The organism is Burkholderia sp. BCC0097 (genome assembly GCF_902832985.1).
Taxonomy (GTDB): Bacteria; Pseudomonadota; Gammaproteobacteria; order Burkholderiales; family Burkholderiaceae; genus Burkholderia; species Burkholderia orbicola.
The window spans coordinates 171,865-286,437 of the sequence record NZ_CADFDM010000006.1; the positions used below are offsets into that span (position 1 = coordinate 171,865).

General features: G+C 68.1%; 101 protein-coding genes (2 of these 101 cut by a window edge). 39 read left to right on the plus strand and 62 right to left on the minus strand.

Features of this window, described 5'->3' with window-relative positions; genetic code table 11:
- The 7 genes from HWX07_RS21250 to HWX07_RS21280 form a co-directional block, all read right to left on the minus strand.
- Window positions 1–118 carry the 5' portion of a DUF2970 domain-containing protein gene (locus HWX07_RS21250; protein ID WP_011546273.1) on the minus strand. It extends 83 nt beyond the left edge of the window, so only the first 118 of its 201 coding nucleotides appear in the window; it begins with the start codon at window positions 116–118; its stop codon lies off the left edge, out of view.
- Between the two features lie 16 nt (window positions 119–134).
- Window positions 135–743 (minus strand): cytochrome c oxidase assembly protein, encoded by a 609-nt coding sequence (locus HWX07_RS21255; RefSeq protein WP_175877563.1) that lies wholly within the window; start codon window positions 741–743, stop codon window positions 135–137.
- 35 nt (window positions 744–778) lie between these two features.
- A complete protein-coding gene (locus HWX07_RS21260) occupies window positions 779–919 on the minus strand; it encodes a cytochrome oxidase small assembly protein (protein WP_006486385.1) in 141 nt (46 codons plus the stop codon).
- Window positions 920–988: 69 nt separating this feature from the next.
- Complete coding sequence (ctaD, locus tag HWX07_RS21265) at window positions 989–2,596, minus strand: cytochrome c oxidase subunit I (RefSeq protein ID WP_006477731.1); 1,608 nt, start codon at window positions 2,594–2,596, stop codon at window positions 989–991.
- 43 nt (window positions 2,597–2,639) lie between these two features.
- On the minus strand, window positions 2,640–4,232 hold the full coding sequence (gene coxB, locus HWX07_RS21270; RefSeq protein WP_175877564.1) for a cytochrome c oxidase subunit II: 1,593 nt from the start codon (window positions 4,230–4,232) through the stop codon (window positions 2,640–2,642).
- 56 nt (window positions 4,233–4,288) lie between these two features.
- Window positions 4,289–4,813, minus strand: coding sequence for a DUF2244 domain-containing protein (locus HWX07_RS21275; protein WP_175877799.1), 525 nt, complete (start codon window positions 4,811–4,813; stop codon window positions 4,289–4,291).
- 195 nt (window positions 4,814–5,008) lie between these two features.
- Window positions 5,009–5,974 (minus strand): methyltransferase domain-containing protein, encoded by a 966-nt coding sequence (locus tag HWX07_RS21280; protein ID WP_175877565.1) that lies wholly within the window; start codon window positions 5,972–5,974, stop codon window positions 5,009–5,011.
- An 81-nt stretch (window positions 5,975–6,055) separates the two neighbouring features.
- On the opposite strand from HWX07_RS21280, the gene HWX07_RS21285 reads away from it, so the two are divergent.
- Window positions 6,056–6,853 (plus strand): phosphoribosyltransferase family protein, encoded by a 798-nt coding sequence (locus HWX07_RS21285; protein WP_175877566.1) that lies wholly within the window; start codon window positions 6,056–6,058, stop codon window positions 6,851–6,853.
- A 101-nt stretch (window positions 6,854–6,954) separates the two neighbouring features.
- Window positions 6,955–7,425 carry a tRNA (uridine(34)/cytosine(34)/5-carboxymethylaminomethyluridine(34)-2'-O)-methyltransferase TrmL gene (gene trmL, locus HWX07_RS21290; RefSeq protein ID WP_006477726.1) on the plus strand — a complete coding sequence of 157 codons (471 nt, stop codon included), beginning with the start codon at window positions 6,955–6,957 and terminating at the stop codon, window positions 7,423–7,425.
- 22 nt (window positions 7,426–7,447) lie between these two features.
- Here the strand turns inward: trmL and HWX07_RS21295 are convergent, their stop codons facing one another.
- From HWX07_RS21295 to HWX07_RS21315, 5 genes are all read right to left on the minus strand, one after another.
- Window positions 7,448–7,972: an O-acetyl-ADP-ribose deacetylase gene (locus HWX07_RS21295; protein WP_175877567.1), complete on the minus strand. Its 525-nt coding sequence runs from the start codon at window positions 7,970–7,972 to the stop codon at window positions 7,448–7,450.
- 91 nt (window positions 7,973–8,063) lie between these two features.
- Window positions 8,064–9,062, minus strand: a complete 999-nt coding sequence (locus HWX07_RS21300) for an NAD(P)H-dependent glycerol-3-phosphate dehydrogenase (RefSeq protein WP_175877568.1) — start codon at window positions 9,060–9,062, stop codon at window positions 8,064–8,066.
- A gap of 26 nt (window positions 9,063–9,088) precedes the next feature.
- Window positions 9,089–9,571: a protein-export chaperone SecB gene (gene secB / locus HWX07_RS21305; protein WP_011353285.1), complete on the minus strand. Its 483-nt coding sequence runs from the start codon at window positions 9,569–9,571 to the stop codon at window positions 9,089–9,091.
- Window positions 9,572–9,678: 107 nt separating this feature from the next.
- The gene (gene grxC, locus HWX07_RS21310; RefSeq protein ID WP_006477722.1) at window positions 9,679–9,939 is read right to left on the minus strand and encodes a glutaredoxin 3; all 261 of its coding nucleotides are present in this window, start codon (window positions 9,937–9,939) and stop codon (window positions 9,679–9,681) included.
- Complete coding sequence (locus HWX07_RS21315; RefSeq protein WP_006481558.1) at window positions 9,936–10,358, minus strand: rhodanese-like domain-containing protein; 423 nt, start codon at window positions 10,356–10,358, stop codon at window positions 9,936–9,938. Before HWX07_RS21315 ends, grxC begins: the two co-directional genes overlap by 4 nt.
- 135 nt (window positions 10,359–10,493) lie before the next feature.
- Here HWX07_RS21315 and gpmA point away from each other — a divergent pair, with 135 nt between their 5' ends.
- The 3 genes from gpmA to HWX07_RS21330 all read left to right on the plus strand — a co-directional run bounded on the left by gpmA (window position 10,494) and on the right by HWX07_RS21330 (window position 13,901).
- Window positions 10,494–11,240, plus strand: coding sequence for a 2,3-diphosphoglycerate-dependent phosphoglycerate mutase (gene gpmA / locus HWX07_RS21320; RefSeq protein ID WP_012329275.1), 747 nt, complete (start codon window positions 10,494–10,496; stop codon window positions 11,238–11,240).
- A 256-nt stretch (window positions 11,241–11,496) separates the two neighbouring features.
- The gene (locus HWX07_RS21325; RefSeq protein ID WP_175877569.1) at window positions 11,497–13,044 is read left to right on the plus strand and encodes a S41 family peptidase; all 1,548 of its coding nucleotides are present in this window, start codon (window positions 11,497–11,499) and stop codon (window positions 13,042–13,044) included.
- A gap of 104 nt (window positions 13,045–13,148) precedes the next feature.
- Window positions 13,149–13,901, plus strand: a complete 753-nt coding sequence (locus tag HWX07_RS21330; RefSeq protein ID WP_175877570.1) for a HesA/MoeB/ThiF family protein — start codon at window positions 13,149–13,151, stop codon at window positions 13,899–13,901.
- Window positions 13,902–13,968: 67 nt separating this feature from the next.
- On the opposite strand, the gene ptsP is transcribed toward HWX07_RS21330, so the two are convergent.
- From ptsP to HWX07_RS21365, 7 genes are all read right to left on the minus strand, one after another.
- On the minus strand, window positions 13,969–15,741 hold the full coding sequence (gene ptsP / locus HWX07_RS21335; protein ID WP_175877571.1) for a phosphoenolpyruvate--protein phosphotransferase: 1,773 nt from the start codon (window positions 15,739–15,741) through the stop codon (window positions 13,969–13,971).
- Between the two features lie 201 nt (window positions 15,742–15,942).
- The gene (locus HWX07_RS21340; RefSeq protein WP_006477716.1) at window positions 15,943–16,212 is read right to left on the minus strand and encodes an HPr family phosphocarrier protein; all 270 of its coding nucleotides are present in this window, start codon (window positions 16,210–16,212) and stop codon (window positions 15,943–15,945) included.
- Between the two features lie 74 nt (window positions 16,213–16,286).
- Window positions 16,287–16,757 (minus strand): PTS sugar transporter subunit IIA, encoded by a 471-nt coding sequence (locus tag HWX07_RS21345; RefSeq protein WP_006477715.1) that lies wholly within the window; start codon window positions 16,755–16,757, stop codon window positions 16,287–16,289.
- Between the two features lie 231 nt (window positions 16,758–16,988).
- A complete protein-coding gene (gene gshB / locus HWX07_RS21350; RefSeq protein WP_175877572.1) occupies window positions 16,989–17,945 on the minus strand; it encodes a glutathione synthase in 957 nt (318 codons plus the stop codon).
- A 25-nt stretch (window positions 17,946–17,970) separates the two neighbouring features.
- Complete coding sequence (gene gshA / locus HWX07_RS21355; protein ID WP_006477713.1) at window positions 17,971–19,260, minus strand: glutamate--cysteine ligase; 1,290 nt, start codon at window positions 19,258–19,260, stop codon at window positions 17,971–17,973.
- Between the two features lie 243 nt (window positions 19,261–19,503).
- On the minus strand, window positions 19,504–21,021 hold the full coding sequence (locus tag HWX07_RS21360; protein WP_175877573.1) for an ammonium transporter: 1,518 nt from the start codon (window positions 21,019–21,021) through the stop codon (window positions 19,504–19,506).
- Between the two features lie 37 nt (window positions 21,022–21,058).
- Window positions 21,059–21,397, minus strand: coding sequence for a P-II family nitrogen regulator (locus tag HWX07_RS21365; protein WP_006398175.1), 339 nt, complete (start codon window positions 21,395–21,397; stop codon window positions 21,059–21,061).
- Window positions 21,398–21,752: 355 nt separating this feature from the next.
- Here HWX07_RS21365 and HWX07_RS21370 point away from each other — a divergent pair, with 355 nt between their 5' ends.
- Entirely contained in the window at window positions 21,753–22,004 is a 252-nt protein-coding gene (locus HWX07_RS21370) for an accessory factor UbiK family protein (RefSeq protein WP_006489451.1), read from the plus strand.
- Between the two features lie 277 nt (window positions 22,005–22,281).
- Window positions 22,282–23,886, plus strand: a complete 1,605-nt coding sequence (locus HWX07_RS21375; protein ID WP_175877574.1) for a YifB family Mg chelatase-like AAA ATPase — start codon at window positions 22,282–22,284, stop codon at window positions 23,884–23,886.
- 333 nt (window positions 23,887–24,219) lie between these two features.
- Here the strand turns inward: HWX07_RS21375 and HWX07_RS21380 are convergent, their stop codons facing one another.
- On the minus strand, window positions 24,220–24,792 hold the full coding sequence (locus HWX07_RS21380) for a hypothetical protein (RefSeq protein ID WP_175877575.1): 573 nt from the start codon (window positions 24,790–24,792) through the stop codon (window positions 24,220–24,222).
- Window positions 24,793–24,949: 157 nt separating this feature from the next.
- Here HWX07_RS21380 and HWX07_RS21385 point away from each other — a divergent pair, with 157 nt between their 5' ends.
- The gene (locus tag HWX07_RS21385) at window positions 24,950–25,486 is read left to right on the plus strand and encodes a TlpA disulfide reductase family protein (RefSeq protein ID WP_006477707.1); all 537 of its coding nucleotides are present in this window, start codon (window positions 24,950–24,952) and stop codon (window positions 25,484–25,486) included.
- A gap of 99 nt (window positions 25,487–25,585) precedes the next feature.
- Here the strand turns inward: HWX07_RS21385 and HWX07_RS21390 are convergent, their stop codons facing one another.
- The 9 genes from HWX07_RS21390 to HWX07_RS21430 form a co-directional block, all read right to left on the minus strand.
- A complete protein-coding gene (locus tag HWX07_RS21390; protein ID WP_175877800.1) occupies window positions 25,586–26,938 on the minus strand; it encodes a sigma-54 dependent transcriptional regulator in 1,353 nt (450 codons plus the stop codon).
- Between the two features lie 97 nt (window positions 26,939–27,035).
- The gene (locus HWX07_RS21395; protein WP_175877576.1) at window positions 27,036–29,045 is read right to left on the minus strand and encodes an ATP-binding protein; all 2,010 of its coding nucleotides are present in this window, start codon (window positions 29,043–29,045) and stop codon (window positions 27,036–27,038) included.
- A gap of 4 nt (window positions 29,046–29,049) precedes the next feature.
- Window positions 29,050–30,342: a dicarboxylate/amino acid:cation symporter gene (locus tag HWX07_RS21400; RefSeq protein WP_175877577.1), complete on the minus strand. Its 1,293-nt coding sequence runs from the start codon at window positions 30,340–30,342 to the stop codon at window positions 29,050–29,052.
- 356 nt (window positions 30,343–30,698) lie between these two features.
- Window positions 30,699–32,384 carry a cation acetate symporter gene (locus HWX07_RS21405; protein ID WP_175877578.1) on the minus strand — a complete coding sequence of 562 codons (1,686 nt, stop codon included), beginning with the start codon at window positions 32,382–32,384 and terminating at the stop codon, window positions 30,699–30,701.
- Window positions 32,385–32,395: 11 nt separating this feature from the next.
- On the minus strand, window positions 32,396–32,701 hold the full coding sequence (locus HWX07_RS21410) for a DUF485 domain-containing protein (RefSeq protein ID WP_059576041.1): 306 nt from the start codon (window positions 32,699–32,701) through the stop codon (window positions 32,396–32,398).
- A 196-nt stretch (window positions 32,702–32,897) separates the two neighbouring features.
- Entirely contained in the window at window positions 32,898–34,103 is a 1,206-nt protein-coding gene (locus HWX07_RS21415; protein ID WP_175877579.1) for a CaiB/BaiF CoA-transferase family protein, read from the minus strand.
- 30 nt (window positions 34,104–34,133) lie between these two features.
- On the minus strand, window positions 34,134–35,279 hold the full coding sequence (locus tag HWX07_RS21420; protein WP_175877580.1) for an acyl-CoA dehydrogenase: 1,146 nt from the start codon (window positions 35,277–35,279) through the stop codon (window positions 34,134–34,136).
- 14 nt (window positions 35,280–35,293) lie between these two features.
- On the minus strand, window positions 35,294–36,502 hold the full coding sequence (locus HWX07_RS21425; RefSeq protein WP_175877581.1) for an acyl-CoA dehydrogenase family protein: 1,209 nt from the start codon (window positions 36,500–36,502) through the stop codon (window positions 35,294–35,296).
- 29 nt (window positions 36,503–36,531) lie between these two features.
- Window positions 36,532–38,667, minus strand: coding sequence for a 3-hydroxyacyl-CoA dehydrogenase NAD-binding domain-containing protein (locus HWX07_RS21430; RefSeq protein WP_175877582.1), 2,136 nt, complete (start codon window positions 38,665–38,667; stop codon window positions 36,532–36,534).
- Window positions 38,668–38,928: 261 nt separating this feature from the next.
- Here HWX07_RS21430 and HWX07_RS21435 point away from each other — a divergent pair, with 261 nt between their 5' ends.
- From HWX07_RS21435 to HWX07_RS21445, 3 genes are all read left to right on the plus strand, one after another.
- Entirely contained in the window at window positions 38,929–39,891 is a 963-nt protein-coding gene (locus tag HWX07_RS21435) for a LysR family transcriptional regulator (protein ID WP_175877583.1), read from the plus strand.
- Window positions 39,892–39,986: 95 nt separating this feature from the next.
- Window positions 39,987–41,861 (plus strand): gamma-glutamyltransferase, encoded by a 1,875-nt coding sequence (gene ggt, locus HWX07_RS21440; RefSeq protein WP_175877584.1) that lies wholly within the window; start codon window positions 39,987–39,989, stop codon window positions 41,859–41,861.
- A gap of 363 nt (window positions 41,862–42,224) precedes the next feature.
- Window positions 42,225–44,054, plus strand: coding sequence for a YadA family autotransporter adhesin (locus HWX07_RS21445; protein ID WP_175877585.1), 1,830 nt, complete (start codon window positions 42,225–42,227; stop codon window positions 44,052–44,054).
- Window positions 44,055–44,180: 126 nt separating this feature from the next.
- On the opposite strand, the gene HWX07_RS21450 is transcribed toward HWX07_RS21445, so the two are convergent.
- From HWX07_RS21450 to HWX07_RS21475, 6 genes are all read right to left on the minus strand, one after another.
- The gene (locus tag HWX07_RS21450; protein WP_175877801.1) at window positions 44,181–45,146 is read right to left on the minus strand and encodes an ABC transporter permease subunit; all 966 of its coding nucleotides are present in this window, start codon (window positions 45,144–45,146) and stop codon (window positions 44,181–44,183) included.
- Window positions 45,146–45,943, minus strand: coding sequence for an ABC transporter ATP-binding protein (locus HWX07_RS21455; RefSeq protein WP_175877586.1), 798 nt, complete (start codon window positions 45,941–45,943; stop codon window positions 45,146–45,148). Before HWX07_RS21455 ends, HWX07_RS21450 begins: the two co-directional genes overlap by 1 nt.
- Window positions 45,944–45,990: 47 nt before the next feature.
- Window positions 45,991–47,007 (minus strand): taurine ABC transporter substrate-binding protein, encoded by a 1,017-nt coding sequence (tauA, locus tag HWX07_RS21460; protein ID WP_175877587.1) that lies wholly within the window; start codon window positions 47,005–47,007, stop codon window positions 45,991–45,993.
- 257 nt (window positions 47,008–47,264) lie between these two features.
- Window positions 47,265–48,257 (minus strand): lipoyl synthase, encoded by a 993-nt coding sequence (lipA, locus tag HWX07_RS21465; protein ID WP_006477693.1) that lies wholly within the window; start codon window positions 48,255–48,257, stop codon window positions 47,265–47,267.
- Complete coding sequence (gene lipB / locus HWX07_RS21470; RefSeq protein WP_175877588.1) at window positions 48,250–48,996, minus strand: lipoyl(octanoyl) transferase LipB; 747 nt, start codon at window positions 48,994–48,996, stop codon at window positions 48,250–48,252. The genes lipA and lipB overlap by 8 nt, the downstream gene beginning before the upstream one ends.
- An 84-nt stretch (window positions 48,997–49,080) precedes the next feature.
- Entirely contained in the window at window positions 49,081–49,407 is a 327-nt protein-coding gene (locus HWX07_RS21475; RefSeq protein WP_175877589.1) for a DUF2917 domain-containing protein, read from the minus strand.
- A gap of 102 nt (window positions 49,408–49,509) precedes the next feature.
- Between HWX07_RS21475 and HWX07_RS21480 the strand changes: the two genes are divergently transcribed.
- Window positions 49,510–50,499 carry a transcriptional regulator GcvA gene (locus HWX07_RS21480; RefSeq protein WP_006485238.1) on the plus strand — a complete coding sequence of 330 codons (990 nt, stop codon included), beginning with the start codon at window positions 49,510–49,512 and terminating at the stop codon, window positions 50,497–50,499.
- Window positions 50,500–50,521: 22 nt separating this feature from the next.
- Here HWX07_RS21480 and HWX07_RS21485 read toward each other — a convergent pair whose 3' ends face one another.
- The 10 genes from HWX07_RS21485 to HWX07_RS21530 form a co-directional block, all read right to left on the minus strand.
- Complete coding sequence (locus HWX07_RS21485; RefSeq protein ID WP_011546305.1) at window positions 50,522–50,830, minus strand: YbeD family protein; 309 nt, start codon at window positions 50,828–50,830, stop codon at window positions 50,522–50,524.
- Complete coding sequence (locus HWX07_RS21490; protein ID WP_175877590.1) at window positions 50,830–51,756, minus strand: D-amino acid aminotransferase; 927 nt, start codon at window positions 51,754–51,756, stop codon at window positions 50,830–50,832. The genes HWX07_RS21485 and HWX07_RS21490 overlap by 1 nt, the downstream gene beginning before the upstream one ends.
- A gap of 48 nt (window positions 51,757–51,804) precedes the next feature.
- Window positions 51,805–53,115, minus strand: a complete 1,311-nt coding sequence (locus tag HWX07_RS21495) for a D-alanyl-D-alanine carboxypeptidase family protein (protein WP_175877591.1) — start codon at window positions 53,113–53,115, stop codon at window positions 51,805–51,807.
- A 548-nt stretch (window positions 53,116–53,663) separates the two neighbouring features.
- The gene (locus HWX07_RS21500) at window positions 53,664–54,308 is read right to left on the minus strand and encodes an alpha/beta hydrolase (protein ID WP_175877592.1); all 645 of its coding nucleotides are present in this window, start codon (window positions 54,306–54,308) and stop codon (window positions 53,664–53,666) included.
- 13 nt (window positions 54,309–54,321) lie between these two features.
- Entirely contained in the window at window positions 54,322–54,639 is a 318-nt protein-coding gene (locus HWX07_RS21505) for a (2Fe-2S) ferredoxin domain-containing protein (protein WP_175877593.1), read from the minus strand.
- Window positions 54,640–54,793: 154 nt separating this feature from the next.
- Entirely contained in the window at window positions 54,794–55,945 is a 1,152-nt protein-coding gene (locus HWX07_RS21510; protein ID WP_124623968.1) for a VanZ family protein, read from the minus strand.
- A 31-nt stretch (window positions 55,946–55,976) separates the two neighbouring features.
- Window positions 55,977–56,600 carry an ABC-type transport auxiliary lipoprotein family protein gene (locus tag HWX07_RS21515; protein ID WP_175877594.1) on the minus strand — a complete coding sequence of 208 codons (624 nt, stop codon included), beginning with the start codon at window positions 56,598–56,600 and terminating at the stop codon, window positions 55,977–55,979.
- Window positions 56,601–56,705: 105 nt separating this feature from the next.
- On the minus strand, window positions 56,706–57,635 hold the full coding sequence (locus HWX07_RS21520; protein WP_175877595.1) for an MlaD family protein: 930 nt from the start codon (window positions 57,633–57,635) through the stop codon (window positions 56,706–56,708).
- Between the two features lie 17 nt (window positions 57,636–57,652).
- Entirely contained in the window at window positions 57,653–58,567 is a 915-nt protein-coding gene (locus HWX07_RS21525; protein WP_175877596.1) for an ABC transporter ATP-binding protein, read from the minus strand.
- A complete protein-coding gene (locus HWX07_RS21530) occupies window positions 58,564–59,688 on the minus strand; it encodes an ABC transporter permease (RefSeq protein WP_124700737.1) in 1,125 nt (374 codons plus the stop codon). The genes HWX07_RS21525 and HWX07_RS21530 overlap by 4 nt, the downstream gene beginning before the upstream one ends.
- 360 nt (window positions 59,689–60,048) lie before the next feature.
- Between HWX07_RS21530 and HWX07_RS21535 the strand changes: the two genes are divergently transcribed.
- The 5 genes from HWX07_RS21535 to HWX07_RS21555 all read left to right on the plus strand — a co-directional run bounded on the left by HWX07_RS21535 (window position 60,049) and on the right by HWX07_RS21555 (window position 65,422).
- Window positions 60,049–62,118: a bifunctional 2',3'-cyclic-nucleotide 2'-phosphodiesterase/3'-nucleotidase gene (locus HWX07_RS21535; RefSeq protein ID WP_175877597.1), complete on the plus strand. Its 2,070-nt coding sequence runs from the start codon at window positions 60,049–60,051 to the stop codon at window positions 62,116–62,118.
- An 8-nt stretch (window positions 62,119–62,126) separates the two neighbouring features.
- Window positions 62,127–62,972: a tetratricopeptide repeat protein gene (locus HWX07_RS21540; RefSeq protein ID WP_175877598.1), complete on the plus strand. Its 846-nt coding sequence runs from the start codon at window positions 62,127–62,129 to the stop codon at window positions 62,970–62,972.
- Window positions 62,973–63,254: 282 nt separating this feature from the next.
- Window positions 63,255–64,175, plus strand: a complete 921-nt coding sequence (locus HWX07_RS21545) for a biotin--[acetyl-CoA-carboxylase] ligase (RefSeq protein ID WP_175877599.1) — start codon at window positions 63,255–63,257, stop codon at window positions 64,173–64,175.
- Window positions 64,172–64,972 (plus strand): type III pantothenate kinase, encoded by an 801-nt coding sequence (locus HWX07_RS21550; protein WP_175877600.1) that lies wholly within the window; start codon window positions 64,172–64,174, stop codon window positions 64,970–64,972. Before HWX07_RS21545 ends, HWX07_RS21550 begins: the two co-directional genes overlap by 4 nt.
- 207 nt (window positions 64,973–65,179) lie before the next feature.
- Complete coding sequence (locus HWX07_RS21555) at window positions 65,180–65,422, plus strand: hypothetical protein (RefSeq protein ID WP_175877601.1); 243 nt, start codon at window positions 65,180–65,182, stop codon at window positions 65,420–65,422.
- Between the two features lie 16 nt (window positions 65,423–65,438).
- Here HWX07_RS21555 and rfaE2 read toward each other — a convergent pair whose 3' ends face one another.
- The 6 genes from rfaE2 to HWX07_RS21585 form a co-directional block, all read right to left on the minus strand.
- Window positions 65,439–65,924 carry a D-glycero-beta-D-manno-heptose 1-phosphate adenylyltransferase gene (gene rfaE2, locus HWX07_RS21560; protein ID WP_175877602.1) on the minus strand — a complete coding sequence of 162 codons (486 nt, stop codon included), beginning with the start codon at window positions 65,922–65,924 and terminating at the stop codon, window positions 65,439–65,441.
- A 194-nt stretch (window positions 65,925–66,118) separates the two neighbouring features.
- A complete protein-coding gene (locus tag HWX07_RS21565) occupies window positions 66,119–66,997 on the minus strand; it encodes a diiron oxygenase (RefSeq protein ID WP_011353352.1) in 879 nt (292 codons plus the stop codon).
- 466 nt (window positions 66,998–67,463) lie between these two features.
- Window positions 67,464–68,690: a patatin-like phospholipase family protein gene (locus HWX07_RS21570; RefSeq protein WP_175877603.1), complete on the minus strand. Its 1,227-nt coding sequence runs from the start codon at window positions 68,688–68,690 to the stop codon at window positions 67,464–67,466.
- Window positions 68,691–68,714: 24 nt separating this feature from the next.
- Window positions 68,715–69,449, minus strand: coding sequence for a PhaM family polyhydroxyalkanoate granule multifunctional regulatory protein (locus tag HWX07_RS21575; protein WP_175877604.1), 735 nt, complete (start codon window positions 69,447–69,449; stop codon window positions 68,715–68,717).
- 81 nt (window positions 69,450–69,530) lie between these two features.
- The gene (locus HWX07_RS21580) at window positions 69,531–70,358 is read right to left on the minus strand and encodes an enoyl-CoA hydratase/isomerase family protein (protein ID WP_175877605.1); all 828 of its coding nucleotides are present in this window, start codon (window positions 70,356–70,358) and stop codon (window positions 69,531–69,533) included.
- A gap of 130 nt (window positions 70,359–70,488) precedes the next feature.
- The gene (locus tag HWX07_RS21585) at window positions 70,489–71,481 is read right to left on the minus strand and encodes a fumarylacetoacetate hydrolase family protein (protein ID WP_175877606.1); all 993 of its coding nucleotides are present in this window, start codon (window positions 71,479–71,481) and stop codon (window positions 70,489–70,491) included.
- Between the two features lie 129 nt (window positions 71,482–71,610).
- Between HWX07_RS21585 and HWX07_RS21590 the strand changes: the two genes are divergently transcribed.
- The 5 genes from HWX07_RS21590 to metH all read left to right on the plus strand — a co-directional run bounded on the left by HWX07_RS21590 (window position 71,611) and on the right by metH (window position 78,382).
- Window positions 71,611–72,477: an IclR family transcriptional regulator gene (locus HWX07_RS21590; RefSeq protein ID WP_011546324.1), complete on the plus strand. Its 867-nt coding sequence runs from the start codon at window positions 71,611–71,613 to the stop codon at window positions 72,475–72,477.
- Window positions 72,478–72,591: 114 nt separating this feature from the next.
- Entirely contained in the window at window positions 72,592–73,842 is a 1,251-nt protein-coding gene (locus HWX07_RS21595; RefSeq protein ID WP_175877607.1) for a DUF3108 domain-containing protein, read from the plus strand.
- A 253-nt stretch (window positions 73,843–74,095) separates the two neighbouring features.
- Window positions 74,096–74,353: a DUF3567 domain-containing protein gene (locus tag HWX07_RS21600; RefSeq protein ID WP_006477667.1), complete on the plus strand. Its 258-nt coding sequence runs from the start codon at window positions 74,096–74,098 to the stop codon at window positions 74,351–74,353.
- Between the two features lie 202 nt (window positions 74,354–74,555).
- A complete protein-coding gene (locus HWX07_RS21605; protein WP_175877608.1) occupies window positions 74,556–75,623 on the plus strand; it encodes a homocysteine S-methyltransferase family protein in 1,068 nt (355 codons plus the stop codon).
- A 20-nt stretch (window positions 75,624–75,643) separates the two neighbouring features.
- Entirely contained in the window at window positions 75,644–78,382 is a 2,739-nt protein-coding gene (gene metH, locus HWX07_RS21610) for a methionine synthase (RefSeq protein ID WP_279612778.1), read from the plus strand.
- Between the two features lie 118 nt (window positions 78,383–78,500).
- Here the strand turns inward: metH and HWX07_RS21615 are convergent, their stop codons facing one another.
- The gene (locus HWX07_RS21615) at window positions 78,501–78,824 is read right to left on the minus strand and encodes a DUF1840 domain-containing protein (RefSeq protein WP_006489103.1); all 324 of its coding nucleotides are present in this window, start codon (window positions 78,822–78,824) and stop codon (window positions 78,501–78,503) included.
- Between the two features lie 200 nt (window positions 78,825–79,024).
- On the opposite strand from HWX07_RS21615, the gene argS reads away from it, so the two are divergent.
- From argS to HWX07_RS21640, 5 genes are all read left to right on the plus strand, one after another.
- Window positions 79,025–80,806 carry an arginine--tRNA ligase gene (argS, locus tag HWX07_RS21620; RefSeq protein ID WP_175877610.1) on the plus strand — a complete coding sequence of 594 codons (1,782 nt, stop codon included), beginning with the start codon at window positions 79,025–79,027 and terminating at the stop codon, window positions 80,804–80,806.
- Between the two features lie 118 nt (window positions 80,807–80,924).
- Window positions 80,925–81,821 carry an SPOR domain-containing protein gene (locus HWX07_RS21625; RefSeq protein WP_175877611.1) on the plus strand — a complete coding sequence of 299 codons (897 nt, stop codon included), beginning with the start codon at window positions 80,925–80,927 and terminating at the stop codon, window positions 81,819–81,821.
- A 70-nt stretch (window positions 81,822–81,891) separates the two neighbouring features.
- Window positions 81,892–82,530 (plus strand): thiol:disulfide interchange protein DsbA/DsbL, encoded by a 639-nt coding sequence (locus HWX07_RS21630; RefSeq protein WP_027785573.1) that lies wholly within the window; start codon window positions 81,892–81,894, stop codon window positions 82,528–82,530.
- 19 nt (window positions 82,531–82,549) lie between these two features.
- A complete protein-coding gene (locus HWX07_RS21635; RefSeq protein ID WP_175877612.1) occupies window positions 82,550–83,323 on the plus strand; it encodes an SDR family oxidoreductase in 774 nt (257 codons plus the stop codon).
- Between the two features lie 470 nt (window positions 83,324–83,793).
- Window positions 83,794–85,398, plus strand: a complete 1,605-nt coding sequence (locus HWX07_RS21640) for an ABC transporter substrate-binding protein (RefSeq protein WP_175877613.1) — start codon at window positions 83,794–83,796, stop codon at window positions 85,396–85,398.
- Window positions 85,399–85,449: 51 nt separating this feature from the next.
- Here the strand turns inward: HWX07_RS21640 and HWX07_RS21645 are convergent, their stop codons facing one another.
- A complete protein-coding gene (locus HWX07_RS21645; protein ID WP_175877614.1) occupies window positions 85,450–86,373 on the minus strand; it encodes a fimbrial protein in 924 nt (307 codons plus the stop codon).
- 696 nt (window positions 86,374–87,069) lie between these two features.
- Here HWX07_RS21645 and HWX07_RS21650 point away from each other — a divergent pair.
- Window positions 87,070–88,728, plus strand: a complete 1,659-nt coding sequence (locus HWX07_RS21650) for an ABC-F family ATP-binding cassette domain-containing protein (protein ID WP_175877615.1) — start codon at window positions 87,070–87,072, stop codon at window positions 88,726–88,728.
- A gap of 16 nt (window positions 88,729–88,744) precedes the next feature.
- Here the strand turns inward: HWX07_RS21650 and HWX07_RS21655 are convergent, their stop codons facing one another.
- Window positions 88,745–89,824, minus strand: coding sequence for an MBL fold metallo-hydrolase (locus HWX07_RS21655; protein ID WP_175877616.1), 1,080 nt, complete (start codon window positions 89,822–89,824; stop codon window positions 88,745–88,747).
- Window positions 89,825–90,125: 301 nt separating this feature from the next.
- Between HWX07_RS21655 and aceK the strand changes: the two genes are divergently transcribed.
- From aceK to bioB, 9 genes are all read left to right on the plus strand, one after another.
- Entirely contained in the window at window positions 90,126–91,943 is a 1,818-nt protein-coding gene (aceK, locus tag HWX07_RS21660) for a bifunctional isocitrate dehydrogenase kinase/phosphatase (protein WP_175877617.1), read from the plus strand.
- A 56-nt stretch (window positions 91,944–91,999) separates the two neighbouring features.
- On the plus strand, window positions 92,000–92,767 hold the full coding sequence (gene can, locus HWX07_RS21665) for a carbonate dehydratase (protein ID WP_050017787.1): 768 nt from the start codon (window positions 92,000–92,002) through the stop codon (window positions 92,765–92,767).
- Window positions 92,768–92,878: 111 nt separating this feature from the next.
- A complete protein-coding gene (locus HWX07_RS21670; protein ID WP_175877618.1) occupies window positions 92,879–93,556 on the plus strand; it encodes an SDR family oxidoreductase in 678 nt (225 codons plus the stop codon).
- 39 nt (window positions 93,557–93,595) lie between these two features.
- A complete protein-coding gene (locus HWX07_RS21675; RefSeq protein ID WP_175877619.1) occupies window positions 93,596–94,033 on the plus strand; it encodes a YchJ family protein in 438 nt (145 codons plus the stop codon).
- A gap of 106 nt (window positions 94,034–94,139) precedes the next feature.
- Entirely contained in the window at window positions 94,140–95,411 is a 1,272-nt protein-coding gene (locus HWX07_RS21680; RefSeq protein ID WP_175877620.1) for a CocE/NonD family hydrolase, read from the plus strand.
- Between the two features lie 513 nt (window positions 95,412–95,924).
- Complete coding sequence (gene bioA / locus HWX07_RS21685) at window positions 95,925–97,271, plus strand: adenosylmethionine--8-amino-7-oxononanoate transaminase (RefSeq protein WP_175877621.1); 1,347 nt, start codon at window positions 95,925–95,927, stop codon at window positions 97,269–97,271.
- On the plus strand, window positions 97,268–98,488 hold the full coding sequence (bioF, locus tag HWX07_RS21690; protein WP_175877622.1) for an 8-amino-7-oxononanoate synthase: 1,221 nt from the start codon (window positions 97,268–97,270) through the stop codon (window positions 98,486–98,488). Before bioA ends, bioF begins: the two co-directional genes overlap by 4 nt.
- The gene (gene bioD / locus HWX07_RS21695; protein ID WP_175877623.1) at window positions 98,485–99,204 is read left to right on the plus strand and encodes a dethiobiotin synthase; all 720 of its coding nucleotides are present in this window, start codon (window positions 98,485–98,487) and stop codon (window positions 99,202–99,204) included. The genes bioF and bioD overlap by 4 nt, the downstream gene beginning before the upstream one ends.
- Before the next feature lie 41 nt (window positions 99,205–99,245).
- Complete coding sequence (bioB, locus tag HWX07_RS21700) at window positions 99,246–100,265, plus strand: biotin synthase BioB (protein ID WP_069233221.1); 1,020 nt, start codon at window positions 99,246–99,248, stop codon at window positions 100,263–100,265.
- A 147-nt stretch (window positions 100,266–100,412) separates the two neighbouring features.
- Here bioB and HWX07_RS21705 read toward each other — a convergent pair whose 3' ends face one another.
- From HWX07_RS21705 to HWX07_RS21720, 4 genes are all read right to left on the minus strand, one after another.
- Window positions 100,413–101,138: a copper homeostasis protein CutC gene (locus HWX07_RS21705; protein ID WP_175877624.1), complete on the minus strand. Its 726-nt coding sequence runs from the start codon at window positions 101,136–101,138 to the stop codon at window positions 100,413–100,415.
- Between the two features lie 96 nt (window positions 101,139–101,234).
- A complete protein-coding gene (locus HWX07_RS21710) occupies window positions 101,235–101,639 on the minus strand; it encodes a hypothetical protein (protein ID WP_175877625.1) in 405 nt (134 codons plus the stop codon).
- Window positions 101,636–102,022 carry a hypothetical protein gene (locus HWX07_RS21715; RefSeq protein ID WP_012329334.1) on the minus strand — a complete coding sequence of 129 codons (387 nt, stop codon included), beginning with the start codon at window positions 102,020–102,022 and terminating at the stop codon, window positions 101,636–101,638. Before HWX07_RS21715 ends, HWX07_RS21710 begins: the two co-directional genes overlap by 4 nt.
- A gap of 157 nt (window positions 102,023–102,179) precedes the next feature.
- Window positions 102,180–103,466 (minus strand): EAL domain-containing protein, encoded by a 1,287-nt coding sequence (locus HWX07_RS21720; RefSeq protein ID WP_175877626.1) that lies wholly within the window; start codon window positions 103,464–103,466, stop codon window positions 102,180–102,182.
- 306 nt (window positions 103,467–103,772) lie between these two features.
- On the opposite strand from HWX07_RS21720, the gene HWX07_RS21725 reads away from it, so the two are divergent.
- The gene (locus HWX07_RS21725) at window positions 103,773–105,440 is read left to right on the plus strand and encodes a Na+/H+ antiporter (protein ID WP_175877627.1); all 1,668 of its coding nucleotides are present in this window, start codon (window positions 103,773–103,775) and stop codon (window positions 105,438–105,440) included.
- Between the two features lie 94 nt (window positions 105,441–105,534).
- On the opposite strand, the gene HWX07_RS21730 is transcribed toward HWX07_RS21725, so the two are convergent.
- Both HWX07_RS21730 and HWX07_RS21735 read right to left on the minus strand, forming a co-directional pair.
- Complete coding sequence (locus tag HWX07_RS21730; RefSeq protein WP_175877628.1) at window positions 105,535–109,107, minus strand: indolepyruvate ferredoxin oxidoreductase family protein; 3,573 nt, start codon at window positions 109,105–109,107, stop codon at window positions 105,535–105,537.
- Window positions 109,108–111,328: 2,221 nt separating this feature from the next.
- Complete coding sequence (locus HWX07_RS21735; RefSeq protein WP_175877629.1) at window positions 111,329–111,886, minus strand: DapH/DapD/GlmU-related protein; 558 nt, start codon at window positions 111,884–111,886, stop codon at window positions 111,329–111,331.
- Window positions 111,887–112,250: 364 nt separating this feature from the next.
- On the opposite strand from HWX07_RS21735, the gene HWX07_RS21740 reads away from it, so the two are divergent.
- On the plus strand, window positions 112,251–112,865 hold the full coding sequence (locus HWX07_RS21740; RefSeq protein WP_006477638.1) for a glutathione S-transferase: 615 nt from the start codon (window positions 112,251–112,253) through the stop codon (window positions 112,863–112,865).
- Between the two features lie 32 nt (window positions 112,866–112,897).
- Here HWX07_RS21740 and HWX07_RS21745 read toward each other — a convergent pair whose 3' ends face one another.
- Window positions 112,898–113,866, minus strand: coding sequence for an ion channel (locus HWX07_RS21745; protein WP_175877630.1), 969 nt, complete (start codon window positions 113,864–113,866; stop codon window positions 112,898–112,900).
- A 165-nt stretch (window positions 113,867–114,031) separates the two neighbouring features.
- On the minus strand, window positions 114,032–114,573 hold the 3' portion of the coding sequence (locus HWX07_RS21750) for a sulfate ABC transporter substrate-binding protein (protein WP_175877631.1). It continues 478 nt past the right edge of the window; the window shows 542 of its 1,020 coding nt (coding positions 479–1,020); its start codon lies off the right edge, out of view — the gene reads right to left on this strand; its stop codon occupies window positions 114,032–114,034.

Genomic DNA, 114,573 nt, shown 5'->3' on the forward strand with positions numbered 1-114,573 from the left:
GCGGATTGAGCTGCGTCGCGTCGGCCTCCAGGTCGCGCCGCTTGCGCACCCCGAAGAACGACCACAGCACCGCTTTCAGCGCCTGACCGAACGTTCCGCTCCGCTTGACCTCCGTCATCGCCCCGTCTCCTTCGTCATGCGTCCGGCTTCGCCGCACCCTGCGCCGCCGTGCTGCGCTGCGCCGGGGCCGGCGTGGCCGAGGTATTCAGCTCGAAGAACGTGTACGACAGCGTGATCGTCTTCACGTCCTTCGGCAATTTCGGGTCGATCACGAACACCACCGGCATCTTGCGCGACTCGTTCGCGGTCAGCGTCTGCTGCGTGAAGCAAAAGCACTCGATCTTCTTGAAGAACTCCGTCGCCTGCTTCGGCGCGTAGCTCGGAATCGCCTGCGCGACGACCGGCCGGCCCTGCCCGTTCGTCACGTCGTACACGATCGTCGTCAGTTCGCCCGGATGCACGTCGAGGCTGTTGTGCTCCGGCTTGAACCCGAGCGGCCCGCGCGCGTTCGCATCGAACTCGACCGACACCGTGCGGCTATAGTCGACCTGCGAGTTCTTCACCTCGCGCTCGCTGACATCGCGCTGCACCAGGTTGTTGATGCCGGTGATCTGACAGATCGCCCGATACATCGGGATCAGCGCGAAGCCGAAACCGAACATCAGCCCGGCCACGACGAAGAGCTTCACCAGCATCGAACGATTGAACGCACGATCCACGGCGCCCTCTTCCGGCTTCGACATACGACGACTTCCTCGCTACTGCGTCAGTTACTGCATCAGTGGGTGGACAGCCACCACTGCTTGATCACGACACCCACGAAAAAAACGGCGGCGATGACGAGCAGGGTGAGGCCGAGCCGCTTGTTGCCCGCGCGGATCTGCTCGGGCGTTCGTCTTTCTTGTGGATTCCGGGTCATCTGAAACTTCCGTTCCGCGCCCGCCGCGCCTGCCTGCGCGGCAGGCAGCGGCGGAACGCTCGGTGAAACTTATTCGACGTGCGGCGGTTGCTCGAACGTGTGGAACGGAGCCGGGCTCGGCACCGTCCACTCGAGGCCCGTCGCGCCGTCCCACGGCTTGTCCGACGCCTTTTCCAGCTCGCCGCCGCCACGGTAGGCCGGCAGCGCGACCGCAAACAGGAAGTACACCTGCGCGAGGCCGAAGCCGAATGCGCCGATCGTCGCCACCTGGTTGAAGTCCGTGAACTGCGCCGGGTAGTCCGCATAGCGGCGCGGCATGCCCGCGAGACCGACGAAGTGCATCGGGAAGAACGTCAGGTTGAAGAAGATCATCGACGCCCAGAAGTGGATCTTGCCGCGCGTCTCGTTGTACATCCAGCCCGTCCACTTCGGCGCCCAGTAGTACCAGCCCGAGAACAGCGCGAACAGCGAGCCGGCCACCAGCACGTAGTGGAAGTGCGCGACCACGAAGTAGGTACCGTGATACTGGATGTCGAGCGGCGCCATCGCGAGCATCAGGCCCGTCAGGCCGCCGAACGTGAACACGAACAGGAAGCCGATCGCGAACAGCATCGGGGTTTCGAACGTCATCGAGCCGCGCCACATCGTCGCGAGCCAGTTGAACACCTTCACGCCCGTCGGCACCGCGATCAGCATCGTCGCGTACATGAAGAACAGCTGGCCGGTGACCGGCATGCCCGTGGCGAACATGTGGTGCGCCCAGACCATGAACGACAGGATCGCGATCGATGCCGTCGCGTACACCATCGAGCTGTAGCCGAACAGCGTCTTGCGTGCGAACGCCGGGATCACCTGCGACACGATCCCGAACGCCGGCAGAATCATGATGTACACCTCGGGGTGGCCGAAGAACCAGAAGATGTGCTGGTACATCACCGGGTCGCCGCCGCCTGCCGCGTTGAAGAACGACGTGCCGAAGTGGCGGTCGAACAGCACCATCGTGATCGCGCCCGCCAGAACCGGCATCACGGCGATCAGCAGGTACGCGGTGATCAGCCACGTCCACGCGAACATCGGCATCTTCATCAGCGTCATGCCCGGTGCGCGCATGTTCAGGATCGTCACGACGATGTTGATCCCGCCCATGATCGACGATGCGCCCATGATATGGACCGCGAAGATCGCGAAGTCCATACCCGGGCCCATCTGCGTCGACAGCGGTGCGTACAGCGTCCAGCCGGCAGCCGTCGCGCCGCCCGGCGCGAAGAACGAGCCGACCAGCAGCACGGCCGCGACCGGCAGCAGCCAGAAGCTGAAGTTGTTCATCCGCGCGAACGCCATGTCGGATGCGCCGATCTGCAGCGGAATCATCCAGTTCGCGAAGCCGACGAACGCCGGCATGATCGCGCCGAACACCATGATCAGGCCGTGCATCGTCGTGAGTTCGTTGAAGAACTCCGGACGCATGATCTGCAGGCCCGGCTCGAACAGCTCGGCACGGATGCCGAGCGCCATCACGCCGCCCGACAGGAACATGATGAACGAGAACAGCAGGTACAGCGTACCGATGTCCTTGTGGTTGGTGGCGAACAGCCAGCGACGCCAGCCGTGCGGGGCTTCGTGCGCGTGGTCGTCGTGCGCGTGGTCCGCGGCTACGTCGTGCCCGATGCTAGACATGAGAATCTCCTAATGCGAATACGTCGACTAACTCAGCGACACGTCAAGCCGCCGGGCCGATCTCGACACGCCGGGCTTCCTTCGCGTCAGCCCCGCCCGTGATCGTTTCCGGCTTTTTGAGAATAATGTGGTCTTCCGCCACGCCTGCTGCCTTCAGCGCATCGCGCACGGCCTGCGCGCGATGCTTCGCCAGTTCGGCGTTCGCGTCGGCCGAGCCCGTCTTGTCGGTGAAGCCCGACAGCGCGAGCTTCGCGTCCGGATGTGCCTTCGCATAGTCGGCCGCGGCGGCGATCGCCGCCTTCGCGTCGGCCGGCAGCACGCTCTTGCCCGTCTCGAAGTAGATCGTCGACAGCGCGGCCGATGCCGCGGCCGCCGGCTGCTCGGCGCCCGACGCGGCTTGCGCCGGCGCCGAAGCCGCTTCCGCGGGGGCCGCTGCCGCGCCCGCCGCGTCTTCCGGCAGCTTGCCGTTGCGTGCGTCGGCCACTTGCTTCGGCTGCAGCAGGTCGTTCTTGTGGTTGCCCCACGAGTTGCGTTCGTACGTGACGACCGAAGCGATGTCGAGGTCCGACAGCGACGCCCACGACGGCATCGCGCCCTTGCCGTGCAGCACGCGCTCGACGTGCGCGGCGATCGGGCCGTTCACGATCGGGCTGCCGTCCATCGCCGGGAATGCGCCGAGGCCCTTGCCGCTCACCTGGTGGCAGGCCGCGCAGTTCGCCTTGTAGACTTCCTCGCCGTGCGCGACGAGTTCGGCCATCGTGTAGACCTTGTTCGGATCCACCGCCGCGCTGGCCAGCTTGGCCTTCTGCGCGGTGACCCACTTCGCGTAGTCGTCGTCCGACAGCACTTCGACGACGACCGGCATGTACGCATGCTCCTTGCCGCACAGCTCGGTACAGAAACCGCGGAACGTGCCGACCTTGTCGGCCTTGAACCACGTGTCGCGCACGAAGCCGGGGATCGCATCCTGCTTCACGCCGAACGCGGGCACGTACCACGAGTGGACGACGTCGTTCGCGGTCGTGATGATGCGGATCTTCTTGTTGACCGGCACGACGAGCGGGTTGTCGACTTCCTGCAGATAGGTGTCGGTGATCGGCTTCTTGCCCATCACTTCGTCGCGCGGGGTGGTCAGCGTCGACAGAAAGCCGATGCCCTCGCCCGGGCCCTTCACGTAGTCGTAGCCCCACTTCCACTGGTAGCCGGTGACCTTGATCGTGAGATCGGCGTTCGTCGTGTCCTTCATCGCGACGACGGCCTTCGTCGCCGGCAGCGCCATCAGCACGACGATGACGAACGGCACGATCGTCCAGATGATCTCGACGGTCGTGCTTTCATGGAAATTGGCGGCCTTGTGGCCCTTGGATTTGCGGTGCGCGAAGATCGAATAGAACATCACGCCGAACACGCCGACGAAGATCACCGTACACAGGATGAGCATCATCGTGTGGAGATCGTAGAGCTCCTCGGCGATCTTCGTGACAGGCGGCTGAAAGTTGATCTCGTTGACACGGGGGCCGCCCGGGCTATCACCGACCGCCAGGGCCGCACCGGCAAAGAGCAATCCGCTGCATGCCAGCACGCCCGTGAGGGCTCGCTTGATTGTTTTCATAGCATCCTTACCCAAAATTTCCATTCAAACCCTCCCCCGTCGCAAGCCACCAGCCTCGTCCGGCCGATGACCGCGCCTCGTCAGCCGCAGCGCCTGAGCGACACGCGCAGTTCGTCGGCGAACTGCGCACGCTTGTACTGCGCGAGATGCTGCCCGATTACGACGGTCTGCCCGCGCGATACCAGCCGAATCGGATCGCGTGGCGTCGCACCCGGCTCGACCCGCACCCAGCGCGGGTTGAATTCGATCTGCGTGAGCCGCTCCGCATCCATCCGCTCGATCACGAGCCGGTGCGGAAACAGCCTGATGCGCTCGTAATCGACCGCGTGGCGAGCATAGATCGCAAATGCGACACCCACCGCCAGCAACTCGATTCCGGTAAAGGGCATGACGAGCCAGACCCCTCTCCACAACAGCAACGCCGCGATCGCCAGCGAGAAGCCCGCCAGCGACGCGTAAAACAGCACGAACTGGCGTGGCGACACCGAACAGTTGCGTTTCATGAGCCAGTCTTCGAGGACCGGTTCGCTGTCCGACGTCTCCGCCAAAACCCTCGCTGCTTCCATCGCCGCCTCACGCGAATGGCATGCGATGCATGCCTGCATCGGACTCGTCGCCCCGTATTGCGGGGACCCCGGGACGACAAGCTGACGCATTATAGGCGGGTTCAATGGCATCCACAAGCAAGCGCCTATCGCCCGCCAAGCCAAGCGCGACAAGCTTTCCGGGCGTTTTGGCCGCCAATTCGACCCCGCTTTGCGCCGCTAATTTCAGACATAACAAAACCCCTCTTTACCGCTTTACCGATTCTTCGGACGCCCCTTGCCGATGTCCTCGATGCGCACGATGCCGTGCCCTTCGGCGGTCGTGCGCGGCACGGCCTTCCACGCGTGGCCGTAGATCACCTCGAAGGTGAGCGGAATCGTGCCGTCCTCGCGCCGGCGCGCGTCCAGCGCGTCGCGGAGCGCCGCGCGAAAGCGCCGCGTCGCGTGCTGCGGCGTCGTGCGCTCGAACGGATAGGCGCCCCAGCGGCGCACGTCGGCCAGCAGGGAATCGGGGGATTTGTAGGTGACGGTCAGCACTTCCTGGTCCATCACGGGGATCTCGAAGCCGCTCTCGACGAGCATGTCGCCGAGGTCGTGCATGTCGACGAAATCGATCACGCGCGCGGCGGGCGGCGCGATGCCGACCGCCGCTTCGGCGTCCGCGCAGGCCGCGCGCAGCTCGCGCAGCGTGTCGGGGCCGAGCGTGCTGAACATCAGCAGCCCGTTCACGCGCAGCACGCGCTGCCATTCCGGGAAGACGGTATCGGGACGCGAATGCCAGTGGAGCGCGAGATTCGACCAGATCAGGTCGAACGCGCCGCCCGGGAACGGCAGCGCGGCGAAGTCGGCCTGCGCGACGCGCGGGCCGCGCTGGCCCAGCGCCCGGCCGAGCGACGCCGGCAGCCACCGGCGCCAGGTGGTCTGCTCGACCTCGCGCTGACCGGCCCGCGCGAGCATCGCGCCGGACAGGTCCACGCCGAACACCGGCGCTTCCGGAAAGCGCGCGCGCAGCGCCGGCAGGTCGTCGCCCGGGCCGCAGCCCGCATCGAGCACGGCCGCGGGGCTCACCTTGATGTATTCGAGGCGCTCGTTCATCCGCTGCGCGATCTCGCGCGGCAGGAACGCAACCGCATCGAACGTGGCGGCACGGCGATCGAAGATCCGCCGCAGGCGCCTGGTGTCATTGGCCGGACGGCCGGTTGAAGTCGAAGCTGGGGACATGTCGGGCACACTGGCGAAGAGCCCGAAGTATACTCGCTCGCCTCGCAAGCTTCATTGAGGCGGCATGCCAGGAGTGTTGCGATGGTCCGCGGTTCCGCCGAGCGCACGTTGCGCGTCGTTTTGTCGCAGGTTCGAACGCTGGTCGTGCGCGTTGCCGCGGTCATGTTGCCGAATCGCTGTGCGTTGTGCGGCAATTTGTCACACGCCGTGATTTGTGGCGCCTGCGATGCCGCGTACTGGAATGAAGCGCGGCTGCGCTGCGAGGTCTGCGCGCTGCCGCTCGGTGTCGGGCACGCGCGGTCACACGGCGGCAGTCGCAGCGGCACCGCCCGCGCGGCCGCGTACCGGTGCGAAACGTGCCGCACCGCGCCGCCGCCGTTCGACGCGACGCTCGCGCTTGCCGATTACCGTGCGCCGCTCGACGGGCTCGCACGCGGCCTGAAGTTTCACGCGCGGCTCGCGCTCGGCGGTGAATTCGCAGCCCGGCTCGCACGGCTGGTCGACGATACGCGCGGCGCGAACGGCTTCGACCTCGTCGCGCCGGTGCCGCTGTCGCACCGGCGGCTCGTCGCGCGCGGCTACAACCAGGCGTGGGCGATCGCGCGTCCGCTCGCGCGCCGGCTCGGCGTGCCGGCGGAGGCAGCCTTGCTCACGCGCGTCGCCGACACCGCGCCGCAGTCGCGGCTCGACCGGCACGCACGACGCGACAACGTGATGGCGGCTTTCGCGGTGGCAGGCGGCGTCGCCGGTCGCCACATCGCGCTCGTCGACGACGTGATGACGTCCGGCGCGACGCTCGCGGCGGCCGCGCAGGCGCTGAAGGCGGCGGGCGCCGCGCGCGTGACGAATCTGGTTGCGCTGCGCACCGCCAGGGATTAATTAGATAGAGAGGCCGCCCGCCCGCGTGCGGCCGTCACGAACCGGCCGGCCGGATGCACGCGCGCGTTGTGCCGCTCCGGCCGCCCCAGCCAAACCGAAACATGTTCAACGTCGTCCTCGTCGCCCCCGAAATTCCGCCGAACACCGGCAACGTGATCCGCCTGTGCGCGAACACCGGCGCGCATCTGCACCTGATCGAGCCGCTCGGCTTTCCGCTCGACGACGCGCGGATGCGCCGCGCCGGCCTCGACTATCACGAGTATGCGCAGATGCGCGTGCACCGCGACTGGGATGCGTTCGTCGCCGCCGAAACGCCCGATCCCGCGCGGATGTTCGCGTTCACGACGCGCGGCTCGGGCCGCTTCCACGATCATGCGTTCCTGCCCGGCGACTGGTTCGTGTTCGGCTCGGAAACGCGCGGCCTGCCGGCCGAACTGCTCGAACGCTTCCCGAACGAGCAGCGCGTGCGCCTGCCGATGCGGCCGGACAACCGCAGCCTGAACCTGTCGAACACGGTCGCGGTGGTCGTGTTCGAGGCGTGGCGCCAGGCCGGCTTCGAAGGCGGCGCCTGACGCGCCCCGGGCGCCGAACGCGTCAGGTGCGCGCGAGCCGCGCGCGGTAAAGGTCGTAGATGTCGGAAGAAAAGCACGCGAACACCACGCGTGCGAGGTTCGGCGCCTGCGCGAGCATCTCGGCGACGGTGCCGACCGCGATGTCGACGGCGGCTTCGGTCGGATAGCGGTAGACGCCGCAGCTGATCGCCGGAAACGCGATCGACGTCGCGGCAACTTCTTCGGCCAGTTCGATCGCGCGCCGGTAGCACGACGCGAGCAGATCGGGCTCGCCGCGCGCGCCGCCGTACCAGACCGGCCCGACCGCATGGATCACGTAGCGCGCCGGCAGCCCGTGGCCGCGCGTGAGCTTCGCGTCGCCGGTGTCGCAGCCGCCGAGCATGCGGCACTCGGCGAGCAAGCCGGGGCCGGCCGCACGGTGGATCGCGCCGTCGACGCCGCCCCCGCCGAGCAGCGAGCCGTTCGCTGCGTTGACGATCGCGTCGACGTCGAGCGTCGTGATGTCGACGAGTTGTGCATCGAGCGTGGTGGAATGGATCTGCAGCATGACACCCTCGCGGAACGCCGGAGACGATTCAAGCGTAGTCCGCTTTGGCGCCGCGCGCCCGGCGCAACCGTGCCGGGCGGCGCGTGCCGCGCTACTCGGCGCGCGCGTCCCGCCGCAGCAGTCCGCTGACGGCGTCGCGCGGCGCGATCCCGTCGAACAGTACGCCACACACGGCTTCGGTGATCGGCATTTCGATCGACTCCGCACGAGCGAGCGCCAGCACGGCCTGCGCGCAGCGCACGCCTTCGGCCACGTGGCCGAGCGCGCCGAGGATGTCGTTCAGCGTGCGGCCGGCCGCCAGTTGCAGCCCGACCGTGCGGTTGCGCGACAGGTCGCCCGTCGCGGTGAGGATCAGGTCGCCGAGGCCCGTGAGGCCCGTGAAGGTTTCCGCGCGACCGCCGAGCGCCACGCCGAGCCGCGACATTTCGGCGAGGCCGCGCGTGATCAGCGCGGCACGCGCGTTCAGCCCGAGGCCGAGGCCGTCGGAAATGCCGGTCGCGATCGCCAGCACGTTCTTCACCGCGCCGCCGACCTCGACGCCGACCACGTCGTCGCCCGTATAGATCCGCATCGCGCCGTGATGGAACGCGGCGAGCGTGCGTTCGCGGCATTCGGCCGACGCGCTGGCCACCGTCAACGCGACGGGCAGCGACTGTCCGACCTCGCGCGCGAAGCTCGGGCCCGACAGCACGCCATTGCTCTGCTGTTCGGGCAGCTCGGCCGCGATCACCTGATGCGGCAGCAGATGCGTGTCGGCCTCGAAGCCCTTGCAGACCCAGACGACGTGCGCAGGCACGCAGCCGGCGTCACGCATCGCGTGACACAGCGTGCGCAGCCCGGCCACCGGCGCGGCGATCACGCACAGCGCATCGTCGGCGGCACCATGCGCGAGCGCGGCGCCGAGATCGACGTCGTAGCGCAGCGCGTCAGGCAGCGCGATGCCGTCCAGATAGCGGGAATTTTCGTGCCGGGCCTGCAGCCCGGCGATGAGCGCGGCGTCGCGCGCCCACAGAAGCGTATCGTGCCGCGCGGCCAGGTGGCCCGCGAGCGCGGTGCCCCAGGCACCGGCGCCGAGAACGGCTACTTTCATACCCAGCACCGGTCCGGAGTGAAACGTCAGTTCAGCGTCGTGCCATTCGGCGCGCCTGCTGCGGCGCCGGCTTGCTGCTGAAGCTGCGCGAGACGCTGCTCGTACAGCGCCTGGAAGTTGATTTCCGCGAGGTGGATCGGCGGGAAGCCGGCGCGCGTGATCGCGTCGGCGATGTTCGAGCGCAGGTACGGGAACAGGATCGTCGGGCACGCGATGCCGACGAGCGGGTCGAGTTGTTCGTCCGGAATGTTGCGGATGTCGAAAATGCCGGCCTGCTTCGCTTCGATCAGGAATGCGACCTTGTCCTTCACCTTCGCGGTGACGGTACCCGACACGACGACTTCGAACACGCTTTCCGCGAGGCGGTCGGCCTTGACGTCGACTTCGACTTCAACCGACGGCATGTCCTGCTCGAGGAAGATCGCCGGCGAATTCGGCTGCTCGAGCGACATATCCTTCAGGTAGACGCGCTGGATGTTGAAGAACGGTTGGTTTTCGACGTCGGACATGGTGTTTCCCTAAAAGTGGTGACGGGGCGGCCCGGCTGTTCGCCGGCCGCCACGGATGAATCCTGCGCGCCCGACCCGCGGCGCGGCCGGCGGCCATTCTGCCCTAATCAGGCCGCTTGCAGAAGCGGCACGAGGCCACCTTCGCGGTCGAGCTTCGACAGATCGTCGTAGCCGCCGACGTGCGTGTCGCCGATATAGATCTGCGGCACCGTGCGGCGCCCCGTGCGCGTCATCATTTCCTCGCGGCGGGCCGGATCGCGATCGATCAGCACCTTTTCGATCTGCTCGACGCCGCGCAGCTTCAGCAGGCGCTCGGCCTGCATGCAATACGGACACACCTGCGTGCTGTACATCAAAACCTTGTTCACTTCGCCACTCCTTGTTTGACGACCGGCATCCCGGCCTGCTGCCAGGCGGCCACGCCGCCTTCGAGCACGTGCACCTCGGCGTAGCCCGCCGCCTCGACCTCGCGCGCCGCCTTCTGCGACTGCTGGCCATTCTGGCAGACGAGCAGCACCGGGGTGCTCTTGTTCTTCGCGACCTGCGCAATTTTCGCGCCGATCTCGCCCGCCGCGACCTGGCGCGCCGACGGCAGGTGGCCGGCGGCGAAATCGGAGGCGGCACGCAGGTCGATCACGACCGCGTTGCGGCGATTGATGAGCTGCGTCGCTTCCGCAGCCGACAGGCCGCCACGGCCGCGGCGCAGGGCCGGCCATGCCAGCAGGCCGCCGGAAACCAGCAGGATCGCGATAAGGGCCAGGTTCGTGTAATTGGTAAAGAACGTCACGGAATGCCGCCGGAAAAAGAGAAATCGGATGAGGACAATCCCGCCATTATAAAATAACCGTCTTGCGCGATGTCGGGCCCCGGTTCGGTCCCGTGCGGCGCGCCCCGCTTCCCATCACTACCGACCGCAAGATCCATGTACAAACTCGTTCTCATCCGCCACGGCGAATCGACGTGGAACAAGGAAAACCGCTTCACCGGCTGGGTCGACGTCGACCTGACCGAACAGGGTCGCAACGAGGCCTACCAGGCCGGCGAACTGCTCAAGGAGGCCGGCTACACGTTCGACATCGCGTACACGTCCGTGCTCAAGCGCGCGATCCGCACGCTGTGGCACGTGCAGGACAAGATGGACCTGATGTACCTGCCGGTCGTCCACTCGTGGCGCCTGAACGAGCGCCACTACGGCGCGCTGTCGGGCCTGAACAAGGCGGAAACGGCCGCGAAGTTCGGCGACGAGCAGGTGCTCGTGTGGCGCCGCAGCTACGACACGCCGCCGCCCGCGCTCGAGCCGACCGACGAACGCGCGCCGTTCAACGACCCGCGCTACGCGAAGGTGCCGCGCGAGCAACTGCCGCTCACCGAGTGCCTGAAGGACACGGTCGCGCGCGTGCTGCCGCTGTGGAACGAGTCGATCGCGCCGGCGGTGCGCGCCGGCAAGCAGGTGCTGATCGCCGCGCACGGCAACTCGCTGCGCGCACTGATCAAGTACCTCGACGGCATCTCGGACAGCGACATCGTCGGCCTGAACATCCCGAACGGCGTGCCGCTCGTGTATGAACTCGACGAGAACCTGAAGCCGATCAAGCACTATTACCTCGGCGACCAGGACGCGATCGCGCAGGCGCAGGCCGCCGTCGCGAAGCAGGGCAAGGCGGGCTGACGCCCGGCGCGGCGAGCAGGCCGCGTTCCGGCGCGGCGTGCCGGGCCCCGGCCCGCACGCCGCGCGAACCTTCCCGGCCCCGCTGCGGTCGAACCCGCTTTCGAACCCCGCAGCGCGCCTGGCGGTGCCCCGCCGGGGCCTCTGCGGCCTTTTCGACGCTTTTCGCGCCGTTCCACTGAGTTATCGGACGAACAGTTATACTTGTCCGCTACATCCCCGCTACCGCCACGCGCTTCCCGACCGCACCAGACTCTCTATGCGAATGAATTTGAAGAACATCGGCCTGATTGCCGCGGGCCTCGCCACGGGCGTGTTCGCCACGCTGCAGGTTTCCGCATCGGCCGAGCAGACCGCCACGGCGCCGCTTCCCCTCGACCAGCTCCGCCTGTTCGCGGAAGTATTCGGGCAGATCAAGCGCGAGTACGTCGAACCGGTCGACGACAAGAAGCTGCTGACGGCGGCGATCAAGGGCATGGTGTCGAGCCTCGATCCGCACTCGTCGTTCCTCGACAAGACCGACTATGACGAGCTGCAGGAGCAGACGAAGGGCCGCTTCGCGGGCCTCGGCATCGAGATCTCGCAGGAAGACGGGCTCGTCAAGGTGATCTCGCCGATCGAGGATACCCCCGCGTTCCGCGCCGGCATCCGTCCGGGCGACCTGATCACGCGCATCAACGACAAGCCGGTGCGCGGCATGACGCTCGACAAGGCCGTCAAGCAGATGCGCGGCGAGCCGGGCACCAAGGTCACGCTGACGATCTTCCGCAAGAGCGACGACCGCACGTTCCCGGTCACGGTCACGCGCGCGATCATCAAGGTCCAGAGCGTGAAGATGAAGATGCTCGATCCGGGCTACGCGTACATCCGCATCACGAGCTTCCAGGAGCGCACGACGCCCGACCTCGCGCAGAAGCTGCAGGACATCGCGCGCCAGCAGCCGAACCTGAAGGGCCTCATCCTCGACCTGCGCAACAACGGCGGCGGCCTGCTGCAGAGCGCGGTCGGCGTGGCCGGCGCGTTCCTGCCGCCCGACTCGGTCGTCGTGTCGACCAACGGCCAGATCCCCGATTCGAAGCAGGTCTACCGCGATACGTACGACAACTATCGCCTGCCGTCCTTCGACGGCGATCCGCTGAAGAACCTGCCGCCCATCTTCAAGACCGTGCCGATGATCGTGCTGACGAACGCGTATTCGGCGTCCGCGTCGGAAATCGTCGCCGGTGCGCTGCAGGATTCAAAGCGCGCGCAGATCATGGGCAAGACGACGTTCGGCAAGGGTTCGGTGCAGACGGTCCGCCCGATGACGGCCGACACCGCGCTGCGCCTGACCACCGCGTATTACTACACGCCGAGCGGCCGTTCGATCCAGAACAAGGGCATCACGCCGGACGTGCCGGTCGATCAGTACGCGGACGGCGATCCGGACGACGTGCTCGTGACGCGCGAGGTCGACTACACGAACCACCTCGCGAACACGCAGGATCCGAACGAGAAGAAGGAACAGGAAGAGCGCGAGCAGCGCCGGATGGATCAGTTGCGCGTGCTCGAAGAGCAGAACGACAAGAAGACGCCGGAGCAGCGCCAGAAGGATCGCGATCGCAAGCCGATCGAGTTCGGCAGCGCCGACGACTTCATGATGCAGCAGGCGCTCAACAAGCTCGAAGGCAAGCCGGTCCAGGAATCGAAGTCGCTGCTCGCCGAGAGCACGACGAAGAGCCCGGCCGCCAAGGCGGCCGCGAAGGCATCGGGCGCAAACGCCGCGAAGCCGGCTTCCGCACCGAAGCCGGCATCCGCGCCGAAGTAAGCGCAAGCCGGCATCCGACGGGCCATCGCGGGAAGACCGCGATGGCCCGTTTTTCATGCGCGCCTAAAATAACGAACGTCCGCCCGCCTCGCTCACGACGCCCCATGAACGACGATCAACTCCTTCGCTACTCCCGCCACATCCTCGTCGACGAGATCGGCATCGAGGCGCAGCAGCGCTTTCTCGACGCGCATGCGATCGTCGTCGGCGCGGGCGGCCTCGGCTCGCCGGCCGCGATGTATCTCGCGGCGTCGGGGGTCGGCACGCTCACGCTCGTCGACGCCGATACGGTCGACCTCACGAACCTGCAGCGGCAGATTCTGCACGTGACGGCATCGGTCGGCCGCAGCAAGGTCGAATCGGGGCGCGACGCGCTCGCGCAACTGAATCCCGAGGTGACGGTGAACGCGGTCGCGGAACGCGTCGACGGCGCGTGGCTCGACGCGCACGTGCCGCACGCGAGCGTCGTGCTCGACTGCACCGACAACTTCGCGACGCGGCATGCGATCAACCGCGCGTGCGTCGCGCACGGCGTGCCGCTCGTGTCGGGCGCCGCGCTGCGCTTCGACGGCCAGATCAGCACGTTCGACTTCCGCGACGCGGCCGCGCCCTGCTATGCGTGCGTGTTCCCGGAAGACCAGCCGTTCGAGGAAGTCGCGTGCTCGACGATGGGCGTGTTCGCACCGACCGTCGGGATCATCGGCGCGATGCAGGCGGCCGAGGCGCTGCGCGTGATCGGCGGCATCGGCAAGACGCTCAACGGGCGGCTGATGATGCTCGATTCACTGCGGATGGAATGGACGACGATGAAAATCGCGCGCCAGGCCGACTGCCCCGTATGCGGGGGCCGGCACTGACGCGCGACGGGCATGCGCAGAACGCGCATGCGTGACGCTTCGCTACAGTGAGCGGCGGCGAAAACGCCTACGCGGCCGCGTCCGCCCGCGGCTCGGCGACTGCCAGCCGCTGCAGCGCCGCCTGCACTTCCTCCGGCTCGAACGCGGCCAGCACGTCGGCCGTCGGCTTCTCGAGCGCCTTCAGGTGCGCGCGCAGGATCTCCTGCTTCACGACGAGCAACTGGCTCGGGTGCATCGAGAACTCGGTGAGCCCCATCCCGAGCAACAGGCGCGTGAGCGCCGGGTCGCCCGCCATCTCCCCGCACACCGACACCGACACGCCCGCGCGCTTCGCTTCGCGCAAGGTGTACGCGATCAGATGCAGCACGGCCGGATGCAGCGGGTCGTACAGGTGCGCGACCGCGTTGTCCGCGCGATCGATCGCGAGCGTGTACTGGATCAGGTCGTTCGTGCCGATCGACAGGAAATCGAAGCGCTTCAGGAACAACGGCAGCGCGATCGCCGCGGCCGGGATCTCGATCATCGCGCCGAGGCGCACGTTCGGATCGTAAGCGAGCCCCGCGTCGTCGAGCTGGCGCTTCGCCTCGCGGATCAGGTCGAGCGTCTGGTCGATCTCCTGCGCGTGCGCGAGCATCGGGATCAGGATCTTCACCTGGCCGAACGCGGACGCGCGCAGGATCGCGCGCAACTGCGTGAGGAACATCTGCGGCTCGGACAGGCTCCAGCGGATCGCGCGCAGCCCGAGCGCCGGGTTCGGCGCCGTTTCGTAGCCTTCGTCGAGCGCCTCGAGCGGTTTGTCGGCGCCAACGTCGATCGTGCGGATCGTCACCGGCATGCCCTTCATCCACTCGACGGCGCGCTTGTACGCGGCGAACTGCTCCTCCTCTTCCGGCATCTGTTTCTGATGCATGAACAGGAACTCGGAGCGGAACAGGCCGACGCCGACCGCGCCGGCCTCGACGGCCGCCTTCGCGTCGTCGGGCAGCTCGATGTTCGCGTACAGGTCGATCTTCGTGCCGCACAGCGTTTGTGTCGGCGAGAACTTCAGGCGCTGCAGCTTGCGTTGCTCCAGCAGCTTCTCGGACTGGCGGTACGAATATTCCTCGAGGACGATCGGCGCGGGATCGACGATCACGATGCCCTGGTCGCCGTCGACGATGATCAGGTCGTCCTGGCGGATCAGCGAACTCGCATGCTGCACGCCGACCGCGGCCGGAATGCCGAGGCTGCGCGCGACGATCGCCGTGTGCGACGTGCGCCCGCCGAGATCGGTGACGAACGCCTGGAACGACTGCGTCTTGAACTGCATCATGTCGGCCGGCGCGATGTCGTGCGCGACGACGATCATGTCGTTCGTGCCGTTCCTGGCCGCGCCGTCGAGCGCCTGCGACGCGGACGGCGCACCGGCGAGCGCCTTCAGCACACGCTCGACCACCTGCTCGATGTCGGCCTTGCGCTCGCGCAGATATTCGTCCTCGATGTCGTCGAAATGGCGCGTCAGCAGTTCGAGCTGCTCGGTCAGCGCCCATTCGACGTTGTAGCGGCGCGTGCGGATCAGGTCGATGGTTTCCTGCACGAGCATCTCGTCGCTCAGGATCATCGTGTGGACATCGATGAATGCACCGACTTCGCTCGGGGTATCGTCGGCCAGGTCGGCGCGCAGCGCTTCGAGCTCGCGACGCACGACGTCGAGCGCCGTGCGGAATCGCTCCACTTCGGCGTCGGTCTGGTTGGCCTCGATCAGGTAATGGGCGACGTCGAGCGCCGCCGGCGCGATCAGATACGCTCGCCCGATCGCGATACCTCGTGAGACGGGAATGCCATGCAGCGTGAAGGACACGCGCACCTCCTCTGTACAAGTAAAGCCGCGGCACACTGCTGCGATGCGCTTATGACCCCGGTTAGCGATTATAAATTCCGCGACTCCCTGCTGACTGCATGCAGCGCAGCATTGCGCATTCCGCATCAATGCTTCCGACGAAAAAAATGCCGCGACATCCGCGGCATTCTGACTGGAAACGGCAATGATTCCGCGTGGCGATCACTGGCCTTCGCCGAACTTGTCGGCGATCAGCTTCAGCAGCGCATCCATCGCTTCCCGCTCGTCGGGCCCTTCCGTCTCGATCGTCACGGTGCTGCCGATACCGGCCGCCAGCATCATCACGCCCATGATGCTCTTCGCATTGATCTTGCGCCCGTTGCGTGTCATCCAGACTTCCGACTGGAAGTTGCCGGCCAGTTGCGTAAGCTTGGCCGATGCGCGTGCATGGAGCCCCAATTTATTGACGATGGTGGTTTCTTGTTGAAGCATGATTCTCGGTCGGGTCGGTCGAGGCCGCCGGCGACGGGCGTCGGCGGGTCAGTCTAAAACGGAAAACGGGGCGGTCAGTGCGATTCGGTGCGCGGCTGCGGTTCGGGCGGAATCGGCGCGCACTGGCCGCAGCCGGTCTCCGACGGCGGCGGCGGCGTGCCGGCCGACACCTCGTGGACACCCTTCGCGCCGCCGGACAGCGCCTTGTCGACCAGCTTGTCGAGCGGCACGGTGCGGTAGCAGACGGCCCGCACGAGCATCGGCAGATTCACGCCGGCCAGCACGCGCACGTTGTCGAGCTTCGCGAGCTGGCCCGCGATGTTCGCGGGCGTCGCGCCGTACATGTCGGTCAGCACGACCACGCCGTTCTCTTCCTTGAGCCGCGCGAGTTCAGCGTGCGCAAAGGCCATCACCTGGGCCGGATCGCTGTCCGCCGTCACGTCGATGCAGCCGATGCGGGCGGGCACGCCGCCGTAGATGTGCGCGATGCAGTCCCGCAGCGCGGTGGCGAGCGGAGCGTGCGCGATGATCAGGATTCCGGCCATGTCAGATCGCTCCCGGCCGCCCCTGGCGGGCCGATACCCCGCGGTGGGGCAATGAGCGTAGCGAGTGTGGGGAACGTTTCATGTTCAGCCTTGCAACAGTGTCGGCCCGACCGCCGGGCCTTCGGTGCGCCGATCACGGCACCGGGCAAGCGGGCATTGTAGCAGGCCGGTCAAGCTGCTCCGGCGACGGGGGACCTGCGCGGCCGCCGCCGGGCTTGCGCGGACGGCGGCCTACGCGGCCGCGCGCTCCAGCGCGTCGATGAACATCGCGGCGACGTCGAAACCCGTCTGCTCCATGATCTCGCGGAAGCACGTCGGGCTCGTGACGTTCACCTCGGTCAGCCAGTCGCCGATCGCGTCGAGCCCGACCAGCAGCAGCCCGCGCGACGCCAGCACGGGCCCGAGCGTGTCGGCGATCTCGCGGTCGCGAGCCGTCAGCGGCTGCGCGACGCCGAGCCCGCCCGCGGCGAGATTGCCGCGCACCTCGTTGCCTTGCGGAATCCGCGCGAGCGAATACGGCACCGGCTCGCCGCCGATCAGCAGGATGCGCTTGTCGCCGGCCTTGATCTCGGGAATGAACTTCTGCGCCATCACCGAGCGCGTGCCGTCGTGGCTCAGCATCTCGACGATCGAGCCGAGGTTCATCCCGTCCGGCTTCACGCGGAACACGCCCATCCCGCCCATCCCGTCGAGCGGCTTCAGGATCACGTCGCCATGCTCGGCGTGGAACGCGCGCAGCCGTTTCGCGTCGCGCGTGACGAGCGTCGGTGCGACGAACTGCGGAAACTCGCCGATCGCGAGCTTCTCCGAATGGTCGCGGATCGACTGCGCCTTGTTGAACACGCGCGCACCCGCACGCTCGGCCAGCTCGAGCAGCCACGTCGACGTCACGTACTCCATGTCGAACGGCGGGTCCTTGCGCATCAGCACCGCGCCGAACGACTCGAGACGGCGCGCGTCGACCGGGCCCGCTTCGAACCAGGTGTCGCGATGCAGGTCGTCCAGCTCGCCGACGAACGTGATGCGCCGCACGTCGGCCTCGACGGCCGAGCCCGTCCACGCGAGGTGGCGCGGCTCGCACGCGTACACCGCATGCCCGCGCCGGGCGGCCTCCGCCATCATCGCGTAGGTCGAATCCTTGTAGATCTTGAAATGCTCGAGCGGGTCGGCGATAAAAAGAATGTCCATGCGGGTCCTGTACGTAGCGAAGCCGTTACACCTGGATGGCTTCGGGATCGGTCTTTTCCAGTTCGATCGACGACGCGATCAGCGACAGCCGCGCGACGACGCCGTACATGTAGAAACGGTTCGGCGGCGCGGCGCCCGGCTTGGCGCCCGCATCCGGCAGCGCGGTGTGCTCGAAGCCGAGCGGCACGTAGTGCATGCCGGGCGCGTTCAGGTTCTGGTCGCGCTCGCGGCCGCCGTGCGTGCGGTAGAAGCCGCCGACCACGTAGCGGTCGATCATGTACACGACGGGCTCGGCCACTTCGTCGCCGACGCGCTCGAACGTGTAGACGCCTTCCTGCACGATCACGTCGCGCACCGCGAGGCCGGCCTTCGATTCGGCCATCTGCGCGCGTTCGGCCTTCGTCATGCGGCCGATCTCGGCCGCGTCGTGCACGGTCATCACGCCACGGCCCGCGGTGCCCGCGTCGGCCTTCACGACGACGTACGGCTTCTCGCTGATCCCGTATTCGCGATACTTGCGCGCGATCTTCTTCAGCACGCCGTCGATCGCGTCGGCGAGCGCCTGCTCGCCTTCATGCGCCTGCCAGTCGACGCCTTCCACGTGCGCGAAATACGGATTCACCATCCACGGATCGACGCCGACCATCTTCGCGAACTTCTTCGCGACGTCGTCGTAGCACGAGAAATGCGTCGACTTGCGGCGCACGGCCCAGCCCGCGTGCAGCGGCGGCAGCAGGTACTGCTCGTGCAGGTTTTCCAGCACGGCCGGGATGCCGGCCGACAGGTCGTTGTTCAGCAGGATCGAGCACGGATCGAAATTCTTCAGGCCGAGGCGGCGCTGCGAACGCTCGAGCGGCTCGAGCACGATCTTCTGGCCGTCGGCCAGCGTGATCGGCGTCATGTCGGTGATGCTCGGGTCGAGCGAGCCAAAGCGCACGTTCAGGCCGGCCTGGCGCATGATCGTCGCGAGGCGCGCGACGTTTTCCAGGTAGAACGCGTTGCGGGTCGGCAGCTCGGGAATCACGAGCAGATTCTTCGCGTCCGGGCAGATCTTCTCGATCGCGGCCATCGCGGCCTGCACGGCGAGCGGCAGCACTTCGGACGGCAGATTGTTGAACGCGCCGGGAAACAGGTTCGCGTCGACGGGCGCCAGCTTGAAGCCGGCATTGCGCAGGTCCACCGAACAATAGAACGGCGGGGTGTGTTCCTGCCATTCGAGCCTGAACCAGCGTTCGATCGCAGGCGTCGCGTCGAGGATCTTCTGCTCGAGTTCGAGCAGCGGACCGTTCAACGCGGTAACGAGGTGGGGAACCATGAATCACTCGCGAGCGGGAGAATGAAGATTGTAGAGCAATTGCCTTGCCCATTTGGGGATTGTTCCCGGCTTCGCAAGGATATCGAGGAACTTTTCGGCTATTGACCCGATAGAGTGAAGGGTTATCCGCTACGGCAGCGGGTGACAGGAGAAAAAAAGCCCGCCGGGTAGGCGGGCCGAAGTCGCTGCGCTCATTCGGGGCGGGCGCCGTCGTCGCGGCGGCCCGCCGTTGATTCGTGTGACTTATTCCACGTGCTCGCCGTGCAGGATCACGTCGAGACCTTCGCGCTCTTCCTCTTCGGTCACGCGCAGGCCGATCGTCAGGTCGATCAGCTTCAGCAGCACGAAGCTCAGCACGCCGCTGTAGACCAGCGTGATCAGCACGCCCTTGGCCTGCAGCAGCAGGCTGCCGTCGAAGCCGCCGATGTCCTTGACCGCGAATACGCCCGTCAGCAGCGCGCCGAGAATCCCGCCGATGCCGTGCACGCCGAACGCGTCGAGCGAATCGTCGTAGCCGAGCTTGGACTTGAGCCAGGTTGCCGACCAGAAGCAGACGACGCCCGCCGCGATGCCGATCACCAGTGCGCCCGCCACGCCGACGAAGCCGGCGGCCGGCGTGATCGCCACGAGACCCGCGACGGCGCCCGACACGATGCCGAGCACCGACGGCTTGCCCTTCGCGATCCACTCGGCAAACATCCAGCCGAGCGCCGCGCAGGCGGTCGCCACTTGCGTGGTCAGCATCGCGAAGCCGGCACGGCCGTCGGCCGCGACCGCGGAGCCCGCGTTGAAGCCGAACCAGCCGACCCACAGCATCGAGCCGCCGATCATCGTCAGCACCAAGTTGTGCGGCGCCATCGATTCACGGCCGTAGCCGACGCGCTTGCCGAGCACGAGGCACGACACGAGGCCCGCGATACCGGCGTTGATGTGCACCACCGTGCCGCCCGCGAAGTCGAGCACGCCGTCGGCCGACAGCCAGCCGGTCGGCTCCCACACCATGTGCGCGATCGGCACATAGACGATCAGCGACCAGAGCGTCATGAACACGAGCATCGCCGAGAACTTCATCCGGTCGGCGAACGCGCCGCAGATCAGCGCCGGCGTGATGATCGCGAACGTCATCTGGTAGACGAAGTAGACCGATTCCGGAATCGTCGACGCCAGGTGACTGACGGTCAGCGTCGTCGCCTTGTCGCCCTTGATGTAGTTCATGCCGTGCAGGAACACGCGCGACAGGCCGCCGATGAAGCCGTTGCCCGGCGTGAACGCGAGGCTGTAGCCGACCACCGTCCACAGCACCGTGATCACCGCGGTGATCGCGAAGCTCTGCATCACGGTTGCCAGCACGTTCTTCTTGCGGACCATGCCCGCGTAGAACAGCGCGAGGCCGGGGATCGTCATGAACAGCACGAGCGCGGTGGAGGTCAGCATCCACGCGGTGTCGCCCGCGCTGATCTTCGACGAATCGACCGAGAACGGGGCCGTCGGCGCAGCCGGGGCGGCCGGCGCGGACGCGGCGGCGGCAGCCGATGCGTCGGGCGCGCCCGATGCCGGTGCGGCAGCGGCGGTGGCGGATGCGTCGGCGGCCGGCGCCGAAGCGGCCGGGGCAGCCGGAGCTGCGGCAGCCGATGCGTCGGAAGCCGTAGCGGCGGGCGCGGAACCAGCCGCGGCGGACGCCGCGTCGTCCGCGAGCGCGGAACCGACGCCGGCCGCGATCAGCGAGCCGGCCATCAGCAGGGACATCAGAAGTTTTCGCATCTTGGGTTTCCTCTTGTCGCTTGTCTTGTCTGTTCTGTTACAGCGCGTCCGCGCCTGTCTCCCCGGTGCGAATCCGGATCACCTGTTCGATCGGCGTGACGAAGATCTTGCCGTCGCCGATCTTGCCGGTGCGCGCGGCCCGCTCGATCGCTTCCACCGCCTGGTCGACGAGATCGTCGGACACGGCCGCCTCGATCTTCATCTTCGGCAGGAAATCGACCACGTATTCGGCGCCGCGGTACAGCTCGGTGTGCCCCTTCTGGCGCCCGAACCCTTTCACCTCCGTCACCGTGATGCCGGAGACGCCAAGCGCCGACAGCGCCTCGCGCGTCTCATCGAGCTTGAACGGCTTGATGATTGCGGTAATGAGTTTCATGAAGTCCTCTCGCTGGGTTGTCCCGTCGAATGAGTTGGAATGTTGTAACGGACTCTTCTCAGCAACTCGCATGCCATGTTGGCCCGAACACCGTCTCGAATGGCTCCGGAACGGGGTCACATCCCGCGGTGTAAGGCGCAAAAGCCCGGCCGAATGGCCAACATGGCCCGGTTTGCTGGCGCGGCGAAAGGATCGTTGCTAGAGTGCACGCACGTCCCGGATCGCCGGGCCATTCACCCATGCGGGCGCCATGCCCGGAATTCGCGCCCCGCGCGCACCATTTCCGGTCATGCGTGCATCATGGGCACGTACGCAACTGAAGATGCACATTTTTTGTGCAAGGAAGGGGAATCACATGAAGCAACCCAGCGACGTTTTCAACGATCTGCAGTCGCGCGTCAGCGATTTGCTGAAAAACTCGCCGGCCAAGGACGTCGAGCGCAACGTGAAGGCCATGCTGTCGCAAGGCTTCTCGAAGCTCGATCTCGTCACGCGCGAGGAATTCGACACCCAGGCGCAGGTGCTCGCCCGCACCCGCGTGCGCCTCGAGGAACTCGAAAAGCGCGTCGCCGAACTCGAGCAGAAGCTCGCGGCCCCGCAGGCCTGACGCTCCACCCGGGTGCGGGCCGCGTCGTGCGGCCCGCACCCGCCACCTTTCGCCACGCTTCGTCGTCCGTCGTTCTTCGCTGCACCCCGCTCTTCGCAGTCCATCGCTCTTCGCAGTCCATCGCTCTTCGCTGTTCCTCGCTCTTCGCAGTTCGTCGTTCCGCAACACCTCGTTCTTCCCCAGCGCCACGCCGGCAAGCGCGCACCCGATTCCTCCGATTCCCGCGGCAAGCGGCCCCGAACGGCCGTCGTCCGCCTGCTTTTACAGGAGCCTCGCCATGTCGCTCGCCGTGGTGCGCAGTCGCGCGCCCGCCTCCGGCCGCGCGCCGGACGTCACCGTCGAAGTCCATCTCGCCAACGGGTTGCCGTCGTTCTCGATCGTCGGCCTGCCCGATCTCGAAGTCCGCGAAAGCCGCGAGCGCGTGCGCGCCGCGCTGCAGAACTGCGGGTTCGAATTCCCGGTGCGCCGCATCACCGTCAATCTCGCACCGGCCGATCTGCCAAAGGAATCGGGCCGTTTCGATTTGCCGATCGCGCTCGGCATCCTCGCCGCGAACGGCCAGATCCCGGCCGACGCGCTGGCCGGCCGCGAATTCGCCGGTGAGCTGTCGCTGACGGGCGCACTGAGGCCGATGCGCGGCGCGTTCGCGATGGCATGCGGCGCCGCGCGGGATCGGCGTGCGGAGGAGTCCGGCGCGGGCCTCGCCGGCGGCCCGGGCCTGGATGCCGGCGAGACGCGCGCTTGCACCGCGACATCGCGTCCGCCCGAGTTGTACCTGCCGCTCGACAGCGCCGCCGAGGCCGCGCTCGTGCCGGGCGTGACCGTATTCGGTGCACGCGACCTGCCCGCGCTGTGCGCGCACCTCGCCGATGCGCCGGACGGGCGGCTCGCGCCGGTCGCGGCGCCCTGCCTCGACGGCCTGCCGGCACCCGCCGCGCCCGACCTCGCGGACGTCGTCGGTCAGCGCGGCGCCCGGCGCGCGCTGGAAGTCGCGGCCGCAGGCGGCCATCACATGCTGATGGTCGGCCCGCCCGGCGCCGGCAAGTCCATGCTGGCCGCGCGCCTCGCCGGGCTGCTGCCGCCGCTGACCGACGACGAGGCGCTGACCTCGGCCGCGCTGCTGTCCGCAAGCCGGCTCGGCTTCTCGCCCGCGCAGTGGCGCCGCCGGCCGTTCCGCGCGCCGCACCATTCGTCGAGCGCCGCCGCGCTGGTCGGCGGCCGCAATCCGCCGCAGCCGGGCGAAATCACGCTCGCGCACCTCGGCGTGCTGTTTCTCGACGAACTGCCGGAATTCGACCGGCACGTGCTGGAAATGCTGCGCGAGCCGCTGGAAGCCGGCCGCATCACGATCTCGCGCGCCGCCCAGCAGGCCGACTTCCCCGCCGCGTGCCAGCTGATCGCCGCGATGAATCCGTGCCCGTGCGGCTGGCATGGCGATCCGTCCGGGCGCTGCCGCTGCTCGCCGGACGTGGCCGCCCGCTATCTGCGCAAGCTGTCGGGGCCGCTGCTCGATCGCATCGACATCCAGATCGACCTGCCCGCGCTGTCGCCGGCGGAACTCGCGACGCGCGCGACGGCGCCCGGCGAGCCCAGCGCGGCGGTGGCTGCCCGGGTCGCGCAAGCGCGTGCGCTGCAGCTCGCTCGGCAGGGCAAGACGAATCACATGCTGAGCGGCCGTGAAACCGACGACCTGTGCCGGCCCACCGACGAAGGCGAGCGATTGCTGCGCGAGGCCGGCGAGCGCTTCGGGTGGTCGGCGCGCGCGTATTTCCGCGTGCTGAAAGTCGCGCGGACGATCGCCGATCTGGCCGGCGACCCGTTGCCGACGGCCGCGCAGATCGCCGAGGCGATCCGATACCGGCGTGCGCTGACGGCGCTGTGAGCGCTCTGGGAGGACAAAATCAGGCTGTCAAGACTTGACTTATGCACAATTCCCCTAATCCGGCCCCGGATCGCGGCTCGCCGCGGCCTTCGCCGGACGGAATGCGTATCCCATTGTTTTGATTGATTTTTCTCAAAGGGCGAATGGGCGACCAAACGAGCCGGAGGGCCGTCCGGCGCGGCTTTGCGGGAAATACGTGCGACTTTTCAACAAAGTTATCCACATGCGCTGTGGATAGCCGAAAAACCCTCGCAAAATCCGGCGATTAGCGTCGAAAGCTGCGAATGAACTTTCAGTTGCCGTTGCCTGTCAGAGCGCCCTCGCCGGCCGTCGTCAATCGAGTTTGAACGATCCGAAAAACTGGTCCAGCTGCTCCTGCGCGAGCGGCCCGTCGGCGATCACGACGGCCTGGTATGCGTGCCAGCCGCGCGCGGCAAGCCGCGCGACGATCGTCTTGCGCGCGCGATCGCCGCCGGCGGCGGCCCCCGCGATACGCAGTTCGAGCCCGTTCACCGCGCCGCCGGCGGCGAGCGGCACGGGCACCGCGGCCGTCTGCGGCGCGCCTTCGAGGTTGCGCGACAGCCCCGCGCGCAGGAAGTCGAGTGCCGTGCGGCGCGTGTCGTCGCGGTCGTCCGGCAGCGTCAGCGTGCCGACCGCGAACACCGCGCCGTCGACGTGCGCGGCCTGCATCCGCATCGGCATCGACGTGCCGCCGAGCGCCACCGGCTGCTCCTCGACGGTCGGCTTCGCCGGCAGGTCGATCGTGTAGCCGGCATCGTTGTGCAGCGTGCGCCAGTCGTACGACGGCGAGCACGCGGCCAGCGCGGCGCTCATGCAGGCCAGCGCGGCGAAGTGTCGCAGCGGACGAAAAAGGGGGCGCAACGAATCGGGGACTTCCTTCGGCATGGCGTGGATCGCGGCAGGTAAAACGGGCATTATCCGCCGAACCTGAAAACCGGGATGTGCGGCCGCCGCCGGTGCGCGCGCCGCATTCGCGCTAAAATGAGCGCCGAATTTCGACGTCCTTTGCATCGATCCGCGTCATCGACTCCGAGAGCACCAGATGAACACCACGCCTCCCGCCCGCCGCAGTACCGGCCCCGTCCGCTATATCGTCGCGGCCGCCGTCGTCGCGGCGATCGCCGTCGCCGGCTTCTTCGCGTTCAACGGCAAGTCCAGCGTGCCGGACGCGACCTTCACACTGCTGTCGGGCCAGAAGGTCTCGACCGGCGGCGACCTGAAGGGCAAGGTCTATCTGGTGAATTTCTGGGCGACCAGTTGCGCGACCTGCATGCAGGAAATGCCGCAAATGGTCGATACCTACAATCGCTTCAAGGGTCAGGGGCTGGAATTCGTCGCGGTCGCGATGAACTACGATCCGCCGATGTACGTCGCGAACTACGCGCAGACACGCCAGTTGCCGTTCAAGGTCGCGCTCGACGACGGCAGCGTCGCGAAGCAGTTCGGCAACGTGCAGCTCACGCCGACGACCTTCGTCGTCGACAAGGACGGGAAGATCCTGAAGCGCTACGTCGGCGCGCCGCAGTTCGCGGAGCTCGACGCGCTGCTCAAGAAGGCGCTCGACGGCAACGCGGCCTGAGCGCCGCCGAATCGGATTCGAACGGGCGCGCACGGCGCCCTTTCGGCAAACAGACGGACCGCATGACCGGGCACCCCGGTTCCGCGGTCCGTTTGCTTTTCAGCGCTCGGTTTCGCCTTTCGCCGAAAGCCCGTAGCGCTTCATCTTCTCGTACAGCGTCGCCTTGCCGACATGCAGCCGGTCGGCCGTCGCGGCGACCGCGCCGCCCGTCTGGTTCAGCGCCTCGGCGATCACCGCGCGCTCGAACTGCTCGATGCGCTCCTTCAGCGTCTGGTCGTTGTCGGCGTCGCCGCCCGCGCCCGTTTCCGGCGGCATGTCGGCCACGCCGAGCACGAAGCGGTCGGCCGCATTGCGCAGCTCGCGCACGTTGCCCGGCCAGTCGCGCTGCATCAGGCTCGCGCGCTGCCGGTCGGTCAGCACCGGCGCCGGCCGCCCGTAGCGCACGGCCGCATCGAGCATGAAGTGCTCGAACAGCGGCACGATGTCCTCGCGGCGCTCGGCGAGCGGCGGCAGCGCGATCGTCACGACGTTGAGCCGGTACAGCAGGTCGCGCCGGAACGTGCCGGCCGCGACGAGCTCGCTCATGTCGCCCTTCGCGGCCGCGACCACGCGACAGTTCACGCGGATCGGCTGGTTCGAGCCGAGCCGCTCGAGCACACCGTCCTGCAGCACCCGCAGCAGCTTCACCTGCAGCGCGAGCGGCATGCTTTCGATTTCGTCGAGGAAGAGCGTGCCGCCGGACGCGTATTCGAGCTTGCCGACGCGCCGCTTCGCCGCGCCGGTGAACGCCCCCGGCTCGTAGCCGAACATCTCCGACTCGAACATCGGCTCGGGCAGCGCGCCGCAATTGACCGCGATGAACGGCTTGTCGCGGCGCGGCGACAACTCGTGCAGGCTGCGCGCGATCAGCTCCTTGCCAGCGCCCGTGTCGCCGTTGATCAGCACCGACGCGTCGGTCGGCGCGACGTTCGCGATCAGCTTGCGCACCTGCTCGATCGCGGGGCTGCGGCCGATGATGCGCGGCGCGACCACGTTCTGCCCGGCCAGCTCGCGCCGCAGCGCATGGTTCTCGAGCACGAGCTCGCGGCGCTCGAGCGCGCGGCGCACCGTCTCGATCAGGCGCTCGGCCGCGAACGGTTTTTCGATGAAGTCGTACGCGCCGTCGCGCATCGCCTGCACGGCCATCGAGATGTCGCCGTGCCCGGTGACGAGGATCACCGGCACGTCGGGCACGCGCTCGCGGCACTGCGCGAGCACGTCGAGCCCGCTCGCGCCGGGCAGCCGGATGTCGCTGACGATCGCGCCGGCGGTATCCGCGACGATCGCCTTCTCGGCCGCCTCGGCCGACTCGAAGCCGGCGACGTCGAAGCCCGCCAGTTGAAGGCTCTGCACGCTCGCCCGGCGCACGAGCGCATCGTCTTCGATATAGATCACTTGCAGCCGGTTGGCCATCTTGGTCACTTGCTCCTGACGAGCCGCGCGGCGAGCGCGCCCCTCTCGTTGATGCCGGTCGTTCGCCGACCGGGCCTGCGCCTACGGCCTGCGCTCGCTAATGCGAGCCCGCCGGCTCGGACACGGAGTCCGGATGATGCGTGCGGGCGCGCCGCAGCGTCAAGACGAACAGCGCGCCGCCCGCCGGGGCGTTGCGTGCGGTCAGCGCACCGCCCGCGTCGCTCGCGATCGACGACGAGATCGCGAGGCCGAGCCCGAGCCCGCGCCCCATTTCCTTGGTCGTGAAGAACGGCTCGAACAGGCGCGGCAGCAGATCGGGCGCAATGCCGGAGCCGTTGTCGCGCACCTCGAGCGCGAGCGTCGCGGCCGATACCGCGATCGTCACCTCGATGGCCGGCGCCGCGACACCGGCCACCGCGTCGAGCGCGTTGCCGAGCAGGTTGATCAGCACCTGTTCGAGGCGCAGATCCTCGCAGCGCGCGACGAGTTCGGGATAGTCGCGCGCCAGGTCGAGCGGCGCGCCGTGCGCGGGCGACACGGTCGCGTCCTGCAGCGTCAGCGTGAGCGCGACGCCGCGCAGGCGCTCGCCGAGCAGCGACAGCACGCTGCGCAGCGCGCGCACGACGAGGGCCCGCTCGTTGCGCGGCTTCGCGCGGCCGACGAACAGCTTCAGCTGGTTGGTGATCTTGCCCATCCGCTCGGTGAGCGCGGCGATCGCCTCGAGATTCTCGCGCGCGGCGGCCTGCTCGCCGCGATCGAGCAGCACGCGCGTGTTGTCCGAGAAGCTGCGCAGCGCCGCGAGCGGCTGGTTCAGTTCATGTGTGATGCCTGCCGCCATCTGGCCGAGCGCGGCGAGCTTGCTCGCCTGGATCAGTTCGTCGTGCGCGGCGCGCAGCTCCTGCTCCGCGCGGATCCGGTCGCCGACTTCCTTCTGCAATTGCTCGTTCGCCTCGGACAAATCGGCCGTACGCTCCTCGACGCGCCGGTTCAGCTCCGCGTACGCCTGCTGCAGCAGCGCGCGGCCGCGGATCATCTCGCGGACGCGGGCGCGGCGCATCCGCCAGTAGAACGCCAGGAGCGCGACCGACACGAAGCCGAAACCGGTGACGATCGTCGCATTGCGCGCATCGGCATCGATCGGCGCGATCGGCGCGAGCGTGACGAGCAGCCAGTCCGGCTCGCCGATCCGGCGCTTGCTGGCGAGGAAGCGCGGCGCGCGCCGGCCGGCGCCAAGGCGCACGATTTCCGCGTCGGCGCCGAGCGTCTGCTCGACGCGCAGCGGCAGCGGCGTGACCGGTTGCTGCGCGTACTGGCGCGTTTCGTAGATCGACGCGGCGACCGGCCCCGTGAGCGGGCGCAGCGTGTGGTACTTCCACGCGGGCACCGACGACAGGAACACGACGCCGTGATCGTCCACGACGACGAGCGGCTCGGACGCGTCGGCGCCCTGGAACCATTCGAGATTGAGCTTCACGACGACGACGCCGGCGATCTTGCCGTCGCGCCACACGGGCTGCGAGATGTAGTAGCCGGGATCGCGCGAGATCGTGCCGATCCCGAAGAAGCGGCCGACCTGGCCGTTCATCGCATCAAGGAAATACGGGCGGAAACGGTATTCGATCCCGACGAAGCTGTCGGGCGCGCGCCAGTTGCTGGCGGCGACGCACAGGCCGTCCGCGCCGATCACGTAGGTGACGGTCGCGTGCGCGTGTTCGTTGAGATCTTCGAGATAGCGGTTGACGCGGGCGGTGTAGTCGCCGCGCTTCGGGTCGGCGAGCAGATCCTGCACGTACGGATGGCTGCCGAGCAGATAAGGCAGCGATTCGTAGCGGTCGAGCGTGCTCTTGAGCGCGCTGGTGGTGCGGTCGACCCGCACCGCGGCATTGCGCTGCAGCTCGGCGACGCCGCGCTGCCAGGTGATCGTCCACGTCAGCGCGCACGCCGCGACGAGCGCGGCGGCAAGCACGACGAGGATGAGCAGGCGGCGCGTCACGGTCGAGGCTTCCTGGCGATGCGGATCGCCTATTGTGTCATAGGCCTGCGCATCGATACCCCGGCCGCCGCGGGCCGCACGGCCGGCGGGCGGTGCCGCCGCCTGCTCCTTCATGACGTCAGACGCCGGCCGTCGTCTCGGTCGGCGCGACTTCGCCGCCGCCCTTCAGCGCCTGGCGCAGCTTGTTGCGGTCGAGCTCCTTCTCCCACGCCGACACGACGACGGTGGCCACGCCGTTGCCGACGATGTTGGTCAGCGCACGGCATTCGCTCATGAAGCGGTCGATGCCGAGAATCAGCACCATGCCCGACAGCGGGATCGTCGGCACGACGGCCAGCGTGGCGGCCAGCGTGATGAAGCCCGCACCGGTCACGCCGCTCGCGCCCTTCGACGTCAGCATCGCGACGGCCAGCAGCGTGAGCTGCTGCATCCACGTCAGCTCGATGTTGGTCGCCTGCGCGATGAACAGCACGGCCATCGTCATGTAGATGTTGGTGCCGTCGAGGTTGAACGAATAGCCGGTCGGCACGACGAGGCCGACGACCGAACGCGAGCAGCCGGCCTTCTCGAGCTTTTCCATCAGCTGCGGCAGCGCGGCTTCCGACGAGCTCGTGCCGAGCACGATCAGCAGCTCTTCCTTGATGTACGACACGAAGCGGATGATCGAGAAGCCGGTGAAGCGCGCGATCGCGCCGAGCACGACGAGCACGAACACGACCGACGTCAGGTAGAACGTGCCGATCAGCTTGAGCAGCGGCACCAGCGAGCCGACGCCGTACTTGCCGATCGTGAACGCCATCGCGCCGAACGCGCCGATCGGGGCCAGCTTCGTGACGATGTGCACGATGCCGAACAGCACGCGCGTGAGGCCGTCGATGAAGTCGGTCACGACCTTGCCGCGCTCGCCGAGGTGCGCGAGCACGCTGCCGAACAGCAGCGCGATCAGCAGGATCTGCAGGATTTCACCCTGCGCGAACGCGTCGACCATCGTGTTCGGGATGATGTGCATCAGGAAGTCGACCGTCGACTGCCCGTGCGCCTTCGCCGCGTACGACGCGACGGCCTTGCCGTCGAGCGTCGCCGGATCGATGTTGAAGCCGACGCCCGGACGCAGCAGGTGCGTGGCCGCGAGGCCGAGCAGCAGCGCGAAGGTCGACACGATCTCGAAGTACAGCAGCGCCTTGCCGCCGACGCGGCCGACCTTCTTCATGTCCTCCATGCCGGCGATGCCGGTGACGACCGTACAGAAGATGATCGGGCCGATCACCATCTTGATCAGCTTGATGAAGCCGTCACCGAGCGGCTTCATGTCGGTGGCGATCGAGGGGTAGTAGTGGCCGAGGATCACGCCGACGATGATGGCGAAAATCACCTGCACATAGAGCACTTTGTAGAAGGGTTTCTTCTTCACGATGGTTCCTGCTGAAGTAGATGAGCCGTGGAAACGGCGTCACGCGCGCAGGCGAATGTCTCAGGGGAAAGTCACTCGCCCGCGCGGCTGCCGTGCCGCAACAAGCGATGCCTCAGGACATCCGGAGGGGGAGGAAGGCATTGGTCATCGGTTGTCTCCTTGCTTGCTGTAGTAGTTCGGCCGGGGGATGGCCGTGCGCTTTATATCGCAAGGTCGATGCCAGGTCTCCGGAACCCCTCAAGCCGTTGTTTTCATTGTATTTCCCATAATGCGGCAGGCAAGGGAATCCGGGATTCCGGATTTCCGGAAAATATCCGTCCGGCGATCCGGACGGTTGGGCGATTTTGTCAGATGAATCAGTGCTGCACGGCCTCGCCGGCCAGCAGGCCCGTCTGCGCATAGAACTCCTGCTGCGCGAACGCGTCGCGCTCGCGGCGTGCGCGCTCGCCGCGATCCGCGAGCGAGCCGACCACGATCCCGACGAACGCGAGCGGCACCGAGACGAGCGCCGGGTTGTCGAGGAACACCGCCGCGTGCGCGTGGTGCAGCACGTCGACCCACACCGACTTCGACAACACCGTGAGCGCGACCGCCGACACGAGGCCGAGACCGCCGCCGAGTACCGCGCCGCGCGTCGTCATCCCGCGCCAGAAGATCGACATCGCGAGCACCGGGAAATTGGCGCTCGCGGCCACCGCCGCGACGAGCCCGACCATGAACGCGACGTTCACGTGCTCGAACAGGATCGACAGCGCGATCGCGACGGCCGACAGCCCGATCGTCGCCGCGCGCGAGATGCGCATCTCCAGCCGTTCGTCGGGCTTGCCGCGCGCCCACATCTGCGCATACAGGTCGTGCGAGATCGTCGTCGCGCCGGCGAGCGTCAGGCCCGCGACCACCGCGAGGATCGTCGCGAACGTGACGGCCGCGATGAACCCGTAGAACCAGTTGCCGCCCACTGCCTGCGCGAGCTTCACCGCGACCATGTTGGAGCCGCCGAGCAGGTCGTGCGTCAGGTTGAACGTGCCGTTCGCGCCGAGCCGGAAGAATTCCGGATGCTGCGCGAGCAGCACGATCGCCGAGAAGCCGATCACGAAGGTCAGCAGGTAGAAGTAGCCGATGAAGCCGGTCGCGTAGAGCACCGACTTGCGCGCCTCCTTCGCGTTCGGCACCGTGAAGAAGCGCATCAGGATGTGCGGGAAGCCGGCCGTGCCGAACATCAGCGCGATACCGAGCGACAGCGCATTGGCCGGGTCGCGGATCAGCTTGCCGGGCCCCATGATCGACAGCGCGCCCGGATGCACGGCCACCGCGCGGCGGAACATCGCGTCGATGCTGAAGCCGAATTCGCCGAGCGCGAGCCACGCGAGCAGCGTCGCGCCGCACAGCAGCAGCACGGCCTTGATCACCTGCACCCAGGTGGTCGCGGTCATCCCGCCGAAGAACACGTAGACGACCATCAGCACGCCGACGATCAGCTCGGCCGTGCCGTACGACAGCCCGAACAGCAACTGGATCAGCTTGCCGGCGCCGACCATCTGCACGACGAGGTACAGCACGACGATCGTCAGCGCGTTCGCCGAGGTCAGCAGCCGGATCGGCCGCTGCGCGAAGCGGTACGCGACGACGTCGACGAACGTGAACTTGCCGAGGTTGCGCAGCGGCTCGGCGATCAGGAACATCACGAACGGCCAGCCGACCAGGAAGCCGATCGAGTAGATCAGCCCGTCGAAGCCGAACATGAACACCATCCCGGACAGCCCGAGGAACGATGCGGCCGACATGTAGTCGCCCGCGATCGCGAGCCCGTTCTGCAGCCCGGTGATGCCGCCGCCGGCCGTGTAGAAGTCGCGCGTCGAGCGCGTGCGGCGAGCGGCCCAGCGGGTGAGCGCGAGCGTCGCGAACACGAACGCGAAGAACATTCCGATCGCGACCGGATTCAGCTCGACCCTGCCGGGCATCGGGCCGGCGACGCCGGTCGCATCGGCGGTGGCGGAAACGAGAATGGCCAGCGCGCCGAGCGCGCGAGAAATGAGTCGCATGTCGGCCTCCGTCACGGACGCTGCAGGATCGCGTCGACGCGGCGGTCGAACGCACGGTTCGCGCGCAGCACGTAGCACGCGGTCAGGCCGATCGCGATCAGGATGATCGCGACGCCCGCGGCGATCCCGACCGTCGTCGTCGCGCCGCGGTACAGCGGCGCGGCGAGCACGTGCGGCGCGAGCGCGACGAGCAGGATGAAGCCGTAGTAGGTGGCGATCATCAGCGCGGTGAGCGTGAAGCTGAAGCGGCGCCGCGCCCGCACGAGTTGCTGGTAGTCGCGGCGCGCCGTGACCGATTCGATGACGGAAAGCTCCATGGTGTCTCCTGGATGAACCGAAGTCGGCGCTTCAGCACTGACTCTGGTCCCATGCTTCGCGGTCGACCGGCGTTGGCGCTTTGGCGCTTGCTCCAGTCCCCGCAGGGCGAGCGTCTCGTCGTCGCGAGCGCTGTCGTTGGATGGCCGGCGCGTGATCCGAAACCGCCCGCGCCGCGGCGGCAACCCCTGAAACGCGTTACACGACGCGATCCGCCCGCAGCCGCGCGACGTCCTCCGCCGACATCCCGAGCCAGCCGCCGAGCACCGCCTCGGTATCCGCGCCGAGCACCGGCGGCGCGCCGCGCACCGGCAGCCGCGCGCCGTCGAAGCGGTACGGCGGCGCGAGCACGTCGACATCGCCCGCGACCGGATGCGGCTGCCGCGTAACGAGTCCGGCGCACGTTGCACGTTCGGACGTCAGCGCTTCGTGCAGCCCGAGCACTTCGCCGCACGGGATGCCCGCATCGGCGAGCGCGGTGAGCAGCGTCGCGCGCGACCGGCGTGCGAGTTCGCTACGAAGCTCGGGCAGCAGGTCCGCGCGGTTTTCCGAGCGGCCGAGATTGGTCTTGTAGCGTTCGTCGGCGGCGAGATCGGGCCGCTCGATCGCGTCGCAGAAGCGCGCGAACTGCGTGTTGTTGCCGACCGTGATCACGAGCGGGCCGTCGGCCGCGTCGAACACGCCGTACGGCACGATCGACGGATGCGCATTGCCGTAGCGCGGCGGATCCTCGCCCATCAGCAGCGCATCGAGCCCGTAGTACGCGGTGATCATCAGCCCGCAGTCGAACAGCGCCATCTCGATGCGGCGCCCGCGCCCGGTCGCATGGCGTTCGTACAGCGCGGCGAGGATCGCCTGCGCCGAGTACATGCCGGTGAACAGGTCGACCGCCGCGACGCCGAATTTCAGCGGCGGCTGGCCGGCCTCGCCGTTCAGCGCCATCAGCCCGGCCTCGCCCTGCACGACGAGGTCGTAGCCGGGCCGCGCGGCCTCGGCGCCCGACCGGTCGTAGCCCGAGATCGCGCAGTGCACGAGCCGCGGATTCAGTTCGGCCAGCGCGTCGTAGCCGAGCCCGAGTTTCTCCGCGCCGCCGAACTTGAAATTGTGGATCAGCACGTCGGCCTGCGCGGCCAGCTCGCGCGCGATGCGCTGGCCGGCTTCCGTCTGCAGGTCGACGCAGATCGACCGCTTGCTGCGGTTTACGCTGTTGAAATAGGTGGTTTCGGTGTCGCCGATCCGCAGCCCCCAGTCGCGCGTATCGTCGCCGCGCGCCGGATGCTCGACCTTGATCACTTCCGCACCGAAATCGGCGAGCACCATCGCGCACCACGGGCCCGCGAGCACGCGCGAGAAATCGAGCACCTTCACGCCGGCCAGCGGCAGCGCGCACCGTTCGTTCGTCATCCTTGTCTCCTCCATTCGCGCCGTGCGCCCTTACTGCTTCGACAGCGCGATGTAGCGCGCGAGATGGTGATCCTCGTCGCCGAGCTGGTGATCGATCATCACGAGCCGCTTCGCGTAGTGCGACAGCGGCAGCTCCCACGTCATCCCGATCCCGCCGTGCAGCTGGATGCTTTCCTCGGCGACGAGCGTGCCGATCCGGCCGATGCTGTATTTCGCCGCGGCGAGCGCGCGCTCGCGCACCGCGCGCGGCGCATCGAGCTGCGCGGCCGCGTTGATCACGGCCGAGCGCGCCTGCTCGACCTCGAGCAGCAGGTCGGCCATCCGGTGCTGCAGCGCCTGGAAGCTGCCGATCGGCAAACCGAACTGCTTGCGCGTGCGCAGGTAGTCGAGCGTGTGCTCCTTCGCGACGTCCATCGCGCCGAGCGCTTCCGCCGACAGCGCGAGCAGCCCGTAGCCGAGCACGCGTTCGAGCAGTTCGGCGCCCGCTTCGCCGTCGAGCGCATCCGGTGCGCCGAGCGCGGCATCGGGCGGCAGCGCGACCCGCTCGAAGCGCACTTCGGCCGCGCGGCCGCCGTCGATCTTCCGGTAGTCGCGCAGCGACACGCCCGGCGCATCGGCCGGCACGACGAACAGGCCAATGCCGGCCGCGTCGTCGTCGCTGCCGGACACGCGCGCGCTGACGACGAAGAACGCCGCCTGCGCGGCCTGGTCGACGACGCCCTTCGCGCCCGTCAGCACCCAGCCTTCAGCCGTGCGCTCGGCGCGCGTGCGCACCGTCGTCAGTTCGTAGTGCGAGCCCGGTTCGTCGTGCGCGAACGCGGCGCTCGCGCTGCCGTCGATCAGCGCGGCGAGCCGCTCGCGATGCGCATCGCCGCCGGCGAGCGCGAGCGCACGGCCCGCGAGCAGCGCGCCGAGGAACGGCTCGACCACGAGCCCGCGCCCGAGGCATTCGAACACCACGGCGATGTCGAAACCCGCGCCGCCGAAGCCGCCGTCGGCTTCGGAAAACAGCGCGCCGACCGTGCCGAGCTCGGCGAAGCGCCGCCACATCGCGCGGTCGCACCCTTCGGCCGATTGCGCGATGCGCTCGCGCACCGGGAACGCGTACTGTTCGGCGATGAAGCGGTTCAACGTATCCGCCAGCATCCGGCGGTCTTCTGTGTGCTGGAAATCCATCGTCGCGTCCCTCGTTACAGCCCGAGCATCATCTTCGCGATGATGTTCTTCTGGATCTCGTTCGAGCCGCCGAAGATCGACAGCTTGCGGTTGTTGAAGTACTGCTGCGCGGCGCTCGCGGCTTCCTCCGGGCCGACCGGTTCGCCGTCGTAGCTCGCGTCGAGCGCGTCTTCAATGAACGGCTGCGCGTACGGCCCCATCGCGCGCCGCATCAGCGCGGTGATCTCCTGACGGATCTGCGTGCCGCGGATCTTCAGCATCGAGCTTTCCGCGCCCGGCACGCCGCCGCCCGCGACCGCGGCCAGCACGCGCAGGTTGGTCGTGCGCATGTTTTCCAGTTCGATCTCGACGCGGGCGAGCCGCGCCGCGAAGAACGGATCGTCGGCCAGCGGCCGGCCGTTTTTCGTGACCTTCGCGGCCACCGCGCGCAGCCGGTCGAGGGCGGCGGTCGAGAAGCCGATCCCCGCGATGTTGGTGCGCTCGTACGTGAGCAGGTATTTCGCGTAGGTCCAGCCGCGGTTCTCTTCGCCGACCAGGTTCTCGACCGGCACGCGCACGTCGGTGAAGAACACCTCGTTCACCTCATGCTCGCCGTCGAGCGTGATGATCGGGCGCACTTCGACGCCCGGCGTGTTCATGTCGATCAGCAGGAAGCTGATGCCCTCCTGCTTGCGCACGTCGGTCGCGGTGCGCACGAGGCAGAAGATCATGTTCGCGTAGTGGCCGAGCGTGGTCCACGTCTTCTGGCCGTTCACGACATAGTGAGCGCCCTGCGCATCCACACGCCGCACCGCGCTCGTCTTCACCGCCGCGAGATCGGAGCCGGCGCCCGGCTCCGAATAGCCCTGGCACCACCAGTCGGTGCCGTCGAGAATGCGCGGCAGCCAATGGCGCTTCTGCGCTTCGTTGCCGTACTTGATCAGCACGGGGCCGAGCATGTTCACGCCGAACGGCACGATGCGCGGGGCGCCGGCGAGCGCGCATTCGTTGTCGAACAGGAACTTCTGCGTGACGCTCCAGCCGGGGCCGCCGTATTCGCGCGGCCAGTGGCTCGCGAGCCAGCCGCGCGCATTCAGGATCGCGTGCCATTCGCGCATGTCGTCGCGCGTCAGGTGCAGGCCGCCCTTCACCTTGCGCGCGATGCGCTCGGGCAGTTCGGCTTGCAGGAAGCGCTGCACTTCGGTGCGAAACGCTTCCTCTTCGGGAGTGAAATCGAGGTCCATCGTGGGTCCGTTGCGAATGCGGTGGGTGTTCAGTCGATGCGGTTCAGGCTCGCGAAATCCGCGCCGCGCGCGACGAGATCGACGAGCAGCGGCGACGGCTTCCAGAACAGCGGATCTTCGTTCGCGAACGCGCGGATATCGGCGAGCACGTTCGCGAGGCCGACCGTGTCCGCGTAGTGCATCGGGCCGCCGCGATAGCGCGGGAAGCCGTAGCCGTACAGGAACACCGCGTCGACGTCGAGCGGGCGCAGCGCGATCTTCTCGTGCACGACGTTCGCGCCTTCGTTGATCATCGCGGCGAGGTAGCGGCGCAGGATTTCTTCGTCGGTGAACGTGCGCGGCGTGATGCCCTTCTTCGCGCGTTCTTCGGCGACGATCGCTTCGACTTCCGGGTCGGGCGTGCCGACGCGCGCGCCGTCCGGGTACAGGTAGTAGCCGCGGCCGGTCTTCTGCCCGAACCAGCCGCGCTCGCACAGCCGGTCCGAAATCTCCACGTAGCGTGCGTTCGGATCGCGCGTCGCCGCGCGGCGCTTGCGGGTCGCCCAGCCGATGTCGCCGCCCGCGAGGTCGACCACCTGGAACGGGCCCATCGGGAAGCCGAACCCGCGCACCGCGCGATCGATCTGGTACGGCGACGCGCCGTCTTCCATCAGGTAGTCGGCCGCCGTCCGGTAGACGGCGAGGATCCGGTTGCCGATGAAGCCGTCGCACACGCCCGCGCGCACCGGCGTCTTCTTCAGTTGCTTGGCCAGCGCGAACGCGGTCGCGACGACGTCCGGGCTCACGCGCGCCGGCACGACGATCTCCAGCAGCTTCATCACGTTGGCCGGCGAGAAGAAATGCAGGCCGATCACGTCGCCCGGCCGGTCGATGCTCGCGGCGAGTGCGTCGATGTCGAGATACGACGTGTTGGTCGCGAGCACCGCGCCCGGCTTGCACACGCGGGCGAGTTCGGCGAACACGGCCTGCTTCACGGCCATGTCCTCGAACACGGCTTCGATCACGACGTCGGCCTGCGCGAGCGCGTCGTACGACGTGCTGCCCTTGAAGCGCGCGAGCCGCGCCGCGTGCGCGGCCGGCGTCATCCGCCCTTTCGCGACGAGGCCGTCGTACACCTTCTCGACGTGCGCCCGGCCGCGCGCGAGCGATGCTTCGTCGCGCTCGATCATCGTCACCGGCAGCCCGGCGTCGAGCGCCGCGACCGCGATGCCCGCGCCCATCGTGCCGCCGCCGACCACGCCGATCCGCTCGACCGGCCGCGGGCTCGCGCGCCGCGCCTCGGGCGCCTTCGCCGCTTCGCGTTCCGCGAAGAACGCATGCACGAGGCCCGCGCGCTGCGGGCTGTCGAGGCATTGCAGGAACAGGCTGCGTTCAACCTTCATCCCCGCATCGAACGACTGCGTGAGCGCGGCCTCGACCGCGTCGACGATCTTCGCCGGCGAGAACAGGCCGCGCGATTTCTTCGGCAATTCCGCTCGCGCCGCGTCGATCGCGGCCTGCGCGGCCGCGCGGTCGGCCAGCCCCTGCGCGTCGCGCGTGCGGCGCACCGGCGCGCCGAGCGACACGAGTTCCTGCGCATAGGCGAGCCCTTCGGCGAGCGTGTCGTCGCTGTGCGCGATGCGATCGACGAGGCCGAGCGCGAGCGCTTCCTCCGCGCTCGCATGGCGACCCGTCAGCATCAGGTCGAGCGCGGCCTTCGCGCCGATCAGGCGCGGCGCACGCTGCGTGCCGCCCGCGCCGGGCAGCAGGCCGAGCGTCACTTCAGGCAGCCCGAGCTTCGCGCCGGGCACCGCGAGCCGGTAATGCGCGGCCAGCGCGACTTCGAGGCCACCGCCGAGCGTCGCGCCGTGCAGCGCGACCACGATCGGCTTGGTACCCGATTCGATCCGCTCGCACACGTCGGGCAGCGACGGCGGTACAGGCGGCTTGCCGAATTCGCGGATGTCGGCACCCGCGATGAAGTTGCGGCCGGCGCCGACGATCAGCACCGCGCGGATCGCGTCGTCGGCCTGCGCGGCGTCGATCGCATCGGCAAGGCCGCGCCGCACGTCGGCGGACAGTGCGTTGACGGGCGGATGGTCGATCGTGACGACGAGCACCTTGTCGCGTCGTTCGCGCGTGACCGTGTCGGCCGTCGGGCTGGCGGGGGAAGCGGTGGAATTCATCGTGTCTCCAGTGGTGCGGTGCGCCGGGCGGCACGAACCGGTCGGGGCCGGCAGCAGCGCCGGTGCGCGAGCCGGTTCGGGCGGCGCGGGAAACGGTCCGGCGTGGTCGCCGGGCATGACTCGATTCTCGATTGATCGAGATTCATTGACAATTCCCGCACGCCTTTACAAGCTGTCAAGTCTGACTTGACACTGAATGCTTTCGGACCGTTTCGGATCCGCTTCGGATCGTTAAACGGGACGGATCAGGAGATACCCCGCATGGACCTGAACGCGCTGACGCTGCTCGTCGAGATCCTCGACGCCGGCAATCTCAGCAAGGCCGCGCAGCGGCTCAAGATGAGCCGGGCGAACGTCAGCTACCGGCTGAACCAGCTCGAGCGCTCGATCGGCCAGCAGCTCGTGCGGCGCACGACGCGGCGCATGGAGCCGACCGAGATCGGGCTGAAGCTGTACGAGCACGGCCGGCGCATCCGCAACGAGCTGCTCGCCGCGCAGGAATCGGTGACGACGCTCGGCCAGGACCTGCAGGGTCGCGTGCGGCTGTCGGTGCCGAGCGGCTACGGGCAGATCGTGATGTCCGACTGGCTGCTCGCGTTCAAGCGACGGCATCCGGGCATCGTGCTCGACGTGGTGTTCGAGAATCGCGTGGAAGACCTGATGCGCGACGAAGTCGACATCGCGATCCGCGTGATGTCCGAGCCGCCGCAGAACCTGGTCGCGCGCGACATGGGCGCGGTGCGCTACGTCGCATGCGCGTCGCCCGCGTTCGCGGCCGCGCACGGGATGCCCGCGAGCCTCGGCGCGCTGGCCGCGGCGCCGGTCGTCACCGCGACGGTGCTGGGCCGGCAGTTGCGGATCGCCGCGTATCTCGGCGACGAACGCCACGAGGTGCTGCTCGAACCGACGCTGATTTCGGAGAACTTCCTGTTCCTGCGCCAGGCGATTCTCGCGGGGATCGGCGTCGGCATCGTGCCCGACTACGTGATGCAGGACGACCTGCGGCACGGCACCGTCGTCACGTCGCTCGATGCGTACCGGCTCAGCATCTTCGGTACCCACATGTACATGCTGTACATGCCGAACCGCCACCACACGCGCGCGACTTCCACGTTCATAGAGTTCATCCTCGAACAGGCCGGAAAGACCGGCCGGGGCGGGCCCGGCGGGATGCGTCAGGGTTTCCTGTCGGATGACAAGCCGCCGGGCACGCGGCGACAATAGCGCGCCGGGGCGGGCCGCACCGTTGCGCCCGCACCGACGCCAACGTCAACATCAACGCCGCCGCCTCCTTCGAATTCACTGCTGCCGAGGGTTCAATGTTCGACCGGATTCGTCCGCATTCGCGTCCCTGGACACTGCTCGCCGCCGTCGCGTTCGTCGCGTTGAACGCCAGCTGCACGTCCCCGTCCGCGCCGTCGGGCGCCGTCGTCCCGGTCGCCGCCGCGTCGGGCGCGGCCGTTCCGCTGCCCGGCGTTCACGCGCCCGAACTGTCGTCCGGCTGGACCGACAAGCCGGGCTGGACCTCGCAGCACTTCATGATCGCGGCCGCGAACCCGCTCGCGACGCAAGCCGGCTACGACATGCTGAAGGCCGGCGGCACCGCGATCGACGCGGCCATCGCGACGCAAATGGTGCTCGCGCTCGTCGAGCCGCAATCGTCGGGCATCGGCGGCGGCGCGTTCATGCTGTACTTCGACGGCAAGACGACGCAGGCGTACGACGGCCGCGAAACCGCGCCGGCCGCCGCGACCGAGCGCCTCTTCTACGGGCCGACCGGCCAGCCGATGAGCTTCTACGAAGGTGTCGTCGGCGGGCGCTCGGTCGGCACGCCGGGCGTGCTGCGCATGCTCGACGCCGCGCACCGCGCGCACGGCAAGCTGCCGTGGCGCCGGCTGTTCCAGCCGGCCATCCGGCTCGCCGAGCGCGGCTTCACGATCAGCCCGCGGCTCGCGATGCTGATCGCGAACGACAAGTACCTGAAGAACGACCCGGCCGCCCGCGCCTACTTCTACAACGCGGACGGCACGCCGAAGGCCGCCGGCACGGTGCTGAAGAACCCGGCGCTCGCGACCGTGCTGCGCCAGGTCGCCGACCGCGGCGCGAACGCGTTCTATGGCGGCGCGATCGCGCGCGACATCGTGACGAAGGTGCGCAAGCACCCGACCAATCCGGGGCTGCTGTCGCTGCAGGATCTCGCGCGCTACAAGGCCAAGGTGCGCGCGCCGCTGTGCGCCGACTACCGGCGCTCGGTCGTGTGCGGGATGCCGCCGCCGTCGTCGGGCGGCCTCGCGATCGCGCAGATGCTCGGCATCCTCGAAGCGATGCCCGACTGGCAGCAGATCGGCGCGCAGAAGCCGGTGCGCAACGAGCTCGGCTATGAGCCGACGCCTTTCGCCGCGCACCTGTTCAGCGAAGCCGGCCGCCTCGCGTATGCGGACCGTGCGCGCTACGTGGCCGATCCCGATTTCGTGCCGCTGCCGGGCGGCAACTGGGCGAGCCTCACCGACAAGACCTATCTCGCGCAGCGCGCGCGGCTGATCGGCGACACCAGCATGGGCGTCGCGCAGGCCGGCACGCCGCAGGGCGCGACGCTCGCGCTGGCCGACGATCGCAGCCCCGAATTGCCGTCGACCTCCGACATCGCGATCGTCGACCGCTACGGCCAGGCGCTGTCGATGACGACCAGCATCGAGGATGCGTTCGGCTCGCGGCTGATGGTGCGCGGCTTCATGCTGAACAACCAGCTCACCGATTTCTCGTTCGCGTCGAACGACAACGGCCGGCCGGTCGCGAACCGCGTGCAGCCGGGCAAGCGACCGCGCTCGGCGATGTCGCCGGAACTCGTGTTCGACAAGAAGACGAAGCAGGTGACGATGATCGTCGGTTCGGCCGGCGGCCCCGCGATCATCAATCACGTGACGAAGACGCTGGTCGGCGTGCTCGACTGGGGGATGACGATGCAGCAGGCGATCGCGCTGCCGAACTTCGGGTCGATGAACGGGCCGACGCAGCTCGAGCGCGGCCGCGTATCGGACGCGCTCGCGGACGGGCTGAAGGGCCGCGGGCACGACGTGCGGATCGTCGAGATGAACTCGGGGCTGCAGGGGATCCAGCGGCTGAACGTGCAGGGGCAGACGGTGTGGTTCGGCGGGGCCGATCCGCGGCGGGAAGGAGTGGCGATGGGGGAATGAGGGCGGACGACGGCCGTCCGTGGTGGTGTGCGCGAATCGGCGCGCACCGCCTCCCTGTCGTCTCTCCGTTCGCGCGCCGTCCGTGGCCGCGCGCTGCGTGAGCGCTCCGATCCCCCATCCCGGCATTCACGCCGCCCCCGCCATCGCGCAACCGTAGCGTGTCCCATCCGCGCCAAATCAATTTCGTACCAGTCTGATCGACGGCGCCTGCGTCCATCCGTATAGTCGCTCGCTCATGTCGGGGCTACGTGATCGGTGGTTTGCCGCTCACGAGCAACAACACCTCGCCCCGCGCCTTTCGACCAAGCCACGTATGCGTCACCCGGCTGCGTCATACATCGTATTGATCAGGACTGCGATTAAATGTCACGTACCTCCGTCCCACCTTCCCGAACCGCGCGCGTCCGCTCGCATACTTCATCCAGACTGCAACCCACGCCGTCCATCCGCCTGTCGGCGCTCGCGTTCGCCATCGTCGCGCTCGCGCCGTGCTACGGCCATGCCGCCGACCTGATTTTGAACAATCTGGTGGTCAACGAAGGCACGGGTGGCACGACCACCGCGTCCGGTGCCGGCTCGATCGCAATCGGAACGGGCGCAAAGGCGAATGGCGAGACCGGCGGGGATTACTCGGCGATCGCGATCGGCGCGAAAGCCGAGGCGAACGGGCGCTCCACCATTGCCATCGGCGAAGGGGCGAATGTCCGGGGCGACCGCTCGAGCGCATTCGGCGTGTCGTCGTCCGTCGTGGGCGACCGCTCAAGCGCATTCGGCTCCTCATCGAGCGTCCAGGCGGTCCGCGGCATCGCGCTCGGCGCGGATTCGAAGGTCACCGCCAACGGCGCGGTTGCGCTCGGCCAGGGTAGCGTCGCCGACCGCGCGAACACCGTATCGATCGGCGATACGGGCAGCGAACGCCAGCTCGTGAATCTTCGCGCCGGCACGCGCGACACCGACGCCACCAACCTGTCGCAGCTGAAGCCCGTCGTCGCCGCGCTCGGCGGCGATGCGGCCGTCAACGCCGACGGAACCGTGCGCGGCCCGACCTACACGGTCGACGGACAATCGTTCAACAACGTCGGCGGTGCGCTGACCCAACTCGACGGACGCGTCACGACAATCGACGGCCGTGTCAGCACCGTCGAAAACAACGTGACGTCGATCCGCAACGACGTCACCGATCTCGGCACGCGGCTCGACAACGGCACGACCGGCCTCGTCCGGCAGGATCCGGCGAATCTCGCGATCTCGATCGGCGCAGACAAGGGCGGCACGTCGGTCAGCGTCGCCGGCGCGAGCGGCACACGCACGCTGACCGGCCTGTCGAACGGCGTGGGCGATACCGACGCCGTGACGATCGCGCAGTTGAAGGCTACCGGGCTCGTCGACCCGGAAGGCAAGCCGCTCAGCGCGCTCGTGTACGACGATCTGTCGCTCGGTCGCGCAACGCTTGGCGGCGTGGGCGGCACGCTGCTGGACAACGTGCGGGCCGGTGCGATCGTCGCGGGTGGCATGCAGGCCGTGAACGGCGGGCAGCTCTTCACGATGCAGCAGCAGTTCGACAATCGTTTCGATTCGCTGGACACGCGTCTGTCGAACATCGAGAAGAACGGCCCGAGCATCAATCCGCCGACGGGCGACCATGGCAATCAGCTCGCGCAACTCGGCGACGGCTCCGGTGCGACCGGCTCGAACTCGATGGCGCTCGGCCAGAACTCGACCGCATCCGGTAACGGCAGTCTCGCGATCGGCAACAACGCGACCGCCTCGGGCCAGAATTCGGTTGCACTCGGCAACGACTCCGTTGCCGATCGCGACAACACGGTGTCCGTCGGCGCGCCGGGACACGAGCGGCAGATCACCAACGTGGCGGCCGGCACCGCGCCGACCGATGCCGTGAACGTGCAGCAACTGAACGACCACATCGGCAGTGTTCGATCCGACATGGATCATTACCGGCGCGACGCGAGCGGCGGCATTGCGTCGGCGGTGGCGATCGCGAACTTGCCGCAGGCGTCGCTGGCGGGCGAAAGCATGGTCGCGATCGCCGGCGGCACCTACAGCGGACAATCGGCCGTCGCGTTCGGCGTGTCGACCGCCACGCGCAACGGGCGCTGGGTGATCAAGGCGTCCGGGTCGACCAATACTCGCGGCACGGTCGCGGTGGGCGCCGGCGCAGGCTATCGCTTTTAACTCGCCACGGCGACACCCTCCGCGTTAGACCGTTAAACGACAGGGGCCGAGGTTCGATCGATACGAACCCGGCCCCTTTGCTTTCTCGATACGGGCACCAGCCCGCGTCCATGCAGCCCGTACGGCCTACCCCCGCCCCTTCCACGGCACCACCCGCCGCTCGACCCACCGCATCGCCAGATCGAACAGCCACGCGATCGCGCCGATGATCAGGATGCCCATCACGACGATATCGGTGCGCAGGAAGCTCGACGCGTTGAGCACCATCTGCCCGAGCCCGGCCGTCGCGGCGACCATCTCGGCCGCGACGAGCGTCGTCCAGCCGAACCCGATCGCGATCCGCAGCCCCGTGAGGATCTCCGGCAGCGCGGCCGGCAGCACCACGTGGCGCACGATCTGCGCGAAACTCCCGCCGAGCGAATACGCGGCGTTGATCTGCTCGACGGTTGCCGCACGCACGCCGGCGCGCGCCGCCATCGCGATCGGCGCGAAGCACGCGAGAAAGATCACGACGAGCTTCGCCGTCTCGTCGATGCCGAACCAGATCACGACGAGCGGCAGGTACGCGAGCGGCGGCAGCGGCCGGTAGAACTCCAGCAGCGGATCGAGCACGCCGCGGGCGATGCGGCTCACGCCCATCAGGATGCCGGCCGGCACGCCGATCGCGGTGGCGAGCGCGAACGCGCCGAACACGCGCGCGGCGCTCCACAACAGATGTTCGGACAACGGCAAGCCGCCCTGGATGCGGCCGTGCCATGCGTCGACGAACGCGGTCCACACTGCTTCCGGTGCGGGCAGGAACAGCGGCGGCAGCCACTGGAAATGCGTCGCGACCCACCAGAGCACCGCCAGCACCGCGACCGTCGCGGCGCTCAGCGCGGCCGTCTTTCCTTGCCCCGGCAAACGGTAACGATGTGATGTCCGGGCGGGACGCACCGCATGGCGCTGTTGCGCCGCGCGCGCATCCCGTTCGGAGTCGGCGGCCGTTCGATCGGCCGCCCAGGAATCCTGCGTGCTCATGTCGTCCTGCCTGTGCAATGTACTGATCCGGCCGCGCCCCACGGACGCACCCTGCCGCGCGAACTCGTGCATCACGCGGGCTCCGCGACCGCCTCGTCGCGATGCAGGTACGCGATCAGCCGCTCGCGCCACCCGATGAAATCCGGCGACGACTTCACCGCACGCGCATCGCGCGATTCGACGTAGCGGCGCGCGAACGGCAGCTCGAAGGTTTCGGCAATGCGGCCGGGGCCCGGCGTCATCACGACGAGACGCGTGGCGAGGAACAGCGCTTCCTCGACGTCGTGCGTGATGAAGAACACCGTCTTGCCGGTGCGCGCCCACACGTCGAGCACGAGTGCTTGCATCGTGCCGCGCGTCATCGCGTCGAGCGCGCCCATCGGCTCGTCCATCAGCAGCACGCGCGGGTCGCTCGCGAGCGCACGCGCGATGCCGACGCGCTGCTGCATCCCGCCGGAGAGTTCATACACGCGCGCATGCGCATGGCGCTCGAGACCGACGAGTGCGAGCATTTCTCGCGCGCGTGCTTCGCGTTCGGCCTTCGACACGCGCGCGAAGCGCAGCCCGAGCGCGACGTTGTCGAGCACGTCGAGCCACGGCAGCAACGCGTATTTCTGGAACACGACGCCGCGATCCGCGCCGGGGCCCGCGACCGGCACGCCGTCGACACACACGTCGCCGGTCGTCGGCGCGACGAAGCCGGCCATGCAGTTCAGCAGCGTGGTCTTGCCGCATCCGGACGCACCGAGCGCGACGACGAATTCACCGGCATCGATGCGCAGGTCGACCTGCGCGAGCGCCTGCGTCGTCGGCCTGCCGCGCTCGCCCGGGTAGGCAACCGATACCTGGCGAACTTCCAGCGTGCTCATGATCGAAGGGCTCCGCGATGAGTGGTGAGTCGGCTGAATCGCCGCGCTCAGCGCGCGGCCTTCTGCACGAACTGCGGATCGACGCCGGCCGAATAGTCGGACAGCACCGTCTGGATCGTGCCTTGCGATTTGAGGAACGTGGCCGTGGCCGCGAGCGACTTCGCGGCGCCCGACTGCGCGCCGCCGCCGAGCCACGTCGGCGACGCCTGCTCGGCCGCCGTCGGGAATGCGTAGAGCGCGAGGCTGGCCGGCACGTCCTGCGCGTTCGCGCCGGACACCTTCGCGACCGCCGCGACCTGCGGCGAGCCGACCTTCCACGCCGCCGCATGCGCGCGGTAGTCCGCGTCTGCCGATGCGAGCACCTTCACGAAGCGCGTGACGAACTCGGGGTTCTCGCGCGCGAACTTGCGGCTCACGACGAAGCCGTCGAAGGTCGCCTTGCCACTTTCTTTCGCAACCTGGCCGGACGTCGTCAGCACGGTGCCCGACTGCTTGACCTTCGCGAGCACCGGATCCCAGATATAGGTTGCGTCGATGTCGCCGCGCGTCCATGCGGCGGCGACTTCGGGCGGGCGCAGGTTGACGATTTTCACGTCGTTCGGATTGACGCCCGCGGCCTGCAGCGCGACGAGCGTATGGAAGTGCGACGTCGACACGAACGGCACGCCGATCTTCTTGCCCTTGAGCGCGGCGATGCTGGTCACGCCCGAGCCGTTGCGCGCGACGAGCGCCTCGGCGTGGTTGATGTTGTCGAGCACCCAGAACAGCGAGATGTCGAGCCCTTGCGACAGGCCGGCCGCGATCGGGCTCGAGCCCGCTTCGCCAAGCTGCACGGAACCCGACGCGAGCGCGCGGATTACGTCGGCGCCGCTGTCGAGCTTGCGGAACGTGACCTTGTAGCCGGTCGCCTTTTCGACTTCACCGCTCGCCTGCGCGTAGCGCCACGGCACGACCATGTCCTGATACGCGATCACGACTTCGCGCGATTCGGCGTGCGCCGCGCCGAGCGCGGCAAAGGCGGTCAGCGCGACGACGGCGCGGCGGATGAAGCTGAAACGGGACATGCGGCTCTCCTTCGGAATGCGGGCATTGCTGCGGGAGAGCCGACTTTACGGGCTTTGCGCGCGGCGGGAGCGAACTTATCCTGCGAAGCTATCGACGCCGTTTCAGCTTTGCTTTCCATGCTGAAATGGATCACCCGTCCGGTCCGGCGACGATTGCCGTGCGCATGCGCGGATAACCGCCGCGCCAACGAAAAAGCCCGCATCGCTGCGGGCTTTCGGGACTGCGGGACTTCAGCAGACGGAGACGAACGCGGTGCTCAGACCACCCCAGCCCCATGCGCCTGCAGATCGGCGTGATAGCTGGAGCGCACCATCGCGCCGACGGCCGCGTGCGTGAAGCCCATCTTGTACGCCTCTTCCTCGTACATCTTGAACGTATCCGGATGCACGTACGCACGCACCGGCAGGTGGTGCTCGGACGGCTGCAGGTACTGGCCGATCGTCAGCATGTCGACGTCGTGCGCGCGCAGGTCGCGCATCACCTGCAGGATTTCCTCTTCCGTCTCGCCGAGGCCGACCATCAGGCCCGACTTCGTCGCGACGTCCGGATGCAGCGCCTTGAAGTCCTTCAGGAGCTTCAGCGAGTGCGCATAGTCCGAACCCGGGCGCGCTTCCTTGTACAGGCGCGGCACCGTTTCGAGGTTGTGGTTCATCACGTCGGGCGGCGCGGCGTTCAGGATCGAGATCGCGCGGTCGAGACGGCCGCGGAAGTCCGGCGTCAGGATTTCGATGCGCGTGTCCGGCGACTGCGCACGCGTTTCGCGGATGCACTCGACGAAGTGGGCGGCGCCGCCGTCGCGCAGGTCGTCGCGGTCGACGCTCGTGATCACCACGTACTTGAGCTTGAGCGCCGCGATCGTGCGCGCGAGGTTCTTCGGTTCATCCGCGTCGAGCGGATCGGGCCGGCCGTGACCGACGTCGCAGAACGGGCAGCGGCGCGTGCACTTGTCGCCCATGATCATGAACGTCGCGGTGCCCTTGCCGAAGCATTCGCCGATGTTCGGGCAGCTCGCTTCCTCGCACACGGTGTGCAGGTTGTGCTCGCGCAGGATCGTCTTGATCTCGTTGAAGCGCGAGCTGCCGGTGGCCGCCTTCACGCGGATCCACTCGGGCTTCTTCAGCTTTTCGATCGGAATGACCTTGATCGGGATGCGCGCCGTCTTCGCCTGCGCCTTCTGCTTGGCGGTCGGATCGTAGGCAGGGGTCGCGGCCGTATCGGCCGGTGCGGGAGAAGCGGTAACGTCAGTCATTCGATTGTTCCAGTGCGTGCGGCTTGTCGGCGGCCGCGGATGCGCCGTCGAGGTTGGCGATCAGACGGCCCACCAGCGTGTGGGCGACGTCGTTCCAGTCGGCGGCAACCTCGAGGCTCGCCATGTCGACGGTTTCCAGTCCGGCATAGCCGCACGGGTTGATCGCAAGAAACGGGCGCAGATCCATCTTCACGTTCAGGCTCAGCCCGTGATAGCTGCAGCCGTTGCGGATCTTCAGGCCGAGGGCCGCGATCTTCGCGCCCTCGTGCACGCCGGACGCCACGTAGATCCCGGGCGCGCCCGCCTTGCGGACCGAAGCGAGATTATACGCCGCGAGGGTTTCGATCACGGCCTCCTCGATCTTCGTCACGAGCGTGCGCACCATCAGCTTGCGCCGGCGCAAGTCCAGCAGCAGGTAGACGACGATCTGGCCGGGGCCGTGGTAAGTGATTTGTCCGCCGCGGTCGACCTTCACGAGCGGCACGCCGCTGTCGGCCACCAGCAGGTGCGCCGGGTCGCCGGCCTGGCCGAGCGTGTAGACGGGCGGATGCTCGACCACCCAGATTTCGTCGCCGGTGTCGGCCGTGCGCGTGTCGGTGAACGCGCGCATCGCGTCGAAGCTCGCCTCGTACGCCTCGCGGCCCCGCCACCGCACGGTGACCGGCTGATCCGGGGCTCCGGCGGGCGATGCGGAAACGGCGACAGGCGTGGACACGATGGAAACCGGCGAAACGGACATGGGCGGTAGTTTACCGAAAACCCGTGGGTCTCGCCGGCCTGGGAAGGGGGACGGATCGCCGGTATCCGTCGGATGAAATGATGGTCAGACCGTGCGCCAGCCGTCGTGGAACAGCGCGCTCACGCGTTCGCGCAGCCGGGTCAGGCCGCCCAGCGCGACTTCCCGCGGCGGCCGCGACACCGAGAACGCGACGCACGCGCCCTCGCGGCCTTCCGCGCTGAGCCACAGCCGCTCGCCGCGGCGCAGCTTCAGCGTCTCGCCGTCGACCAGGAAGTAGTCGTCCACGTCGTTGCTGCGCGTCGCCCAGATCGGCCCGCACTGGACGACCAGCCGCGTGCTGCGCTGCACCTTCATCGGCACGGTCTCGCCCGGGGGAATTTCAAAGGTGATGCTTGAAGAGATTTCTTGCATGATCGACTCCGCCAAAAAGTGCTTCGATGGCTACAATCGTAGTCACTCAAAGGTGTCCGACCAAACGACCAATTTTCACGTCGATGTGAGGAAAATTAGCAAATGGACCTCCGCCAGCTCCCGGCGCTGAACGCGATTCGCGCGTTCGAAGCCGCCGCCCGCCACGAGAACTTCTCGCGCGCCGCCGACGAGCTGTTCGTCACGCACGGCGCCGTCAGCCATCAGGTGCGCGCGCTCGAGGAAGAGCTCGGCGTGCAGCTGTTCACGCGCAACGGCAAGCGGCTGTGCCTGACCGACGCCGGCATGCGCTACGCGCAGCAGATCCGCACCGCGCTGATGGTGATCGCCGACGCGACGCGCGACGTGCGCGCGAGCGACCGCGACCGGCGGCTGGTGGTGTCGATGCTGTCGTCGTTCGCCGCGCGCTTCATCACGCCGCGCATCGGCACGTTCATCGAGCGGCACCCGGAAATCGACGTCGAGCTGCAGTCGACCAACTCGCTGACCGATTTCGCGCGCGACGACGTCGATCTCGCGATCCGCTTCGGCTTCGGCAGCTATCCGGGGCTGCACGTGGAGCCGCTGTTCGAGGAGGTGTTCTTTCCGGCATGCGCGCCGACGCTGAACGGCGGCAAGCTGCCGCAGACGCCCGCCGATCTCGTGCACTACCCGCTGCTGCGCTCGGACGACGAGCTGTGGCGGCCGTGGTTCGACGCGGCCGGGCTCGATACGCTGACCGAGCCGAAACGGGGAATTCTGTACCAGGATTCGTCGAACCTGCTGCTGGCCGCGATCGAGGGCCAGGGCATCGCGCTGGTGCGCCGCTCGCTCGCGGTGCACGACCTGCTCGACGGGCGCATCGTGCGCCTGTTCGACATCGACGGGCCGAGCCCGTGGCACTATTTTTTCGTGTGCCCGCCGCCGCTGCTCAACACGCCGCGCGTGCAGGCGTTCCGGACCTGGCTGTTCGAGGAAGTGGCCGAATACAAGCGGCTGTGCGACGAGCTGGACGCGCGGCGCGCGGCGGGGAAATGCCCCGCCGAGTGCGCGCTGGAGGGAGGATGGAAAGGGATCAGCGGCCGTTTGCGCTGATCCCGGACGCCGGAACGAGCGCTTAAAGGACGACCTTGACCATCGGATGGCCGGTCAGCGCGCGGTAGATGTTGTCGAGCTGTTCCTGACTCGTCGCGCGCACGGTGATCGTGAGGCCCGTGTAGTTGCCGCCGCTCGACGCGCGCTCCTCGATCTTCTCGACGTCGATCTCGTTGTCGTGAACGGCCACGACCTTGAAGATCGTGTCCTTGAATTCGGGGTGCGCCTTGCCCATGATCTTGATCGGGAAATCGCACGGAAACTCCAGCAGCGACTCCTTCCGGGTCTCGATCGCACCGGTCACCTCGACGGTTTTGGTCGGTTCGCTCATCATTTTCTCCGGGTCAGGTCAAACTGTTCAAATTCGCGTGCCTTCGCACGCTGGTACGCGTCATACAGCGCCGCGAACACGGGGCCCGGCTTGCCGCCCTGCACGGGCAGATCGTCGAGCGACGTCACAGGCAGGATTTCCTTGGTGGCCGACGTCAGCATGATCTCGTCGGCCGAGCGCAGCTCGACCTCGCTGATCTCGCGCGCGACGAACCGGATCCCGCACTCTTCGGCCAGCTGTTCGACCAGCGCGTAGCGGATCCCTTCGAGGATCTTGTTGCTGCGCGGCGGGGCGAACAGTTCGCCGTTCTTCACGATCCATACGTTCGACGACGAGCCTTCGGTCACGTTGTCGTCGCGCAGCTGGATCGTCTCGAACGCGTCGCGTTCGGCCGCATGCTGCGCCATCAACACGTTGCCGAGCAGCGAGATCGACTTGATGTCGCAATGCAGCCAGCGGCGATCCTCGGCCGTCACGCAGCGCACGCCCTTCGCGCGCTCCGCTTCCGACGGCAGGCGCAGCGGGCTCGTCATCGCGAACACCGTCGGCACCGCGTTCGCCGGGAACGCGTGGCCGCGCTTCGCGACGCCGCGCGTCACCTGCAGGTAGACGAGCGCGTTGCCGTCGGCGAGGCCTTCGGCGTTCGCCGCGACGACCCGCTCGATCAGCGCGCGCCAGCCGGCCGCATCGTGCGGATCGTCGATGCCGATCTTCTTCAGGCTGCGCGCGAGCCGCTCCAGATGCTGTTCGATCCGGAACGGCACGTGCGCGCCGTCGTGCGCATAGACGGGCACGACTTCATACACGCCGTCGCCGAAAATGAACCCGCGGTCGAGCACCGGTACACGGGCTTCGGACAGCGGCACCAGTTCCTCCTGCGACGACACGCTGAGGTAGACGATCGGTTCGAATTCGGCTTGGCTCATAGCTATGACAGATGGGGATGAAGTCGTGAAAACAAAGGCCCGTCGTGCTTACTTCTTCTTGCTGAACATCAGCAGGATCGAGTCCCAGATACGTCCGAAGATACCCGCTTCCGGCACGGCCTGCAGCGCGACGACCGGGAATTCGGACAGCGTCTTGCCGTCGGCGACGATCTTCACGGTGCCGACCTGCTGGCCTTCGGCGAGCGGCGCGATCAGCGGCGCGTTGACGTCGACTTCGGTCTTGACCTTGTCGCCGAGGCCGCGCGGCACGGTCGCCCACTGGTCGCCCTTCACGCCGACCTGCACGGTATTGTCCTTGCCCTTGTAGATGCGCGGCGTCGAGATCGCCTGGCCGCCCTTGAACAGGCGCACCGAATCGAACGCGCTGTAGCCGTAGTTCAGCATCTTCATGCTGTCCTGCGTACGATCGCTTTCCTTCTGCTCGCCCATCATCACCGACACCAGGCGGCGCTGGCCGTCGACGCCCGGGATCGCGCGCTTCGCCGACGCGATCAGGCAGTAGCCGGCCGCCTGCGTATGGCCCGTCTTCAGGCCGTCGACCGTCGGGTCGAGCCACAGCAGACGGTTGCGGTTGCCCTGGCGGATGTTGTTGTACTTGAATTCCTTCTCCGAGAAGATGCCGTAGTACTGCGGAAAATCGCGGATCAGGTGGGCCGACAGCTTCGCGAGGTCGCCGGCCGTCGTGTAGTGGTTCGGGTCGGGCATGCCGTTCACGTCGGCGAAGTGCGTGCCCTTCATGCCGAGGCGCGCCGCCTCGTCGTTCATCAGCGTGACGAACTGCCCTTCGCTGCCGCCGACGAGCTCGGCCAGCGCGATCGCGGCATCGTTACCCGACTGGATGATCATCCCGTACACGAGGTCGTGCACGGACACCGGCTTGTTCGCCTCGATGAACATGCGCGACTCGTCGCGGCCGACGCGGCGCACCGCGTCGCTCGGCGTGACGATCTGCTCCATCGAGATCTTCTTCTTGTCGAGCGCCTCGAACACGAGGTAGGCCGTCATCAGCTTCGTCAGCGACGCCGGCTCGACGCGTTCGTCCGCATTGCCCGACGCGAGCACCGTGTTGCTCGTCGCGTCGACGAGCACCCACGAGCGCGCGTTCACGCCCGGCGGCGGCACCGCGCCCGGCATGTAGGTCGCGGGCGCGCCGGTGGACTGCTCGGCGGCTGGCGCCGCATGCGCGGCCTTGGCCTTGGCGGCCGGCTTCGCCTCGGCGACGACGATCGTCGAGGCGAGCGCGACGGGCAGCATCACGCCGAGCGCGACGTTGCGCGCGGCGGTGCCGAAGGCGATGGAGGAAGCGAGGGACTTGAGGCCTTGGGAAGACAGACGCATGATCGATTCAGGCTGATGGCAGAAAGTGCGGTGCGAGACGCGCAGGGTTGAACGGCAAGGCGGCGGGCGTCTCGGGCACTCGCCCGACACCGTCGGGCGACGCGAAACGCGCCGGTTGGACTCGTGCGGGCGCGTTCGGTTCGCGGCCGTCGCGAGCGGGCGGACAGGCGGCGAAACGAGCGCCGCATGGGCCCAGCCGGGCCGCGGGCAACGCGAAATGCGGCCATTATACGTGGCCGCGAACGGCGTTTTCGCGAACCTGGCGGCGGACACCCGCATACCGGATGCGAGAGCATGGCACGGGCATGCAGCGGACACGCGTGCTCGAAGCCGCGCGAAAGGCGTGCGCAGGCCGCGTGCAAGTCGGGTTGCGCCGCCATGCGGCAGGCGGCGCGTCGTGCGGGGCGGCGCGATGTCGCATGAAGTTTCGGGAAGGGTCGCGCCTCAGCCGGCCGGGCGCCGGTGCGCGGTGCGGTGGCCGACGCTCACGCCGGCCACCGCATGCAGGCCAAGGCCTGTTCACGCCAGTAACGAGCGTGCGCTGGCCCCTAGCGCCACGCGTCGACGATGATGCGCTTCAGCACGTGCAGCTTGCGATGGAGGAAATGCTCGGCGCCGGGGATCACGACGACCGGCAGCTCCTGCGGCCGCGCCCAGTCGTACACCGACGCGATCGGCACCGTGTCGTCGGTTTCGCCGTGGATCACGAGCGTGTTCTCGGGCACGTCGGCCACTTGCCAGCGGCTCGCGGCCGTGCCGACGAACACCATCCGCTCGATCGTCTCGCCCGCGTCGAGCAGCCGCTTGGCGACGTGCGACAGCACGAAGGTGCCGAACGAGAAGCCCGCGAGCACGAGCGGCAGGTCCGCATACGCGGGCTGCGCGCGCATGTGCGCGAGCACCGCGAGCAGGTCGTCGGCTTCGCCCGTGCCGTTGTCGTGCACGCCCTCGGTCGCGCCGACGCCACGGAAGTTCGACCGGTACACGACGTAGTTCAACTGCACGAGCGTGCGCGCGAGCGTTTGCGCGACCTTGTTGTCCATCGTGCCGCCGAACAGCGGATGCGGATGCGCGACGAGCGCGATGCCGCGCGGCGCGGCGCCGCCTTCGCGCACGGCGTCGGGCAGGTCGACCGCGATTTCGATCTGGCCGACCGGGCCCGCGATCAGCGATTTCTGCGTATGAACGTTCATTCGGCCGGCCCGCTCAGATCTTCAGGCGGTCGACGACCTTGCCGTCGCGCAGGTGCGACTCGACGATCTCGTCGATGTCGGCCTGATCGACGTACGTGTACCACGTGCCTTGCGGATACACGACCATCACCGGCCCTTCCTCGCAGCGGTCGAGGCAGCCGGCCTTGTTGATGCGCACCTTGCCGGGCCCCGCGAGACCGAGTTCCTTCACACGCTTTTTCGCGTATTCCTGCATGGTCTGTGCATCGCATTGCGCGCAGCTCGGGCGTTCGGCGCCCGGATCGCGCTGGTTCAGACAGAAGAAGACGTGGTGCTGATAGTAGGAATCCATGATGGTGACGAGCGGCCCGGCACGAGGCCGTGCGCAAAGAGGGGCGATGGATTGCCGTTGCGCGAGGCGGCAACGGAGGATGCGGACGATTATAGCGACCGGCGCACGCGGCTGCCCGCGGCACGGCCGCCGCCGCACGGCTGCGGCTGCCGCGTCAGCGGCGCAGCGCGGCCGGCAGCCACGCGTGTTCTACGCGCTGGCCGAGCCAGATCAGCGCCGCGTAGGGCCAGATCCATGCGAGCCAGCGCGCGATGCTGTTGAAGTGCACGTAGCGGCCCTGCCGCCAGCCCGACAGCGTGAAGTCGAAGAACGGGTTGACCGGCAGCAGGTTCACCAGCGCGACACCGGCCAGCAGCGCGAGCGCCGCGAGCAGCGCACGCCACGTCGCCGGCACGCGCAATGCGACGAGCGCCGCCGCGAAACCAAGCTCGATGCCGAGCCGCGCGCCGGGTGTGGCCCATACGACGACGAGGCCGGTGGCCGACTGCATGAACGTCGCGGCCGCCTTCAGCACGAGCGTGGCGACCACCAGCGCGATCAGCAGCCGGATGCGCGGCGCGCGCGGACGCATCGCGAGCGACGCGATCGCCAGCGCGGCGAACAGCATCAGCCCGCCGAGCACGGCTTCCCACGCGGAATCGGACAGCCAGCCGTCGACCCGCTCGGGCCATTCGCTGACGTGCCACGCGGCCGGCAGCCACGCGAGCAGCGCGTCCTGCATCGACGCGTCGGCGCGCTCCCACAGCGCGGCCGGCCAGTCGCCGATGCCGAACAGGAACGGCGACGGAAACACGATCGCGAACGGCCACAGCGCGGCGAGCAGCAGCGGCGTCGAACCGTCGGGCTCCAGCCACGCGAAGCGCAGCCGGCGCAGCGCGCCGCGGTCGAGCAGCGCGCCGGTGGCCGGCGCCGCGAGCGCCGCGCCCAGCAGCGCGCCGAGCGCGTTGGCGCCGAGATCGAGATTCGACGCGACGCGCGTCGGCAGGTAGGTCTGCAGCGCCTCCATCGTCCCCGACAGCAGCACGCCGAGCCCGCCCGCGATCAGCGTCGCGGCCACGCCGCGCCAGCGCGGATGCAGCGCGAGCACGCCGAGCGCGCCGAACGGCAGATAGCCGAGCACGTTCGTGACCACGTCGAATGCGGTCACATAGCGCTGCATCGGCGCGAACAGGTAATCGAACGGGCCGATGCCGAGCGACACCCAGCCTTCGAACGGATACAGCGACGCATAGACGATCAGCGCCGCGTACGCGGCAAACGCCTGCCGCGCGAGCGGCGACGCGCGATGCGTGCCGGGCACGTTCATCGCGGATGCAATCGCGGCGGCACGTCGGGCGTCACGGCGTGCCCGCGTACGCCTGCACGCCGACCCACGCGGCGATCTGCGACACGAGTTCGTCGCTGGCCGCCGCGAGCGCACGCGCGCCGCCGGCGGCGTCGGGCGTGCTCGACGGCGCGCGCGCGACGAACGTGCGCTGGCCGAGCACCTTGCCGTCGAGCATCAGCGTCGCGCGCGCGGTGACCGCGCCGTGGCTTTGCGACTGCCCGTCGAAGACCTGCTCGAATTCGCTCAGGTCGACCTTCAGCGTCGGCGCGCGCACGCCGTCGGCGCCTTCGAGCACCGTGCCGCGCGACGACAGCGCGCCGCGCAGCCGCTGCGTGAGCAGTTGCGCGGGCGGCGCGGTCCAGCGGCTGTCGCGATAGACGGCTACGTGCTGCGCATCCGCGTACGCGAGGCGGTACGCGAACTTGTCCGAATCGAGCGCGTCGGGCGCGGCGACGTCGAGCACCTTCAGCGCGGGGCCCGAACCGGTGGTCGTCACCGACGAGGCAGGCCCGAGGTCGTAGCGGATGTTCGACAGCACCGCGTCGTTGCCGGCACAGCCGGCGGCCAGCGCGAGCGTCAGCATGGCGAGCGCGGCCGCGGCCGGGCGCAGCGCGCGGTCAAGGATTCGTGGCATGGCGTATTCCTGCATGAGGTTTCCGGTTTCGATGGGCGTCCTGTCCGACCGTTCCCGGCCGGACGATCGATCAACTGCTGCGGGGTGTCCCGTATGTCCCGGGCGTCACTTCCCGGCCGTCGCGCCGGGCCAGACGAAGCCCGCTTCGCCGGGCCCCGGCGCCGCGCCGGGCGAACCGAACAACAGACTGCGCGGGTTGCGGCCGAGTTCACCGGCGACGTCCTTCAATTGCCGCGACGCGTCGCCGACGCTGTCGGCCAGCGCATTGAAGCGCGGCAGCGTGTCGTACTGCACGCGCGCGTTGAGGCCATTCAGCGCGACGCCGATCTGCTCGGCGGCCGTGCCGGCCTTGTTCAGGTTCGACACGAGCGGCCCGTTCGGCTGCAGCAGCGTGTTCGCCGACGCCATCGCGCGGTTCACCTCGTGCATCGTTTCCGGCAGCGCGGTGACCGCCGGTCCGAGCTGCTTCGTCAGCGTCGCGGCGCCGTCGGCCGCGTGCTGCAGGCTTTCGGCAGTCGCGCGCAACTGCTCGCGCATCTCGGGCGACATCAGCGCGTTCGCGCTCTTCGCGGCCAGTTCGAGTTGCCGCAACAGCACGTCGCCGCGCTCCTGGATCTGGTCGAACAGGCTCGGCCGCATCGGGATCTGCGCGATCGCCTTCGGCGACGACGGCAGCGGCGCCAGATCGCGCCCCGTATCCTCCAGCTGCACGAACGCGATACCCGTCACGCCCTGGAAGCCGAGGCTGCCGTACGTCGACTGCGTGATCGGCGCATCGTGATCGACGAGGATGCGGATTCGGATCTGGCCCGGATGCGTGCGATCGAAGCCGATCGACTGCACCTTGCCTACGTCGAGGCCGCGAAAGCGCACCGCCGCATCCGGGAACAGCCCCGTCACGTTGGTGCGCGCGAGCAGGTCGTACGGCACGCGCACGGTGCGGTCGACGTTGAACCAGAACACGGTGCCCGCGATCGCGAGCGTCAGCGCGATCGTGAACAGGCCGGCCCAGAACGCATGTGATTTGTTTTCCATTCGCGGGTTCCTTGCTTCTACAGCTCGACGCTCGACAGCGCCGGTTCGAGGGCCGCCTTCGGCAGCTTCGCGCGCCGCTCGGGCGGCAGCGCCTGCAATGCGCGGCGCCCGCGCAGCCCCAGGAAATATTCGTGGATGAACGGATGGTCGACGTTCGCGGCCTCCTCGACCGGCGCGGCGACCAGCACCTTGCGGTCGGCCAGCACCGCGACGCGCGTCGACAGCGCGACCATCGTGTCGAGGTCGTGCGTCACCATCACGACGGTCAGCCCGAGCGTGCGGTGCAGCGTCGCGATCAGCTCGACGAATTCGTCGGACGCCTGCGGATCGAGGCCGGCCGTCGGCTCGTCGAGAAACAGCAGCTCGGGCTCCAGCGCGATCGCGCGCGCGATGCCGACCCGTTTCACCATCCCGCCCGACAGCGCGGCCGGCATCTTCGACGCGTGCTTGCACGGCAGCCCGACCATCTCGAGCTTCAGCATCACGATGTCGTGCAGCAGGTCCGGCGGCACGCGGCCAAGCTCGCGCAGCGGCTGCGCGACGTTGTCGAACACCGTCATCGACGAGAACAGCGCGCCCTGCTGGAACAGCATCCCCGAGCGCGTGCGCATCATCCGCGCGCTTGCGTCGTCGATCGTCGACGTATCCTCGCCGAACACCTTGATCGTGCCCGACGTCGGCCGCTCGAGGCCGAGGATCTGGCGCACGAGCGTCGTCTTGCCGGAGCCCGACCCGCCGACGATCGACACGATCTCGCCGCGCCGCACGTCGAAGTCGAGCTTCTGGTGAACGATGTTGCGCCCGTAGCGCTTGGTCAGGTTGCGCACCTCGATCACGAGGTCGCCGGCGTCGGCGGCCGCGTCCGGCCGGGCGTCGACCGACCCGGCGCCGATGGCCGCGGCATGCGCGGTCGTTTCGTTCGATGCGTTCATCCGAGCCCCACGTTCTGGAACAGGATCGCGAACACCGCGTCGGCGAGGATCACGACCGTGATCGACGACACCACCGACGTGGTCGTGCCTTCGCCGAGACTCTGCGAGTTCGCCTTGATCCGGAAGCCGAAATGACACGCGACCAGCGCGATCAGCATGCCGAACACGACGCCCTTGCCGACGCCGATGTACAGGTTCGCGATCGGCACGACGCCCGGCAGCGAGCGCACGAAATAGTTGATGTCGATGCCGAGCACCAGCTTCGCGGCGAGCGCGCCGCCCGTCAGCGCGATGATGTTGGTCCACATCACGAGCAGCGGCATCGCGACGCCGAGCGCGAGCACGCGCGGCAGGATCAGCCGCAACCCGTGCGGAATGCCCATCACGCGCATCGCGTCGAGCTCCTCGGTCACCCGCATCACGCCGATCTGCGCGGTGATCGCCGAGCCGGAGCGGCCCGCGACGAGAATCGCCGACAGCACGGGGCCGAGCTCACGGATCACCGACAGCCCGAGGATGTTCACGATGTAGCGGTTCGCGCCGAACATCTGCAGTTGCTGCGCGGACAGGTAGCTGAGCACGATGCCGATCAGGAACGCGACGAGCGCGGTGATCGGCAGCGCCTGCGCGCCGGCGCTGTAGATGTTCGCCGAGGTTTCCTTCCACGGCATCGTCTTCGGGCGGCGCAGCACCGACAGCGCATCGAGGATCACGCGGCCGAACATCGCGATGCCGCCCTGCAGGTGTTCGCCGAACGCGAAGATCGCCAGGCCGAGCCGCGTGACGGGATCGAACCGCACGATGCGCTCGGGCGCCTCACGCTGGCTGTCGAGCCGCTCGATGCGCTCGAAGATCGTGCGCTGCGTGGCGCTCAGCGCGACGCCGGCCGGCAGCTTGCGGCCCCACACGCGCCACAGCGCCTGGCCGCCGACGTGGTCGAGCCGCTCGATGCCGGACAGATCCCATTCGCTCACGCGCCCAGCGGCGATGCTCGCGATGCGGCGCGCCACGGCGCCGCGGTTGCGCGCGAGCGAGAGCGCGGTCCACTGGCCGGTCAGGCGCACCGTCTGGCCCTGGCCGCCGGCGTCGACCGACAGGCCGGGAGGAGTCTCGAAGTCCAAGGGCAGGTTGTTTGCAAAAGGATGACAGCGGCCATTGTAGCGAACCGCCCGATGCCGCGACGTGAGGATTTCGGCGCGGCCGGCGAGCTCAGGGCGCGTAGCCGGAGGCGCCGAACTCGGGGGGCGCGATCGAGGCGCCGGGCTCGGACGCGCAGCCGGGGCGCGGGGCTGGGAGTGCCGGCCGGGACTGGCCCGAAGCCGCCGCCGGCCACTGCCCGCTGCCCGCATCGCGACCTTTCATTGTTCCGTCACGTTTCCTTTCGATACTCTCACGCGCCGCACCTCAGGCCGTCGGCGCGCCGCGCCGCCATTCGTGCGTACCTCGCGTTTCATAAAACAGAACACCGAACAGGACAACCGATGCGTCTCCCCCCGCTTTCCCGCCGTCACGTGCCGGCCGCCGCCGCGCTCGCCAGCCTCGCCTTCGTCCTCGCCGGCTGCGGCGGCGACGACGTCACCGCCACGCCGCCGTCGCAGTCCGAGGCCCAGGCGCCCGCCGGCACGACGGCCACGCTCGCGCTGCTCGAGACGACCGACCTGCACACCAACGTGCTGTCGTACGACTATTTCAAGCTCGCCGCCGACAATTCGCTCGGCTTCGAGCGCGTGTCGACACTGATCGCGCAGGCGCGCAAGCAGTACCCGAACACGCTGCTGCTCGACAACGGCGACACGATCCAGGGCACCGCGCTGTCGGACTACCAGGCGCTGGTCAAGCCGGTCGGCTGCGACCAGACGCTCGCGATCTACAAGGTGATGAACGCCGCGAAATTCGACGGCGGCGGGATCGGTAACCATGAATTCAACTACGGCCTGCCGTACCTGTCGCAGGTGACCGGCAACACGTTCGAGGTCGACGGCCTGCCGGCACCGGCCCAGCAGAAGAAGTGCGCGGGCCCGAACTTCCCGCAGGTGCTCGCGAACGTGATCAGCGCCAAGACCAATGCGCCGCTGTTCACGCCGTACACGATCCTGACGCGCACGGTGACGGCCACGACGCCGGACGGCAAGACGGTGAGCGCGCCCGTGAAGATCGGCATCATCGGCTTCACGCCGCCCGCGATCATGAACTGGGACAAGCGCTGGCTCGACGGCAAGGTCTACACGACCGGGTTGAAGGAAGCGGCCGAGAAGTACATTCCGGAGATGCGCGCGAAGGGCGCCGATCTCGTCGTCGCGATCTCGCACGGCGGCCTCGACAATTCCGCGTACTCGCCCACGATGGAAAACGGCAGTTGGTGGCTGTCGAAGGTGTCCGGCATCGACGCGATGCTGATCGGCCATTCGCACCAGGTGTTCCCGGACGCGAACAGCACCGTGGCGCAGTTCAACCTGCCGGGCGTCGACAAGGTCAAGGGCACCGTCAACGGCGTGCCGACCGTGATGGCCAACTACTGGGGCAAGCACCTCGGCGTGATCAAGCTCGGCCTGAAGTTCGACGGCAAGACGTGGGCCGTCGACAAGTCGCAGACGACCGTCGAGGCGCGGCCGATCCAGAACGCCGACAAGAGCTACGTCGCGGCCGACCCGTCGGTCTCCGCCGCGATCGCGGCCGAGCACCAGGCGACGATCGATTACGTGAAGACGCCGATCGGCTCCACCGACTACCGGATGAACTCGTACTTCGCGGACGTCGGCGATCCGGGCGCGATCCAGATCGTCAACGAGGCGCAGGCCGACTACGTGAAGACCTACGTGCAGGCGAACCTGCCGCAGTACGCGTCGCTGCCGGTGCTGTCGGTCAGCGCGCCGTTCAAGAGCGGCTTCGGCGGTGGCACCGACTACACCGACGTCGCGCCGGGCGCGCTCGCGATCAACAACGCGGCCGACCTGTACCTGTATCCGAACACGGTGTACGCGGTGAAGGTGAGCGGCGCCGACGTGAAGAACTGGCTCGAGACGGCCGCGAAGCGCTTCAACACGATCGACCCGACCAAGGCCACCGTGCAGCCGCTCGTCAGCACCTTCCCCGGCTACAACTTCGACATGTTCACGTCGGCCGATCTCGCGTACGAAATCGACGTCACGCAGCCGGTCGGCAGCCGGATCAGGAACCTGACGTACAAGGGCGCGGCGATCGACCCGAACGCGCAGTTCATCGTCGCGACCAACAACTACCGCGCGAGCGGCGGCGGCAACTTCCCGGGCCTCGACGGCAGCAAGACGATCTTCGCGTCGCCCGACGCGAACCGCGACGTGCTGATCGCGTTCATCAAGAAGCGCGGCGCGATCACGCGCGCGGCCGACGGCGCGCAGCGCAGCTGGCGCTTCACGAAGCTCGCGAGCTCGGTCGCGCACGTGCAGTTCGCGTCCGCGCCGAACCGTCTCGGCGACGCCGCGGCGGCCGGCCTGACCGGCATCACGCAGGTCGCGGCCGACGACGGCTCGGGCAAGAACCTCGCGACCTACGAGATCGACCTGACGCAATGAGACACACGATGCAACCGATCCGGACGATGCGGCCCGCCGAAACCGGCTTCGCCGCCGCCGCGCGGCGCGTGCTGCGCGCGAAACTCCCGCCGGCCGCGCTGCTCGCGGCGGCGGCCGTGACCGTCGCGGCCATCGTCGCCGCGACCGGCCTGCGCGGGGCCGGCCCCGCGCCGAGCGTCGCGCAGCTCGACGAATGGCAGGCGATGGTCACGCAGGCGACCGAGCCGCATGCGCTGGCCCAGTTGCGCACGCTCGCGCGCCACGGCTCGGGCGCCGCGCAGGCGGCGCTCGGCATCGCGCTCGTCGATGCGCATGAACCGGGGCTGCGCGACGAGGGGCGCGGCTGGCTGGAAACGGCCGCGGCGGCGGACGGCAGGGCCGACGCGACGGCTGCGCGGCGCGCGCAGCTCGCGCTCGGCAAGGCGTTGCTGCTCGGCAGCGGCGACATGCCGAAGGACTATGCGCGCGCCCGCGCGCTGCTCGGCGCGGCGGCTTCGAATGGCGATCCGGCCGCCGCGTACTACCTCGGGCTGATCTACCGCAGCGGTTACGGCATCGCGGCCGACCCGGTGCAGGCCGCGCACTGGTTCGACATCGCGTCGCGCGCGGACATCCCGGCGGCCGACTTCATGCTCGCGAACGCGTACCGCGACGGCAGCGGCGTGCCGCGCGACGACGCGCGCGCGCTCGCGCTGTATCGCCGCGCCGCCGAGCACGAGCTGCCGGAAGCGGTGCAGACGCTCGCGATGGCCTATCGCAACGGCGAACTCGGGCTTCGACCCGATGCGGACGAATTCCACGCGCAGTGGATCGAGACCGCGCATGCGCTGAAGCACCCGGTCGTCGCGCCGTGATGGCCGTTTGGCCGGGACACGCGCGAGCGTGACCTGGCCGGACGGTGGTTGCGTCGTATGCGTCATCTGCGAGCCGCCGGCGGCGCACCGATCCTCGTTTCGACCCGCTAAGGCCCGGCGCTGAAGGGCAGGACGCCGCTCGCGTGCGAGATGACGTCGGAAGAGGACATCAAGGCGCTGGAGCGCGGATAGAGATGCAGCACTAAGCCACGCCGTGTCGCCCTGCAGGTTGGGCGCGCCCTCCGGCGCGCGCCAACGCCCCCTGTCGCTACAATAGGCGCCATGAACGCCCCCACCTCCTCCGACACGCCCGAATCCGGCGACGCGCACATCGCGCGCAACCGGCTCGAGGCGCACCTGGACGCCGCGCCGCGCGCGTGGCCGCTCGACATCGTCGCCGCCACCGGCTCGACCAACGCCGACGTCGCAACGCGGCTCAAGGCGCTGCCGCGCAACGCAAAGGCACTGCCCGCACCGCTCGTGCGCGTCGCGTTCGAGCAGACGGCCGGCCGCGGCCGGCAAGGCCGCCCGTGGTTCGCGCAGCCGGGCAATGCGCTGCTGTGCTCGGTCGGCTGCATCGTGCCGCGCCCCGTCGACGCGCTCGGCGGCCTCAGCATCGCGATCGGCGTCGCGCTCGCCGAAGGGCTGGCCGCGCTGCCGCTCGACGCCGGCTCGCGCGTCGCACTCAAATGGCCGAACGACCTGCTGCTGACGGCCGACGACGACGGCACGCCGCGCATCGTCGGCAAGCTCGCCGGGATCCTCATCGAAACCGTCTGGACCACCGCCGACGCCACCGCCGTCGTGATCGGCTTCGGCATCAACGTGCGCGGCGCGCAAGCCGTCGCCGCGCAAGTCGACGCGCTGCGCGCGCGCGAAGCGACGCTCGCGAGCGGGCTGCCGCCGGCCGCGTTGTCGATCGCGTGCGCGTCGGCGAACCTCACCGATACGCTCGCCGCGTCGCTGAACGCACTCACGCCCGCGCTCGCGCAGTTCGGCACCGACGGCCTCGCGCCGTTCCTGCCGCGCTGGCACGCGCTGCACGCGTACGCGGGCCGCGAGGTCGTGCTGCTCGAACAGGGCGTCGAACGCGCGCGCGGCGTCGCGACGGGCATCGACGCGACCGGCCAGTTGCTGCTCGACACGCCGAACGGCGTGCAAACGATCGCAGCCGGCGACGTGTCGCTGCGCGAAGCGCAATGAGCGAGCCGCACCTGCTGATCGATGCCGGCAACAGCCGGATCAAGTGGGCGCTCGCCGACGCGCGGCGCTCGCTCGTCGACACGGGCGCGTTCGGCCATACGCGCGACGGCGGCGCCGATCCCGACTGGTCGCACCTGCCGCGGCCGCGCGGCGCGTGGATCTCGAACGTCGCGGGCGCCGACGTGGCCGCACGGATCGACGCGCTGCTCGATGCGCGCTGGCCGGGCCTGCCCCGCACGACGATCCGCTCGCGGCCCGCGCAATGCGGCGTGACGAACGGCTATACGACGCCCGAACAGCTCGGCAGCGACCGGTGGGCCGGCCTGATCGGCGCGCACGCGGCGTTTCCCGGCGAGCATCTGCTGATCGCGACGTTCGGCACCGCGACGACACTCGAGGCGTTGCGCGCGGACGGCCGCTTCACGGGCGGGCTGATCGCGCCGGGCTGGGCGCTGATGATGCGCGCGCTCGGCACACACACCGCGCAGTTGCCGACGCTGACCACGGATATCGCCAGCGGCCTGCTCGCGGACGCGCAGGCCGAACCGTTCCAGATCGATACGCCGCGCTCGCTGTCGGCCGGCTGCCTGTACGCGCAGGCCGGCCTGATCGAACGCGCGTGGCGCGATCTCGTCGCTGCGTGGCAGGCGCCCGTGCGGCTCGTGCTGGCAGGCGGTGCGGCGGACGACGTCGCGCGTGCGCTGACGGTCGCGCATACGCGGCATGACGCGCTGATCCTGTCCGGGCTCGCGCTGATCGCAGCGGAGGCAGCCGGCCCGGCAACGGTGCAGGATTGACGCGAAAGCGCCGGCATCGCGCCGGCGCGATGCCGACGCAGGCCAAAGTGAGCCCGACCGGCCCGCGTCACGCCGACGATGCAATACGCGCGGTGCCGCGCCAGCGGTCCGCACGAACGGTCAACGAAAGCCATGAAAAAAGCCGGCCATGCGGCCGGCTCGACTGAACGACGTGATTTACGTCGATGACGACAAGGAGTTTCGACGATGCTGCGCTGGCTGATCGCTGTTCTCTTTCTCGCCAACATGCTCGCGTTCGTGGTGGCGCGCGGCATGTTCGGGCCGCTGCCCGCGGCCGGCCCGCGCGAACCCGCCGTGCTGTCGCGGCAGGTGCGGCCCGACGCATTGCGCGTGACACCGCTCATGCGGGCGACCGACCAGCCCGTCGTCGGCGGCCCGATCGCGGCGCCGGCCGTCACGACCGCACCGCTCGCCGCGTCCGCGCCGTGACGGCGCCGCGTCGCGCTCACGGCTGTTGCGCGCGCACCTTCTTCAGCAGTGCAGTGGTCGAGCGATCGTGCTCGAACGGAATCGCCAGCGCCCGGCCGCCCCAGCCGCGCACGAGCGCCGACTCCGGCAGTGCGTCCATGTCGTAATCACCGCCCTTCACGAGGATGTCCGGACGGACGGCCTCGATCAGCGACACGGGCGTCTGTTCCGTGAACGTCACGACCCAGTCGACGCTTTCCAGCGCCGCCAGCAAGGCCGCGCGATCCTCTTCGCGGTTGATCGGGCGGTCGTCGCCCTTGCCGAGCATGCGCACCGACGCGTCGCTGTTCACGCCGACGATCAGGCAGGCGCCGAGCGCTTTCGCATCGGCGAGATACGTGACGTGACCGCGATGCAGGATGTCGAACACGCCGTTGGTGAACACGACGGGCGACGGCAGCGACGCGCGCAGCGCGACGAGGGCATCACGGGTGATCAGCTTGCGTTCGAAAGTGGCGGACATGATGGAGATTGGACGGGATGAACGACGGCGCGCGCGACGGCGGCACCCGATAAAAAGCCCGCCGGACCGGCCGGGCGGGCTTCATGCGATGAACGCGACACGGTGCCGCGAGCCGGGCGCGAATCGGGCGCGAATCGGGCGCGAATCGGGTACGAATCGGACCCGGCTCGCGCCGACGGCGGCCCCTGCCGGCCTCAGGCCGGCTGCGCGGCTGACGACGGGCCACTTTCGGCCTGCAGGCGGCCGGTGACTTCCTTGCGGTAGCGGTTCAGTTCCTGCGCGGTCGCGAACGTGCGCTCGAACAGGATCGACAGGTTGTGCAGAATCCGCTCGACCACCTTCTTCTCCCACTCGCCGTCGAAACGGATCTGCTCGTCGAGCCAGCGTTCGAGCCATTCCGGATCGGGCAGGCGCGACTGCACGGTGTCGCGCGGGAACAGCGCCTGGTTCACGTGCAGGTTGGTCGGGTGCAGCGGCTTCTCGGTGCGGCGCGCCGACGCCATCAGCACGCCGATCTTCGCGAAGGCGGCACGCGCGACGTCGCCGCAGTTGTTCAGCGCTTTCTTCATGTAGCGCAGGTACGCGCCGCCGTGACGCGCTTCATCGCGCGAAATCGTTTCGTAGATCTGCTTGATGACGGGCTCGGTGTGCCAGTCGGCCGCGCAGCGGTACCAGTGGTTCAAACGGATTTCGCCGCAGAAGTGCAGCATCAGCGTCTCGAGCGGCGGCGCCGGATCGAACTGGAAGCGCACCGCGTGCAGTTCCTCTTCGGTCGGCACCATCTCCGGCTTGAAGCGGCGCAGGTATTCCATCAGCACGAGCGAATGCTTCTGCTCCTCGAAGAACCACACGCTCATGAACGCGGAAAAGTCGCTGTCGTGCTGGTTGTCGCGCAGGAACATTTCCGTCGCGGGCAGCGCCGACCATTCGGTGATCGCGTTCATCTTGATCGTCTTCGCCTGCTCGTCGGTGAGCAGCGAAGCGTCGAACTTGTCCCACGGAATGTCCTTCTCCATGTCCCAGCGGACAGCTTCGAGCGACCTGTAAAGTTCCGGATAAAGCATGGTGTTCATGATGGTCCCACCCCTGTTCTGCGCAATGCGACTTCTCTAAACGTGACTGTTGCCGCGCAAGCGCGCCACGCGCGCTTTTTGCAGCCAAGACTCTAATTTTACGCGGGAAACCGGCCCGCCGGACGCTGATTCCTCGTCCGGCAGCCGGGCGGCCGCGTTGCCGCCGTTGGGCATGCCGCCACCCGCTCCGTTCGGACGAAGCCGGTCGCGCTTGCCTGAGTGGGGGCCGGCGCTGGCCGGCTCGTTGGCGCGCCCGTCCCCTGCCCCCAGGCGGGTTCCCCGAAAGGTCCCGTGCGGATGCCGGATCGGCGGGCTGCTCGATATGGTGTATACGGCGGCGGCCATGATAGCACGCGTGCATGACGGTTCCGAGACGCCCGCCCGGTCTGGCCCCGCCAACCTGCGTGCGGCGATCGGTCGCAGCCGACCGTCGCAAATACGCAACCTTACATTGCGCCTGCGTGCATCAGACCCGTATTTTTCCGGCCGCGAGGCCGCCTTCCGGCGGCGTGCCGGCCGCCGGCGCGCGGCTGCCGTCCGCCTGAGCGATCCAGCCGGCGAGCGTCTCGCGTTGCGCCCGGCCGTCGCGGTAGCCGAGCTCGATCAGCTCGCGCGTGAAGGCCTCCTCGAACAGCAGGTAGCTCGCGAACGACGCGCCGGCCGGCTGGCTGCCGCCGATCGCGCCGAGCAGCCCGCGCATCGTCGCCGGCATCTGCTTCAGGTGCTTCGCGGCAATCAGCTCGATGCGCTCGGACGGCGCGATCGCGAGCACGTCGACGTGCCGCCAGCCGCTGTCGATCTCGACCTGGTGCGGCAGGTGCTCGATCATCCGGTTGATGTGCTCGATCCGTTCGATGTCCGAGCCGATCGAGTCGAGGAACACGCTCGCGAGCACCTGCTGGCCGATCTGCGCGAGCGTCGGGTAGCCACGGGGCCGCCCCGCGCCGTTTGCGGCCGGAATCTCGGGCCGCGGATCGGCGGCACCGACGACGACGATCCGGTCCGCGCCGAAATGGATCGCCGGCGACAGCGGCGCGATCTGCCGGATCGAGCCGTCGCCGAAGTACTCGATCTGCCCGTCGAGCACGAGCGGCACGGCGGGGAACACGAACGGAATGGCCGAGGACGCGAGCAGGTGCGACGCCGACAGGTCGACGAGCCGCGCGGTGCGCTGCGCGCGCCGCCACGCCTGGATCGGCTGGGCGGCCTGGTAGAACGTGAGGTGCCGGCCGCTCGAATAGCTGAGCGCGGTGATCGCGAGCGCATGCAGCAGGCGCGCCTCGAGCATCTGCTCGATCCGGTGGAAACTCAGCTCCCGCTGCAGCAGATGCGCGAGCGGTGTGTTGTCGAGCAGCCCGCGCGGCGAGCGGCGCGCCGCCCAGCCGAACGTCATCGTCGCGAGCCAGCGCGCGCCGGCGGCCGCGATGCCGAGCCAGTCGGTGCGATACACGTAGTCGGCGCGCAACGGCTCCCAGAATTCGAGCAGGCGCCGCACGCCATGGGAAAAGTCGTCCGCGTGGCTCGCGACCGACGTCGCGTTGATCGCGCCGGCCGACGAACCGCACACGACCGTGAACGGCAGCGTGTGCCGCTGCGGATCGGCCTCGCGCGCGATCTCGGCCAGCGCCTTCAGCACACCGACCTGGTATGCGGCGCGCGCGCCGCCTCCCATCAGAACGAGCGCGAGTCGCATGATCGCCCTGCTACCTGCGCCGCATCACGTCGAGCGCTTCGGCGGACGCGTTTCGGGCGACGAAGCGGCCGCCGCGCGCTCCGCGGCCGAACCGGACGGCTTCGCGCGCTTCGCGGCGGGCTTGCGCGGCGCCGCCGCGGCGGCCTTCGCGGCGGGTTCGGGCGCGGCGGCGGCCTCCGGCGGCGCGGCGCCCGACGCGGCAGGCTGCATGCCCGGCTGCGCCATCGCGAGGCTCGCGAGCTGGTTGAATTGCGTCTGCAGCAGATTCCACCAGCCGGACGGATCGAACGGCTGCTGCGCGGGGTCGCCTTCCGGCGCAGCCGCGGCATCGGCCGCGGGCGCGGCCTCGCCCGCCGACGCGGGCTTCGCGGCCTGCGCGGCAGCCACGGCCGCTTCCTCGGCCGCCGACATCGAGCTTTGCGCGAATGCGCCAAACGCGCGCAGCGTCGCGAGCGTCGCACGCTGCACCTCGAGCGCCTGGATCGCGGACTGCAGCATCCCGAGATTGAGCTTCAGCCATTGCTCGACCGCGCGCAGATCGGTGATCCGCTTGTCGAGCTCCTCGACGTTCGTGAGCGGCGACATCATGTCGGACATGCTCGACAGCGACGGCGGCAGCCCGTGCGCGGCGCCCGGAAACGGCGCCATCCCGCCGAACGGCGACATCCGCATCATGTCCCACATCCGGTCCATCATGTCGGCGGGCTGGAACCCGGCAAAGCCGGCGAAAGGGTTGGCGCCGGAGGCATCGGTCGTCATACGGGCATCCTGGTTGACTGGGGGAGCGAGGCGGCCGCCGAGCGTCGCGCAGCCGCGCGTGGTTCGATCATAGCGCGCACGTCAGAACGGCGCGTCGCCGGGGAATGCGGGCGGGCGCCGCTCGCGCAGCGAGCGGATGCCCTCCTGCACGTCGGGCCCCGAAAAACCCATGAATTCGAGTGCGAGCGACGTATCGAAGGTCGGGCCGGCCGTGCGCAGCCAGTTGTTCAGCGCGTACTTGGTCCACCGGATCGCCGACTGCGAACCGTGCGCGAGCCGCTCGGCCACTTCGTATGCCTTCGACAGCAGGTCGGCCGGCTCGACCGCGAGCGAGACCAGCCCGATCCGCTCCGCTTCCTCGCCGCTCACGGGCTCGCACAGCATCAGGTAGTACTTCGCCTTCGCCATCCCGCACAGGAGCGGCCACACGATCGCCGCATGGTCGCCGGCCGCGACGCCGAGCCGCGTGTGGCCGTCGATGATGCGCGCATCCTTCGCGGCGATCGAGATGTCGGCGAGCAGCCCGGCCACGAGCCCCGCGCCGACGGCCGGGCCGTGCATCGCCGACACGATCGGCTTGCTGCAGTTGATCACGTTGTAGACGAGGTCGCGCGCCTCGCGCCACACGCGGGCGCGCACGTCGAAATCGTTCGCCATGTCCTCGACGAGCGCGAGATCGCCGCCCGCCGAAAAACCCTTGCCTTCGCCGCGGATCACCGCGACGCGCGTGTCGGGATCGCGATCGACGTCGCGCCAGATGTCGGCGAGCTCGCGATGCATGCGCGCGTTCGCGGTCGCGAGGCCGCTGCGGTTCGCGCCCTCGCCGCTCATCACGATGTCGAGCACGCCATGGTCGCGGCGCGTCACCTTCAGTGCTTCGTAACCGCCGTACGCGGCAAGATCGGCCATCTGCTGCTCCTTGTTCGAGGCGCTCGAACGCTTGAATCGAGTGTAGCCAAGCCCGCGCGGTCAAACATCGGGCGAAACCCGGCGCGCGGGCCGAAGCCGGGGTTCGCCGTCGCAGCGCGTACCGCGCCGCTTATGCCGCGCCGTCGGGCGGCGAAACCGACTGCTCGATCGCGCCGAAGATCGATTTGCCGGCCGCATCGAACATCTCGATGCGCACCGTATCGCCGTAGCGCATGAATTCGGTCTGCGGCGCGCCGTGCTCGATCGTCTCCAGGCAGCGCTTCTCGGCGATGCAGCAGTAGCCGCGCTTCGCGTCCTTGTTCGACACCGTGCCCGAGCCGACGATCGAGCCGGCACGCAGGTTGCGCGTCTTCGCCGCGTGCGCGATCAACTGGCCGAAGTGGAACACCATGTCGGTGCCCGCATCCGGCTGGCCGACCTTCTTGCCGTTCCAGTGGACGATCATCGGGCGGTGCACGCGGCCTTCGCGCCATTCGTCGCCCAGCTCGTCGGGCGTGACGGCGACCGGCGCGAACGCGGTGGCCGGCTTGCTCTGGAAGAAGCCGAAGCCCTTCGCGAGTTCGGCCGGAATCAGGTTGCGCAGCGATACGTCGTTCACGAGCGTGATGAGTCGCACGGCCTTCAGCGCGTCGTCGGGCGACGCGCTCATCGGCACGTCGCCGGTGATCACCGCGACTTCCGCCTCGAAATCGATGCCCCATTCCTCGGACGGGCACACGACGTCGTCGCGCGGCCCCACGAAATCGTCGCTGCCGCCCTGGTACATCAGCGGATCGGTCCAGAACTCGGGCGGCATCTCGGCGCCGCGCGCACGACGCACGAGCTCGACGTGGTTCACGTACGCGGAGCCGTCGGCCCACTGGAACGCGCGCGGCAGCGGCGCCATGCAGTTGGCCGGATCGAACGGGAAAGCGTTGCGCGCGCGGCCGTGGTTCAGCGCGTCGTACAGGTCGCGCAATTGCGGCGCGTAGAACGCCCAGTCGTCGAGGACGCGCTGCAGCGTCGGCGCGATCGCATCGGCAATCGCCGCGGTGTGCAGGTCGCGCGACACGACGATCAGCTGGCCGTCGCGCGTGCCGTCCTTCAGCGAAGCAAGTTTCATAGGGAGGATCTGCCGTTGTAGTGACGATGGAGGGAATCTATTTTACGATGGTGAATCCATGCGGCGCGCCACGATCGCGCACGCCGTTTTCGCCCCGTTTCCTGTCGCATTTTCGCGCACCCGTTGCCCATGCCCGCCAGCCCGCTTCCCGACGACGATCTCGCCGACTCCGATACCGACGATGCCGCCTCCGGCGAACACGGCGAGAAGGTCCGTTCCGGCATCCAGTCGATCGAGGTCGGCTTTCGCCTGCTCGACGTGCTGACGAGCGAGCCGCGCGCGATGATGCTGCGCGATCTCGCGCAGCGCGCGGGCATGAGCCCGGCGAAGGCGCATCGCTACCTGGTCAGCTTCTCGCGGCTCGGCGTCGTGTCGCAGGACCCCGTCTCGGGCCGCTACGAGCTCGGCGGCTTCGCGCTGCAGATGGGCCTCGCGCGGCTCGCCCGCGTCGACGGCGTGAAGCTCGCGCGGATCGCGCTGACCGAATTCCGCGATCGCCTCGACCAGACGGTCGGCATCGCGGTATGGGGCAACCAGGGGCCGACGATCGTGCACTGGATGGAATCGAGCCATCCGGCGAAGGCGTCGCTGAAGCTCGGCGACGTGATGCCGTTGCTCGGTTCCGCGACGGGCCTGCTGTTCGCCGCGTACCTGCCGCGCAGCAAGACCGCCGCGATGCTCGAGCGCGAACTCGCCGATACGCGCCGCTCGCCGCACCACGGCGGCCCGCGCACGCTCGACGAAGTCGATGCGGTGCTCGCCGACGTGCGCCGGCACCAGGCCGCGCGTGTCGAGGGGATGCTGCTGCCGACGATCCACGCATTCTGCATGCCGGTGTTCGATGCGGTCGGCGAACTCGCGCTCGCGATCGTCGCGCTCGGCCAGGAAGGCTCGTTCGACATCGCGTGGGGCGGCGAGATCGACACCGCGCTGCGCGCATGCGCGCAGAAACTGTCCTACGAACTCGGCTATAGTCCCGACGCACGCGACGCCTGACGCATCCGGTTCACGCCACGTCACGCATCGCGAACGCGCAGCGCATCCGACGGTCCGATTCCTGTGGCGCGCGCCGCGCGCCCGACGTCACCCACGCGCCCCGATCCTGTTCCGATGCCCATGCAGCCTGCCGACCTTCGCCCGAGTCACGCCCAGCCCCGCCGCTGGCTGCGCGTGGGCGTCGCGCTCGTCGCCGTGCTGGTGCTGCATGCGCTCGCCGGATTCTGGCTGATGCGCAACCGCGAATCGTTCACACCGCCGCCGCCCGCTGAGATCCCCGTGCAGATCGAGTTGCTGAAACCGCAGCCGATCGAGCGCCAACCGGCCCCGCCGGCGCCGACGCCGGTCGAACGTCCGGCCGCACCGGCCGCGCCCAAGGCCGCCCCGCCGAAACCCGCGCCGTCGCAGGAGCCGGTCCTCACGTCGACGCAGACGGCCGAGCACGGCGAACCGCCCGCGGCAGCCGCGTCCGCTGCGAGCGGCACACCGGGGGCTTCGGGCGCCTCGGCCGCGCACGCGGCCGCGGGCGCGAGCGCCGCGACACCCGGCCCCGCGACGAGCGGCGTGAAGTTCGCCGCGCCGCCGTCCGGCGACCTGCAGTACGACACGTTCTACAACGGCATGCAGAACATGATCGGCACGATCCACTGGCGCACCGACGGGCACACGTACGACCTGTCGGTGTCGATGCCCGTGCCGTTCGTGGGCCCGTTCACCTATCGCAGCGAAGGCCGCATCGACGCGTTCGGCGTCGCGCCCGACCGTTACGTCGAGAAGCGCGGCAAGCGGCCGGAAGACATCGCGATCTTCAACCGCGAGATCCGGCAGGTGGTGTTCACGCGCACGCCGAACAACGCGCCGCTGCCCGACGGCGTGCAGGACCGCTTCAGCATGCTGATGCAGTTGTCGGGGCTCGTGCGCGGCAATCCCGCCGCCTACAAGCCGGGCGTCACGCAGCAGTTCTTCGTGATCGACAACAACAGCGGCGAGACCTGGCCGATCACCGTGATCGGCGACGAGCAGGTGCAGACGCAGGCCGGCATCGTCGCGGCGCGGCACTTCATGCGGCTGCCGCGCCGCGACGGCGACACGCGCCGCATCGACATGTGGCTCGCGCCGTCGCTCGGCTGGCTGCCCGCGCGACTCGTGCAGAGCGAGCCGAACGGGGCACAGATCGAGCTGCTGTGGCACGGCCGCCTCGCCGCACCGGACGTGCCTGCCGATGCCGTGCCGCCCGGCGGCGCAACGAACGCGCCTGCCGCCGCTCCGACACCCGATGCATCGCCTGCGCCGCCAGCGGAACCGGCGCAAGCGGCACCGCCCGCGCCGATGCAACCCCCTGCCTCGTCGACTGTCACACAGTGAACTCGAGTGAACGCGCACGAATCGGCAATTTCGACCGATTACAGATTTCCCGGAAATGGCCGATGACACTCTTTAACAACTATTTCAGTCCACCGGCTCACAATGAGAAACGTTTGATAGACATCGGCTTCTAACCGATACACCCCACGCAACGGGAGAACGGGGTGTGCAGCGCAAGCCCCTTGAAACCGGCAAGGCTCGCCCCACCTAGGGGACAACAAGGCCAGATGCCACTGCGAAGAGGAGTGCCGCCATGCAAATGATCTACAACAGCCCCAACTACTGCGTCGTCGAATTTGCGCCGCAGGCCGGCCATCACCTGATGAATGCCGGCGGATACGAAATCGTCGACAAGAACGCGCAGCGCGAAATCTTCATCGACGGCGAACTTGCCGAACGATTCCGCGCGCACGTGAAGCAGCTGATCGAGGATGAACCGTCGCTCGACGAAGTCGACGAATTCCTCGGACAATTCGACAGCCTGATGATGATGCCCGTCGTGCTCCACTGACGACCGCGGCCCGGCGCGTCACGCGGCCGGGCCATTTCGCCGCGCATCGACGCGGCGCCGCGTGCACTCCGATCCTGCCCCCGTCCGGCTCGCCGGCGGGGGCTTTCATTTGGCGGGCCGCGAGGCCGGCACGGCGAGGGCCCGCGCCCCCTTGACGCACCGGCTACAATGACGGTTTTCCGTCTTCGCCGGTCTTCCGCCCATGTCTGCGACTCCTCTCGCCGCTTCCGTCCCGCTCGACGCGCACTACACGCGCGGCGCCGCCCTGCCCGCGCTGCTGAAATCGCGCATCCTGATCCTCGACGGCGCGATGGGCACGATGATCCAGCGCTACAAGCTCGACGAGGCCGCGTATCGCGGCGAGCGTTTCAAGGATTTCCCGCGCGACATCAAGGGCAACAACGAGCTGCTGTCGCTCACGCAGCCGCAGATCATCCGCGAGATCCACGACCAGTACTTCGCGGCCGGCGCCGACATCGTCGAAACCAACACGTTCGGCGCGACGACCGTCGCGCAGGCCGACTACGGGATGGAAGATCTCGTCGTCGAGATGAACGTCGCATCGGCGAAGCTCGCACGCGAATCGGCCGCGAAATACGCGACTCGGACCAAGCCGCGCTTCGTCGCGGGCGCGATCGGGCCGACGCCGAAGACGGCCAGCATCTCGCCGGACGTCAACGATCCGGGTGCACGCAACGTCACGTTCGACGAGCTGCGCACGTCGTACTACCAGCAGGCGAAGGCGCTGCTCGACGGCGGCGTCGACCTGTTCCTCGTCGAGACGATCTTCGACACGCTGAACGCCAAGGCCGCGCTGTTCGCGCTCGACGAGCTGTTCGAGGACACCGGCGAGCGCCTGCCGATCATGATCTCGGGCACCGTCACCGACGCGTCGGGCCGCATTCTGTCGGGCCAGACGGTCGAGGCGTTCTGGAACTCGCTGCGTCACGCGAAGCCGCTCACGTTCGGCCTGAACTGCGCGCTCGGCGCGGCGCTGATGCGCCCGTACATCGCCGAGCTCGCGAAGCTGTGCGACACCTACGTGTCGTGCTATCCGAACGCGGGCCTGCCGAACCCGATGAGCGACACCGGCTTCGACGAAACCCCCGACGTCACGTCGGGCCTGCTGAAGGAATTCGCGCAGGCCGGGCTCGTGAACCTCGCGGGCGGCTGCTGCGGCACGACGCCCGAGCACATCGCCGAGATCGCGAAGGCGCTCGCCGACGTGAAGCCGCGCCGCTGGCCGAACCAGTACAGCGACAACGCCTGACCGACCGCCCCACGTCCTTCATCAAAAGAATTCGCACCGCCATGACCGATCACATGATGCGCCTTGCCGGCCTCGAGCCGTTCAACGTCACGCCCGGGACGCTCTTCATCAACGTCGGCGAACGCACCAACGTCACCGGCTCGAAGGCGTTCGCACGGATGATCCTCAACGGCCAGTTCGACGAGGCGCTCGCCGTCGCGCGCCAGCAGGTCGAGAACGGCGCGCAGGTGATCGACATCAACATGGACGAGGCGATGCTCGATTCGAAGGCGGCGATGGTGCGCTTCCTGAACCTGATCGCGTCGGAGCCGGACATCGCGCGCGTGCCGATCATGATCGACTCGTCGAAGTGGGAGGTGATCGAGGCCGGCCTCAAGTGCGTGCAGGGCAAGGCGATCGTGAACTCGATTTCGCTGAAGGAAGGCGAGGACGCGTTCCGCCACCACGCGAACCTGATCCGCCGCTACGGCGCGGCCGCGGTCGTGATGGCGTTCGACGAAACCGGTCAGGCCGATACCTACGCGCGCAAGACTGAGATCTGCAAGCGCTCGTACGATTTCCTCGTGAACGAAGTCGGCTTTCCGCCGGAAGACATCATCTTCGACCCGAACATCTTCGCGGTCGCGACCGGCATCGAGGAGCACAACAACTACGCGGTCGACTTCATCGAGGCGACCCGCTGGATCAAGCAGAACCTGCCGCACGCGAAGGTGAGCGGCGGCGTGTCGAACGTGTCGTTCTCGTTCCGCGGCAACGACCCGGTGCGCGAGGCGATCCACACCGTGTTCCTGTATCACGCGATCCAGGCCGGAATGGACATGGGCATCGTGAACGCGGGCCAGCTCGGCGTGTACGCCGATCTCGACCCCGAGCTGCGCGAGCGCGTCGAGGACGTGATCCTGAACCGCCGCGACGATTCCACCGATCGCCTGCTGGAGATCGCCGACAAGTTCAAGGCGGGCGGCGCGAAGAAGGAAGAGAACCTCGAGTGGCGCAACCAGCCGGTCGAGAAGCGGCTCTCGCATGCGCTCGTGCACGGCATCACGACCTTCATCGTCGAGGATACCGAGGAAGTGCGCGCGAAAATCGCCGCGGCCGGCGGCCGTCCGATCAACGTGATCGAAGGGCCGCTGATGGACGGGATGAACATCGTCGGCGACCTGTTCGGCCAGGGCAAGATGTTCCTGCCGCAGGTGGTGAAGTCGGCGCGCGTGATGAAGCAGGCGGTCGCGCACCTGATCCCGTTCATCGAGGAAGAAAAGCGCCTGCTCGCGGAAGCGGGCGGCGACGTGCGCGCGAAGGGCAAGATCGTGATCGCGACCGTGAAGGGCGACGTGCACGACATCGGCAAGAACATCGTGTCGGTCGTGCTCCAGTGCAACAACTTCGAAGTGGTCAACATGGGCGTGATGGTCCCGTGCAACGAGATCCTCGCGAAGGCGAAGGTCGAGGGCGCGGACATCATCGGGCTGTCGGGCCTCATCACGCCGAGCCTCGAGGAAATGGCGTACGTCGCGTCCGAAATGCAGCGCGACGACTACTTCCGCGTGAAGAAGATTCCGCTGCTGATCGGCGGCGCCACGACGTCGCGCGTGCACACGGCCGTGAAGATCGCGCCGCACTACGAAGGCCCGGTCGTCTACGTGCCGGATGCGTCGCGCTCGGTGTCGGTCGCGTCGAACCTGCTGTCCGACGAAGGCGCGGCGAAGTATCTCGACGAGCTGAAGTCCGACTACGAACGCATCCGCGACCAGCACGCGAACCGCAAGGCGCAGCCGATGGTCACGCTCGCCGACGCGCGCGCGAACAAGACCAGGATCGACTGGGCCGGCTACCAGCCGGTGAAGCCGAAGTTCATCGGCCGCCGCGTGTTCAAGAACTACGACCTGAACGAGCTCGCGAACTACATCGACTGGGGCCCGTTCTTCCAGACCTGGGACCTCGCGGGCCCGTACCCGGCGATCCTGGACGACGAGATCGTCGGCGAATCGGCGCGCCGCGTGTTCTCCGACGCGAAGTCGATGCTCGCGCGCCTGATCCAGGGCCGCTGGCTGACCGCGAACGGCGTGATCGCGCTGCTGCCGGCCAATACGGTCAACGACGACGACATCGAGATCTACAGCGACGAGTCGCGCTCGGAAGTGCTGCTCACGTGGCGCAACCTGCGCCAGCAGAGCGTGCGCCCGGTGGTCGACGGCGTGATGCGGCCGAACCGCTCGCTCGCCGATTTCATCGCGCCGAAGGAGTCGGGGGTGGCCGACTACATCGGGATGTTCGCGGTGACGGCCGGCCTCGGCGTCGACGCGAAGGAAAAGCAGTTCGAAGCCGACCACGACGACTACAGCGCGATCATGCTGAAGGCGCTCGCCGACCGTTTCGCGGAAGCGTTCGCCGAAGCGATGCACGCGCGCGTGCGGCGCGAGCTGTGGGGCTATGCGAGCGGCGAGACGCTCGACAACGACGCGCTGATCGCCGAGAAGTACGCGGGCATCCGCCCGGCGCCCGGCTACCCGGCCTGCCCCGACCACCTCGTGAAGCGCGGCATGTTCGACGTGCTGCACGCGGACGAGATCGGCATGAGCGTGACCGATTCGCTGGCGATGCTGCCGGCGGCGAGCGTGTCGGGTTTCTATCTCGCGCACCCGGACAGCCGCTACTTCTCGGTCGGCAAAATCGGGCAGGATCAGCTCGAGGACTACGCGCAACGCATGGCGCTGTCGCTCGACGACGCGCGCCGCGCGCTCGCGCCGCAACTCTGATCGACGCAAACGGGCGGCCCGGCCGCCTTTTTATCAGACAAAAGAAAAAGCCCGCTCGAAAGCGGGCTTTTTCCTGTCTGGCGAACCTTTCGATCTGCCAAGCAAGGAAGAAGGAAGCTCAGAAGCCCCAGTGCACGTCGGCCTGGCCGGCCTTCGCTTCGCGCAGCATCGTCAGGAACGGCGCGACGCGCTGGGCCAGACTCGGCGGCACTTCATGGTGCGCGTGGTCGGCTTCGTCCTCGTGGAAATGGCCGGCGTGCTCGGCGCGCTCCTGCTTCGCCTGCGCGACCGCGCCTTCCAGCTTGGCGATCGCGTGGTCCAGTTCGTCGTGCGTGATCACACCGCGCTCGCCCAGCTGCTTGCCGACGAGACCCAGCACATACACGGCGAAATCCTTCAGCACGTCGAGATCCTGTGCCGCCTTGCTCTTGAACGTAATCATGACAATTCCCTTTTCATCTTGTTGTGCCTGCGCGGCGCGGTTGGGGAACGCCGGCAGACCGGCGTCCGGCCTCGCGGACGCGGGCCGCCTGAGCGGCATATTAGCACCTGTTAAAATTCTGCGATCCCTGAAACGCGCGCTTAAAAAGCGTGCCGGCGGGCCGGCGTTTCCGGCCGCCACCAACGAAGCCTTCTACCAGCATGCTGCCAGCACACAAACAGACCCTCGAAGCCCTGCTCGCGGATAGCGTCAAGCAGGTCGCACACGCACTGAAAGGCGCCGACGCAGCATTCGTCGCCCCCGCCATCACGCTGGAGCGCCCCAAGGTCGCCGCGCACGGCGACGTCGCGTGCAACGTCGCGATGCAGCTCGCGAAGCCGCTCGGCACGAATCCGCGCCAGCTCGCCGAGCAGATCGTCGCCGCCCTCACCGCGCAGCCGGCCGCGCAAGGCCTCGTCGAAGCCGCCGAGATCGCCGGCCCCGGCTTCATCAACCTGCGCCTGTCGGCCGCCGCGAAACAGGCGGTGATCGCCGCCGTGTTCGACCAGGGCCGCGCGTTCGGCACGTCGGATCGCGAGAAAGGCAAGCAAGTGTTGCTGGAGTTCGTCTCGGCCAACCCGACCGGCCCGCTGCACGTCGGCCACGGCCGCCAGGCCGCGCTCGGCGACGTGCTCGCGAACGTGATCGCGAGCCAGGGCTACGCGGTGCACCGCGAGTTCTACTACAACGACGCGGGCGTGCAGATCGGCAACCTGGCGATCTCGACGCAGGCACGCGCGCGTGGCCTGAAGCCGGGCGACGCGGGCTGGCCGGAAGCCGCGTACAACGGCGAGTACATCGCCGACATCGCGCGCGACTACCTGAACGGTGAAACGGTCGCCGCATCCGACGGCGAGCCGGTCAAGGGCGCGGGCGACGTCGAGGATCTCGACGCGATCCGCAAGTTCGCGGTCACCTACCTGCGTCGCGAGCAGGACATGGACCTGCAGGCGTTCGGCGTGAAGTTCGACCAGTACTACCTCGAGTCGTCGCTGTACAGCGAAGGCCGCGTCGAGAAGACGGTCGACGCGCTGGTCAAGGCCGGCATGACCTACGAGCAGGACGGCGCGCTGTGGCTGCGCACGACCGACGAAGGCGACGACAAGGATCGCGTGATGCGCAAGTCGGACGGCACGTACACGTACTTCGTGCCGGACGTCGCGTACCACGTGACGAAGTGGGAGCGCGGCTTCACGAAGGTGATCAACATCCAGGGTTCGGACCACCACGGCACGATCGCGCGCGTGCGCGCCGGCCTGCAGGGGCTGCATATCGGGATTCCGAAGGGTTATCCCGACTACGTGCTGCACAAGATGGTCACCGTGATGCGCGACGGCCAGGAAGTGAAGATCTCGAAGCGCGCGGGCAGCTACGTGACGGTGCGCGATCTGATCGAATGGTCGGGCGGCGCGGCGGCGGGCCAGGAAGCGGCCCCCGACCTGATCGACGAGGCAACCATCACGCGCGGCCGCGACGCGGTGCGTTTCTTCCTGATCTCGCGCAAGGCCGACACCGAGTTCGTGTTCGACATCGACCTCGCGCTGAAACAGAACGACGAAAACCCGGTCTATTACGTCCAGTACGCGCATGCGCGGATCTGCTCGGTGCTCAACGAACTGAAGTCGCGCTACAACGTCGACGTCGCGCAACTGCCGGGCGCCGACCTGTCGCAGCTGACGAGCGCGCAGGCGGCGTCGCTGATGCAGAAGCTCGCCGAGTATCCGGACATGCTCACGCACGCGGCGAACGAGCTGGCGCCGCACGCGGTCGCGTTCTACCTGCGCGATCTCGCTGGCGAATTCCACTCGTTCTACAATGCGGAGCGCGTGCTGGTCGACGACGAGGCGCCGCGCAATGCGCGCGCCGCGCTGCTCGCCGCGACCCGGCAGGTGCTCGAGAACGGCCTGGCGGTGCTCGGCGTATCCGCGCCCGCCAAGATGTAAGGATGCAAGCGGCCCGGAACCGGGCCGCGAATGGCTGCGGCAGCGGCCGCCGTCGGATGCGCGTCGTCGGATGCCCGCCGCAGCCTTTTCACGATTCTTTTTGCAGGTGACTCAAGCAATGGCACAACCACGCCGAACTTCGAAGCAATCGAAACAAGCCGGAGGGACATTTCTTGGAATCGTGCTAGGCCTGATCGTCGGCCTCGCAATCGCGGTGGTGGTGGCACTCTACATCACGCGTTCGCCGTCGCCGTTCGTGTCGAAGGTCGCGCCGCCGCCGGCCGACAACGGCGCGAGCCAGCCGCAGCAGTTCGACCCGAACCGCGCGCTGCAGGGCAAGACGCCCGGCCAGCCGGTGCCGCAAGCCGCGCAATCGGCGCCGCCGAACACCGCGCCCGGCCAGGCCGCGAACCAGACCCAGGGCGGCCTGCTGCCCGAGCCGCAGATCGTCGAAGTGCCGCCATCGGGTAACCCGAACGGCGCCACCGGCTCGAGCAACACCACCGCGTCGAACACGCCGTCGTCGGGCAACGGCGTCGCCGTCGCGCCGAAGCCGGCCGACACCACGCCGCCGCCGAAGAAGACGCAGCAAGCGCAGCAACAGCAGCAGCAAGGCGGCGAGGACGACCTCGCCCGCTTCGCCGCGCAGAAGCAGGCGCAACAAGCCGCCGCGCAGAAGCAGCAGCAACAGCAGGCCGCGAACACGCCGAAGCCGACGTCGTCGGCAGCGGCCGCGGCGGCAGCAACGGCGAAGCCGCCGACCGCGAACGACGCGAACACCGGCTACTTCCTGCAGGTCGGTGCGTACAAGACGGAAGGCGATGCCGAGCAGCAGCGCGCGCGCCTGGGCTTCCAGGGCTTCGAATCGAAGGTGTCGAAGCGCGACGTCAGCGGCGTGACCTATTTCCGCGTGCGGGTCGGCCCGTTCTCGAAGTTCGAGGATATGAACTCGGCCCGCCAGCGCCTGTCCGATGCAGGTGTCGACACGGCGGTGATCCGCTTCACGAAGCAGTAAGCCAACCGGCCGAGCCCACGCAGAACCCGTTACGTTCCGTAACCCGAGCAACTGATTCGACGTTCACAACATGAAAAAACTGCTTAGCACGCTCCTTCTGTCCCTGGGCCTGGCCGCCGGCCTCGCCCAGGCTTCGCCCGCCGCGCCGGTGTCCGGCAAGGACTTCGAGGTGATGAAGTCGCCGCAGCCGGTGTCCGCGCCGGCCGGCAAGGTCGAGGTGATCGAGTTCTTCTGGTACGGCTGCCCGCACTGCTACGAATTCGAGCCGACGATCGAGGCCTGGGTGAAGAAGCAGGGCAACAACATCGACTTCAAGCGCGTGCCGGTCGCATTCCGTGACGATTTCCTCCCGCACTCGAAGCTGTTCTACGCGGTGTCCGCGCTCGGCATCTCCGAGAAGGTCACGCCGGCGATCTTCAACGCGATCCACAAGCAGAAGAACTACCTGCTGACGCCGCAGGCGCAGGCCGACTTCCTGGCCACGCAGGGCGTCGACAAGAAGAAGTTCATGGACGCGTACAACTCGTTCAGCGTGCAGGGCGAGGTGAACCAGTCGGCCAAGCTGCTGAAGGACTACGCGATCGACGGCGTGCCGACGGTCGTCGTCCAGGGCAAGTACAAGACGGGCCCGGCTTACACGAACAGCATCCCGGGTACCGCGCAGGTGCTCGACTTCCTCGTGAAGCAGGTTCAGGACAAGAAGCTCTGATCCCCGTCCGCGCGCCGGCATGACTACTCCGCTGAAGGTCTTCATCACCGGCGCGTCGAGCGGCCTCGGCCTCGCGATGGCCGAGGAATACGCCCGCCAGGGCGCCACGCTCGCGCTCGTCGCGCGACGCACCGATGCACTCGATGCGTTCGCGCGGCGGTTCCCGAAGCTGTCCATCTCCGTCTATTGCGCCGACGTGCGCGACGCCGATGCGCTGGCCACCGCCGCCGCGTCGTTCATCGCCACGCATGGTTGTCCCGACGTCGTGATCGCGAACGCGGGCATCAGCCAGGGCGCCGTCACGGGCCAGGGCGATCTCGCGGCGTTCCGCGACGTGATGGACATCAACTACTACGGGATGGTCGCGACATTCGAGCCGTTCGTCGGCCCGATGACGGCCGCGCGCCACGGCACGCTGGTCGGCGTCGCGAGCGTCGCCGGCGTGCGCGGGCTGCCCGGCTCCGGCGCGTACAGCGCGTCGAAATCGGCCGCGATCAAGTATCTCGAAGCGCTGCGCGTGGAGCTGCGTCCGGCCGGCGTCGGCGTCGTGACGATCGCGCCCGGCTACATTCGCACGCCGATGACCGCGCACAACCCGTACCGGATGCCGTTCCTGATGGACGCCGACCGCTTCGCCGCGCGCGCGGCGCGCGCGATCGCCCGGCAGCACGCGTTCCGCGTGATTCCTTGGCAGATGGGCGTCGTCGCGAAGGTGCTGCACGTGCTGCCGCGCTGGCTGTACGACCGCCTGTTCGAAAAAGCGCCGCGCAAGCCGAAGGCCGGCGCGCACTGAGGGTGCCGTGGCTCCGGCACGCGTCTCGCGGCGGGGCGCGGCTTGATCGCCGCAGTCAGATCGCGCGGAGTCAAGCGGATTCCCGCCTTCCCGCCTTCCTGCGTTCCTGCGTTCCTGCGTTTCCGCCTTCCGGACGCCCTGCCGCACCACGTGTCGCGCATCGCTGGCGCGATCGTATTCGTTTCGTCGCTCGAGTCGCGCCACGCATGTGCTCAGCGCATCGCGATCGACCGCCGTCTCGAGCGCCGTCGCCTCGCGCATCGCTCTTGACCTGCCCGCCCCGCCGCCGCAACACGCATTCCGTCGCGAACGCAGCCTTTTGTCGCTCAATTCACCGCGTTCCGGCGCCTTTTTCCACGCGTCGCGCGCTTTGACGGTATGCTATTCGCCAGCCGCGCCGGCCGGTCCTCGACCGCGCCGCGCCCGCATTCCGACATCCAGCAAAAATCACAAGTCACGTGGGAGAACCTATGCACGTCAAGCTGTTCGCCGCGGCCGCCGTGGCCACGACCCTCGCCGCCCTTGCCGCCCCCGGCCTCGCCGCCGCCAAGCCGCTCACCGTCTGCACGGAATCGAGCCCGGACGGCTTCGACGTCGTGCAGTACAACTCGCTCGTCACGACCAACGCGTCGGCCGACGTGATCTTCAACACGCTCGTGTCCTACGACGAAGCCGCGAAGAAGGTCGTGCCCGCGCTCGCGGACAAATGGGAAGCGAGCGCCGACGGCCTCACGTACACGTTCCACCTGCGCCCGAACGTCGCGTTCCAGACCACCGACTATTTCAAGCCGGGCCGCACGCTGAACGCGGACGACGTCGTGTTCACGTTCACGCGGATGCTCGACGATGCGAATCCGTGGCACAAGGTGGCCGGCGCGAGCGGCTTTCCGCACGCGCAGTCGATGGGCCTCGTGAAACTCGTGAAGTCGGTCACCAAGGTCGACGACAGCACGGTGAAGTTCGTGCTGAACGAACCGAACGCGACGTTCGTGCCGATCCTGACGATGGGCTTCGCGTCGATCTACTCGGCCGAATACGCGGACCAGCTGCTGAAGGCCGGCAAGCAGGCCGACCTGAACGCGAAGCCGGTCGGCACCGGCCCGTTCGTGCTGAAGAGCTATACGAAGGACGCGCTGATCCGCTACGACGCGAACCCGACGTACTGGGGCGCGAAGCCGAAGGTCGACCGGCTGATCTACGCGATCACGCCCGACCCGTCGGTGCGCCTGCAGAAGGTGAAGGCCGGCGAATGCCAGATCGCGCTGTCGCCGAAGCCGCAGGACGTGCTCGCCGCGAAAGGCGAAAGCGCGCTGAAGATCGTGCAGACGCCCGCTTTCATGACCGCGTTCGTCGCGCTGAACACGCAGAAGAAGCCGCTCGACAACGACAAGGTGCGCGAGGCGCTGAACCTCGCGTTCGACCGCGCAACCTACCTGAAGGTCGTGTTCGACAACACCGCGACGGCGGCGAACAACCCGTATCCGCCGAACACGTGGAGCTATGCGAAGGACGTCGCGCCGTATGCGTACGATCCCGCGAAGGCGAAACAACTGCTCGCGCAGGCCGGCTTCCCGAACGGCTTCTCGACCACCATCTGGACGCGCCCGACCGGCAGCGTGCTGAATCCGAACCCGAAGGTCGGCGCGGAACTGCTGCAGGCCGATCTCGCGAAGATCGGCGTGAAGGCCGAGGTGAAGGTGATCGAATGGGGCGAGCTGATCAAGCAGGCGAAGCTCGGCCAGCATGACATGCTGTTCATGGGCTGGGCCGGCGACAACGGCGATCCGGACAACTACCTGTCGCCGCTGTTCAGCTGCAATGCGGTGAAGTCGGGCATCAACTTCGCGCGCTTCTGCGATGCGCAACTCGACAAGCTGATCGCCGACGGCAAGTCGACCGCCGACCAGGCCAAGCGCGCGAAGCTGTACGAAAGCGCGCAGAAGATCATCCATGACCAGGCGCTGTGGATTCCGCTCGGCTACCCGACCGCGGCCGCGTTGACGCGCACGAACGTGAGCGGCTATCACGTGAGTCCGTTCGGACGCCAGAACTTCACGACGGTCGCCGTGCAGTAATGTTCCAGGCGGGGGCCGGATTGCGAAACGCCCCCGTTCTTTTGCACATGCTCAAAGATACGACATCGTGACAGTCAGCACCGCATCGGCTCTACCGCCGCTTGCGTTCATTGCCGTCCGGTAGAGGGCGCCCTGCAGTGGCACACTGTACGATCGCAAGCCGGGGCGCGGTGCGATTTCGTATGAGCGCCGCAGATCGATCGCTTTGCCGGCACCGTCCATCAGCTTGACGCCGAAGCCCTTCGTCGTGGACGATGCATTCAACGCGATGACGCCGCCGGCCGCATCGAGCGTGCCGGCCGGCGCTTCGAACCGGTAGCCGATCGATTTGAGCCCGTCGGGACAATTGTCGATTTTCAGATCGAACGCGATTGGCTTCGATGTCGCACCGACGCCAGGGAACTCGGCCATCGAATGGCGTCCCAAACTGACCGAGACATCGGGCGTCGTGCAGCTTGCAGCCTTGAGCGTCACATTCCCTACGGCCCGTGCCACCAAGTAGGTCTTGCCGTCGAGAGCCATTGCGGCATCCGGTAGCCTGGTAATCGCGCCGCCATCGATGGGTCCGGTCTTGACCAGCGAATAGAAGACGGTGAGGTTGCGCCACATGATCGAAACTCCCGGGAAGATCGGGCTGCCCGGACCGGCCTTGAGCGTGTAGCTATTCGGGAAAATCATGTCGCCATTCACGCTCGTGTCGTTCAGTCCGATCCTGACGCTCACACCCTTTATCGAAGTCGGATAGAGGTTTCCGACGCCCGGGCCCATGTTCGGCGTGACGGTGTTGGCAAGCGTCACCGTCCCGGGCGTACAGCGGGTGCCAAATGTGAAGTCGGTCGTATTCCAGGTGAAACGTGCGATTTCTGCACCAAGCGGCGCATCACGACCAGTGTCGATATTGCCGGACAGCACAACGACCGGGGCACGTGTGTCTGCCAGCACGCAGCCTGCGGACGCAAGGCCGGATACCGCCATCCCCGCCACCGCCAGTATGACGATTGTCGCTCGGACAACGCAACGCCGGCTAGGGCGGTCAGTTACGACGCAGCTTGGTGCCATCAGTTTTCCCGTCGAAGAATGAACAAGTCATGCACGCCCCGAGACCAACGTTGCTCATCGTGCATGCATCGAACGCTATTCTGGGCGGAAGCGAACTGTCCAGATATCAGCCGGGCTCCAATTTCAATAAAAAAATCGTCGTTCTAGTACCAATTTTTCAGATTTGCCCGAATCCGAGCGCCTCAAAGCGTTCACGCAATCCAATCTGCTCGATCTCCTCATTGATCGCACACCGACACACATCGTCGGGCATCACGGCATTGACACGCGCATGAAGCTCCATGCAACGGTACGGTAAACCATCCGCGACCAGTTACTGTAGGTTCCGCCCGCCATCCGGCTGCGACGGCGCTTATGCGCACGAACGCGAGCGGATATTGCGCGGATCCATTCGCATCGCAGAACGTCTCCGCCGTCGCCGTGCGGTGCGCGTGCGTGGCGCGTAAGCGACGCCGCTCGCTTGCGGCCCGCGCGTGGCGCTTGCTACACTGCGCGCCTGTTCCTCATACTGGACGCCAGCCAAAGTGAACAACTAAGCCTTCCTGAAATGTTTTCGCCGCCCGTGCCACGCACGCCGCGCGCGAAGGTCTTCATGCATTTTTGGAGGTGCTCATGGCTGCAGCCACGCCCACCGGCGCGCTCGTCGCGCTTCATCACGTTTCCTTCCGCTTCGACGACGGCGTCACGCTGTTCGATTCGCTCGACCTGTCCATCGACCACACGCCGACCGGCATCGTCGGCCGCAACGGCGTCGGCAAGAGCGTGCTCGCGCAACTGATCGCCGGCTGCCGTGCACCCAGCGCGGGAACGATCGAGCGGCATGCGCACGTCGTCTACGTCGCACAACAGCACGATCACGGCCGCGACCGCGACGACGCGGCCGCCGTCCCGCGGACCGTCGCGCAGATCGCCGCGCTCGATGCACCGCTCGGGGCACTCGCGCGTCTCGCGGAAGGCCACGCAACACCGAACGACTTCGACCTGATCGGCGATCGCTGGGATCTCGCGGAACGCCTGCGCATGGCGCTCGACGCGGCCGGCCTGCACGACGTCCATGCCGACACGCTCGCGCACGCGCTGAGCGGCGGCCAGGTCGCACGCGTCGCGCTGATCGGCGCGCTGCTGTCCGGCGCCGGCCTGCTCGTGCTCGACGAACCGACCAACCATCTCGACGCACCGGGCCGTGCCTGGCTGCGCGCGGCGCTCGACGGCTGGCGCGGCGGCGTCGTCATCGTCAGCCACGACCGTGCGCTGCTCGCCGGCGTGCAACGCATCGTCGAGCTGACGCCGCACGGCGCGCGTTCATATGGCGGCAACTATGCGCTCTACCGCGCGCAACGCGACGCGGAACAGGACGCCGCGCACGCGGCGCTCGACCATGCGCGCACCGAGCGCGGGCGCGTACGGCGCCGGCTCGAACAGGAACACGACACGATCCAGCGTCACGCGGCCGCGTCGCTGCGCGACGCGAAGACGGCCAACCTGTCGTCGATGGCGCGTCAGAGCCGCAAGGGCGCCGCGCGCGCGATCATGGGGACGGTCCGGCGTCATCAGAGCGACTTCAAGGCGACGCTCGACGCGCGCGTGCAGGAAGCGGCCGCGCGCGTCGAGGCCGACGCGCCGGTGCTGGTATCACTGCCGGGCACCGAGGTCAGCGCGCGCCGCCAGCTGTTCACGCTCGAACGCGCGCAACTGCCGTGGCGCGTCGCGGGCGACGCCGACACGATCACGTGGTCCGCAAGCGGCGCTGTGCGCATTGCGCTGACGGGCCCGAACGGCTGCGGCAAGTCGACGTTGCTGAGAATGCTCGCGGGCGAACTCATGCCGCGTTCAGGTACCTGCACGACGCACGTGAGCGCCGCGTATCTCGACCAGCGGCTCGCGTTGCTCGACCCCGAGCGCTCGATCGTCGAGCAACTGGGTCTGCTCGATACGCCGCTCGCCGAAGGCGACCTGCGCAGCCGTCTCGCGCTGCTGCAACTCGACGCGACGCGTGCGACGCAACCCGCGCGGCAACTGAGCGGCGGCGAACGGCTGAAGGCCGCGCTCGCCTGCGCGTTGTGGCGCGGCACGCCCGCGCAACTGCTGCTGCTCGACGAGCCGACCAATCACCTCGATCTCGAATCGGTGCATGCGATCGAAGCAGCGCTGGCCGGCTTCCCCGGCGCGATCGTGGTCGCGTCACACGACGCCGCGTTTCTCGCGGCGCTCGAACCAACTCACACGATGCAGTGGCATCGCGACGGATGGCGTTACGAACCCGTCGCGTAAAGGCAACGAAGCACGCTCAGCCGGCGGTGCGGAACCGCAGCACGCCGTCGTCGCCCTGCTCGCGCACGAGCTCGCCCGCGAGCCACAGCAGGTTCAGGTGCGCGAGCGCCTCGCCGAGCGCGAACGTCATCTGGTGGATGTCGAGCTCGCGGCGGCGGAACATGATCGGCACGATATCGGCCGCGCTCATCGGCTGCTCCGCGCACGCGACGCGCACTTCGGCCAGGCGCGCATCGTGGTGTTCGCGCAGTTGCGCGATGCGCGTGCGCACGCCGCGGAACGGCTTGCCGTGCGACGGCAGCACGAGCGTGTCGGGCGCCATCGTCTCGTAGCGGCCGAGCGATTCGAGGTACAGCGCGAGCGGATTCGCTTCCGGCTCGAGGTCGAACACCGACACGTTCGTCGAGATGCGCGGCAGCACCATGTCGCCGGAAATCAGCACGCCGTCCGCTTCGCTGTGGAGCGCGCAATGTTCAGGCGAATGACCGAAGCCGGTGACGACGCGCCACGTGCGCGCGCCGATCGTCACCGCGTCGCCTTCGCGCAGGCGCCGGTAGCGCGGCGGCACGGCCGGCACCAGATCCGCGTAGTAGCTGCGGCGGTTGCGCAGCTTGTCGAGCGCGGCCGGATCGGTCAGCCCGTGGCGCGCGAAGTGATCGGCGACAGCCGCGCCGCCCGCGTTCGAACCGTTGCCGGCCGCCATCAGGCAGCCGAACATATATTCGCCGAGCGTCATCCACAACCGCACGTTCCAGCGGCCCTTGTCGCCGCCTTCGCACAGCCAGTTCGCGAGGCCGAAGTGATCGGGGTGGCAGTGCGTGACGAGCACGCGCAGCACGGGCAGGCCGTCGAGCTGCGTGTCGAAGATCTGCTCCCAGTGCGTGCGGATCGCATCCGACGAGATCCCGCAATCGACCACCGTCCAGCCGGCCTGCCCGTCGATCTCGTCGCGCAGCAGCCAGAGATTGATGTGATCGAGCGAAAACGGCAGCGGCATGCGCAGCCAGCGCACGCCGGGCGCGACCTCGAACGTGTCGCCCGCGGCGGGCAGCGTATCGGCGAAGGGGTAGTCGAGTTGGTGTTCCAGGGCGTTCATCGGTGGGGCGTCTCGTCGTTATCGGTGCGAATGCGCGCCGGCGGCACGCGCGGCGGGCGGTGCGTCGATTCTATCGCCGTCGCGAGAAAGACGTGCCCGGCGGCCTGCGGCCCGTCAAAAAAGTTCGTGTCAGAATCGGTTCCGTACCCGCATCTTTACGCGAAGATGCACCGAACAGTGCCTAACGGCGAGCAACACACCGATTGACGACTGTTCGCGCGTCACCCCGAAAGTCATTGAAACGCCGACTTGGGCGCTAAAATGGCGGGTGCTTACAGCCCCTTGAACGAGCCTGCACGCGATGAATCACTTCCCCAAACTGCTGTCGTCGCAGATCGGTTTCGACGTCGCGCAGACGATGCTCGAATACTTCGATCGCCATTACCGGATCTTCCGCGAAGCGGCGGTCGATGCGAAGACGCTGTTCGAGCGCGGCGACTGGCACGGGCTGCAGCGGCTCGCGCGCGAACGGATCACGTCGTACGACGAGCGCGTGAAGGAATGCGTCGAGGTGCTGGAAGACGAATACGACGCGGAGAACATCGACGACGAAGTGTGGCAGCAGATCAAGCTGCATTACATCGGCCTGCTCACGTCGCACCGCCAGCCCGAGTGCGCGGAAACCTTCTTCAATTCGGTGTGCTGCAAGATCCTGCACCGCTCGTATTTCAGCAACGATTTCATCTTCGTGCGCCCGGCGATCTCGACCGAGTATCTGGAGAACGACGAGCCGGCCGCGAAACCGACCTACCGCGCGTACTATCCGGGCACCGACGGGCTCGCGGTCACGCTCGAGCGCATCGTCACGAACTTCCAGCTCGAGCCGGCATTCGAGGATCTCACGCGCGACATCGGCTGCGTGATGCAGGCGATCGACGACGAATTCGGCCACTTCGATGAAGCGCCGAATTTCCAGATCCACGTGCTGTCGTCGCTGTTCTTCCGCAACAAGAGCGCGTACATCGTCGGCCGCATCATCAACGCCGACCGCGTGCTGCCGTTCGCGGTGCCGATCCGCCACGTGCGCCCCGGCGTGCTCGCGCTCGATACCGTGCTGCTGCGCCGCGACCTGCTGCAGATCATCTTCAGCTTCTCGCATTCGTACTTCCTCGTCGACATGGGCGTGCCGTCCGCGTACGTGGATTTCCTCTGCACGATCATGCCGGGCAAGCCGAAGGCCGAGATCTACACGTCGGTCGGGCTGCAGAAGCAGGGCAAGAACCTGTTCTACCGCGACCTGCTGCACCACCTGTCGCATTCGAGCGACCGCTTCATCATCGCGCCCGGGATCAAGGGCCTCGTGATGCTCGTGTTCACGCTGCCGTCGTTCCCGTACGTGTTCAAGATCATCAAGGATTACTTCCCGCCGCCGAAGGAAACGACGCGCGCGCAGATCATGGAGAAGTACCAGCTCGTGAAGCGCCACGACCGCCTCGGGCGGATGGCCGACACGCTCGAGTATTCGAGCGTCGCGCTGCCGCTCGCGCGGCTCGATCACGCGCTCGTGCGCGAACTCGAGAAGGAAGTGCCGTCGCTGCTCGAATACGAGGACGACAAGCTGGTGATCAAGCACCTGTACATCGAGCGCCGGATGACGCCGCTGAACCTGTACCTGCAGAACGGCAGCGACGCGGACGTCGAGCACGGCGTGAAGGAATACGGCAACGCGGTGAAGGAGCTGATGAAGGCGAACATCTTCCCCGGCGACATGCTGTACAAGAACTTCGGCGTGACGCGCCACGGCCGCGTCGTGTTCTACGACTACGACGAGATCGAATACCTGACCGACTGCAACGTGCGGCGCGTGCCGCCGCCGCGCAACGAGGAGGACGAGCTGTCCGGCGAACCGTGGTATACCGTCGGCCCGCACGACATCTTTCCGGAGACCTACGGGCCGTTCCTGCTCGGCGACCCGCGCGTGCGCAGCGTCTTCATGAAGCATCACGCGGACTTTTTCGACCCGGCGCTGTGGCAGGCGAGCAAGGACAAGCTGATGCAGGGCGAACTGCCCGATTTTTATCCGTACGACGCTGCGTTGCGCTTTTGCGTGCGCTACGCCGCGCGCTTCGGCGCGACAGGCCGCGCCGACGGCGCAGGCGACGCGCAGCGCGCCGCCTGACGCCGGCAACACCCCATCCGATATCGACTTGATTTCCGCCAACGGAATCCACACCGATGACTACCCAAGACAATCCGCTTTCACATCTGTTCGACAACAACGATGCCTGGGTCAAGCGCCAGCTCGCCGACGATCCCGATTTCTTCGCCCGGCTCGCCGACCAGCAGGCGCCGGAATATCTGTGGATCGGCTGCTCGGATTCGCGCGTGCCGGCGAACCAGATCATCGGCCTGCCGCCGGGCGAAGTGTTCGTGCACCGCAACATCGCGAACGTGGTCGTGCACAGCGACCTGAACTGCCTGTCGGTGATTCAGTTCGCGGTCGACATCCTGCGCGTGAAGCACATCATGGTCGTCGGTCACTACGGCTGCTCGGGCGTGAACGCGGCGCTGCACAACCGCCGCGTGGGCCTCGCGGACAACTGGCTGCATCACGTGCAGGACGTGCGCGAGCGCCATGCGGCGCTGCTCGACGAATGGCCGGTCGGCGAAGCGCGCTATCGCCGCCTGATCGAGCTGAACTCGATCGAACAGGTCGTCAACGTGTGCCGCACGACGATCGTCAACGACGCGTGGGCACGCGGCCAGTCGCTCACCGTGCACGGGCTCGTGTACGGCGTGCACGACGGCCGGATGCGCAACCTCGGGATGTCCGTGTCGAACTTCGACGCGCTCGACGCAACCTACAAGCGCTGCGTGGCGGCGCTGACCGCGCGCGGCCAGCATGCGCCCGACAACGACATGGTCGCGGCGGACGCTGCACGGCTCGAAGACGTCGCGCAGGCGGTCGCCGCCACGCTGAAGCCGTGCGACGACGCACAGTAACGTGCGGTGCGCGCCAGCCGCCCGGCGGCGGCTGTCGCGCGGGCGCGGCACGCATCGAACGGATCTGACACCGGCACTGCCGCGGCGGCGCCAACCCAAGGAGCGACGGAAATGAAAACCGTATTGATCGTCGGCGCGTCACGCGGCCTCGGCCGCGAATTCGTCCGGCAATACCGGCGCGACGGCTGGAACGTGATCGCCACCGCACGCGACGCGGCATCGCTCGACGCGCTGCGCGCGCTCGGCGCGCAGCCGCATGCGCTCGACATCGCGCGGCCCGAGCAGATCGCGGCGCTCGGCTGGAAGCTCGACGGCGAACGGCTCGATGCGGCCGTGCTGGTGTCGGGCGTGTACGGGCCGCGCACCGAAGGCGTCGAGACGATCACCGCCGAGGATTTCGACGCGGTGATGCATACCAACGTGCGCGGGCCGATGCAGTTGCTGCCGATCCTGCTGCCGCTCGTCGAGGACGCGCGCGGCGTGTTGGCCGTCGTGTCGAGCCGGATGGGCAGCATCGCCGAGGCGACCGGCACGACCGGCTGGCTGTACCGCGCGAGCAAGGCCGCGCTGAACGACGCGCTGCGCATCGCGTCGCTGCAGACGCGCCATGCCGCGTGCATTTCGCTGCATCCCGGCTGGGTGCGCACCGACATGGGCGGCGCGCAGGCCGCGATCGATCCGGAAACGAGCGTGACCGGCATGCGTCGCGTGATCGCCGAATCCGCTGCGGACGTGTCCCAGGCGAATGGCCGGTTCTTCCAGTACGACGGCGTCGAGCTAAGCTGGTGAGCTGCATCGGCAACCGCTCGTTGTTAATTCATATTACGCATGATTTTGAACCGACCTGACGTGTGCCCGTGCGGCGGCGCGTCCCCCGCGCCCGCCGGCAAAGCCCCGGCGCCGCGCTATGCGGCGTGCTGCGGCCGCTTCATCGACGGCGGGCAAGCCGCCCCGAGCGCACTCGAATTGATGCGCTCGCGGTATAGCGCCTACGTGCTCGGCGCGACCGATTACCTGCGCGCGACATGGGCCGCGCGCACCTGCCCGCCCGATCTCGACACCGACCCCGACGCGCCGGACGCGCCGCGCTGGCTCGGCCTCTCGGTCAAACGCCACGCGCCGCTAGACGACCGGCACGCGGAGGTCGAATTCGTGGCCCGCTACAAGGTCGGCGGACGCGCTTACCGGCTCCACGAGACGAGCCGTTTCGAGCGCGACGAGCAGGGTTTCTGGCGCTATGTCGACGGCGAAGTAAGTGAACGCTGACAAATAGTTGCCATGTCAGACGCCGGGTAATTCCCGCATTGCACAACCTGATTTTGTCGGGCTACGATGGGCTCGACTTGGTGATGTTGCATGGCAGGGCTTACGAATGGCGTTCAGCAAGGTATTGGTGGGATGGATGGCGGCCTGTGCGCTGTCGGCCGCTCAGGCCGGTACGCTGCCGAGCGCCAATACGGGTGCAGGCGCCAGCGGCTCGCTCGCGCACGCCGAGCACTTCGACTACGCCGACGCGAACCTGCCGCAGGTCGCCGCCGACCTCAACGAACAGATCCTCCGCATTCCGGCCGACGCTTCGGGCGCCATCACGCTCGAGGCGACGCTCTTCAAGCCGAACGGCCCCGGCCCGTTCCCGCTCGTCGTCTTCAACCACGGCAAAAATACCGGCGATCTGCATCTGCAGCCGCGCAGCCGGCCGCTCGCGTTCGCGCGCGAATTCGTGCGCCGCGGCTATGCGGTGATCGCGCCGAATCGCCAGGGCTTCGCCGGCTCGGACGGCACGTACCGGCAGGAAGGTTGCAACGTCGGCAAGAACGGCCTCGCGCAGGCCGCGGACGTCGATGCGACGGTACGCTACATGGCGCACCAGCCGTACGTCGATGCGTCGCGCATCGTCGTCGCCGGCACGTCGCACGGCGGGCTCGTGTCGGTCGCGTACGGCACCGAAGCTGCGGCGGGCGTGCGCGGCATCATCAACTTTTCCGGCGGGCTGCGCCAGGACCTGTGCGACGGCTGGCAGCGCAACCTCGTCGACGCGTTCGACCAGTACGGCGCGCACACGGCCGTGCGGTCGCTGTGGCTGTACGGCGACAACGATTCGGTGTGGACGCCCGCGCTCGTCGCGCAGATGCACGATGCGTACCTGTCGCACGGCACGCAGGCGCAGTTCATCGATTTCGGCCGCTACAAGGACGATGCGCACCGGTTGATCGTCGATCGCGACGGCGTGCCCGTCTGGTGGCCGGCCGTGCACGCGTTCCTCGCCGAACTGAACCTGCCGACCGCGGTGCGCTATGCCGTCGCGAACCCGCACGAACCGAAGGCCACCGGCTATGCGTCGATCGATGCGGTCAACGCTGTGCCCTACGTCGACGAAGCCGGCCGCGAAGGCTATCGCCGCTTCCTGAACCAGCATCCGAGCCGCGCGTTCGCGGTGTCGTCGGAAGGCGCGTGGTCGTGGGCCGAAGGCGGCGACGATCCGATGGCGCTCGCGCTCGACAACTGCGCGAAGCAAGGCGCGGGCGCGTGCCGGCTGTATGCGGTCAACGACCGCGTCGTGTGGAACGACAGCACGACGCAGACGGCCGACAACGGCGACACCCCCACCCGCGACACCGATACGCGCGCTTTGGCTTCGCGCTGACGCGCGGTTGTCGCTCCTCCCGCTTCCTCCTTCGCGCGCCGTCGATTCAACGTCACTGCGGCACTCCGCCGCATGCTCGTCAAATCGGGCACACATCGCGTAATGCGCGTTTTTACGAGCAATCGACCTGAATTCGCGCCAGATTTCGTCCAATCGTCCGGCGTTGCGCCGCCCCGCGTCGATCGCCCCCGCGCAACGAACTCGGCCCGTTGTCGCCGCCAGCATCACACCCTCATCGCTCCCCTTATTTCGTCGCTCCATCGCGCCCCGCCCCGCGATTTTTTCTGTCGGGGGGCGTCACTCGAACGTCGCCATCTGCGCGCATTTCGCCCGATCCGCCGCGTTCCGTTCCGAGCAACGCCGAACTGCGCCGAACTCCCGCCCAGTAAGGCTGCGCGGGGTTTGTAACCGCTAGTGCAACGTCCGGCGGAACACGCTAATCTCTGCGCGTTTCGTGTCCCGCCGCGCGGCATCCCGTCGATGCCGCGCGGTCGTTTTACCCCCGGAGTCGCCTTGAGTACGCCAGCCACCGACGACTGGGTCGCGCGCAGCCTGCGCGCGGTCTGGCACCCCTGCACCCAGATGAAGCATCACGAGCGCCTGCCGCTCGTCCCCGTCGCGCGCGGCGCGGGCCTGTGGCTGTACGACCGTGACGGCCGCCGCTACTTCGACGCGATCAGTTCGTGGTGGGTCAACCTGTTCGGCCATGCGAACCCGGACATCAACGCGGCGCTGAAGGACCAGCTCGACACGCTCGAGCACGCGATGCTCGCCGGCTGCACGCACGAGCCCGCGATCGAGCTCGCCGAACGGCTGCATGCGCTCACCGCGCGCACGCTCGGCCATGCGTTCTTCGCATCCGACGGCGCGTCGGCCGTCGAGATCGCGCTGAAGATGAGTTTCCACGCGTGGCGCAACCGCGGCCGCGCGAACAAGCAGGAATTCGTCTGCGTCGCGAACAGCTATCACGGCGAGACGATCGGCGCGCTCGGCGTGACCGACGTCGCGTTGTTCAAGGATGCGTACGACCCGCTGATCCGCCACGCGCACGTGGTCGCGTCGCCCGATGCGCGCGGCGCGCTGCCGGGCGAGACGGCCGCCGACGTCGCGGGCCGCGCGCTCGCGGACGTGCGGCGCCTGTTCGTCGAACGCGGCGACCGGATCGCCGCGCTGATCGTCGAGCCGCTCGTGCAATGCGCGGCCGGCATGGCGATGCACGATCCGTCGTACGTGCGCGGGCTGCGCGCGCTGTGCGACGAATTCGGCGTGCATTTGATCGCCGACGAGATTGCGGTCGGGTGCGGGCGCACCGGCACCTTCTTCGCGTGCGAGCAGGCCGGCGTCTGGCCCGATTTCATGTGCCTGTCGAAAGGGATCAGCGGCGGCTACCTGCCGCTGTCGCTGGTGCTCACGCGCGACGACGTGTTCGCGGCGTTCTATGACGACGACACGACGCGCGGCTTCCTGCACTCGCATTCGTATACCGGCAACCCGCTCGCGTGCCGCGCGGCCGTTGCGACGCTCGACCTGTTCGCGCGCGACGACGTGCTCGCGAGCAACGCCCGCAAGTCGGCGACGCTGCGCGCGGCGCTCGCACCGCTCGACACGCACCGCCAAGTGCGCCACCTGCGCGAGCGCGGCACGCTGTTCGCATTCGACGTCGCGCTCGACGGCGACGCGGCGCGCGGCTTCTCGCGGCGCTTCTTCGAACGCGCGCTCGAACGCGAGCTGCTGCTGCGCCCGATCGGCACGACCGTGTACCTGATGCCGCCGTACGTGATGAACGACGACGACATCGCGTGGCTCGCGCAGCGCACGCGCGACACGCTCGAGGCCACGCTGGAGGACCTCGGCCGATGAGCCTGCTCGATACCCTGCAACGCGGCCTCGCCGACCTCGACGCGCAAGGGCTGCGCCGCGTGCGCCGCATCGCCGACACCGCGTGCGACGCGCGCATGACCGTGAACGGCCGCGAGATCGTCGGCTTCGCGAGCAACGACTACCTCGGCCTCGCCGCGCATCCGGCGCTCGTCGCCGCGTTCGCCGAAGGCGCGCAGCGCTACGGCGCCGGCAGCGGCGGCTCGCACCTGCTCGGCGGCCATTCGCGCGCGCACGCCACACTGGAGGACGAACTCGCGGGCTTCGCGGGCGGCTTCTCCGACGCGCCGCGCGCGCTGTACTTCAGCACCGGCTACATGGCGAATCTCGCGGCGATGACGGCGCTCGCCGGCAAGGGCGCGACGATCTTCTCCGACGCGCTGAACCACGCGTCGCTGATCGACGGCATGCGGCTGTCGCGCGCGAACGTGCAGGTCTATCCGCATGCGGACGTGGCCGCGCTCGCCGCGCTGCTCGACGCGTCGGAGGCCAAAACGAAGCTGATCGTCAGCGACACCGTGTTCAGCATGGACGGCGACCTCGCACCGCTCGCCGAACTCGTCGCGCTGGCCGAGCGCCACGGCGCGTGGCTCGTCGTCGACGACGCGCACGGCTTCGGCGTGCTCGGCCCGCAGGGCCGCGGCGCGCTCGCGGCCACCGCGCTGCGTTCGCCGCATCTGGTGTACGTCGGCACGCTCGGCAAGGCGGCCGGCGTCGCGGGCGCGTTCGTGATCGCGCATGAAACGGTGGTCGAATGGCTGATCCAGCGCGCGCGCAGCTACATCTTCACGACCGCCGCGCCGCCGGCCGTCGCGCATGCGGTATCGGCAAGCCTGAAGGTGATCGCGGGCGACGAAGGCGACGCGCGCCGCGCGCACCTCGCCGCGCTGATCGAACGCACGCGCGCGCTGCTGCGCAACACGCGCTGGCAGCCGGTCGATTCGCACACGGCCGTGCAGCCGCTCGTGATCGGCAGCAACGACGCGACGCTCGCGGCGATGCGCGCGCTCGACGCGCACGGCCTGTGGGTGCCCGCGATCCGGCCGCCGACGGTGCCGGCCGGCACGTCGCGGCTGCGCGTGTCGCTGTCGGCCGCGCATTCGTTCGACGATCTCGCCAGGCTCGAAGCCGCGTTGATCCAGGCCAGCGACGAGGCTGCGGCCTCCTTGGGAGCGGCACCGCAGGAGGCAGCAGCATGACCGCCCCGCTCTCCGTCTTCGTTACCGGCACCGACACCGAAATCGGCAAGACCTTCGTGTCGGCCGCGATGCTGCACGGCTTCGCGCGGCACGGCCTGCGCGCGGCCGCACTGAAGCCGGTCGCGGCCGGCGCGTACGAACGCGACGGTGTCTGGCGCAACGAGGATGCGGACCAGCTCGATGCCGCCGCGAACGTCGTGCTGCCGCCCGAGCTGCGCACGCCGTTCCTGCTGAAAGCACCGGCCGCACCGCATATCGTCGCGGCGCAGGAAGGCGTGACGCTCGATCTCGACACGATCGTCGCGTGCCATCGCGAAGCGCTGACGCGCGCGGACGTCGTCGTCGTCGAAGGCGTCGGCGGCTTTCGCGTGCCGCTGAACGACACGCAGGACACCGCCGATCTCGCGGTCGCGCTGGGCCTGCCCGTCGTGCTGGTGGTCGGCGTGCGGCTCGGCTGCATCAGCCACGCGCTGCTGACCGCCGATGCGATTCGCCAGCGCGGCCTCACGCTCGCGGGCTGGGTCGCGAACCACGTCGACCCGGCCATGTCGTTCGCCGACGAGAACGTCGCGACGATTCGCGACTGGCTTGCGCGCGAGCACCGCGCGCCACTCATCGGCCGCATCGCGCACATGACGCCGGCCGCCCCCGAATCCGCCGCGGCGATGCTCGACATCGCCGCGCTCGTCGAGTCGCTGCGCGCCGCGCGGCCTTGACCCAACCGATCCCCCAATCCCGCCCAGGACAGGAAAACGAAATGACCCAAGCCCAGACCGCCGCCGTGCAACCCGCCGCGATCCCCGTGGCCGCCCCGGCGTCGCAGCGCTGGCGCGTCGCCGACGTCGTCGCGCTGTTCGAGCTGCCGTTCAACGACCTGATGTTCCGCGCGCAACAGGTGCATCGCGAGCACTTCGACGCGAACGCGGTGCAGCTGTCGACGCTGCTGTCGATCAAGACGGGCGGCTGCGAGGAAGATTGCGGCTACTGCTCGCAGTCGTCGCATCACGACACGGGCCTGAAGGCCGAGAAGCTGATGGACGTCGACACGGTGCTCGACGCCGCGCGCGCGGCGAAGGCGAACGGCGCGAGCCGCTTCTGCATGGGCGCCGCGTGGCGCAACCCGAAGGAGCGCCACATGCCGGCGCTGACCGAGATGGTGCGCGGCGTGAAGGAGCTCGGCCTCGAGACCTGCATGACGCTCGGCATGCTGGAAAACGAACAGGCCCGGCAGCTCGCCGACGCGGGCCTCGACTACTACAACCACAACCTCGACACGTCGCCGGAGTTCTACGGCCAGGTGATCTCGACGCGCACGTACCAGGATCGCCTCGACACGCTCGACCGCGTGCGCGACGCGGGCATCAACGTGTGCTGCGGCGGCATCATCGGGATGGGCGAGTCGCGCCGCGAACGCGCGGGCCTGATCTCGCAGCTCGCGAACCTGAACCCGTATCCGGAATCGGTGCCGATCAACAACCTCGTCGCGATCGAAGGCACGCCGCTCGAAGGCACCGCGCCGCTCGACCCGTTCGAGTTCGTGCGCACGATCGCGGTCGCGCGCATCACGATGCCGAAGGCCGTCGTGCGCCTGTCGGCCGGGCGCGAGCAGCTCGACGACGCGATGCAGGCAATGTGTTTCCTCGCCGGCGCCAACTCGATGTTCTACGGCGACCAGCTGCTGACGACCAGCAACCCGCAGACGCAGCGCGACCGCGCGCTGTTCGAGCGCCTCGGCATCCGCGCGAGCCAGGCCGACGCGCTGTCGGAAAACGCGTAAGCGGCAACGGCCGGCGCGCCGCGCCCGCCAACGAAAAAGCCGGGGCATGCCCCGGCTTTTTTACGCCCGATCGTCTGCATCGGTCGCCGTACGTGTCGCGAATCGAGGGTCGTCTCGATGCGCCGACGCGCAGCTTCGGCCTGCGCGTCACACGTGCGACGCCGCGCCGTCGAGCGCCGCGCGCACGCGCTCGACGCGCTGCGCGTCGACGGGCGCCAGCACCTCGCCGCGCGGCCGCACGCCCGAGCCGAAATGCACCGCGCGCACGCCGGTGGCGCGGACGAAATCGCCGACCGCGTCGATCGTGAGCCCCGAGCCGGCCAGCACCGTGCAGGTCGTGCCCGCCGCCTGCCGCACGAGCCGCGTGATCGTCGCGACCGCATCGAGCACCGACGGATGGCCGCCCGACGTCAGCACCGACGTGACGGCCGGCACGCGCAGCAACGCGTCGAACGCGGCGTTCAGATCGCGCGCGACGTCGAATGCGCGGTGAAACGTGAGCGCGCGCCCGTCGGCGGCCGCCGCGATCCGGGCCAGCGCGCCGAGATCGATGTCGCCATGCGCGTCGAGCGCGCCGAACACGACACCGTTCGCGCCGGCCGCGACGGCCGCGCGCACGTCGCGCTCGATCACGCGCAGGTCGTCGGCGTCATAGACGAACGAGCGGCTGTGCGGACGCACGATCACGTTGACGGGAATCGGCACGGCGGCCACGACGGCCTCGATCAGGCCGACGCTCGGCGTCAGCCCGCCTTCGGTGATCGCGGTCACGAGCTCGAGACGGTCGGCGCCCGCGCGGGCGGCGGCCTTTGCATCGCCGACGGTCGTGGCGATCACTTCGAGGAGAACGGAGGAAGCGGCATGTCGGTTCATGGGCGGCCCGCGAATCGTCTGGACAATTCGCGCATCCTAGCCGAGCCGCGCGACGGACGCCAGCGGCGCAGCCGCCGCGTACGTCAGCCGCGGACTTCAGCCGCGCCGCACGAGCCAGACGCCGACGAGCGCGGACAACGCCGTCACGCCGGTGCCCGGCACGAACCGGAACATGCGCGCGTCGAAGTACGCGCCCTGCTGCTGCATCACGTCGACGATCGCCGGTGTGAGCAGGAGCATCCCCCAGCCCACCATCCCGAGCGCGGTGGTCGCGGCCGCGGCGAGCAGCACGATGCCCGCGCCGCGCGCACGCGGCCGGAATGCGCCGGCAAACGCGCCCGCGGCCAGCAGCACGGCCGACACCGCGAACAGCACGGCGACGAATACGGCCGTCGCGCCCGCGTGGCCGACTTTCAGGAACGCGGCCATCTGCGCGGCCATCACGCAAAAGCCGGCGATCGAGAACAGCACGATCGCCAGCGCGTTGCGCACGACGCTCACGCGAAGGCGTGACGGAAATACGCGGTCGCCGGACGCCGGAACAGCAGGTAGACGAACACCGCGAACAGCAGGAAGCCGGGAATCAGCACCATGAACATCGACTTCGGCATGTTGACGAACGAAAACGCGAAGCCGAACACCGACGTCGCGAGGTAGGCCTTGCGCGACCACTCGCGCCCCTTGAGGATCGCGATGCCGATCACGACGTTCGCGGCTTCGATGATCACGCTGATGCCGAGCGTCGCCCAGACGGGCAGCAGGTAGTGCGACAGCAGCGCCTGGGTGGTCGGCATGCCGATCGAGAACGGCGTGTAGACGCAGGTGATCGCGTTGGTCACGATGATGATCCACGCGAGGATGGTCAGCGAAATCGGTCTTTTCATGATGTTTTCCTTTTTTTATTCGCCGCCATGGTGGCCCCCGGGACGGCGCGCGCGGTCACGACGGCCGCGGTCGCGCCATTGTCGGGGAAGCGCGCGGTGAACGCAACGGCCGCCCCCGCGGCCCCGCGCGCCTTCGCCGCATGCGAGCCGTGCGTCGCTACGCGGCCTGCGCGTCGTCGTCGAGCCAGTCGATATCGCCGCACAGCACGCGCTGCGCATCGCCGACGCGCACGGCCACCGACAGCGTCACACACGGCTGCGCCTCGTTGATCGACAGGTACGGCCGCGTGACCTGCACGCGCCCCGGTTCGGCGATCGCCGAGCGGAAATACGGCCGGCGCAGCCAGTTCGCGCCCTGCGCGTCCGCCAGCGGCGAAAAGCGCGCCTCGGCCAGCGCGCGATCGGCGCGCAGCACGACGTTGCGGCCCGACTGCCGGCCCTGAGCGTCGAGCAGGAAGCAGCGCGCGGCCGCATCGAGCGCGAGGAAATTCCAGCACACCTCGTCGAGCGGCTCGCCGGCCTCGAGGCGCTCGGCCGCGCGTTCGAACGCGCGCAGGTACGGTGCGAGCCGCTGCGTGTCGCGCCGCTCGCGCGCTTCGGTCTGCTGACGAAAGCGCTCGGTCAGCTCGCCGATGCAGCCGGTCGCGGCCGCGCTGTCGGGCAGCCCCGGCGCCGGGCGGCCGAAGTAGTAGCCCTGCACGAAATCGGCCTCGCACGACAGCGCGATCTGCGCTTCGTGCTCGGTCTCGATCCCTTCGACGAGCACCAGCTTGCCGGCCTCGTGCAACAGCGTCACGAGCCCGTGCAGGATCGCGGTGAGCCCGGTGCGGTGCGCCGCGTGCGACAGCATGATGCGGTCGAGCTTCACGATGTCCGGGTTCAGTTGCCAGATCCGTTCGATGTTCGAGTGGCCCGCGCCGAAATCGTCGAGCGCGATCAGGAAGCCGTGCGTGCGGAATTCGCGCACGGCCTCCGCGAGCCGCTCGACGTCGTCCGCGCGCTGTTCGAGCACCTCGAGCACGATGCGGCGCGGCGGCATGCCGAGCCGCTTCAGGTTCGCGAGCAGCGCGGCCGCCTGGAACGGGTCGGTGAGCACGCCGGGATGGACGTTGAGAAACAGCCACTCGCGCTCCGCGCCGAGCAGCGCGAAATTCTCCAGATGCAGCGCCTGCGCGAGCCGGTCGAGCTGCAACAGCTCGTCCCGGCGCGCGGCTTCACCGAACACGTCGAGCGGCGACACGGGGCGGTCGAGCGCATCGTGCGCGCGCAGCAGCGCCTCGTAGCCCACCGCGCGCTGATGCGACAGGCTGAATATCGGCTGGAACACGGTCGTGAGCGTCAGGTCGCGGTGCTGCGTCGCCAGCCGTTCGAGGCCGGAGCTCATCTCCCGCTCGAACCGGTACGGCGACGCGGCGGCCGGACGCTCCTGTTGCACGATCGTCATGCTTCCTCCTGGTGATGCAATCGAACGCGACGTCCGGCGAAACGGACGACGAACGGGACGGCGCGCAATGTCATGGTTGGACCCTCGGTTGCCCGGCGCGGGCCGGGTGGCTGCCCACCTTCAAGCAAGCTCCGTGCAAGGCGCGCAGAACCCATGCGCCGCGCGGCCGCACGCGGCCGCCGCACCACCGTGGCGCGCCTTCGAAGCACCATTTCCGTGCGCACGCACCGACCGCTTGAGCGCACCCGTCACGTCGGCACGCTACACTCCGTACGATCGTTTCATTCCACGTCATTCGCCGTATCGATGGAAATCGTTTTCACAGTCCTCATTCTGCTGCTGACCGTCGCGCTGTCCGGCGCCGTCACGCGTCTCCTGCCGTTGCAACTGCCGCTGCCGCTGATGCAGATCGCGTTCGGCGCGATGCTCGCGTGGCCGAAGCTGAACCTGCACGTCACGTTCGATCCCGAGATCTTCATGCTGCTGTTCATTCCGCCGCTGCTGTTCGCGGACGGCTGGCGGATTCCGAAGCGCGAGCTTTACTTGCAGCGCCGCGCGATCCTGATGCTCGCGTTCGGGCTCGTGTTCATGACGGTACTCGCAGTGGGCTACTTCGCACACTGGCTGATTCCCGAGTTGCCGCTACCGATCGCGTTCGCGCTCGCCGCGGTGCTGTCGCCGACCGACGCGGTCGCGCTGTCCGGCATCGCCGGCAAGGGGCGCATTCCGCCGCAACTGATGCACATCCTCGAAGGCGAGGCGCTGATGAACGACGCGTCGGGCCTCGTCGCGCTGAAATTCGCGATCGCGGCCGCGCTGACGGGCGTGTTCTCGCTGCGCGCCGCGTCGGTCACGTTCGTGATCGTCGCCGCCGGCGGGCTCGCGACGGGCGCGATCGTGTCGTGGGTGTTCAGCGCGCTGTCGACGCGCTTCCTCAATGCCGAGCAGGAAGGCGATCCGGCCCCCGGCATCGTGATGACGCTGCTGGTGCCGTTCGCGGCCTACCTGTTCGCCGAGCACCTCGACCTGTCGGGCGTGCTCGCGGCCGTGTCGGCCGGGATGATGATGAATTACACGAGCTTCTCGCGCAAAAGCACCGTCGCGTCGCGCGTGCGCGCCGAAAGCACGTGGGCGATGATCGAATTCGTGTTCAACGGCATGGTGTTCATCATGCTCGGGCTGCAGTTGCCGCACATCATCGGCCGCGCGCTCGTCGACGCGCACCATACGAGCGACGCGCTGGTCGGCCGCATGATCTTCAACGTGTGCGCGATGATGCTCGCGCTGTATGCGATCCGCTTCCTGTGGGTGTGGCTGCTGCGCTGGTTCGCGAGCCGCCGCGCCGCGCGCCATGGCCTCGCCGGCACGATGGCCGGCGTGCGCACGATCGCGGTGATGACGGTCGGCGGCGTGCGCGGCGCGGTCACGCTCGCCGGCGTGCTGTCGATTCCGGTCGCGCTGTCCGACGGCGCGCCGCTGCCGGGGCGCGACACCGCGGTCTTCATCGCGTCGGCCGTGATTCTCGGCTCGCTGATCGTCGGGGTGATCGGCCTGCCGCTGCTGCTGCGCGGCGTGCGCTCGACGCGCAACCCGCTCGGCAACGAGGAGCGCATCGCACGCTCGGCCGCCGCGCAGGCCGCGATCCGCGCGATCGATTCGTCGCACGACGCGATCTCGGCCGATCTCGACGAATCGGGCGCGGCGCGCTGCGCGGACATCTCCGCGCGCGTGATGGATCAATATCGCCGCCGGCTCGCCGCGCTGGCCGAGGACGGCCCCACGCCGCGCGCGCAAGCGCAGCAGGCCGAAACGATGGAATTGCAGATGCGGATCGCGGCCGTGCGTGCTGAACGCTCGGCGCTGTACCGGCTGCGCAGCGACAGCAAGATTTCCGACGAGACGCTGACGAAGCTGCTCCGCGAGATCGACCTGTCGGAAACCGCGCTGTCGACGCGCAAGAAAGGCATCGTTTGACGGGCCGGCCGCGCCCGCGCGCAGCCACCGAGACCATAAAAAAACGGCGACGCTCGCACGAGCATCGCCGTTTTCGCATCCACTCACGCTCGCGTTACTTCGCGACGACGACCGGAATCCCCTTCAGCATCCCCGCGCCCTTCATCTCGTCGAGCGCATGCTGCACGGCCGCGCTCGTCGCCGCGTCGATGCCGAGCTGCAGCGCGAGCTCGCGTTCCGCGCGCTTCACGCCGGCCAGGTTGCGCACCTTCACGTGACCGAAGCCGCGCACGCGCGCGTGCAGGTCGGCCAGTTGCACGACCTGCGCCGCATTGCCGGGGGTCATTGCGGCGAACGCACGCTCGAGTGTCGTTTCGTAGTCGTCGGCCAGCGCGCGCTCCATCTTGCGCTCGACCGTGCGGCCGAACGGATCGAGCCACGTGCCGCGCAGGCTGCGCACGCGCGCCAGCATGCCGAGCACCGGCCACATCCACTGGCCGAACACGCGCTTCTTCGGCGTGCTGCCGTCGCTGCCGGCCTTCGCGCCCGTCGGCGGCGCCAGGTTGAACTTCACGCGATACGTCTGCCCCGGCACGCCTTCGAACTGCGCTTCGAGCGCCGTGCGGAACGCGTCGTCCGTGTACAGCCGCGCGACTTCGTATTCATCCTTCACCGCGAGCAGCCGGTAGAACGTCGTCGCAACCGCGCGCGTCAGCGTATCGTCGCCCTTCTCGCGCGCCGCGTTCACCAGCGCCCGGTAGCGTTCGACGTAGCGCGCGCCGCCGTAGGCATCGAGGCGCGCCTCGCGATCGGCGATCAGCTCGGCAAGTGTCTCCGGCGCGGCGTGGACGGCCACCGCATGACGCGCGTTCCACAACGCGTCGAGGCCCGCCGCGTCGCCGGCCGCCATCCGGCCGATCGAGAACGCGAGCTTGTTCATCGGCACCGCGACGTTGTTCAGCTCGATCGCGCGCATCATCGCGGCATGCGACACCGGCACGAGGCCGAGTTGCCACGCGTAGCCGAGCATCAGGATGTTCGCGCCGATCGAATCGCCGAGGAATTTCGCGGCGAGCGCCTGCGCGTCGCAGCTCGACAGGTAGCCGTCGCCGGCCGCGTGGCGCATCTTCTCCAGCAGCGCATCCGCATGCAGGTTCGCGTCGGGGTTCTGCACGAACGATGCGTTCGGAATCCGGTGCGTGTTGACGACGATCCGCGTGCGCGCGTGACGCACCGTCTGCAGCGCCTCGGCGCTCGCGCCGACGACCATGTCGCACGCGAGCAGCACGTCGGCCTGCTGCGTGTCGATGCGCACCTGGTTCAGCCAGCGGTCGCTCGACGCGATCCGCACGAACGACAGCACCGAGCCGCCCTTCTGCGCGAAGCCCATGAAGTCGAGCACCGATGCGCTCTTGCCTTCGAGATGCGCGGCCATGCTGATCAGCGCGCCGACCGTCACGACGCCGGTGCCGCCCACGCCCGTCACGAGCATGTCGAACGGCGCCGCATCGAGGTGCGTCGCCGGCACCGGCAGTGCGTCGACGCGCGCGGCGAGCGCCGCTTCGTCGAACGCCGCGCCGGCCGCCTTCTTCAGCGCCGCGCCTTCGACCGTCACGAAGCTCGGGCAGAAGCCGTTCACGCACGAATAGTCCTTGTTGCACGACGACTGGTCGATGCGGCGCTTGCGGCCGAGCGGCGTCTCGAGCGGCTCGACCGACAGGCAGTTCGACTGCACGCCGCAGTCGCCGCAGCCTTCGCACACCGCGTCGTTGATGAACAGGCGCTTGTCCGGGTCGGGAAATTCGCCTTTCTTGCGACGGCGACGCTTCTCGGCCGCGCAAGTCTGGTCGTAGATCAGTACGGTGACGCCCGGCGTTTCGCGCAATTCGCGCTGCACCGCGTCGAGTTCGCTGCGATGATGGAACGTCGTGCCGGTCGGGAACTGCCCGTGATGGCCGTCGTATTTCTCCGGTTCGTCCGACACGACGACGAAGCGCGACACGCCTTCCGCCTCGACCTGCCGCGCGATCTGCGGCACCGAGATGCTGCCGTCGACCGGCTGGCCGCCCGTCATCGCGACCGCGTCGTTGTAGAGGATCTTGTACGTGATGTTCGCTTTCGCGGCGACCGCCTGGCGGATCGCGAGGATGCCCGAGTGGAAGTAGGTGCCGTCGCCGAGGTTCTGGAACACGTGCTTCGTGTTGGTGAACATCGCGTGCGCGGCCCAGTCGACGCCCTCACCGCCCATCTGGATCAGGCCGGTGGTGTCGCGCTCCATCCACGACGCCATGAAGTGGCAGCCGATGCCGGCCTGCGCGATCGAGCCCTCCGGCACCTTCGTCGACGTGTTGTGCGGGCAGCCCGAGCAGAAGTACGGCGTGCGCTTCACCGCGTCGGCCTCGTTCGACAGGATCTGCGGCGCGACGAGATCGACCACGCGCTCGCGCCGGTCGAGCGCCGGCTTGTGCCGCGCGAGCCAGTCGGCGAACACCGGCAGGATGCGTGACGGACGCAGCTCGCCGAGCTCGGACAGCAGGCATGCGCCGGCCGCGTCGTGCTTGCCGAGCACGCGCGGGCGGGCACCTTCGGTGCGGTTGTACAGGTAGTCCTTGATCTGCTGCTCGATGACCGGGCCCTTCTCCTCGATCACCAGCACTTCGGCGAGCCCCTCGACGAAGGTTTCGATGCGCGTCATTTCGAGCGGATACGACAGGCCGACCTTGTAGATCCGCACGCCGGCCGCGTCGAGATCGGCGACCGTCAGGTCGAGGCGGCGCAGCGCTTCCATCAGGTCGAGGTGCGCCTTGCCGCAGGTGACGATGCCGACGTTCGCCTGCGCGCTCGGCGCGACCCACTTGTCGATGCTGTTGGCGCGCGCGAAATGGCGCACCGCGTCGAGCTTCGCCGCGAGGCGCGCCTCGATCGTGAGGCTCGGCAGGTCGGGCCAACGGTTGTGCAGGCCGCCCGCCGGCGGCATGAAGCCTTCCGGCGCCGGCCAGCGCGTCTGCAATGCATCGAGGTCGACGGTCGAACCCGACTCGACCGTTTCCGAGATCGCCTTGAAGCCGACCCACGCGCCCGAGTAGCGCGACAGCGCCCAGCCATACAGACCGAATTCGAGCATGTCGGCGATGTTCGACGGGTTCACGACCGGCATGTGCCACGCCATCATCGCGAAATCGCTCTGGTGCGGCATCGACGACGACACGCAGCCATGGTCGTCGCCCGCGACGACCAGCACGCCGCCGTGCGGCGACGAACCGTACGCGTTGCCGTGCTTCAGCGCATCGCCCGCGCGATCGACGCCCGGGCCCTTGCCGTACCACATCGCATACACGCCCTCGACCGTGCGCTCCGGGTCGGCCTCGACCCGCTGCGTGCCGAGCACGGCCGTGCCGCCGAGCTCCTCGTTGATCGCGGGCAGGAAGCGCACGCTGCCGGCGTCGAGCAGTTTCTTCGCCTTCCACAGCTGCTGGTCGACCATGCCGAGCGGCGAGCCGCGGTAGCCGCTGACGAAGCCGGCCGTGTTGAGCCCCTGTTCGGTGTCGACCGCGCGCTGCATCAGCAGCAGGCGGATCAGCGCCTGCGTGCCGGTCAGGAAGATCCGGCCGCGCGTCGCGGTCAGGTTGTCGGTCAGGCGGTAGTCGGACAGGGCAGGCGTGCCGTCGACGGGCAGGCGGGCGGTCATGAGGGGATGTCTCCGGATTGTGCTGTTGTGCTGTTCTGGGCCGTGCGCGGCGGGGCGTCGGACGACGCAGGGTGCCGGCAGCGAATGGCTCTATTTTTTCGCGCGCGGCCGAGAATGTTTTTTCTCATCTTGCTCGGACCGGCCTGTCGCGAGAAAAACTGCGCAGCTTTTTGACTGGATTTGAGAGAGTTCTCGCGCGGACGGCCGGAGTGTGATGGGGAGGCGTGTCGCGGCGGTTGGATGGTCTGGCGGAAAGGCGGGGCGTGCCGTGCGGCTCACCGTCAGCGGGGTGGATGGCGCTCGAACCCCGTGCGACAAGGGTTTCGGGGGTATCGGGCCGTCACTCTCACCGTTGGAATGCACAGCGTTCCGATTGGTTGGCGACGTCGGATGTCCACAATGCCGCGCCCCTCTGTTGATCGGCTCGCGCACTCACCGTTCGATTGCACAGCGTTTCGAGTGGCGTCGGGGCCGGGATATCCACATCAGGAATCGGCATGCGGGGCGCTCAGGCGGCGGCGCTCACCGTTGAAATTCACAGATTGGCGAGTGGATTTCGGCGGCGGATATCCACCTCGGAAAACGCGCGTTTCGTCGGTCCTCCGTCAGCGCTCACCGTTCGAATACACAGGGGCGAGAGTGAGTTTTGACGGCTGGACGGCCTCGCCTGAACACGCTGGCCAAGCGATTGCCGGCTCGCGCTCACCGTTGAAATACACAAGGCTTCGACTGGCTGCGAGGGCATTTGTCCACGCGCGGATCTGAGTTGCCGCTTGGCCATACGCGCACCCTCACCGTTGAAAACCACAGCGCTTCGAGTCATTGCCCGGGCCGGATATCCTCGTCCGAATACGCAGGCCATGCGATTGCCGGGTCGCGCTCACCATTGAAATACACGGGGCTTCGACTGGCTGCGGTGGCAGTTGTCCACGCGCGGAACTGCGTTGCCTCCCGGTCATACGCGCACCCTCACCGTTGAAAACCACAGCGCTTCGAGTGCTTGAGCGCGCCGGATATCCACATGGACGTGCGTTCTCCGATCGATAGCTGACGCACGTTTCGAAGCGTACCGCCAAGGGGCAATCCATATCGGAAGCCGCTCATCACCCGATCGGACACGGAGGCTCACCGTCGAAATACACAGTGCCGCGAGTCGTTTCGGCGGACGGATATCCACATGGGCGAACGCGCTCGATCGATAGAAGAAGCACGCTTCGAAGGCTACCGACGACGGGCGATCCATACTGGAAGCGGCTCATCACCCGATCGGGCACGGAGGCTCACCGTCGAAATACGCGGTGCCGCGAGTCGCTTCGGCGAACGGATATCCGCATGGACGTGCGTTCTTCGATCAATAGCTGACGCACGCTTCGAAGCGTACCGCCAAGGGGCCATTCATACCGGAAGCAGCTCGTCACGCGCTCGAGCGCGGATGCTCACCGTTGAAATACACAGTGCCTCGAGTCGTTTCTGCCGACAGATATCCGCACGGGCACGCGCGTCGTCGTTGCTCGCTGCCTTGCGCCCGGGCCTGGCAGGAACACCGCTTCATGCGGCATCGGCGGTCGAACGGCAGCATTCCGACGGGCCTCGCGCCGATCGTTGGCTCATGCTCACCATTGAATTGCACAGCGCGCCGAGTCGCTGGAGAACGCGGATAGGCGCGTCGAAATCCGCACATCGCCAACCACGCGCCAGCGCTCACCGTTAGAATGCACAGCCCTTCGATTGGGGCCGGAGCCCGATATCGACGTGTCGGCGCCGGCAGCTTGTGATCACGCACGCTGCGCCAGTCGGCTAGAATGCGCGGCGCTCCGAACCACGGCAACGACCGGAAACCCGCGCCAGTGCAGGCACCCCGCCAGATCAAGCGCGACACTCACCGTTGACTTTCACAGCATTTCGCTTCGTTTTGCCGTGAGTTGTCCACAACCCGCTTCATGTATCGCGCAGCATCCGGTCACCCTCACCGGTGAAAACCACAGCGAGCCGAGTCGTTTCCGGGCGCAGATATCCACAACCGGCACACGACCGGATCTTCCTCTGCCAATCGACGGACGACTCGGCGCGTGACAATCGGGAAAAGCTGGAAAGGCTTGTCAGGACGGCCTCGGCGGCACGCTCACCGTTCAAATGCACAGCGTTTCGAGTGATCGTGGTCGCCGGTTGTCCACATCCCTCCACCGATGTCTCATCGCACCGGCGCCACATCCGGGCGACGTTATTCGGCAATCGACCGAATGATCTTCGCCGGATTGCCGCCGACCAGCGTATTCGGCGGAACGTCCCGGGTGACGACGGCCGCCGCCGCGACGACCGCGTTCTCGCCGATCGTCACGCCGCCGATGATCGTCGCGCCCGCGCCGATCCACACGTTCCGTTCGATCACGATCGGCTTCGCGACCACGCAGTCGCGCCGCCGCGAAGGCTCGACCGGATGACCGGACGTGATGAGGCTGACGTTCGGGCTGATCATCACGTCGTCGCCGATCTCGAGTCCGCCGAGATCGTAGAACGTGCAGTTCTGGTTGACGAACACGTTGCGTCCGAGCTTCATGCCGGCGCCGCCCGTCGCATGGAACGGCGGAATCAGCACGAAGCCGTCGTCCACCTGCGAGCCGATCAGTTCACCGAACAATGCGCGTACGTCCGCCGCATCGTCGAACGTCAGGCGGTTGAGCCGCGCGGTGATCGCCATCGCCCGCTTGACCTCGGCCACCATGGCCGCCGATTCGGGCGTTCTGCGCGGAATGATCGTGATGCGATCGTCGGTTGCCATGCGTGACTTGTCTCCGGTGAGTGCGGCGGTGCGTGATGTGTCGGCGAGCGTGGCCGGGCGCTTGCGTTACCGTGTGCGTGGGTACCGGGCAATGAGCCGGGCGCAGTGGAGCAATGCTGGTTCGTGCCAAGGATTTTTCTGAATTTTCATAACTAGTTTTACTACAACTAGTTATATTACGAACTTCAGTAACACAAGGCTCTGCGGGCCATCTCCCGCGACTCACCGCTGCCCCAGCGCATCGAATCAGGTGCGTGCAACCGAACCTTGTACCCCTTGCCGGGCGCCCCTGTCCCAACCTCCCCCGCTCGGGTACGCTTGAGCATCCACCGGATCGACAGCAGCACCCAAACGCGGAGGCGCGATGAAGCTCTACTACTGGCCGAAGACCCGGGCATTCCGGGCGCTGTGGATGCTCGAGGAAATCGGCGTGGTGTACGAACTCGTGCCGATCGACCTGCGCTCGCACGAACAGGGCAGCGACGCGTTCGTGCAGGTCAACCCGATGGCGAAGCTGCCCGCGCTCGACGACGGCAGCGCCCCGTTCGCCGAATCGGGCGCCGTGCTGCTCTATCTTGCCGACCGTTGCCCGGGCGCCGGGCTCGGCGTCGCGCCCGACGATCCGCTGCGCGGCCGCTTCCTCCAGTGGATGTTCTTCACGCCGACCTGCCTCGAACCGGCGATGGCCGAGAAATTCACCGGCGCGTCGGGCAACCCGGTCGCGTTCGGCTGGGGCAATATCACGCGCGTGCAGCGCGCCCTCGCGCAAGCGCTCGCCCACAGCCGCTGGCTCGTCGGCGAACGCTTCACCGCGGCCGACCTGCTGCTCGCCAGCACGCTGAAGATCGCGTTCGACGCGCATCTGCTGCCGCACGAAGGCGTGCTCGGCGACTACGTCGCGCGCGCCGAGGACCGCGACGCGTTCCGCCGCGCGGTCGCAATCGAACAGCGCGAAGCGGCGCGTCTGCTGCACGCATGACGCGCGACGGGGCGGCGCTCCGCCGCCCTTGATCACGCCTGCGCGGCCGGCCCCGGCGCCGCCGCACCCGCGTCGATCACCACGCCCGGCGAACCGCGCTCGTCGGTGTCGACGTCGATCGGCACGACTTCATGAAAATGCGTGTAATCGATGTGCGTGATGCCGTCCTCGTCGTGCATCAGGTCGACATAGCGGTGGCCCCAGCGGATCTCGTCATGCGCCCACTCATGACGCGCCTGCATGACCTGCGCGGTGGTCTCGTCCGAGCCCTCGATCGTGATCAGCAGCGACGCTTCGCGCGCGGCGAGCGACTCGGGCGTCTCGTCGAACAGCGCGCTCGACTCGTCGATCACGTGCATCAGGTTCCAGCCGAGCAGGAAGATCGGATGCTCGTTGCGCACGAGCGGCAGGTCGTGAATCTTGCGCAACGAGTAGCCCTCGTGCGTGCCTTCGACGCGCATCAGCCGCAGTTTCGCCTGCGCCTCGGCAATCACGTTCTGGCGAGCATTCGCGGCGCGCACCATCAGCGTCATCCGGCCGTTCAGCGGCCGTACGATCGCGTAGCGCGCGAAGAGGATCTTCGCCTGCGGCCGCGAAAACCGCGCGAACACGAGCCCCGTGGCCAGTGCGATGCCCGACATCCCGACGAAGATCTCGAACGTCGCGACGAGGTGCGCATAGACCGTCTGCGGATGCATGTCGCCGTAGCCGACGGTCGCAAGCGTCTCGACGCTGAAGAAGAACGCGCCGCCGAAGCCGGCCGGCGACTGGTTCGCGATCGGCGCATGGCCGAGCAGGTAAAGCGTCGCGAAGCCGCCGTTGAGCAGCAGGAACAGCACCGCGAGCGACAGGAAGAACACGGGCCAGCTCACCGTCAGCGCGCGATGGTAGAAGTCGCGCCAGCCGAGCGGCGGCATCCCGTACGCGATCACCGGGCGGGTGCCCGACCAGATCTTGCGGCCACGGCCGCGGGAGGCTGGGGAGGACGAATCGACGTTCATCGCGCGGCGCCGGTTGCAGGGAGGCGATGAGCGTAGCACGCGCGGCGGCGGGCGGGAATGCGGGCCGGCTCGGAACGTCAATCCGCCGCGCGGGCGTAAAAAAAGCCGGCCGCACGAGCGGCCGGCTGCGTCGTCATGCGAACCCGCGCGGGGCGCGGGGCGCGATCACTTGCGGTCGACGATCACCTGGTCGAACGTGCCGCCGTCGGCGAAATGGGTCTTCTGCGCGTTCGCCCAGCTGCCGAAGACCTGCTCGACGCTGAACGTCTTCAGCGCCTTGAACTCGGCCGCATGCTTCTTCAACACGGCCGCGTCGCGCGGGCGCAGATGGTGCTGCGCGATGATCTCCTGCGCTTGCGGCGTGTACAGGTAGTCGAGATACGCCTGCGCGACCTTGCGCGTGCCCTTCTTGTCGACCACCTTGTCGACGACCGCGACGGGCGGCTCCGCGAGGATGCTCGCCGACGGATACACGGGGTCGAATTCCGCGCCCGACGCGCCGGTGTCCATCAGCGCGACCTCGTTCTCGAACGTGACGAGCACGTCGCCGATGCCGCGCTGCGTGAACGTCGTCGTCGCGCCGCGGCCGCCCGAATCGAGCACCGGCACGTTGCGGAAGATCGCCTTCTCGAAGTCGAGCGCCTGCTGGTCGGTCGCGCCCTTCTGCTTCTGGAAGCCCCATGCAGCGAGATACGCATAGCGGCCGT

Excerpts from the sequence above, each read along its gene's own strand:
- HWX07_RS21285 (WP_175877566.1), top strand. The coding sequence starts at position 6,056 with ATGGTCCGCGGTTCCGCCGAGCGCACGTTGCGCGTCGTTTTGTCGCAG.
- HWX07_RS21680 (WP_175877620.1), top strand. The coding sequence starts at position 94,140 with ATGGCGTTCAGCAAGGTATTGGTGGGATGGATGGCGGCCTGTGCGCTG.
- HWX07_RS21370 (WP_006489451.1), top strand. The coding sequence starts at position 21,753 with ATGAAGCAACCCAGCGACGTTTTCAACGATCTGCAGTCGCGCGTCAGC.
- HWX07_RS21255 (WP_175877563.1), bottom strand. The coding sequence starts at position 743 with ATGTCGAAGCCGGAAGAGGGCGCCGTGGATCGTGCGTTCAATCGTTCG.
- HWX07_RS21575 (WP_175877604.1), bottom strand. The coding sequence starts at position 69,449 with ATGACGACCGATGCCTCCGGCGCCAACCCTTTCGCCGGCTTTGCCGGG.
- HWX07_RS21515 (WP_175877594.1), bottom strand. The coding sequence starts at position 56,600 with ATGCCACGAATCCTTGACCGCGCGCTGCGCCCGGCCGCGGCCGCGCTC.
- HWX07_RS21570 (WP_175877603.1), bottom strand. The coding sequence starts at position 68,690 with ATGCGACTCGCGCTCGTTCTGATGGGAGGCGGCGCGCGCGCCGCATAC.
- HWX07_RS21345 (WP_006477715.1), bottom strand. The coding sequence starts at position 16,757 with ATGGCCGGAATCCTGATCATCGCGCACGCTCCGCTCGCCACCGCGCTG.
- HWX07_RS21405 (WP_175877578.1), bottom strand. The coding sequence starts at position 32,384 with ATGCGACTCATTTCTCGCGCGCTCGGCGCGCTGGCCATTCTCGTTTCC.
- HWX07_RS21475 (WP_175877589.1), bottom strand. The coding sequence starts at position 49,407 with ATGCAAGAAATCTCTTCAAGCATCACCTTTGAAATTCCCCCGGGCGAG.
- HWX07_RS21670 (WP_175877618.1), top strand. The coding sequence starts at position 92,879 with ATGAAAACCGTATTGATCGTCGGCGCGTCACGCGGCCTCGGCCGCGAA.
- HWX07_RS21340 (WP_006477716.1), bottom strand. The coding sequence starts at position 16,212 with ATGCTTCAACAAGAAACCACCATCGTCAATAAATTGGGGCTCCATGCA.
- HWX07_RS21580 (WP_175877605.1), bottom strand. The coding sequence starts at position 70,358 with ATGGCCGATCTTGCCGCGTACGGCGGTTACGAAGCACTGAAGGTGACG.
- HWX07_RS21435 (WP_175877583.1), top strand. The coding sequence starts at position 38,929 with ATGGACCTGAACGCGCTGACGCTGCTCGTCGAGATCCTCGACGCCGGC.
- HWX07_RS21545 (WP_175877599.1), top strand. The coding sequence starts at position 63,255 with ATGAACGCCCCCACCTCCTCCGACACGCCCGAATCCGGCGACGCGCAC.
- HWX07_RS21655 (WP_175877616.1), bottom strand. The coding sequence starts at position 89,824 with ATGAACGCCCTGGAACACCAACTCGACTACCCCTTCGCCGATACGCTG.
- gpmA (WP_012329275.1), top strand. The coding sequence starts at position 10,494 with ATGTACAAACTCGTTCTCATCCGCCACGGCGAATCGACGTGGAACAAG.
- HWX07_RS21740 (WP_006477638.1), top strand. The coding sequence starts at position 112,251 with ATGAAGCTCTACTACTGGCCGAAGACCCGGGCATTCCGGGCGCTGTGG.
- HWX07_RS21650 (WP_175877615.1), top strand. The coding sequence starts at position 87,070 with ATGGCTGCAGCCACGCCCACCGGCGCGCTCGTCGCGCTTCATCACGTT.
- bioD (WP_175877623.1), top strand. The coding sequence starts at position 98,485 with ATGACCGCCCCGCTCTCCGTCTTCGTTACCGGCACCGACACCGAAATC.
- HWX07_RS21365 (WP_006398175.1), bottom strand. The coding sequence starts at position 21,397 with ATGAAACTCATTACCGCAATCATCAAGCCGTTCAAGCTCGATGAGACG.
- HWX07_RS21625 (WP_175877611.1), top strand. The coding sequence starts at position 80,925 with ATGGCACAACCACGCCGAACTTCGAAGCAATCGAAACAAGCCGGAGGG.
- argS (WP_175877610.1), top strand. The coding sequence starts at position 79,025 with ATGCTGCCAGCACACAAACAGACCCTCGAAGCCCTGCTCGCGGATAGC.
- HWX07_RS21330 (WP_175877570.1), top strand. The coding sequence starts at position 13,149 with ATGAACGACGATCAACTCCTTCGCTACTCCCGCCACATCCTCGTCGAC.
- tauA (WP_175877587.1), bottom strand. The coding sequence starts at position 47,007 with ATGTCCCGTTTCAGCTTCATCCGCCGCGCCGTCGTCGCGCTGACCGCC.
- HWX07_RS21720 (WP_175877626.1), bottom strand. The coding sequence starts at position 103,466 with ATGACGATCGTGCAACAGGAGCGTCCGGCCGCCGCGTCGCCGTACCGG.
- HWX07_RS21480 (WP_006485238.1), top strand. The coding sequence starts at position 49,510 with ATGGACCTCCGCCAGCTCCCGGCGCTGAACGCGATTCGCGCGTTCGAA.
- gshB (WP_175877572.1), bottom strand. The coding sequence starts at position 17,945 with ATGGACATTCTTTTTATCGCCGACCCGCTCGAGCATTTCAAGATCTAC.
- HWX07_RS21490 (WP_175877590.1), bottom strand. The coding sequence starts at position 51,756 with ATGAGCCAAGCCGAATTCGAACCGATCGTCTACCTCAGCGTGTCGTCG.
- HWX07_RS21595 (WP_175877607.1), top strand. The coding sequence starts at position 72,592 with ATGCCCATGCAGCCTGCCGACCTTCGCCCGAGTCACGCCCAGCCCCGC.
- HWX07_RS21455 (WP_175877586.1), bottom strand. The coding sequence starts at position 45,943 with ATGAGCACGCTGGAAGTTCGCCAGGTATCGGTTGCCTACCCGGGCGAG.
- HWX07_RS21360 (WP_175877573.1), bottom strand. The coding sequence starts at position 21,021 with ATGCGAAAACTTCTGATGTCCCTGCTGATGGCCGGCTCGCTGATCGCG.
- coxB (WP_175877564.1), bottom strand. The coding sequence starts at position 4,232 with ATGGAAATTTTGGGTAAGGATGCTATGAAAACAATCAAGCGAGCCCTC.
- rfaE2 (WP_175877602.1), bottom strand. The coding sequence starts at position 65,924 with ATGTCCGCCACTTTCGAACGCAAGCTGATCACCCGTGATGCCCTCGTC.
- lipA (WP_006477693.1), bottom strand. The coding sequence starts at position 48,257 with ATGACTGACGTTACCGCTTCTCCCGCACCGGCCGATACGGCCGCGACC.
- HWX07_RS21715 (WP_012329334.1), bottom strand. The coding sequence starts at position 102,022 with ATGAAAAGACCGATTTCGCTGACCATCCTCGCGTGGATCATCATCGTG.
- trmL (WP_006477726.1), top strand. The coding sequence starts at position 6,955 with ATGTTCAACGTCGTCCTCGTCGCCCCCGAAATTCCGCCGAACACCGGC.
- bioF (WP_175877622.1), top strand. The coding sequence starts at position 97,268 with ATGAGCCTGCTCGATACCCTGCAACGCGGCCTCGCCGACCTCGACGCG.
- HWX07_RS21600 (WP_006477667.1), top strand. The coding sequence starts at position 74,096 with ATGCAAATGATCTACAACAGCCCCAACTACTGCGTCGTCGAATTTGCG.
- HWX07_RS21410 (WP_059576041.1), bottom strand. The coding sequence starts at position 32,701 with ATGGAGCTTTCCGTCATCGAATCGGTCACGGCGCGCCGCGACTACCAG.
- HWX07_RS21500 (WP_175877592.1), bottom strand. The coding sequence starts at position 54,308 with ATGAACGTTCATACGCAGAAATCGCTGATCGCGGGCCCGGTCGGCCAG.
- HWX07_RS21380 (WP_175877575.1), bottom strand. The coding sequence starts at position 24,792 with ATGCCGAAGGAAGTCCCCGATTCGTTGCGCCCCCTTTTTCGTCCGCTG.
- HWX07_RS21630 (WP_027785573.1), top strand. The coding sequence starts at position 81,892 with ATGAAAAAACTGCTTAGCACGCTCCTTCTGTCCCTGGGCCTGGCCGCC.
- HWX07_RS21445 (WP_175877585.1), top strand. The coding sequence starts at position 42,225 with ATGTCACGTACCTCCGTCCCACCTTCCCGAACCGCGCGCGTCCGCTCG.
- bioB (WP_069233221.1), top strand. The coding sequence starts at position 99,246 with ATGACCCAAGCCCAGACCGCCGCCGTGCAACCCGCCGCGATCCCCGTG.
- HWX07_RS21725 (WP_175877627.1), top strand. The coding sequence starts at position 103,773 with ATGGAAATCGTTTTCACAGTCCTCATTCTGCTGCTGACCGTCGCGCTG.
- HWX07_RS21325 (WP_175877569.1), top strand. The coding sequence starts at position 11,497 with ATGCGAATGAATTTGAAGAACATCGGCCTGATTGCCGCGGGCCTCGCC.
- ggt (WP_175877584.1), top strand. The coding sequence starts at position 39,987 with ATGTTCGACCGGATTCGTCCGCATTCGCGTCCCTGGACACTGCTCGCC.
- HWX07_RS21385 (WP_006477707.1), top strand. The coding sequence starts at position 24,950 with ATGAACACCACGCCTCCCGCCCGCCGCAGTACCGGCCCCGTCCGCTAT.
- HWX07_RS21430 (WP_175877582.1), bottom strand. The coding sequence starts at position 38,667 with ATGAATTCCACCGCTTCCCCCGCCAGCCCGACGGCCGACACGGTCACG.
- HWX07_RS21420 (WP_175877580.1), bottom strand. The coding sequence starts at position 35,279 with ATGGATTTCCAGCACACAGAAGACCGCCGGATGCTGGCGGATACGTTG.
- HWX07_RS21520 (WP_175877595.1), bottom strand. The coding sequence starts at position 57,635 with ATGGAAAACAAATCACATGCGTTCTGGGCCGGCCTGTTCACGATCGCG.
- HWX07_RS21275 (WP_175877799.1), bottom strand. The coding sequence starts at position 4,813 with ATGCAGGCATGCATCGCATGCCATTCGCGTGAGGCGGCGATGGAAGCA.
- can (WP_050017787.1), top strand. The coding sequence starts at position 92,000 with ATGACTACCCAAGACAATCCGCTTTCACATCTGTTCGACAACAACGAT.
- lipB (WP_175877588.1), bottom strand. The coding sequence starts at position 48,996 with ATGTCCGTTTCGCCGGTTTCCATCGTGTCCACGCCTGTCGCCGTTTCC.
- HWX07_RS21395 (WP_175877576.1), bottom strand. The coding sequence starts at position 29,045 with ATGAAGGAGCAGGCGGCGGCACCGCCCGCCGGCCGTGCGGCCCGCGGC.
- HWX07_RS21730 (WP_175877628.1), bottom strand. The coding sequence starts at position 109,107 with ATGACCGCCCGCCTGCCCGTCGACGGCACGCCTGCCCTGTCCGACTAC.
- HWX07_RS21535 (WP_175877597.1), top strand. The coding sequence starts at position 60,049 with ATGCGTCTCCCCCCGCTTTCCCGCCGTCACGTGCCGGCCGCCGCCGCG.
- HWX07_RS21425 (WP_175877581.1), bottom strand. The coding sequence starts at position 36,502 with ATGGACCTCGATTTCACTCCCGAAGAGGAAGCGTTTCGCACCGAAGTG.
- HWX07_RS21590 (WP_011546324.1), top strand. The coding sequence starts at position 71,611 with ATGCCCGCCAGCCCGCTTCCCGACGACGATCTCGCCGACTCCGATACC.
- HWX07_RS21260 (WP_006486385.1), bottom strand. The coding sequence starts at position 919 with ATGACCCGGAATCCACAAGAAAGACGAACGCCCGAGCAGATCCGCGCG.
- aceK (WP_175877617.1), top strand. The coding sequence starts at position 90,126 with ATGAATCACTTCCCCAAACTGCTGTCGTCGCAGATCGGTTTCGACGTC.
- HWX07_RS21635 (WP_175877612.1), top strand. The coding sequence starts at position 82,550 with ATGACTACTCCGCTGAAGGTCTTCATCACCGGCGCGTCGAGCGGCCTC.
- HWX07_RS21565 (WP_011353352.1), bottom strand. The coding sequence starts at position 66,997 with ATGAACACCATGCTTTATCCGGAACTTTACAGGTCGCTCGAAGCTGTC.
- HWX07_RS21555 (WP_175877601.1), top strand. The coding sequence starts at position 65,180 with ATGCTGCGCTGGCTGATCGCTGTTCTCTTTCTCGCCAACATGCTCGCG.
- HWX07_RS21280 (WP_175877565.1), bottom strand. The coding sequence starts at position 5,974 with ATGTCCCCAGCTTCGACTTCAACCGGCCGTCCGGCCAATGACACCAGG.
- HWX07_RS21525 (WP_175877596.1), bottom strand. The coding sequence starts at position 58,567 with ATGAACGCATCGAACGAAACGACCGCGCATGCCGCGGCCATCGGCGCC.
- ctaD (WP_006477731.1), bottom strand. The coding sequence starts at position 2,596 with ATGTCTAGCATCGGGCACGACGTAGCCGCGGACCACGCGCACGACGAC.
- HWX07_RS21645 (WP_175877614.1), bottom strand. The coding sequence starts at position 86,373 with ATGGCGGTATCCGGCCTTGCGTCCGCAGGCTGCGTGCTGGCAGACACA.
- HWX07_RS21485 (WP_011546305.1), bottom strand. The coding sequence starts at position 50,830 with ATGAGCGAACCGACCAAAACCGTCGAGGTGACCGGTGCGATCGAGACC.
- HWX07_RS21585 (WP_175877606.1), bottom strand. The coding sequence starts at position 71,481 with ATGAAACTTGCTTCGCTGAAGGACGGCACGCGCGACGGCCAGCTGATC.
- HWX07_RS21540 (WP_175877598.1), top strand. The coding sequence starts at position 62,127 with ATGCAACCGATCCGGACGATGCGGCCCGCCGAAACCGGCTTCGCCGCC.
- HWX07_RS21510 (WP_124623968.1), bottom strand. The coding sequence starts at position 55,945 with ATGAACGTGCCCGGCACGCATCGCGCGTCGCCGCTCGCGCGGCAGGCG.
- HWX07_RS21450 (WP_175877801.1), bottom strand. The coding sequence starts at position 45,146 with ATGCACGAGTTCGCGCGGCAGGGTGCGTCCGTGGGGCGCGGCCGGATC.
- HWX07_RS21745 (WP_175877630.1), bottom strand. The coding sequence starts at position 113,866 with ATGAACGTCGATTCGTCCTCCCCAGCCTCCCGCGGCCGTGGCCGCAAG.
- HWX07_RS21640 (WP_175877613.1), top strand. The coding sequence starts at position 83,794 with ATGCACGTCAAGCTGTTCGCCGCGGCCGCCGTGGCCACGACCCTCGCC.
- HWX07_RS21375 (WP_175877574.1), top strand. The coding sequence starts at position 22,282 with ATGTCGCTCGCCGTGGTGCGCAGTCGCGCGCCCGCCTCCGGCCGCGCG.
- HWX07_RS21295 (WP_175877567.1), bottom strand. The coding sequence starts at position 7,972 with ATGCTGCAGATCCATTCCACCACGCTCGATGCACAACTCGTCGACATC.
- HWX07_RS21505 (WP_175877593.1), bottom strand. The coding sequence starts at position 54,639 with ATGGATTCCTACTATCAGCACCACGTCTTCTTCTGTCTGAACCAGCGC.
- gshA (WP_006477713.1), bottom strand. The coding sequence starts at position 19,260 with ATGGTTCCCCACCTCGTTACCGCGTTGAACGGTCCGCTGCTCGAACTC.
- HWX07_RS21615 (WP_006489103.1), bottom strand. The coding sequence starts at position 78,824 with ATGATTACGTTCAAGAGCAAGGCGGCACAGGATCTCGACGTGCTGAAG.
- HWX07_RS21495 (WP_175877591.1), bottom strand. The coding sequence starts at position 53,115 with ATGCGTCTGTCTTCCCAAGGCCTCAAGTCCCTCGCTTCCTCCATCGCC.
- HWX07_RS21390 (WP_175877800.1), bottom strand. The coding sequence starts at position 26,938 with ATGGCCAACCGGCTGCAAGTGATCTATATCGAAGACGATGCGCTCGTG.
- HWX07_RS21415 (WP_175877579.1), bottom strand. The coding sequence starts at position 34,103 with ATGACGAACGAACGGTGCGCGCTGCCGCTGGCCGGCGTGAAGGTGCTC.
- HWX07_RS21675 (WP_175877619.1), top strand. The coding sequence starts at position 93,596 with ATGATTTTGAACCGACCTGACGTGTGCCCGTGCGGCGGCGCGTCCCCC.
- HWX07_RS21735 (WP_175877629.1), bottom strand. The coding sequence starts at position 111,886 with ATGGCAACCGACGATCGCATCACGATCATTCCGCGCAGAACGCCCGAA.
- secB (WP_011353285.1), bottom strand. The coding sequence starts at position 9,571 with ATGTCCGACGTCGAAAACCAACCGTTCTTCAACATCCAGCGCGTCTAC.
- HWX07_RS21705 (WP_175877624.1), bottom strand. The coding sequence starts at position 101,138 with ATGAACCGACATGCCGCTTCCTCCGTTCTCCTCGAAGTGATCGCCACG.
- HWX07_RS21550 (WP_175877600.1), top strand. The coding sequence starts at position 64,172 with ATGAGCGAGCCGCACCTGCTGATCGATGCCGGCAACAGCCGGATCAAG.
- HWX07_RS21300 (WP_175877568.1), bottom strand. The coding sequence starts at position 9,062 with ATGAAAGTAGCCGTTCTCGGCGCCGGTGCCTGGGGCACCGCGCTCGCG.
- HWX07_RS21605 (WP_175877608.1), top strand. The coding sequence starts at position 74,556 with ATGTCTGCGACTCCTCTCGCCGCTTCCGTCCCGCTCGACGCGCACTAC.